The organism is Polyangium jinanense, assembly GCF_028435365.1.
This window is the reverse complement of the sequence record NZ_JAGTJJ010000025.1, coordinates 57,672-166,722: the sequence shown is the minus strand read 5'-3', so window position 1 is coordinate 166,722 and position 109,051 is coordinate 57,672. Positions and strand designations below refer to the sequence as shown.

The following is a 109,051-nucleotide window of genomic DNA, read 5'->3' as shown; positions in this document are numbered from 1 at the left end:
AACCTCACTCACCTTCCCCGAGGGAAACAGCGCCGCCTGCGCGGCCATGCGCGTCAGTCGCCGGGTCCGGCGCTTGTCTCCAAGGTCCGCATGCCCGAACTCCTCCTCCGCCCACGCTTCCGCCGACAAGGCTGCCCCTGCATCCAACATCTCACTCGGTAAATGTCGTCAGAGGGGGGGAATGTACCGATCGGAGATGGGACCAATGCTCAGGGCCGTGCCTGGTCCGGGGTGAAGGGGGCGGACAGCCCCCTTCTGGGGTGCGGGGCAAAGCCCCGCGCATCCCTGTGGAACACCCTCTGAGGGCTATTTCCGCCGCCCGAGCGCCCACGCGACGCCTGCCTGCATCGTCGACAGCGTGACGATCCCATCCAGGCGTGCATCCATTTCAATCATGGCCTGCGCCATGGCGGCCTTGACGCCGGTGAGCACGACCTGCGCGCCGAGCAGCCGCACGGCCCTGGCGGCGTCGACGAGCAGGCGCACCACCTCGTCGTCGATCATGGTGACACCTGTCACGTCGAGCAGCACCACGGCGGCCTGGCGCTCCGAGACGCCGTGGAGGAGGGAATCGAGCGCCTGGGCGGCGCGCGCGCCGTCGATGCGGCCAATGAGGGGCATCGCGAGGACTCGGTCGGCGAGCGGCAGGAGAGGCGCCCCGAGCTCGCGTAATGTGACGGCTTGCGCGCGTCGTTCCTCCTCCAGGCGCTCGGCACGGCGCACGCCGGTGACGTCCCAGTAGATGCCCATCGAGCCGGTGATCGCGCCGTCCGCGTCCCGCACGGGCACCTTCTTGACCTCCACGTAACGCGCGCCCTCGGAGGAGGTGGGCGCCTGATGCTCCTCGACGCCTTGCCATGTCTCGCCCGTCTCGACCACGTGCCGGTCGTCGGCGTCGTATTTCTCCGCGAGCTCACGCGGATAATAATCGAACACCGTCTTGCCGAGGGCACCCTCGAGCCCGGAGCCGACGCTTTCGAGCAGCGCCGCGTTGGCCCAGACGCAGCGCCCTTCGCGGTCCTTGTGATAAAGGCTCAGCGGCAGCTCGTCGGCGAGCGCGCGGAAGAACCGCAGCTCGTCCTCGAGCGCCCGCACCTTCTCTTCGAGCGTGCGCACCAGCGCATGGTCCTCCGTGGACCCGTCGAGCAGTTCTTCGGAACGGATCATGATCCTTCTACCCGACGTCCGTGTCGCACGCGTGTGTCCAGATTGAAAGACAAAACGATGAAGCGGGTGGTGCCGACGTGTTCCGGGAGCATCCCGAGCTCGCGGGAAAGGATGGAGCTCGGTCGGCATCGAAGCATCGACGAAGGAGAGGACCTACCGATGGTGCCCATTCGCCCCCGACATCTGCGCCCCGGTGATACCGTCGCCGTCGTTTCGCCCTCCTGGGGCGGGCCGGCTCTGTTTCCCCACGTCTTCGAGCAAGGCCTCGCTGTCTTGCGCGAGGACTTCGGCCTCCGCGTGCGGGAGATGAAGGCGGCCCGCATGACCCCGGCGGCCCTCCAGGCCGACCCTCGGGCCCGCGCGGCCGACCTCCATCATGCCTTCGCCGACCCGGAAATCGCCGCGATCATCGCTTCCATTGGCGGCGAGGATTCGGTCCGCGTCCTGCCCTACCTCGACAGGGAGATCATCCGGACGAACCCCAAGATCCTGATGGGTTTTTCCGATACCACCACACTGCTCACATTCGCCAATCAGCTCGGCCTCGTCACCTTCCACGGCCCGTCGGTCATGGCCGGCTTTGCCCAGCTCCGCGCCCTGCCGCCCGCTTGCGCCGCGCACCTGCGTGAAATGCTCTTCTCGGCTGCCCCGACCTACACCTACCGGCCTTATGGCGCTTACGTCGAAGGTTATCTCGCTTGGAACGACCCCGCGAATACCGGCCTCGTCGAGCCCCTCCGTGACGATCCGGGCGGCTTTCGCCGGCTGCAGGGCACGAGCCCGGCCCTGGGGCGGCTCTTCGGCGGCTGCATCGAGGTCCTCGAACTCATGAAAGGCACGTCCTTCTGGCCCGAGCCTGCCTTCTGGACGGGGCGTATCCTCCTGTTCGAGACCTCCGAGGAGGTGCCGCCTCCGGCGCGCGTGGGGTATTTCCTGCGAAACTACGGAATGCAGGGCATCTTCGATCGGGTGGCGGGGATCGTCTTCGGGCGGGCACGGGGCTACACGCCCGAGCAGAAGCGCGAGCTCGAGGAGCGAATCGTTTCGATCGTCGCGGGCGAGTTTGGTCGGACCGACATCCCGATCGTCACGAACGTCGATTTCGGCCACACGGACCCGCAACTCGTCATGCCTCTCGGCGTGCTTGCGGAGCTCGACCCGGCGGGGCCGTCGTTACGGCTCGTCGAGCCCGCGTGCGCCCTGGGGTGATGCGTCGATGTGCTTCAGCCCGCCGCGGCTTTTTGCAGGGCCGCGATGTCGAGCTTCTTCATCCCGAGCATGGCCATCGTGGCCCTTCGCGCTCGGTTCGGGTCGGGATCGGAGAGCAGCTCGACGAGCTGCTTGGGCACCACCTGCCAGGACACCCCGAAGCGGTCGCGGAGCCAGCCACACTGCTGGGCTTTCTCGTCGCCGCCCTCGGTGAGGCGGTTCCAGTAGTGGTCCACCTCGTCCTGGCTCTCGCAATGCACGACGAACGAGATCGCTCCGCTGAACGTGAACTGGGGGCCGCCGTTGATGGCGGTGAAGTCCTGCCCGTCGAGCTGGAAGCCCATGGTCATGACCGACCCCTCCGCCCGGCCGGACATCTGCGCGGATTCCTTGCTGTAGCGCGTGGTCGTCACGATCCGGGAGTTCGGGAAGACCGACGTGTAGAACTTCACGGCCTCCTCGGCCTGCGTGTCGAACCAGAGGAACGGCGTGATGCGCTGAAACCTGTTTTGCATGGTCTTTTTCTCGCTGTTCTCGCCAGAGAGCGTACGGCAACTCCCCGCGGAGGTGCTTCACGTACTTGGACCCCGGGCCGAGGGAAAACTCATCGGTCCCCCACGACAAAATCGTGCGTCCCGGAACTGTCGTCCCACGCACCGGTCGGGGAGCCTCGGAGGCAAGAATCGATGCGCCGCGGACGGAGCGGACAAACGTACGTGAGCGGGCACCTCACCTGTACGCGATGAGCACCGTCGAGAGCTGATAATTCGGCTCCGTATGAGCCCCGCCATCGTAATCGCAGCCCGTCCCGAGCGAGCACCCCTCGCAAACGGCCGCATCGGGGCGACACGTATTCTCGTATTCTTCCACGCCATAGGCGATCTTCACGGTGGACGCGCCCGCGACGTCGGCCGTGATGTCCACCGTCCACGGGCGGACGTCGGCGCCCGGGCACCAGCCTGCGCGGGGATACTTCCACGTGCCCTGCTGGCCGGGCACGGCGGTGGTCGCGCAATCGCTCCGCCAGATGTCCTGCTCGTGCGGCGTCGCGCCGACGGTGAAGGTATGCTTGCGCGTGCAGAACTCGGCGCAGTTGTCCGCATTCCCCTGACCGTGGCCGGTGATGAACGTGCGCAGCGCATAGGACGTCGAGCCCTCGGGCAGCATGATCTCCTGCGCCGGAGCGCTCCCTGAGACCGGCTTCGAGGGATCGCCATAAGCGACATAGCGCCGATCCCAGACGGGGAGGACCGCGACGGGCAATTTCGCCGGAATCCCGCCTTTCATCTCGAAGCTCGCGGTGACGAGCCATCCTGCGCCGTACGGGCTCCCGGGGCCCACCCACGTATCGATGAAGGCGCGCACGGTCACCTCGCCGGCGAGCAGCGGGCGCAGATCGGTCACGTCGATGTCCCACGCGCCCTCCACCGCGTACGGGGTGATGTAGCGGGCGATTTCAAGGACCGTATCCTCCTCGGGCGTATTGCCTTTCGCCGTCACGAGGCCGAGGGAGGCGAATCGATCCCAGGCGTCGCAGCCGCCGTCCGGGCACGCGAGCGACAGGTGGAGGACGATCTGCGAATACTCTCCCTCGGCTGGGAACGTGGCCGGCGCATCGACGATGCGCTTGTTGTCCTCGCCGGTGAAATAAACGTGCGTCTTGTCGTGAGGGGTGACGACCGTATCGGCGCCGGGCACGGGCTCGCTCGGCCCGGGGCCACCGCCGGCCGTGCCCGAGGAATCGGGCGGCGCGGCAGGCTCGCTACAGGCCGCATGGGAGAGCAGAACGAGGGCGCTGAGGGCAGGAAGGCAACGCATCTCGCCCTGGTACACGAGATCCTTTCTGACTCCAAGGGGGGCCGCGCCTCGACCCCGTTGAACCGACGCGCGGTCGCTGCCAGAGTCCTCCCGATGTCCCCGGAAGCCTCCGCCCAAGGCGCCGCCCTCGCCGCCGAGGGCCTCGTCAAGCATTACGGCCCCACGATCGCCGTCGCCGGCCTCGATCTCGTCGTTCGTCCGGGCGAGGTCGTTGGCCTCCTCGGCCCGAACGGGGCGGGCAAAACGACCGCGCTGCGCATGCTCGCCGGCATCCTCCGGCCCACCGAGGGGCGCGTCCGGATCGGCGGCATCGACATGGCCGAGCGCCCGCTCGAAGCCAAAGCCCTGATAGGCTTCCTCTCCGGCGACACGCAGCTCTACCAGCGACTCTCTCCGCGCGAGACCTTGCAGTATTTCGGCCGCCTCCACGGCCTCTCCGAGACGCGCCTCGCCGCGCGGATCGACGACCTCGTGCGGGACCTCGAAATGGCCTCGTTCGCCGACCGTCCCTCGGCCACCCTCTCCGCCGGGCAAAAGCAGCGCGCCAACATCGCGCGCGCCTTCCTCCACGAGCCCTCCGTCCTCATCCTCGACGAGCCCACGAATGCCCTCGACGTCCTCTCCGGCCGCTTCATCGTCGAATCCATCCGCAAGGAGCGCGCGAAGGGCCGTGCCATTCTCTTCTCCACGCACATCATGAGCGAAGCCGAATATCTCTGCGATCGGATCTCCCTCATCCACGAGGGCCGCATCGTCGACGAGGGCGAGGTCCCGGCCCTCTGCGCGCGCGCCGGCGGCGCGAAAAACCTCACGGATGCATTCCTTTACCATGTCGAGCGTGGCGCCCCCCGCGCGGACGGCGCGGCTTCCGGAGGTGCGGCGTGAGGCTCTCCATCGTCCTCGTCATTCTGCGCAAGGAGCTCGTCGAGACGTTGCGGGATCGCCGCACGTTCGTGAGCCTCGTCCTCCTGCCGATGATGCTCTATCCGCTCTTCGCGCTCCTCATGAGCCGGATGGCGGGCGCGGAGATGGATGCGCTCGAAGCGCGCCCGTCGAAGATTGCCGTCTGGGGCGAGCTCTCGCCCGACGTCTCCGCGGCGCTCGCGGCAGGCGAAAACAAACTCGAAATCGTGCCCTGGCACGGCGCCCCCGAGGCGCTCCGCCGGGACCTCGAAGCCGGATCCATTCCGCCGCCCACGCCCGCGCCCCCGCGCCCGCCCGGGCCACCCCGCAAAGACCCGGGCGCCGAGCCGAGCACGGGCACGAAACAACGCGACGCGGAAAGGCCCGACGCCGCGGTTGCGCTCGCCGCCCGCACGCTCGTCGGCGCCCGCGAGGCGCACGCCGTGCTCGTCCCCTGGCGGGGTTTCTCCGAGGACGTCCGCGCCGGCAAGGCCGCCCGCGTCACCATTTATTACGACTCGGTCTGGGGCGACTCCGATTTCGCGGCCGATCGCCTCGATTACGCGCTCGCCCGGGCCCGCGACGGCCTCCTCGTCTCGCGCGAGGGCGAAAAAGGTTTGCCCAAGGGGTTCACGTCGGGGCTCGAGGTCGTCTCGCGCAACATCGCGCCCGACGAACGGCGGGTCGGCAAGGTCCTCGGCACGCTCATGCCGATGATGCTGATCCTCATGTCCCTCCTCGGCGGCTTTCTCCGCGCGGCCGACATGACCGCCGGCGAAAAGGAACGCGGCACCATGCAGACCTTGCTCTGCGCACCGCTCTTGCCCCTCGAGATCATCACCGGCAAATTCCTCGCCGTCTTCGTCGTCTCCCTCGTCACGGCCCTCGTCAACGTCGCGAGCCTCGGCCTCACGCTCCGCCGCATCCTCCCCGGCGAAATGGACGTGCCCTTTTCGGCCCACGCGTTCACCTTCGCGCTCCTCATCCCGGTCACGCTCCTCTTTTCGGCGCTCTTTCTGGCCGTCGCGGCCTTCGCCCGCGATTTCAAGGACGCGCAGAACCTGCTCACGCCCGTGTATCTGCCCGTCATGCTCCTCTCGATGCTCACGTCCTTGCCCGGGATGGAGCTCTCCGTCACCACGTCTTTCGTGCCGCTCCTCAATGTCGCCCTCCTCATCAAGGCGATTTACCTCGGCGACGTCGCGCCCGATCTCGTCCTCTTCACGCTCGGCTCGTCCACGCTGTTCGCCGCGCTCGCGCTCGTCTTCGCCGCGCGTGTCTTCGAGCGCGAGGACGTCCTGCTCGGCGGCCGCGGCTCGTTCCGCGCCGTCTTCACGTTCGAGCGGCAAAAAGGCGGGATCCCGAGCCTCGGCTTTTCCCTCGGCGCCTTCTCCGTGATCCTCGTCGTGACGTTTTACGCGAGCTTCCTCCTCGAGAAGACCACGAACAAGACCGTGCAGATCGCCGGCACCCAGCTCGGCCTGATGTTCCTGCCCGCCCTCGCCGCCATTGCCGCGTCGGGCGCCTCGATGCGCGAGACGCTCGGCCTGCGCTGGCCGCGCCCGCGCGCCCTCGTCGGCGCTGTCCTCGCCGGCCTCTCCGGGGGCGTCGTCGTCAGCGCGATCGCGCTCCGCCTCGTGCCCGTCCCACGCGAATTCTCGGACAAGCTCGGCGACGCGCTCCTGCTCGACGGCCAGCCCCTCGGGGTGCTGATCCTCGTCATCGCCGTCCTGCCCGCGCTCTGCGAGGAGACGCTCTTCCGCGGGTTCCTTTTCACGGGCCTGTCGCGCGCCGGGGTCGCCGTCGCGCTCATCACCTCGTCCTTGCTCTTCGGCCTCGCGCACGGCTCGATTTACCGATTGATCCCCACCTTCTCGCTCGGCCTCTTGCTCGGGTATGCCCGCCACACCACGCGGTCGCTCCTGCCCGGCATCCTCGTGCACGGGATCAACAATGCCCTCGCCATGACGATCCTCGTCGTGCGGCCTGCATGGCTGGAAAGGTTCTTCGGGGATGAGCAGCCCGTCGGGCTCGGGGCCGCCGCGGCGCTCGTGCTCGCGCTCGGCGTCTATCTGATGCGCGAGCCGCGCGTGGCCAAAGCGCGCGGCTGAAAGATGCTCCTCACGCCGCCTTCGGCTGCTCGGCGGGGGCGCTCTCCTCGTTCCCGCGCGCGACAATACTCCCGAAGGCGGCGGCCGTGAAGAACATGATCAAGCTGTAAATGGCCGGCGGAATGGCCATCGTCGAATTGTTGAGCAGCGTGGGCGCCGAGGCGATGGCGATCGCCAGAGTCCCGTTGTGAATGCCGATCTCCATCCCGATCGCGGTCGCTTGCCGCTTCGGCAGCCGCACGAGCAGGGGCACCAGATACCCGATCCCCATGCTGACGAGGTTGAACACGAGCGCGGCCAGGCCCACCTGCCGGAACGACGTCAAGAGGCTCGCCCGCTCCTTGAGCACGGCCGCGACGATGATGAGCACGAGGAACACGGCCGAGATGATCTTCACCGGCTTCTGCAGCCGATCCGAGGCGGCCGGCCGCTTGGCCCGGATGAGCATCCCGATCCCCACGGGCACGAGCACCACGGCGAAGACCTGGATCACCTTGTCGAACTGGAGCGGAATGCTCTTTTCGGTCCCGAGGAACGCCGTGAGCGACATGTTCACGATGAACGGCAGCGTGAACAGGCTGAGGATGGAGTTCGTCGCGGTCAGCGTGATGTTCAGCGCGACGTCGCCTTTCGCGAGGTGGCTGAAGAGGTTCGCCGTCGCGCCGCCCGGCGAGGCGGCGAGCAACATGAGCCCCACGGCGAGCTCGGGCGGGAGCCCGAAGCCCTTCGCGATGCCGTAACACGCGAGCGGGAGGAGCACCGTCTGGCAGACGAGCCCCACGAAGACGGCCCGCGGATACACCACGACGCGGCGGAAATCCTCGAGCCCGAGCCCGAGTCCGAGGCCGAGCATGATGACGCCGAGCGCGAGCGGCATGAACACGGCCGTGAAGACATTCGATTGCATGGTGAATGGAGAGGGTGTCACGAACACCACCACCGACTCAACAAGGGAGTGCGGCGCGAACGCGCTTGCTTGCGTTTCGGCTCCGGTTGTAGAAATACTCGGAAGGGGAACCATGGGATCTGAACGAACGGCGGAGGGCGCGGGGGTCGACGTCGCCGCGCTCGAGGCGGAGATCGCGGCGCTGCGGCGCGAAAACGGCTCGCTGCGCGCGCAGATCGTCGCGCTCGAGGGCGCGCTCATGGACCAGCGCGTCGAGGCGACGCCGTCTCGGATGACGACGATGCGCGCCGCCGTGGCCGAGCGCGCCGACAACGAGCGGAGGCGCCTCCTCCACGCGATCATCGACCATTCGCCGAGCGTCGTCTTCGTCAAGGACCCCGAGGGCCGGTACCTCCTCCTGAACCGTCACGCCGAGCGGCTTTACCGCAAGCCACGCAAGGAGTTGCTCGGCCGGACCGACGCCGATTTTTTCCCGCCGGAGGCCGTCCGCGCCATGCGGGAGAGGGACGAGGAGGCGGTGCGCCGGGACGAGCCCATTCAATTCGAGGAGGCCGTCGAATTCGCGGATGGGACCCACCATTACGTCACGATCAAATTCCCCATCCTGAACAGCTACGGCGCGCTCATGGGCGTCTGCGGCATCGCCACGGACATCACCGAGCAGAAGCGGCAGGAGGAGGAGCGCTTGCTCCTGCGCGAGCAGGTGATCGCCGCGCAGGAAGAGACGCTCCGCGAGCTCTCCACGCCCTTGGTCCCGATCGCCGACGGTGTCGTGGCCATGCCGATCGTCGGCCGCGTCGATCAGGCGCGCGCCGAGCGCATCATGAGCACGCTCCTCGACGGCATCGGCCACCACGGCGCGCACTCGGTGATCCTCGACGTCACGGGCGTGCGCACCGTGGACACGAACGTCGCGAGCGCGATCGTCTCGGCGGCCCGCGCCGCGCGGCTCCTCGGCGCGCGTGTGGTCGTGACGGGCGTGCGGCCCGAGGTCGCGCGGACGCTCCTCGAGATCGGCACCGATCTCGAGGGAATCGTCATGCGGAGCAATCTGCAGAGCGGCATTGCATTCGCCCTCCGCCGTTAAAGCGTAGAGCCGCTCGCAGCCGCCCGCCCGACGCGACCGGCCGGCGGCTCGGCTCCTGTCGTGCTCCCTCGGCGGGCAGGAACCACACAGGACGGCAATGGCACCCTTCTTGGTTGCTTCCCGCCCGCGCCGCGGCAATCAAGTGAAAATCAGGACCCAACGTGCGGACTGGCTGCTCTTCCTGGTCATGCTCGTGCCGATCGGTCTGAGCACGTGGTTTGGCTTGTCCCTGATCGACGCGATTCACCGCCGCCAGGCCGCGGCGACCGTACAGACCGTGCTCGCGACGACCCGCGAGGGTCTGGTGACCTGGGAGCGGCACATGGAGGCCACCGCGAAGAGCTGGGCGGGCGAGGCCGGCGTGCGGCGCGTGGTCCTCGCGCAGTTGAAGCTCCGGAGCAGCGGCGGGGCGCTCCACGAGGGCCCGTACCTCGGCGAGCTGCGGCGCCTGCTGCGGGACGTCGTCCAGCAGAAGCAATACATGGGCTTCGACATCATCGCCCCGGACGGCATCGACATCGCCTCCGACCACGGCGATGTCGTCGCGACGAACACGCTGAGCCGCCTGGATCCGGACACCATCACCGCGGCGCTTCGTGGCTCGACCGTCACCGGAGCGCCCTTCCTCATGCGCGACCAAAACCTCGAGGTCGACGTTCCGACGATGCTCGTCGCGACACCCGTGCGCGACGAGGACGGGGCGATCGTGGCAGCGCTCGTCTTCCGCATCGATCCCACCGGAGAATTCTCGCGCATCACACAGTCGGGCCGGGTCGGCGAGACGGGCGAGACGTACGCATTCGACCGTTACGCGCGTCTCGCGACGGAGAGCCGGTTCGAGCCGCTGCTCCGCGACATCGGCTTGCTCGCCGCCGGCCAACATTCGAGCCAAGTGATCGAGCTGCGTGATCCAGGCGGTAACATGCTCCGCGGCTTCCGCTCCCGGCTGCCCCGGTCGGAGCAGCCCTTGACGAGAATGGCCATGAGCGCCGTCTCCGGGAAATCCGGGCTCGACACCGACGGCTACCGCGATTACCGAGGCGTTACGGTGATCGGGGCCTGGGTATGGGATCCAGAGCTCCAGCTCGGGATCGCAACCGAGGTCGACAAAGCCGAGGCGTACAGCGCCCTCACCGCAACGCGCAAGGTCGTCCTGCGGACGTTCATCGTCGGTCTCGGCATCACGCTCGTGCTGACCCTCATTTTGCAGCAGCGCGCGAAGGCCCTCGCCCACAGCCTGGGTCGAGAGCGGGAGCTCCGGACCGAGCTCGAGGAGCGGGTCGACCGTCTCCAGCGCGTGGAAGGCGAGCTCGAGAGCGCGGTTCATGCGCGCGAAGAGTTCTTGCGATTCGCATCGCACGAGCTGCGCACGCCGCTGACGAGTCTGCGGCTGCTTTACGAATACATGCTTCGAGCCCGCCCCGAGGACGCAACGCCCGTGATGAGCCCGGCGGACGTGAGCCGATTCTTGAAGGTCTCCACGCGCGAGCTTCGCCGGATGACGCAGGTCATCAACAACATGTTCGTGCTGTCGAACGTCGCCGCGGGCAACGCGGTGCTGAACCTCGAGCGCGTGGAGATCGAGGAGCTCGTACGGAACGTCGCACGGAAGATGCAAACGGAGGTCGCAGCCGAGGGGTGCACCGTGGAGATCCAGAGCGAGGGCCCCGTATACGGCCACTGGGATCGGACGCACCTCGAGCAGGTTTTCGTGAACCTTCTGTCGAACGCAGCGCGATTCGGCGCCAAACAGCCGATCACGATATCGGTCAGCAAGGAGCCAGGCTTCGCGGTCGTCTCGGTGCGAGATCGCGGCGTGGGCATCACGCCAGAGGAGCTGGAGAGGATCTTCGAGCCATTCCGGCGGAGGCAGGACGCACACGCCGGGCTCGGCGCAGGGCTCTTCGTTTGCCGCGCAATCGTCGAAGCACACAAGGGCACGATCTCCGTCTCGAGCGAGAAGGGAGAAGGCGCAACCTTCTGCGTGAAGCTCCCGCTGCCACCCGGGAGCGATCAGGTCTAGACCCGAGCACAGGGGTCTCAGCTGGAGCCGCCGCGCCGGGGCGCCGCCCCGGGCCCCGCGGGGGCTGTCCGCCCCTCGACCCGGACCAGGGCAAGCCCTGGACTCGGGGTGGAAGAACTGCGCGATGCGCAGTTCTTCCAGCGGGCCGGTGGGATCGCCCCGCCCGTCGAGATGTCAGCGCAGCTGTCTTGGTTGGCGAGGTCGTCGCCGGTCTCGACCGGGCCTGTGCGATGAACTGCGCATCGCGCAGTTCATCGTCCTGGGTCCAGCCCCTGGCTGGTCCGGGTGCAGGGGCGGACAGCCCCTGCTGGGGCCTGGGGCAACGCCCCAGCGCAGCGGCGTCGACCCGAGGGACCTTCGCGAACGGAGCGCTACATCGACCGGGAGGTCCCGGGACCTTCGCGCAAGGAGCGCAACATCGATCCGGGAGGTTCCGGGATCTGCGGGAACGGAGCGCGACGTCGATCCGGGAGGTCCCGGGACCTGCGGGAACGGAGCGCGACGTCGATCCGGGAGGTCCCGGGACCTGCGGGAACGGGGTCGAAGACCGATGACGGAGGCCGAGGGACCTGCACGCGCGGCGGAGAGGGGGTGAAAGACGCTGCGATGAACTGCGCATCGCGCAGTTCATCGTCCCGGGTCCAGCCCCTGGCTGGTCCGGGTGCAGGGGCGGACAGCCCCTGCTGGGGCCTGGGGCAACGCCCCAGCGCGGCGGCCTCCAACCTAACCTAGAACTGAACAGGCAATCGCTTCTTTGCGTGCAGCAGCAGGAGCATCGAGCTTGGCTCGAGGTCCTCGCGCGGGACGGCCAGCTTCATCCTTGGCAGGCGCCGGAGCAGCGTCTCCACGGCGATGACGGCTTCGAGCCGCGCGAGCGGCGCGCCGAGACAGAAATGGATCCCGTAGCCGAATGCGATGTGCTTGTTTGGTTTTCGCCCCACGTCGAAGCGGGCTGCGTTTGGGAATCGTGATTCGTCGTGATCGGCGGAGAGCAGCGATGCCAGCACGAGCTCGTTTTTTCGGATCGTCACCCCGCCGATCTCCACGTCCTCCAGTGCGAAGCGGTATGTCGTCGTCTCCACCGGCCCGCAATAGCGCAGCATCTCCTCCACGGCTGATTCGAGGAGCGACGGATCGGCGACGAGACGCTCGCGCTCTTCGGGGTGGTCCATCAGCGCGAGCATGCCGTTCGTGATCAGATTGACTGTGGTCTCGTGGCCTGCGACGAGCAGGAGGAAGAGCATTCCTACGAGCTCTTGGGTGCTCAGACGATCGCCGCCTTCCTCGGCGGCCACGAGCCCGCTCACGAGGTCGTCTCTTGGCTCGGCCCTGCGGCGCTCGATGAGCGCCATGAAGTACTGGAAGAACTCGAATCCGGTGGCGCGCAGGTGCGCGAGTTGCTCCTCGGTGTCCGCGGGCGTGAAGAGCGTCGTGGTCCAGCGACGGAAATCGTCCTGGTCTGCGGAGGGCACGCCGAGCAGCTCGGCGATGACCGTGACGGGCAGGGGATACGAGAATTGCGAGACGAGGTCCATCCCGCTTGCATCACGCGCGAGGGCGGCCGAGACGAGGTTCTCCGCAATCGTGGAGATGCGGCCGCGCAGGCCCTCGACGATTTGCGGCGTGAAGGCTTTGGCCACGAGGGAGCGAAGCCGCGTGTGGTCTGGCGGATCGGCGCTCAGCATGTGCTTGCCGAGCACGTCGAATTCGCCCGATACGCGCAGGCGCGCACGCTCCTCGGGGGGCCATTTGGTGAAATCCTTGCCGAAGCGGGGATCTCGCAGCATCTCGGAGCAATCGGTGTACCGCGTGAGTAGCCAGAAAGGCACTTTCCGGTAGGGCTCGATGACCTGCGAGATGGGCTCTTCGGCGCGGAGGCGTTTGTAGATCGGATGAGGGTCCTTGCGGCCCGCCAGCGTGAACAAGGGGTGCATGGGGGAAGCATGGTAGGGGCCCGTGGAAGGGCCCGGCAAGGGCGTGTTGTGTGCTCACGAGCGTACCGGATGGCTTGAAAAAGGTGCTCCCATGGTCATGAGCCCCGCCCTTTACGCCCCGGGCGCGATTCCGTAGTCTTGGCGCATGAGCCGCCTCGAGACGAATGGGTACTACGCGCTCGGGGTTCCGTTCTACCTTGCCATCATCGCCCTGGAGATCGCGCTTTCGCGCCGCAAAGGGCAGCGCGTCTACGGGTTTGCCGACACGCTCGGGAGCTTCTCGGCGGGGCTCGGCGAGATCGTCCTTGGCCTCTTCCTCGGCCCGTTGCTCCTCGGCCTCTACGATTTCGCCTACGACAGGCTCGCGCTCGTGCGCTGGCCCGAGGGCTCGATCGTCCCCTGGATCCTCGCGTTCGCGCTCGGCGACCTCGGGTATTACTGGTATCACCGCGCCGGCCATTCCGTGGCCGCGCTCTGGGCGATCCACGGCGTCCATCACCAGTCCGAGCATTTCAACGTCTCGGTTGCCACGCGTCACCCCTGGTTTTCGGACACGTACGCCTTCCTCTTCTACGCGCCCATCCCCATGCTCGGCGTCCCGCCGCTGCATTTCTTCGTGGCGATCTCGATCATCTCCTTTTACGCGCTCAGCGTCCATTCGCGCGTCTTCCACCGCCCGGGGCTCTGGTTCCTGGTCACGCCGGCGACGCACATCGTGCATCATTCGAGAAACCGGCGGTATTTGAACAAGAACTTCGGCGCGATGTTCACGGTGTGGGACCGCATGTTCGGTACGCACGTGGAGGTCGATCCCGCCGATCCGCCGGTCCTCGGCACGCCGTTCGGCTACCAGACGCACGACGGCGCGCGGGCACAATGGGTGTTCTTCCGCGACCTCATCGCCGTCGCGCGCCAGGCGAAGACGTTCGGCGACAAGGTCCGGACCTTCGTCCGTCACCCCGGCTGGACCCCCGAGGGCATTGTCTTCCCGCGCCACGCGCCCGCGCGGCCCGACACGGACATTCCTACACGCACAAAGGTTTATGCCGCGCTCGCGTTCGCCGCGACGCTCGCGTTCGCGCTGCACCTCCTCTGGCTGCGCGATCGGCATCCGTTCTGGCAACTCGCGGCCGGGGCGCTCGTCGTCTTGTGGGGGTTGTCGACGATGGGCGGGCTCCTCGACGGGCGCGACGGCGCGGCCAAGCGGGAGGGCGTGCGGGTCGCCGCGACGGCCGCGCTCGGCCTCGCGATCGCGTTCAGCTCGTCCGCATCCTAGTGCCCAGATCGAGGAGGCTCTGCGCCGACCCGCCATTGCCGAGGGCCTGGTTGATTCCGCGGCAAGCGGTCCAGCATTGCTGGCACCTCGCAATCTCGGCCTGCTTCTCCTGCAACCGCCGATGGAGCTCCCCGAGGCTCGCCTCCCGCACGTTGCCCACGCTCTCGTCGATCCGCTCGATGCAGGGCGAGACGTTGCCCACGTGATCGATGTTGAACCCCGTCTTGCCCGCGCTGCACGTGGGCATCTTCTCCTGCGCGAGGAAGGCGTCGATGCGCGCGAAATAATCGCGGAAGTACCGGAGGTGTGGATACTTCTCCCAGAGCGCGAGCACATGCTTGGACACGCCCACGGGCGGCATCTTGTCGGGCCCCTCCTTGCCGCGGCGATAGCCCGCAATGCTGAGGAGCGTGAGCTGATGGCCGACCCCGCGCGCCTCGCTCTGCCGGAGCAGCGCCTCCAGATCACGCCAGTTGTCCTCCATCAGCACCGTCATCACGTGCACCTGTTTGCCCCCGCGCGGCGCCGTGTCGCGGAGGAGTTCGACCGCCTTCCAGGCGCGATCCGTGGTCCCCGCGAGCCGGCGTTTCCCGTCGTGCCGGCTCGCCTCGGGGTAATCGATGCTCACGTTGCCGTGCACGAGCCCCGCGTCCCAGAGCGCTTTGGCCTTGTCCTCCGTCACGAACCAGCCGTTCGTGAACAGCGCGGTGATGTGTTTCTCCGAGAGAATCCGCACGATCTCCACGATGTCGGGCCGCGCGAGCGGCTCGCCGCCCTCGACCGAGATCACGAACGTGCCGAGCTCGGCGAGCTCGTCCGCGACGCGGCGGTATTCGGCGAGCGAAAGCTCCTGCTTGGGCGGCGCGGGGTTCGGCCAGAAATCGCAGAAGCTGCATTCCATGTTGCAGCGGTTCGTGACCTGGATCAGGCACGAAAACGGGCGCCTGCGGAGGAGCGTCGCGGCGAACGTGGCCTCTTTTTTCCACGTGGCGAAGCTCATCCGAACCTCCATCCGCCGGCGAACTGCTGCCCGAGCCGCGCCGTCGCATCGCGCACGATCGGGGCCACCTCGCGGTATTCGTCGAGCAGCGCGCCAATCCGATCCACGACGCGGTCGATCTCGGCGTCCGTCACCGTGAGCGGCGGTTCGAGCTTGAGCACGTTCCATTGCTGGCTCGCGGGTTGCGCCACGATCCCGTGCTCGAGCAGGCGCACGCTCAGCCATTGCCCGAAGATACGCCGCGAGACCGCCTCCACGAGGCCCGGCAAGGCCCGATGCAAGAGCCCGCCCTTTTCGGTCGGTCCGAGCTCGATCCCCACGAAGAGCCCGCGGCCCCGCACCTCGCGCACGAGCGGGTGCTTGCCGATGCGGTCGCGGAGCGCGCCGAGCATCCGCTCGCCTTTCTCCCGGCTAGCTTGCACGAGCCCCTCCTCGTCGAGGATGTCGAGGATCGCCCCGGCCGTGCGGCAAGCGAAGGCATTGCCCGCGTATGTCGAGCCGTGCAGATCGAAGCGCTCGGCCGTGCCGAACGCGCGTTTGCACAGATCGGGCGTCGTCAGCGTCGCGGAGATCGGCACCATTCCGCCGCCGAGGGCCTTGCCGAGCACGAGGACGTCCGGGAAAAACCCTTCGGCCTCGCAAGCGAAGAGCGAGCCCGTGCGGCCGATGCCGGTCTGCACCTCGTCGAGGACGAGCAGCGCGCCGCGCTTTTTGCAGAGCTCCTGCGCGGCGCGCAGGTACCCTTTCGGCGGGACGAGCATGCCGCCCTCGGCCTGGATCGGCTCGACGAGGAACGCGGCGGCACGGGTCTTTCCGAGGGCCTCGTCGAGCGCGTCGAGATCCCCGAACGGGACCTCCTGGCAGGCCGGCAAGAGCGGCTCGAAGAGCTCACGCATGCGCGGGATGCCGGACGTCGACAGCGTGCCGAGGTTCAGTCCGTGATAACCATTCTTGCAATAGAGGAGCGTTTTCTTCCCGGTCGCGGCGCGCGCGAGCTTCAGCGCGGCCTCCACGGCCTCGGCGCCGGTGCACGAGAAGAGGCACATCGTGAGCGGCCCGGCGCGGCGCGCGAGCGCGGAAGCGAGCTCGGCCGCGTGCACCGGCGGGCCCACGTGCACCAGGTTCGGCACGTCGTCCGCGAGGAACGCGGCCATGTTCGCCCGGAGCTTCGGGTGGTTGTGCCCGAGGCTCTGCGCGCCGAAGCCCGAAAGGAAATCGAGATATTCGCGCCCCTCGTGGTCCCAGAGCGTCGTGCCGCTCGCGCGGACGAAGACGCGGCCGTACCCGAAGGCGCCGAGGAGTTTTACGAAGGCGGGATTGATGTGCTCCGCGTACTTCGCGACGGCAGGGTGGGAGGAGGGCGAGGGGGGCATCCGCGGGCGATTGTCGCCCCCGGACGCGCGGAGATGCAAGCGCCGATCAGGTCAAAAGGCCGCCCTTCGGCTTGAGCAGGGGCGGCAGATCCGTCTCGCCGAGACGCTGCCGGAGGTTCACCTCGATCATGCGCGAGAGGCCCGAGAGCGGCAGATCGTTCGCATCCGTGCCGAAGGGATTTTCGATCTCGTCGCCGATCGCGTCGAGGCCGTAGAACGCATACGCCACGATCCCCACCACCACCGGCGTGAACACCCCGACCGTCTTCGCGATCCCGAACGGAAGCGCGAAGCAATAAATGGCCACGAGCTGGTGAATGAGCGAGGTGTACGAGAGCGGGATCGGCGTGCTCTTGATGCGCTCGCAGCCGCCCTGGAGGTCCGTGAGGGTGGTGAGACTCTGCTCCAGCACGGACAGGTGGTAGGGGTGAATCCAGCCGCGCTTCCAGGCGTCGCGCAGGCGGAAGGCGGCCGATTGGAGGATCGCCGTGGGCCGATTGAGTTCGGGCCGCAATCCGTCGATCTCGGTCGCCGCGAGGAACGGCGCGAGCTCCTCCAGCCGATCCTGATCACGAAGGTGCAGCCGGAGCGCGTGCGTGTAGCCGATGATCCGATAGACCATCTCCTGTCGAAACGCCGCGACGGCCTCGCTGTCGGTGGGGCGATCGGCCGGCTCGTTCACGAGCGTGAGGATCTGGCGCGTGATCGTGCGGGTCGTGTTGACGAGGCCGCCCCAGAGCTTCCGGCCCTCCCAGAAGCGGTCGTAGCTCGTGTTGTTCCGGAAGCCGAGGAAGATGCTGAGCGCGAGGCCGATGAGCGTGAACGGGATCGTCGTGAGGTCCGGGTGGAAAAACCCGTACTTCAGATCGGTCACGGTCACCCCGACGGCGAGCAGGATGGTGATGGCCATGCGGCCACGGATCCGCGCCAGCGCCGTCCCGCGGTACTTGAGGAGCAGGCGCAGCCAGGAGTAACGCTTTTCCGCAACCATCATGGGGCACGATCCCGCGAGAGGCGGCGGGCCTTAGCACGATGCCGTTGGTGCACCAACGGCAATCAGGCGTGCCCGAGCGGACGGGCGGCCGCGAGGAGCGCGGCGTCGATGAGCCGCTTCTCGGAAGCCTGGAGGGCGCGGCGCAAGGCCGAGACGCGGCTCGGGAGCTCGTCGAGGACAGGCGGGAGCTTGTCCGCGGGGCCGAGCTCGCGCAGGGAGGCCTCCGCCGCGTCGAGCCGCGCCCGCGTCGCGGCGTGCGCCTCTTCCGCGGCCCCGAAGAGCGGCATCTGCCACGTCGATCCGGCCGCCTTCTCCGCGCGGCCGAGCCAGACCTTGGCGGCGTCGAGGTGCTGCCCGGCGTCCCGGATCGCCGAGATGATCGCGTCGAGGTAATGGGTCATGGCAGCAGCACCTCGGGCGCAGTCTACACGGGAAGTGAGGGCCGCGCTTGCCCGCTGCGGGATCAGCCTGACTTGGCGGGGCCCGCGTGCGGCTGGTATCCCCTGGTCCATGACGGACGAACGGCGCTCCTTGCCGCTCGCGCGCCCGAGCCAGTATTCGCCCGAGATCTACGTCGGCATCGCGCAGGGCGAGAGCCTGGCGCTCGCGCCGCTCGTCGCGGAGAGCCCGGAGCGCGCGATGGAAGCCGCCCGGATCGCGAGCGAGCGCGCCTCGGCGCTCACGGCGACCGCGCACGCGCACGAGCCGCCCGACGCGCCGATGGCGTGTCGTCGCGGCTGCTCGACGTGTTGCCAGGCCAAGGTGCTCGCCGTGGCGCCCGAGGTTCTCCGCATCGCCGCGCACCTCCGGGCCACACGTTCGCCCGAGGAGCTCGCGGATCTGCTCGCCCGCGTGCAGGCGGCCGACGCCCGGACGCGTGGGCTCTCCCGCGCTGCGCGGGCCGAGGTGCACGTGTCTTGCCCGCTGCTCGACGCGGACGGCGGCTGCGGCGTGCATGCGGTGCGGCCGCTCGTGTGCCGGAGCTGGACGTCCTACGATGCAGGCGCTTGCGAGCGCTACTGGGAAGCGCCGGCTGGAAAGCAAACGCCGCCGCAATGGGCGATCGGCTACGAGCTCGCGCAGGCCGTGCTCGCGGGGCTCGGCAAGGCGTGCTTCGACGCGGGCCGGGACGGGACGCCGCTGGAGCTCATCGCGGCGCTCAGGATCACGCTCGAAAGGCCCACGGCGGGCGAGCGCTGGCACAAGCGGCTGCCCGTGTTCTCGGCGGCGAAGGACGCCGAATGGGTCGAGGCGAACGTGCGCCCGGGTTCCTCAGGAAAAACCGTTCCGTAGGGCCGCGGAAGCTTCGCGGATGATGCGCGAGGTCTCCTCGCGGCAAGCGGGCGCGACGCCTCCCATGAGCACGAAGCCGTGGATCATCGATTCGTGGCAGACGAGCCGCACGGGGACGCCTGCGGCCGTGAGGCGCTCGACGTACGCGGCGCCCTCGTCCCGCAGGGGATCGAAACCCGCCGTGAACACGAGCGCCGGCGGCGCGCCCTCGACGCTCGGCGCGAGGAGCGGCGAGCCGTCGGGGTGGCGGCGCACGGCCGGATCGGGGCCGAAATAATGCTCGTAATACCAGTCGATCATCCCCTTCGTGAGCATCCAGCCGTTTGCATACACCGCGTGCGAGCGGTGCGCGCAGGTCGCGTCGAGCCCGGGATAGAGGAGCACCTGCAGCGCGGGCCGATGGGCCTCGCCGCGCGTCTTCAGCGAGACGACCGCGGAGAGGTTGCCGCCCGCGCTGTCGCCCATGACCGCGATCCGCGCCGGATCGACGCCGAAATCGGCCGCGCGCGCGGCGACGTCGCGGAAGGCGGCGACCGCGTCGGTCGCGGCCGCGGGGAAGCGGTGCTCGGGCGCGAGGCGGTAGTCGACGGCGATGACGCGCACGCGGCCCTCGATCGCGAGCTGCCGGCAAAACGAGTCGTGCGTGTCGAGGTCGCCCGTGACGAACCCGCCGCCATGGTAGAAGACCACGCACGGCGAAGGCGCGGCGAGGCCCTCGGGCACGTACCTCCGGGCCGGGATCGGACCGGCATCGCCGCGCAGGCGCTCGTCCACCACGGAGACGCTGTCGAGGCGCGGGATCTCCACCATGCACACGGACTCGGCCATGCGCGCGCGGGCCACGGGCGGCGCGAAGCCGCGCAGATCGCTCGATTTCAGGACGTCGTCGAGCGCGAGCATCAGCGCGAGGTCCAAATCGACGGTGCAGCCCTCGACCGGCCGCGCGCGGAAGCCGAGGAGGCGCGCGGAGATCCCTTTCGAGCTGCGAATGGCGTCCGCGAGGGAACGGGCGACCTTGATGCGGGCGCGGGCCAGCGGAGAGAGGAGCATCGCGGCCGATGGTAGCGGCGGTCGCGGCGGCTGTCATCCGGGCAACGCGTGGACGCGCTCTCGGGCCCGCGATAGGCTCCGCTCGGGATCGAACGAACGTCATGGGAGACGGCCGCGCTGCGCTTCGAGGTGCTCTGTTCGTCGGGTTCGCGCTCGCCGCCGCGTGCAGCAAGCGCGAACCTGCGCGGGAGGAGCGTCCCGCGGCCACGACGACGGCGTCCGCGCATTCTCTTCAGGGTCCCTGGGCCGACCTCACCCCCGACCGCGCATTCGTCCGGGCGCGCGCCGAGGGCAAGCTCGTCTTTCTGTACTGGGGCGCGGCTTGGTGCCCGCCGTGCAACGATCTGAAATCGGAGGTCTTTTCGAAGCCTCGTTTCGCCGAGATGATGCGTGATTTCGTGCCCGTCCACCTCGACGGCGACACGGAGGACGCGCAACGCGTCGGCGAGGCGCTCTCCGTGTCGAGTTATCCGACGATCCTGGTGCTGAGCCCCGAGCGCGAGGAGCTCTTGCGCTTGAACGGGAGCATCGACATCGACGAGCTCGATCGCGCGCTCGGCGCCGTGCGCGGCAAGGCGCAGAGCTTCCGGGCGGCGGCCGCACGCCTCGACGAGGGCAAGCCGAGCGCGGAGGATTGCAGCACGCTCGCCCACGCGGCGTGGGAGCTCTTGCCCGAGGAGACGTGGAGCCCGACGCGGATCCTCGCGGCTTTGCGCAAGGCGATCGAAGTTTGTCCCTCCACCATGAACCGCGAGCGTGCCCTGCTCGCGGGTACGCTCCTCGGGCTCGCCTCGTCGTATCGACGGGATCCGACGCTCGCCGAGGCGATACGCGTCGCCTCTGCGAGCGCCCCTTCGTACCTCGATCTCATTTTCTCGAACGCCGAGACCACGTGGGCCGCGCGCGCGCTCGTCAATCACCGCGCCGAAGCCCTCGCGGCCTGGCTCGCCGCGGATCCCAAGGACGCGGCCTATCTCGCGTGGAAAACGAAATGGCTCGCGGCCGCGGCTTCGCTGCGATCACGCGAGGGCGCCTCCGTCGACGTCCGGCTCGCGGCCGTCGCTCCCTCGATCGATTTCTTCCGGCACGAAAACCCCGCGGGCCCCGTGCCCGATCCACTCCGGGCCGACGTCCTCGCCGCCGTGACGCGCGCCGATCACGAGGCGAAGACCCCCGACGAGCGGTATTCGGTCGTCTCGACGGCATCGTACCTCCTGCGGCGCGTGGGCGCGCATGACGAAGCGAGGAAGATGCTGAAGGCGGAGGCCGAGCGCTCGGGCACGCCGCATTACTGGTACTCGATGCTCTCGGCGGTCGAGAAGGAGCTCGGGCGCATCGAGGAGGCGCGGGCCTATTCGCAAAAAGCCCGCGAGGGCGCGGGCGGGCGCGCGACGCGGCTGCAGTGGATCACGAACGACATCCTCTTCCACGCAGCGCTCGAAGGCCCGCCGCCGCGCGCCTACCTCCTCGCCCAGGCCGAGGCGTTCTACGAGCTCGCGTTCTCGCTCCCGGACGGGTTCCAGGGGAGAAACCGGACGCGCGCCGAGCAAGTGAAAGCCGCGCTCGCCGCGCTGAAGGACGATCCCGAATTCGCGAAGCTCGTGATGCGTCTCCGCGATCGTTGCTCGTCGCTCCCCGCGAACGGCGCCGAGCGCTGCCGGGATTGCCTGCCGCGCTGACGCGTTCGCGAGGAAAACCTACTGGATGACGATCTGAAGGCCGTACGGGCTCGGGTTTTTGGCGAGGGAGCCGCCGCGCATGCGCACGAAATACGTGCCCGCCGCGAGGTTCATCGCAAGCGCGGATCCGCAGTTGCCCACGATGTCGTCGCCCGTGGCGAGCACGGTCGTGCCGTTGGGCGCGAGGATGTCGACGATCGTGTCGAGCGTCTTCGCGGCGCAGGCATTCGTGCCTTGATCGGTCGTGGTCGCCGTCAGGCTCGCCGCGGGCGCGCTCAGGACCACGGACACCACGTCGACATCGCCGAGCGGCGTGAGCACCCCGTTCCACGGCTCCAAAAAGGCGTCGGCCGTCGCGGCGGTGCCGTTGGGCTCGGTCTCCGTGATCTCGATCGAGCAGGTCGGGCTGCACCCGTCGCCCGGCGCCGTATTGCCGTCGTCGCAGGCCTCGGCGGGCGTCTTCTGCCCGTCGCCGCAGACGTCGACGACCTGGTCGATGCGCAATCGATACACGAACGTGGGGCTCGACGCGGACGCCGAGGCCACGATGCGCGCGAGATAAGCCCCGGGCGTGAGGCTCGGCAGGACCGCGCGCGAGCAGGCTCCTTCCCCGGCGTCGTCGTCGCTCGCGAGGATGGTGGTCCCGTCTGCCGCGCGGATTTCGAGGACCGTGTCGATCGCGCCCGTGGCACAGCCGCCATCGCCGACGTCGAGGATACGCGCGATCACGCTCGTATTCGCGGCCGCGACCGTGAAGGAGACGAAATCGACGTCGCCTTCAGGATTTATTTTCGCCGGGAAGGGGTCCTTGTAGGGGCTCGCCTGGCCGGGCGTGTCGTTCGGCTCGATTTCACCGAGCTCCACGGTGCATTCCGGCGAGCAACCGTCACCGGCGTCGCCGTTCCCGTCGTCGCATTCCTCGTCGGGATCGAGCGCGTCATCGCCGCAGACGGGCGCGGGTTTGCCACCCGCGCCGCCTTGTCCACCCGCGCCACCGACACCGCCGGCGCCGCCGATGCCGCCCGCTCCGCCTTGCCCGCCCGCGCCCCCCGGGCCCGCGCCGGACGTGCCGCTCGAAGCTGCATTGCTGCGCGGCGGGAGGCCCGCGCCCTCGCCGCACGCGGCGAGGGCCGTCACGAAAAGACCAAGCACGAGAATCGTTCGTTTCATTCGGAGTCCAGGCAGGAGTAGCTGAGGTCCCAGCTCTTCACGATGGCCGCCGCGCTCTTGTTCGACGCGGGATTCAAGGTGATCGAGAGCTCGAGGTGGCTCTGCCGCGCGTCGGCCTGGCCCAGTTTGTCGTAGAGGGAGATCGGGCACGGCGCCGGACCGCCCATCGGACAAACCTGCGTGTCGGGCGAGGCCTTCGCGGTCGCGAGGGCCTTGTACATCGCGGCAGCGAGGGCCGGCTCCGCGTTCGCCGTGCGCGCCTTCCAGACGACGTTCGTATCGGCGGCCGTGAGCGTGTCGTACGCGAGGAAGCCCCATTGCACCTTGGTTCCCTGCGGGCACTCTGCCTCGTATTTGTACGTGTACGTCGCGGGATCGTATCCGCCGGGGCAGCCGAGATCGACGGAGAGCTTGGTGCCCGCGTCGTTCAAGACCGTCTGGCAGGTCGAGGGGCAGAGCTTGAGCTGTGCCGGGTTTGCCGGGTCGTCGTAATACCAGCCCGCCCCGCAGGCCGCCCCGGAGGCGACATTGCCGAGGACCACCGGCGCGCCCGAGGTCGGCTGGAAGGTGACCTTCGCGGCGCTCGGATCGTAAACGCCGCCGCTCGGGACCACGAAATCGCAGGAGAGCGTATCACCCTTGATCTGGATCAGCGCCGAGAGCAGCTCGTTCTCGACGTTCCCGCCCGGCGCGACGAAAAAGCCTTTTTTCGTGCCGCCCTTCGACGCGATCAGGTTCATGAACGTCTGGTTCGCGCCCTGGATGCCGATCGCGTACGTCTTGACCCCCTTCGTCGAGAACGCATTGGCCGCGAGGTCGGAGATCGCCGTCTCGTCCTCGTTGCAGCCGACCGGATCGCCGTCGGTCGCGAAGACCACGATGGCGTCCTCGTTCGGGTTCGCGTTCTTGTAATTGACGGCCCATTGCGTCGCGCCCGAGAGCGCGGGGTACATGGGCGTGTTGCCGTTCGGCGATTTCGCGTTCAGGGCGTCGACGAGCTTCTTCTCCTGGGCGTCGGCCGGCGCCGATTGCAGCGTCAGAATGCCGACGTCGACGAGCGGCGACCGGCAGGCCGTGGCGCTGCAGGTCGTATCGTTGCAGCCCGAGACCGGCGCGTTGTCGGGCCAGAACCGGAGCGCGACGCCGAGGCCGGCGGAGCCGGGGTCCTGGAAGAATTTCTTCAGCGCCTTCACGGTCGCCGACCAGCGCGTCTCGCCGCCGCCGATGTCCGTGGTCATCGAGCCCGAGCGGTCGAGGGCGACAAACATGTTCACGCGCTTGACCGTCGCGGTCGTCGTATTCGAGCAGCTCGGCGCGCCGCAGGCGACGTTCGGCGCGAACGACGCCCAGTTGTCGAGGCACTGGCATTCGTCGAGCTGCGTGTAGCCGCCGTAGCTCGGCGGGTTCACCATGATCTCGCGCTTCGAGGCGCCCAGGCCGCAGCTCGCGGCCGGGACGTTGATGCATTTCCCGGGCGGGATGGCGCTCGGCGTCGTGCAGCTCTGGATGCCGGCGAGCGCCTGGTTCGGGTTGCATTGGCCAAACTGGCCGGAGCCCGCGGCGTAATGGATGAGCTTCACGCCCGCCGGGACCGCGGTGTTTCCGTGGTTGCACACCGGCACCGACCCGCTGCAGGGGACGCCGATCGACAGGTCGTAGCCGGCGCACTCCGGATCGGTTTGGCCGGGCAACCACGGCACGCAGTCACCCTTGACCGGACAACCCTGGCCGCACAGCGTCTTCACACGGTCGACGCAGAGGTTCGTCCAGGCGACGTTGCAGCAATCGGGCAGCTCCTGGCAGATCGTGGCGACGCACGAATCGCACGCTGGATCGAGCTTCCCGCCCGAGTCGCACTTGTTGTGGGAGCAAGGCGGATCTTGATGACACTTCGCGCCGCAGACGGTGTCGACCATGCCCACGCAGGCCGAGTCCCACGCGAACGGCCCGCACGATTTGCCGCACACGCTGCCGACCTTGTCCACGCAGTCCGCGGTCCAGCTCGCCGGATCGCAGGATTTGCCGCACAAGGCAGGGACCTTGTCGACGCACCGCTGCGCCCAGCCCGCGGTGCACGAGTTGCCGCAGACGGTCGTGACCTTGTCGACGCAGGACGAGGTCCATTTCGGCGAAGGGCACTTGTCGTTCTGCTGGCAAACCGACGCGACGAGGTTCACGCAGGCCGACGTCCAGCTTCCGCTGCAGCAGCTCGGCTGCGCGGCGCACACCGCGGCGACGCACGGATCACAGGCCGTATTGAGCTTCGAGCCCGTGATGCAGTAGTCGTGCGCGCAGGCGACCGTGCCGGGCGTGAAGTCGCAACACTTCGGCTCGGCGGCGCAGATGTCGGCCACGCACGAATGGCAGCCCGGGACGAGCGCGGTGCCCGCCGAGCAATACCCGTGCGAGCACGTGCCGGTCGTGCCCAGGTTGCAGCATTTCGGATCGTCGGCGCAGACGGTCGCCGCGCACGGATCACACGCCGTCGTGAGCGAGCCGCCCGTCTTGCAATAGTCGTGGCTGCACGTGCCCCACGTCGGCAGGCCGCAACACTTGGGATCGACGTCGCAGATCGCGCTGACGCACGGATCGCAGCCGTCCGTGAGCTTCGCGCCGGCCTCGCAGTAATCGTGGGCGCACGTCCCGCCGTACGACGTCTCGCAGCACGTCGGGTCGATGGCGCAGATCTCGTCCACGCAGGGATCGCAGCCATACCCAAGCGGATCGCCGACGGCGCACTTGTTGTGGTTGCACGTGCCGAACACCGGCGCCGAGCAGTATTGATTGAACTGGCAATCGACGCCCTCGTCACAAGGCTGGCCCACGCCCTGCGCGACGAGGTCCGGCGGATAATTGCCGAGATCACCCGTCTGCCAGGAGAAAATGGGCGTCTGCGCGAACGGCTTCAGCCCGCCGGGCGGATCCTCGTCGAAGACCTGGCACGAGGGATCACAGGGGTTGTTCGCGCAATCGGCGAGGACGCTGCTGCCCGGAGGGGCGGGTTTTTCACTGGGAGCGCTGCCCGGGGCGAGGGAAGATTTGTCCTCCTGACACGGCCCCCATTTGCCATTCGTGCAGACGTTGACGCCCTTGAAGCACGATTTCACGCCATTGTGCTCGCCGAGCACCACGGTGCACGCCTTCTTCTGGCCCTCCTGGCAAAGCGCCGGCGCGCCGCCCGATCCGCCTTCGCCCCCGGAACCGCCTTCCCCCGTGCCCCCCACGCCATTGTCGCCGCCCATCGACGGGTCCGAGTCGCGCGGAGGAAGATCTTCAGAACCCTGGCTGCAGGCCAGAAGCAGAAAGAAAAAAGGCACCACGTAAAGGGGGAGCAACCCCCAGGATAACGGGGTTCTCGCCGGTCCGGAACCATAAGCCATGAGTGAGCGCCTCCAGTGCCAACCTTCCATGATGCATGAAGGCTGTCTGGAATCAAGGCGGTTTGGTCACTCGATTTACCGGGGCTGGTTCTTGGCGTTACCAGGGAGACCCGACGCGCGGGACCTCACGCGCCGAGCGTCGCCGCGAGGTGCGGCAAGAGCTCGCCGAGGCGTGCGTCCACGCGAATGGCAGCGTGTTCGTCGCCGCGCGTCGGGCCGAGGTTCACGATGGCCACGGGCACACCCCGTTCGCTCGCGCGGCGCACGAACCGATACCCCGAGAACACCGTGAGCGACGAACCCACGACGAGCAGCGCCTCGGCCTCGTCGAAGAGCGCCCACGCGGCCTCCGTGACGCGCGCCGGCACGTTCTCGCCAAAAAAGACGACGTCGGGCTTGAGCGTGCCGCCACAGCCGAGACAAACGGGGACGTGGAAATCGGTGAAGGCGTCGTGATCGAGGTCGGCGTCGCCGTCGGGCGCGAGGGCCGTGCCCCACCTGTAGAACGAAGGGTTTTCCGCGATGAGGCGCTCCTGCAAAGCGGCGCGCGGCTCGATCGTCCCGCAGCCGAGACAACGAACGCGGGCGAGCGCGCCGTGCAGCTCGACCACGCGCTCGCTGCCCGCGGCCTGATGCAGCCCGTCGACGTTTTGCGTGATCGTGCCCGCGAGTCGGCCCGCCCGTTCGAGCGCGGCGAGCGCGGCGTGCGCCGGGTTCGGCCGGGCCGCGGCGATCCTCGGCCAGCCGTTCATGCTGCGCGCCCAGTAGCGCGCCCGCGAGGCGGGCTCGTGCAGGAACTGTTGCGCTTGCATGGGATTGCGGGCGCGGCGCGCGGTCTCGGGGCCTCGATAATCGGGAATGCCCGACTCCGTGCTCATGCCCGCGCCGGCAAGCGCGACGACGCGGCGGCCGTCGAGCAGACGAGCGAGGCGCGAGGCGGGGGCGAGGTCGTTCGCTTCGGGGCTGGAAGACGCGGAGAGCGACGAGGCCACGCCCGAGCCTAGCGCATGCGGCGCGGCGAGGCTTGTGGAGGGCGGGCGCGCGGATAAGATCCCCGCTCGGCATGGCGAACGACCCGAAGCGACGGAGCGACGACACGGATTCCGACCTCGCCACCGAGCAAAAGCGCAAGGTCGAGAAGGCGAAGCGCTGGCAGGTCGTCTTCCACAACGACAACTACACGACGAAATGGTTCGTGGTCGACGTGCTCGTCCGCTTCTTCCACATGGATGAGACGTCGGCGCTGAGCTTCATGCTCGTCGTGCACAGCACGGGCCGCGGCGTGGCCGGCGTCTACACGAAAGACGTCGCCGAGACGAAGGCGAAGCTCGTCCAGGAGCACGCGCGTGAGTACGGGATGCCGCTCCGACTCACGGTCGAACCGGACGACGATTGAAAGGCGCGCTCAGGGCGCGTCGTCGTGTTTTCCGAGCACGAACGGAACGGCCTCCGCTTCGACCTCGTCGAAGAGCCAGAGATCGTTGTGGTGCGCGCCCGCGACGCTCAGGAACCGGCCGCGCGGGAGGCGCGCGGCGAGCTTTTGGCCGTGATCCACGGGGATGAGCTCGTCGTCGGTGCCATGCACGACGAGGACGGGCACGTTCACGTTCGAGGCCCGCGCGGCGGAGTCGAATCGATCCTGCAAGAGGAGTCGCACCGGCAAGAACGGGAAGATTCGCGCGCCCACGTCGGCGAGCGACGTGAAGGGGCAAAGGAGCAGGACGCGCACACCGTGGCCTCGCGCGGCCATCTCCATCGCCACGCCCGTGCCGAGCGATTGTCCCGCGAGCACGACCTCGTTCCGCAGGATCCCCCGGTGCTCGACGAGGTGCCCGATCCCGCGCTCGGCCGCGTCGAAGAGCGCTTTCTCGCTCGGCTCGCCGAGGCCGCGCGCGAGCCCGTAGCCCGGATACTCGATCGCCGCGAACCCCGCGCCCGCGCGGGTGAAGAGATCCGCGAGCCACGCGCTGTCGGCGATCTGCTCGCCGTTTCCGTGAAAATACACGACCACGGGGCCACGCGCCGGAGGCGGCCGGAACAGCATGAGCGTCCCGCCCTCGATCCGTAGGAGCTCAACGTTTCCGGCGGGTGTGCGACCCACCGTGGGCGCGGGGAAGACGATGCGGCGCTGGGCCGTGTACACGAACCAGCAGATCACGAGGTACACGACGACGATCGCCCCGAGGACGATGGCCATCACGCGGCGCGCTCTGCTTTTTTTGCTGGGACGAGCGACATCGGTCCTTTCGGCCACGGAAGACGCGCCTATTTTCCGCCGCCGAAGAGGAGCGCGCCGCCGAGGATCGATTCGAGCGCGCCGCCCACGGAGCCCACGAGATCGCCGACCTTGCCGAGCGCCGCGCCCGCCGCGCCCGCGACCTTGTCCACCGCCGCGCCCGCCTTGTCGGCCGCCTTCTCCGCGGCGCCGAGGGCCTTTCCGAGCGTCTTGTCGACCGCGCCCGTGGCCTTGTCGATCGTGCCCGTCACGGTAGCCGTGGCCTTGTCGATCGTGCCCGTGACCGCGCCGGCCGTCTTATCGAGCGCCTTTTCGTACTTTGCCTCGGCCTTGTCGAGGGTCTTGTCGATCGCGCCCGTCACCTTGTCGATGGCCGCGTTGACCTTCGTATCGACCTTGTCGAGCGCCGCGTTCGCCTTGCCCTGCGCTTTGTCGAGCGCCTTGTCGACCTTCGACTGCGCCTTATCGAGCGTCTTCGACACCGCGCCCGTGACCTTGTCGGCCGCCGCCGAGACCTTTTCCGCGCCCTCGACGAGCGCCGCGCCGAGCTCGTTCATCCGCTCGATCGCGCCCGTCTTCGTGAGCACCGCGCCGAGCACGACAGCGCCGAGCGAGCCCGCGAGATCGGAAAGCGAGACCGGCTTCGCCGCCGCGGCCGCGCCGCCCACGACGACGGTCTTCACCCCGTCGCAGACCGTGGCCCCGCAGCTCGTCTTGTCGCCGACCCGCACGAGCTGCTTGCCGTGCACGAGCACGCTCGGGCTCCCCGCCACGATCGGCTGCGCCACGTGCGGCCCGCACGGCTGGGGCAGGGAAGGGGCGAGCACGGCCATCTGCCCCGGCCCGAGCATCACGTCCTCTGCGCCCGTGGCCACGACGCCCGTCGTGAGGATCGGGACCATGTCCACGATCGAGATCATCGTCCCGGCGGGCGCAGCTCCGATGCCCGCCCCGAGGCTCGCCGCGCCCGCGCCGCCGAGCCCCGCCGGGCCCACGACCTCGCTGCCGAGCATCGCCGCGACCATCGCCTGGCTCGGCGTGACGAGCGGCATCGCCGCGTGCGCGAGCCTCGAACCGACCTTCGCCGCGAGATGACCCGTCGTCATTTACGCCCTCACGTCTCCTCCCCCGGGCGGGGGAAACGCACCGTGGACAGGATCCGATCGAAGAGCGGGTTCATCTGATCCGCGTCGACCCTGGCCGCGGTCGCATTGAAGCAAAAGACCGTGCGCCGCCGGCCGAGCGCCATCGCGAGCCTCTGCTCGAGCTCGCCCGACTGCGCGCGCCACGTGAAATGCAGCTCGATCCCCGGCTGCCCGCCGAGCGTGCGCTCCTTCCGATCCTTGAGCTCGAACCCTTCGAGGCGCTTGCCGAGCTCGGCGAGCTGCTTGTCCGCGTAGGACACGAGTGTCTCCTCGGGGGAGAGCACGTCGCGCGTCATGACCACGTTCGGCGCCGTGGATTGTCCGGGCCGCGGGGTAGCGGCGAACGCCACCATCGTCCGGTCCTCCCAGTGGCGGGGTACGTCGAAGGAGACGTCTCGGCTCTCGTATCGCGACATTCGCTTTTTGTTCTCCTCAAATGACCGCGGCGCGCTTCACGAAGGCCTCGGCGAGCTCGCCCCAGGGCCGCTCGTAGACCACGTATCCCTTCTTCGTGAGGGTGTGAATGAACGCGTCGCTCGATGAAAACCCGTTCATCTGCGCCTCGACGAGGTTCGCCTCGAGCTCGGCGCCCGAGACCGGCACCGCGCCCTGCGTCTTCATCACGAAGAGCTGTCCCTCGCCGGGGCTCTGCAGGATCGTCGCGCCGTTCGAACCACCGTTCAGCGCCGAGGCGACGTCGTCGCCCGTGAAACCACCGCCGCGCGAGACGATCTGCCCGAGGGATCCGCCGTCCGGCGTCGGGCCCTGGCCGAGGTTGATTTGCGGGCCGGAAAGCGCATTCGAGCCGTTCCCGCCGAACGCATTTTGCAGCGCGCTCTTCGCGTCGCCGAGCGCGCCCTGGCCCTCTCCCTGGGCCGCGCCGAGCGCGTCCTTCGTGCCGTCGGCGGCGTCCTTGCCCTGGCCCTTGAGGTCGCCCCAGAAGTCCTCGCCGTCGTTCTTGATGTCGCCCCACGCGTCCTTCGCGTCGCCCTTGATGTCCTTCCAGGCGTCCTTCGCCTCCTGGCCCGCCTGCTTGAACTCGTCCTTCGTCTGGTTCCAGGTCTCCTTCGCCTCGACCTTGGTCTGCTTCCAGGCCTCCTTGGCCTCTTCCCAGGTCTGCTTGGCGTCGGCCTTGGTCTGGTTCCAGGTCTCCTTCGCGTCGGTCTTGATGTCGTTCCACGCGGCCTTCGTCTCGGCGACGAACTCCTTCGGGATGGCCTTGATGTCGGCGACCATCTCCTTCGCGTCCGCGATGGTCTGCTTGACCGTCTCCTTCGCGCTCTCGATCTGGCCCTTCACTTCATCGACGACGGCCTTCGCCTGGCCCTTGATCTCCTCGACCTTGGCCTTGGCTTGGGCCTTCCACTCCTCGACCTTGCCCTTCCACTCCTGGACCTTCTGCTTGACCTCTTCCTTGGCGCCCTCGATCCGCGCCTTGAGCTCCTGCACGCGAGCCTTCGCGGCCTCGACCTGCGTCTTGGCCATCTCGATGATCTCGCCCGCCTGCTTCTTCATCTCCTGGAAGCGCTCGACGGCCTGATCCTTGAGCGCGATCACGCGCTCCTTGATCTCCTGCACCTTGGCCTTGGCCTGCTCCTTGAGGTCGTTGATGCGGCCCTTGATCTCGTCGATCTTGGCCTTCGCCTGCTCTTTGACGGCCTCGATGCGGCCCTTGATCTCGTCGATCTTGGCCTGCACCCGCGCCTTCGCCTCGGTGAACTTTTCCTTCACCTCGGCGACCTTGCCGAGCACGGCCGCCTTTGCCGCTTCGAGCTTGCCCTTGAACTCCTCGACGATCGCCACGGCGCGCGCCTTGGCCTCTTCGAGCTTGCCGCGGAGCTCCTGGATCTTGGCCTGCACCTGCGCCTTTGCGGCTTCGAGCTTGGCACGGACCTCCTCGAACTTCGCGATGGCCATCTGCTTCGCGGCTTCGGCCCGCGCGCGCAGATCCTCGACCGCGCCGCGGATCTTCTCCTGCACGTCGCCCGCGATCTCGCCGGCCCGCGCGCGGATCTGATCGATGCGCTCCTGGAGTTTTTTCTGTTCGAGCGCCACGCGATCGAGGATGTCGTCCACGATCACGCCCGGCACATTGAGGACCTTGTCGATCGCCGCCTGGAGCTGCTCGTTGACGGCCTCGGGCATCATCAAATACCCCGGCGCGTCCGCGAGCGAAGCGGGTGGCTCTTCGAGCAAGCGCCGGAGCGCTCCTTCGACGGCCTGTTCGTCGAAGCCGCCCGGGATCTCGCTAAAGACCTTCGCCTGGAGCGCCTTCGCCGCGTTGTTCACGGCCTCGGGGAACGAGAGATCGGCGAGGTTGATCTCGGCCGCGCCGAGGGACATCGGCACGGGCGAGCTCGCGCCCGCGGTGTTGAGCAGGACGTTCGGCGCGCCGTCGATGTGCACCTCGCGCCCCGCGATCCCCGCGAGCCCGCCGGCGCTCACCTTGATGCTGCCGCTCGCGTCGAGGAAGATGTCGCCGCCCGCGAGCGTGAGCGAGGCCTTGCCCGTCGAGAGCACGACCCGATCGTTCGAGAGCGATGCGCCCGTCTCGCCGACCTGGATGTGGCACTCGCCGCCGACGACGAGCACGTCACTCTGCTCGATACGCGTCGTGCGGCTCCCGACGACGTGCAGCGTCTGATCCGCGCCGATTTTCCGGCTCTCGCGTTCGCCGACCTGCACGTCGAGATCCGTGCCGACCTGGAGCGTGTGTTTCTCCCGGACGACCTCCTCGCGGTCCTTCTGCGCGTGCATGAACACCTTCTCGCGCCCCTTGGCGTCCTCGAAGGTGATCTCGTTGAAGCCGCCGGATCCGGGCGAGCTGTCGCTCTTCCACGAGGTCTTCGTCTTGTGATCGGGCAGCTTGTACGGGTGCGGCGAGGTGCCGTTGAAGACGCGGCCGACGATGATCGGCTGGTCGGGATCGCCCTCGAGGAAATCGACGAGGACCTCCTGCCCGACGCGCGGGATCGCGACGTTTCCATATCCGCGCCCGGCCCACACCTGGCTCACGCGCATCCAGCACGAGCTCTCGTCGGTATACTTGCCCTCGCGATCCCAGTGGAACTGCACGCGCACGCGGCCGTACTCGTCGACGTGGATCTCCTCGCCGGGCGGACCGACGACGACCGCGCTCTGCAAGCCGCCCATGCGCGGCTTCGGCGTGACCGGAACGGGCCGGTACGGATCGTCGGCGAACACCGCCGTGCCCGTGCTCGACCAGTCGCCCTCGCTCGTCCCTTCGAGCGTGCGTTGCACGAGGAGCAGGCGTTTCTCCTGGGCGAGGTCGCCCCGCGGATGCCCTTCCATACAGAACACGTCGCCGGGCGAGAGACCGAGCGCGGTCGTCTGGAAAAGGACCTTGCGGCGGCCTTGCCGTGTGCCGTCGAGCCTGCGCGCCGCGAGCGACTTGGCCTCGCGCTCGTCGACACGCCCCGGATCCACGACGAACGCGCCGGGGACGTAGCTGTAGCTCTCGTATCGATCTTCTTGGTCGAACGTCGACTTCGCCTCGGCGATGAGCTGGAAGTCGGGCCGCCGGCGGAAATCGTGATCGCGCAGCGTCATGCGGCCCTGCCGCACCTGATGCGAAACCTTTACGTGCGTGATCGCGTCGCGTGACTTCGCGTGCTCGAGGTTGTTCACGTAGAGCAGCGGCGCGCCGGCTTCGCGCACCGTGGGATCGGTGACGAGGACGAGCTTGCTGGGCGTCTCGCTGCCCGGATCCGGCGGACGGAAATGGTAGCTGATGCCCGCTTCTTCGAGCAGACGCGAGAGGAACGCGAAGTCGGTCTCGCCGTACTGCACGCGGTACTCGAGCTTCGGGAACGTGCCCGCGTCGAGCTCGAGCACGGGCTCGATCTCCCAGTCCGCAAGAAGCTTCTTCGTGATGTCGGGGATCGAGATGTGCTGGAAAATGCGCTGGTTGCGGCGCTGCGAGGTGCGCCAGAGCGCCGGCACGATTCGCAGGAAGTACGTCGAGAGCCCGTCGGGCTCGACCTCGATCTGCTCGGCATACTGCACGACGCCGGTCCATGCGAGGCCGCCCGCGACCTTGAATCCCGCGCCGTTACCGACGAGGGCGTCGAGGTCGATGTCCTCGTCCGCAGATCGCGCGACGAGCGAGACGTCGAAGAGCGTCGACATCTCCTCGACGACCGAAAAGCTCCGCACGGAGAGGTTGATGTCCTTCGCTGCGAAACGAAGCTCTAGGTTTTCCATGGGACAGCGTGCGAAACGATACGCGAGCGCAAGGCGGGCGGGAAGACGGAAGCAACGCGAGCGATGGCCCCGTGCGAAGGCCAGGACTCCCGTGGCTCCTCCCGCTCTTTCTCGCCGCGTGCAGCACGCGGTGCGGCGAAACGCGCGTGGAGGGCCTCGCGCCGGCGGGCTGGATCACGCTCGTCAGGGCGCCTGCCGAAGGCCCGGAGACCCCATTGCAGGCGCCGGCGGGCCGCGAGGGGGACGTCGGCACCGCGCATCCTTTCTTGCTCGAGGCGCATGATCCCGCGGGCCGGTGGGTGATCCTTTGCCAGCCGCGCGAGGACACGAATGGTGATGGCCGGGTCGAGGCGCACCGGGGTATGCACGGCGCGACGTTCGGCGACGACGTCGACCCCTATCTGATTTTCGGATCGGGCCCGGGGCAGCGGATCGACCGGTACGTGGCGCATGCGGGGTCCCACGTCGCCGTGATTCGCGACGGCAAGCTCGTGATCGTCGACGTCGAGGCGCGGACCGAGACCGTCTTGCCGCGCGCCGACGTGACCGACGATAACGACCCCTTCGAACCGCACCGGACCGCCGTCTTCGACGTCGCCCGGGCGACGGTAGCTCGATCGTGATGCATGCCGTCGTCGCCGATACGAATGGCGACGGGATCCTCGGCTGGCCGATTCCCAAGACCTCGCTCGGCCATCGCCGCTGCCGCACGAGCGGGTCGTACAGTGTTCATCCAGGGAAAACCGATACCCTGGTGACGCGGATCGTCTCGCTCGCGACGGGGCGGATGACGCGCGTGCCGCGTATCGAGGCTGCGCTCGGGGATCGATGGATCGTCCGGGAGGAGGCGCCGGAAAAGAGCCCGGCCGCGCTGTTTCTGGTGTCGGCGGAGGGAATCGCGCGGCCGTTCGTCTCTGCGGCGTGTGACGGAGAGCTGTTTTACCTGGATCACGGACGCAAGCTCGCGCTCGTGGCGTGCCGGAACGGCGCCGTGAGCTTCCGCAATGAGCCGGAGCGGACGCGGGTCGAGCTCCACGGCGAGGATTCCCATTTGCCGCTCGGCGTGTACGTCCAGGATCCGCGCTTTTATACGAAAAAGGTGGGGACGGGGAGCGTGGTGTTGCTCCGGTCCGTGACCCCCGAGGAGGGCGGAGCGGACCCGCCGGACGTGCTCGTCGACATGGAACACCACGGCGTGCTCCACCCCTTCCCCGAGGGAGCACGCGCGCTCTCGGCCTACGACAGGTATGCGCTGTACGCGTCTGCAGAGAAGAAACTCGTGCTGCGTGATAGGAGCCTCGGCGTTCATTCCGTCCTTCGTCCTTACGAGCACAACGTGCACTTCGACCAGGTCGAGCGGTTTGCCTATTCGGGCCCCGAGCTCTTCGACCTCGAGCGTGGTGTCGTCGGCAGAATGTCCCTCTTTTACGCGATGATCCTGACGACGGACGGATGGGGGCTCGGCGTGCCGCACACGTCGGAGGACAAACTCCCGGAGAAAAACGAGCTGTGGAGGGGGCCTTTGCGCTGGGAGAAGCCGAAGCCGGAACCGTATTACGGCAGCCGCGGTTTGTGGTAACTTCCGCCTCGATGCTCCGCCTCCACACCTTTCCTCCGTCTTCCAACGCCCTCAAAGTGCGGTTCGCGCTCGCCGAGCTCGGCCTTCCGTACGAGGCCGTCGAGGTGAACATCCTCCGCGGCGATCAGCGAGACGCCGCGTTCCTCGGCAAGAACCCGCACGGCAAGATCCCGGTCCTCGAAGACGGGGCGCTCGTGCTCCGTGAATCCGACGCGATCGTGGCCTACCTCGGCGATACGTACGGAGCCGCGCTCTGGCCGAAGAGCCCGGCCGCGCGGGCCGAGGCGCTGCAATGGCTCTTCTTCGACGCCGCGAATTTCGGATACGCGGGGCGCATCTGGTGGGCCGACGTCATCACCCCGAAGACCGGGCGCACCGGGCCCGCCGCCGGGCCGGAGCTCGTGGGGCAGGTCGCCACCGACGTCGGCCGGGCCCTCGGCGTGCTGGAGACGCACCTCACGTCCCGCGACTATCTGCTCGGCGATTTCACGCTCGCCGATTGCAGCGTCGGCGTGATGGTGAACCTCCTCCGCGGCACGCGTCTCGATACGCCGGAGGCATTTCCTGCCGTGACCGCCTACCGCGATCGAATCCGCGCCCGTGACGCCTGGACGGCGGCCGGTGGGAAGGCCATCGAGCTGTGACGAGGAGCGCACCGTGACCACGAAAGCCACCAGCAAAAAGACGACGAAACGGTCTGCGCCCGCGCCCGAGGACGTGGAGGCGTTCCTCGCGTCGCTCGGTCATCCCTTCGAGAAGGAGATCCGCGAGATTCGCAAGGCGATCCTCGGCGCCGACGCCCGTATCGGCGAAGGGATCAAGTGGAACGCGCCGAGCTTCCGCACGTCGGAGTTTTTCGCGACGTTCCATTTGCGCGCGAAGGACGGCGTGCAGGTCATCCTGCACCTCGGCGCGAAGAAGCGAGAGGCCCCCGGCTTTGCCATCGACGACCCGGCGTCGCTGCTCGAATGGCTCGGCAAGGATCGGGCGTCCGTGAAGTTCCGCGATGCGAAGGACATCAAGGCGAAACGGGCGGCCTTCGTGAACGTCGTTCGCCAGTGGATCGAGCACGTGTAGCGGTGCGCGGAGGGGCGAGATGATGACGTCGGCTTAGTCCTCTTCCACCCGGATCGGGAGCCAATCGAACCCGGTCACGCCTGCGTCGCGGAAGATGCGCCAGACCTTGGGGGTGACGAGGAAAAAGGGATACGGGAAGAGGGCGTCGCTCACGTCGCCGTTGAAGTTCACCTCGCCGAACCATTCCCAGGTCATGTTCACGTCGCGGATATTGGCGACGTCCGACGCGCGGTAGGCGAAGCGCGGAGGGACCTCTTCGAATGTGTGGAAGCTACTCCGCCCGCACGGGCAGGGCTTGTAGGGCGCGACCCCCGTCGATCGGGGCGACATCGGCGGCAACGTGTGCGTCCCGCAGAGCTGCCGCCACGGGAGCTGGAAATGGCCCCGCTTCTCGAACGCCGCGAAGACGCCCCGGAACGAGATCCCGGTCGCGCCGCTCTGCGCGAGCGCGCCGGCCAACGTCTCGTCGACGAGCAGGTCTTCGTAGCAGGTCGCGACCGCGCGCTGTCCCTCGAGGACGTTGAGGTTCTCGGCCTCGATGATCATGGCGGACGTTTGCCGGGCCCCGGCGCCGCAGCGCTGGCACGCGTCGGACATGTCGTAGGTCGTGCCCATCCGTGGCCCTGCGAAGATCCTGCCGTTCGGGAAAAAATACCAAGCGACCAGGAGGCGCGCCTCTTCGAGCTCTGCGTCCGTGAAGCGATCGCGGCGTCGCTCGAGCCAGGTGATTCCGCGCTCCTTGAGCAGGTTCAGGAGCAGCGGCAGGCGCTCGTCCCTCTCGTTCAGGGTGATGACCGTGGAGAACGCATCTTCATCGGGGACTGCCACATCGGGGCCACATCCAGCAGGGGCGAGGACCGTTTGCGGTCCCCCCGGGATGCGATGGTTGATGATGACAATCCGTGCCTCTGTCCACATATCGTGCCTCGAATCCATTACTTTCCGAAATATGGCTTGATGGCATTTAGCCACTGCGGAAAGTCCTTGTATGCGTCTTCGTAGAGTTGCCAGAGGGCGTCTGGGCTCAAGCTTTTCGGTCTGTTCGCATTGAGGAATCTAGTGATCTTCTTGTGGTGCGCCTCTGTCAAGATCACCGCAGGCAACTTGTCGAAGTTCTTCAGCCCCAACTCACCCGCCATGGCCTTCTCCAGAATGTGATGCGCCTGGTACGATCCACCGAGGTTGTCGGTGAACTTCTTCATCACCTCGTACGCGCCAATCGCACCGTTCTGCTCCAGCGCATGCGCGATGTCCGCCCCGTACCGCTTGGCCAGGAACTCGGCCGTCTCCTTCGACATCTCCTCGGTCCCCTGGAGGATGAGCGGTACCTTCTTCGCACACGCCTCCTCCAGCTTCTTGGCGAACTTGTCGGCCTGCCCGAGGAGCACGCCCGAGGCGATCGCCGCGGTGGCCACCGCCGCCTGGACGATGGGGTTGTCGACGCCGTCCTCGTTCGACCCCCCGATGACGCCGAATTGCTTGCCGTCCTTCCGCGAAAGGTCGGCGTTCATCTCGCCGTTCGCGATGGCAGACGCGATCGCGAGCTCCAGCGCGATCTCTTCGAGCCGCGTCTTCGGCTTGCCCTTGCCGTTCCCTTTGCCTTGGCACCCGTCCTTCGTCTGCTCGCAAGACGCCACACTGGAGACCGGCGCCCCCGGTCGAAACACGCGCTCCGGCAGCGCGCCGCCCCGATCCACGAGCGTGCAATGCTCGTCCACGCACTTCGGCGGGTGCACCTCGTCCTTCTTCGGCAAGGTCGACGTCGACGGCAAGAGCGGCTCGTTCGACAGCACGCCCTCAGGCGGAGGCGGCGACGGTCTCGGCTTCTCCGGCGGACGCTCCGGCATCTTCTTCACGCCCGGCGGTACGACCTCCACCTGTTCGTCCTTCGCCGACGGCGGCTTCTGCGGCTCCGAGGCCTCGGCGGACGTGGCAGCTCCCGCCTTGCTCTCCTTGGCCGTGTCCTTGGGCGCGTCTTTCGCCGGTGCAGGCTTCGGGCGCGGCGGCGGCGCGGGGCAGGTCAGCTTGTTGTACGGAGGCGGTAAAAATCGAACGTTTCCAGGCGGCGCATAAGGGTCGTAGACGAAGACCGTGAGGCCATTCGTCTTGGCCGTGAAGACCGCCCAGTCTTTCGTGATGACGGTCGCGCTTCCCGACAGGGCAAACCGGTCCATCTTCGGGTGCTCCGGAAGCCTGACACAAACGGGGATCTCCGCGCGGGCGAGCGTCGGCACGCACAAGACGACAAAGATCAGCGGCAAGCACCAGGCGAAGACGCGACGAAGCATCGGCGGACCCCTCGGTGAGCACACGCGCGCGCAAGCCACCCCCGCGGCGGCAAGCGCGCCTGCGTTCTTCCCGCCGATCCTCTGCCGCAGGCCCCGGAAGGAACGCAACAATTCCGCCGCCTGCACCCGCCCGCGCCCGATTTCACCCTGGATGCCGGCAAATCACGGCCTGAAAGCAGGTTCTCGCTTTTGGGCGTGCGCAAACCGCGCGGCGGTCGTCCTGTGCATCGTTCGAGCATGCACGAACGATGCACAGGAATGGCCTGGCCCACTTTTGGAAACGTCCGAACGATGCACAGGAAGCCCGGCCGAGTGTTCGGACGCGCCCGAGGACGCCCGCGGGGGCTCGGCCTGAGGTTCGGAACATCCAGAACGTCGTGGCGGCGCGTGCGGCGCGTGGTTTGGGGATGTCCGAATGCGTGGTTTGGGCTCCTGTGCATCGTTCGAGCATGCTCGAAGACGGGAACCCGATCTCGGGGCGGAATTTGCCAGCGACAAAAGCGACGTTTCGGCGTTCAGCCCTCGTCGCCCTCGCCGCCGCTCTCGCCGGCGCCCTTCTTGGCGCTCCGCTCGCGCCGCAAGAAGAACGACTCGACGAGCTTGCGTTGCCCCGGGAACGCGGCGCGGAGCATACCGTACGCCTTTTCTAGCGCCGCGCGGACCGCGAGCCGGCCCTGGATCTCGGAATCGCCGGCTTTGTTCTGCGCCATTTCGGCGGCGTCGAGCGCGTCGCGAATCGTAAAGCTCTTTTCGAGCGCTTCCTTGAGGCCGGCCTGGGCGGCGGCCTTCGCCGGGAAGTCCTCGACCCCGGCGAACCGCTCCAGGATCCGCTCGGCGAGCTCGGGCTCCTCGCGGAGCTTGGCCTCGGTGATTTCCCCGGCGCTGCCCTCCTGAAAGACGTGCTTGTAGATCGGATTGCTGCGGCTCCGCATGGCAGGGCCGTTCATGAGCGCGTCGCTCACGGCCATGATGCGCAGGTCGAGAATGACATCACGGATGCCATAACGCGCGCGGAGCTTGGTCGCGGCCCTTCGGGCGGCACGCTCCACGACGACGGCGCCGGCCAGCACATCCGCGGCGGAGCTGACCACAGCGCCGGCCTCGACGATGGCCGCGCGTTGCGCATCCGTCAGCGTCTCGGCATCCGCCCACCCCTCGGCCGCGCCTTGGAAATGGTCGGTGTGTTTTTCGTATACGTCGCTCGCCGCGTTCACGTCGGGTAATTGCATTTCGTAGGTCCTCTCTCCCCAGAGCGCGAGGTAGCGGGTGGGGAGTTGCGGAGGACAGTACGGCTGGGCACGCTCTAGCGTCAAGGGAGGTGTGCGGCGGGCCGTTGGGCCGCGGAGGACCGGGCTCGCGCAGGCGCCTGTGCCTGTGCGAGCCCGACGGTGGCGACCCTCAGAGAGGAGTGGCGGTAATGTAGGTGCTGATCCCCCTCACCTGTTTGAACTTCCCGCTCGTCGTGGTGCCGATGCTGCCCCGGTTGAAGCGCATCACATCGCGCATCGCGGCGCCGTAGGTGGTCGTGGCCCAGTTCCAGTCCCACGAGGAGTAGCCCTCAATCTGGCGGTGGTCGTACTGGTCGAGGATGTCCTCGAACCCGGACTTACCGGCGGCCTTGTTACCGAACGTCGCCGTGATGGTCGGCCGATCGGTCGGGTGGTCGCTGCGCGCGTTGTCGCTGGTGCGCAGGAAGCCCGTGAACGAGACGGTGAACGTGACGCCTGCGGATGCGGTGTAGGAGATCTGCGACTTGGTCCTGTTCACCATCAAGGTGATCAACACCGAGCTATGCGGCGGGACCGGTGCCGCGAACACATCTGTGAGCGTCACCGTCTCCTCCTCGGATGTCCCCTCGTTGTACGCCTGGGACGACTCGAAGCCGAACTCGGTCTTCACGCTGCTCTCGCCGAGGAACGGGATCTTGGCCTCGTTCTCGATCGCGAGAGAGAAGCTTTCGGTGAAGCTGACGTCTGCGGAGTGCGAGGTCGTCGTCGTCAGCTTGTATTCGAGTTCCTTGCCGATGCTCGTCACCTCATCGGTCTCATTGACAAGGGTCACGTTGCCGCTGGTGATTTGATCTGTACCCGTGATTTCGACCGGCCCGTAGACGAAGGTCGCAGGGTTGAGGGTGGTCCCGAAGTCCGACAGCGTGATCTTGAGTCGCTCGTTCGACCTGTAGCCGCCGGCGTAGGGGTCGGACGGGTTATAGCGAGCCTGAAGCACGTAGCCGTCGCCGGAGGGGCTCACGTCGAAGCCCTGCCCGACAGCGGTGCCCTGCGTCCCGCCGGCCCAGGCGAAGCCGAGCATGTGCGCCAGCATGGCGAGGTTGTAGGTGATGGTCGGATCGTGGGCGACGGCATGCTTGAGCGTTGCGAGATCCTCATACGCGTACTCCTCGCCCGAGTAGCTGTCGATGACCGGATGGGTGGAGGGGGTTCCCTCCGGTACCTCGAGCTCGTCCAGCGTGAACTGCTGGTTTTCGCCGCCGTTGCAAGCCGACTGCTTGATGGGCGCCGCGTTGGCGGTGCTCGCCAGCCAGACGTCGAGGCATTTGCCGCTGTGCTTGGCCACGAGGTTGTATTTCTTGCTGCCGAGGTCGACGGCCTGGAAAAGCTGGTTGTCGCCGCCGTTGCACTCCGACTGTTTCACGTCGGCGCCGTCCGCCGTGCTCGCGTAGTAGACGTCGACGCACTTGCCGCTGTTCTTGTTGACGATCGTGTAATACCCGTTCGATTTGGCGTAGAGCTCGAAGCGCTGGTTGTCCCCGCCGTGGCAGTTGCCCTGCATGATCGTCGCGCCGCTCGCCAGGCTCGCGCCGTTGACGTCGAAGCACAGACCGCTGTTGACGGGCTTGATGTTGTAGAACCTGCGGCCTTGCAGCTTGAACTTCTGGTTGTCGCCGTTATGGCAGGAGTATTGGTAGATCCCAGCGCCGTTATCCATGCTCCCGCCGCCGACGTCGACGCACTTGCCGCTGTGCTTGGCCACGAGCCAGTGGTACCCGTCGTAGTTGTCCACGACCTTGAACTTCTGGTTTTCGCCGCCGTTGCAGGCATGTTGCTGGATCCCGGTGCCGTCCGAGGTGTACCCATGGGGGACGTCCAGGCACTTGCCGCTGTGCTCGAAGACCACGTTGTAATAGGAGTCGCCCACCGGGACGAGGCGGAGCTTCTGGTTGGTGCCGCCGTTGCAGTTTCCCTGCCTGACCTCTCCGCCGTCATTCGTGTTCGCGTTCCAGGCGTCCAGGCACATGTTGCTGTGCTTGGCGAGGATCGGCGCGCTGGCGCTCGTGCTCGCGGAAAGCCCCTGCTCCGTGGACTCGATATCTTCGTTTTCGCCGAGGTCGTGGTCGGACTCGACCACGCATCCCGTCAGCACGAAGGCGCTGGCGAGGGCCACCAGGCTGCCCAGCATTCTTTGCCGCGTCCTGCGCGGGAGAGCCATTTCGATCGCGAGAGGCGCGCTGGCCTTGGGAGCCGAGGAGGCGAGGACCGTCGAGGGAGAGAGCTTCATGGGGGTTGTCTCGTGTGCGGGTAAGCCGAGGGGTTGAACCAAGCGCGACACCGTCGCTCCGCGACGGTGGGCGGCGAAAAGCGCTGTTCGAGCCGCGTCGGGGGCGAAGCTTCAGGCTTCGCGACGTGGCGTCGTGTGCTGCGAAGGGCCATTGCACGGCGCGGGCCAACGATGGATCCCCGCGCTTGCCGCGGGGAACCGACCGTATCCAGGCGCAGGTGGGCCGGCGGCGGGAGGCGCGGCGGCTTGACAAGTCGTCGTCCTTTACAGTTTGTAAAGGGACCTCCCCGGCAGATTGTAAACCCGAGCGTCTGGTCTTGGGGTGGCGTGTGTCATCTCACGCCGGCGCGTCGTTCTCTTGCTTTTTGAATCGACCAGGGCGGCCGCGAGGTGGGACGCGGCGCGGTCGGTGTAGCATCGCGCCGTGCAACCAGACCCGAGCGCAGGAAAGGCGCCGCGCGGAGAGGCGCTCGAGCTCGTCATCTTCGCCGGCGACGCCGTTCTGGCCCACCCATTGCCCCCGAGCGGCCGGGTCACCATCGGTCGGGCCGAAGGCAACGACGTTCGCATCGATCACCCCTCCGTCTCGCGCCGGCACGCGGTCCTCCACCTCGGCCCCGGGCTTTCGGTCGAGGATCTCGGCAGCGCCAACGGCACCAGCCTGCGCGACTCACGAAGGACGCCGGAGGACGGCTCGACCCAGGGGCTGATCCAGATCGCCGCGTGGAAGAGGGAAGTCACCCCCGGCGACACCCTCACGTTCGGCTCCGTGATGACGGTGATTCGCCGCGCGGCCCCGCCGGACGAGCCGCTCCCGGAGGGCGACGGGCTCGCGCCCGGGGTCGTGGTTCACCACCCCGCGATGCGCGCGCTCTACGCGCAGGCCACACTCGCCGCCCGGAGCTACCTCAGCGTGCTCGTCCTCGGGGAGACGGGCGTGGGGAAGGAGGTGCTCACCCGGGCCGTCCACCAGCGCTCCCCGCGCGCGAAAAAACCTTTCGTGGGGCTCAACTGCGCGGCGCTCTCGGAGTCGCTCCTCGAGAGCGAGCTCTTCGGTCACGAGAAGGGCGCGTTCACCGGCGCGCTCCAGGCACAGCCAGGGCTGTTCGAGGCGGCCGACGGCGGTACCGTGTTCCTGGACGAAGTGGGCGAGCTGCCCATGACCATGCAGGTGAAGCTCCTGCGGGTCCTGGAGGAGCGGCAGGTGCTCCGCGTGGGCGGTCGCAACCCGCGCCCGGTCGACGTGCGCTTCATCGCGGCCACCAACCGCGATCTGGAGGCCGAGGCGGCGCGCGGGGCGTTCCGGCAGGATCTCTTCTTCCGGCTCAACGGGATCACGCTCACGATCCCGCCGCTCCGCGAGCGCGCCGAGGAGATCGCGGCGCTGGCGCGGACGTTCGTCGAGCGGGCATGCGCGCAGCTCGATCGACCCCGGGTGCCGGCGCTGTCGGGCGAGGCGCTGGCGCAGCTCGAGCGCTACGCGTGGCCGGGGAACATCCGGGAACTGCGCAACACGATCGAGCGCGCGGTGGTCCTCTGTCCGGGGGAGACGCTGCGGCCGGAGCACCTGCCCTCCCGGTTGCAAGCCAGTGGTGTCAAGGCGCCGATGGCGATCACGAGCGAGGTCGCGCCGCCATCGAGCCTGCCCGCTCCTCCGTCGCGTCCCGCGGCGGCGCGAGCGGACGAGCGAGAGCGGATCATCGCGGCGCTGGAGGCCTGCGCGGGGAACCAGACGCAGGCGGCGGCGCGGCTCGGCATCTCGCGGCAGACGCTGATCGCGAAGATCGAGGCCTACGGGCTGCCGCGTCCACGGAAGCGGACATGAGGCGCTGCCTGCGATCGCTCGCGCTCTTTCTCGCCGCCTCGCTCACGACGTTTGCTGCCCGCGCGCACGCCGCCGGGGAGGAGGTGGAGGACGAGGCCCGCGCCCGGTTCGAGCAGGGCGTCGAGCTGCTCCAGAAGGGCGCGTGGTCGGATGCGCTCGCGGCCTTCTCGACCTCGGCGCGGCTCTATCCGACCCCGCAGGCGATCAACAACGCCGCCATCTGTCTGCGAAAGCTCGGGCGCTACGACGAGGCGCTGGAGCAGGTCGAGGCGCTGCTCCGCGATTTTCCAGATCTGCCCGCCGAAAAAAGGCAGGCGGCGGAGCGCGAGGCGGCGGAGCTCTCAAAGTTGGTCGGGGCGATCTCCGTCGAGGGGGCCGAGCCAGGGGCGCAGATCGCGATCGATGGGCGCGACCGGGGCTTCTTCCCCGCTCCACGTCCGTTCCGCGTGCTGACGGGCAGCCACCTGGTGCGCGTGCTCCAGGAGGGCTTTCTGCCGTTCGAGACGCGCGTCGAAGTCGTCGCGGGGGAGACGACGCGGATCACGGTTTCCAGGCAGCGTCGCGTGCCGGAGGCTCCCCCGGCGCCCGGACCGGCCCTGCCCGCCGCTCCTCCGGCGCGACGCTTCGGGATCGAGCTCGCGGGGGCGATGCTGATCGCGCCCTCGTTTGGCGGCCAGATCATGGAGAGCTGCACAGAGCGCTGCGACGCCACCCCCGCGCTCGGCGGGTACGGTGTGTTGCGCGGCAGCTACGCGATCGGGGCGTCGCTGGACATCGGCGTGTCCGCCGGGTTCCTCGCTGGGCATCAAACGCTCACCGAGCGACGCACCCCCCTCCGTCCGCCCCCGAGCGCTCCCGTGGGGCCCGTGGACGACACCCTCACGCTCAGCGGCGGGCTCCTGGGGATCTGGGTGGGGACACGGCTCGGAAAGCAGCCTTTCCTCGATCTGCGCTTGGGCGCAGGGGCCATGGTCGGACGGATGAGCGATGTCCGGTCGTGGACTGCGAACGACGCGGAGAGCAACGCCGCTGCTCCGTTCGGCGCGACGAGCTTTGGCGGGTTCCTCTACCTCGATCCCGAGGTGCGCGTGGGCGTGCGCGTGGGGCAGCACCTCTCGCTGGCGGTGGGCGTCGAGGCGATGATGCTGCTCGCCGTCGCTCCCCCGGCGTGGCCCGAAGATCGAACGTTCTCCGATCCGAGGTACGGCCTTTTCGCCTTCAGACCCGAGACCCTGGCCGGCCCGGTGCTGTTCGTGGTGCTGCCGAGCCTTTCGGCTCGCTATACCTTCTGAGCGGAGAGCCTCGGCCCTCGATGCGATCAGCGGCTCTTGCCCGCGCCCCACTCCGTCTCCACCGTGAGCCCCTCTCCCGCCCCGGTGTCCGCCGGCGCCGCGCTGGGCGCCGCGCTGCTCGCCGGCGCCGCGAAGGACGTCTCCGCGCTCCCGGCCGGCCTCGCTCTCCCGGCCGCGATCGGCTTCTCGCGCGGCTCCCCCAGCGCCTTGGCCTCCACCATCCGTTGCTCCAGCTCGCGCAGCTTGGCCAGGCTCGGCGCCTCCCGGAGCTCGCCCATCAGCTTGTCGATCCGGTCCTGGGCCGCCCTCAGATCCCGCGTTTGCTGCTCGGCCAGCTCCCGGCTTCTCGTCTGCTCCGAAAGGGCCAGCTCCGTCGCCGCTTCCTTGGCGCGGATGGCGCGCACGTACGCCGCGCCCGCGCCCGCGCTCATCACCAGCGCCGCGAGGGCCGCGCCCGTGATCACGAGCCGCGCTCGTCGTTCGGCCCGCCGCGCGGCAGCGAGGAAAGCCCGCGCGTCCGCCGAGGGACGCGCCGCCTCGCGCCGCACCACATCCTCCGCGAAAGCCAGGCGATGCCGGCTCCACAGCGGAACGAGCGCCGGGGTCTCCCGCCAGCGTGTCGCGTCCTGCTCGAGCTCCTCGGCGAGGAGCCGATCGTCGCGCGCCTCCTCCACCCAGCGCCGGAGTCGCCCCCACTGCGCGAGAAGCGCCTCGTGCGCGAGCGTCAGCCCTTCGGCGCTGGCGACCACGAGCCGCGCCTGCTCGAAGGCGGCGATCACCTCCGTCGCCCCGGGGCCCACCGCCTGCTCGAGCTCGGGGCGGCTCCGGTTCTCCCGTGTCCCCCGCGGCGTCGTCAGCGCGAGCAGAAGCGCCCGCGCGCCCGCCTCCGCCCCTCGAACCTCCGCGCCGAGGTCCGCGAGCGTCGCCTCGGCATGCCGCTCGAGCGCGCCCGCGATCCCGCCGATCGCCGCGACCCCTACCCGCGTGATTCGCATCGCCTCCCGATCCCGCCGATCCCAGAGCTCCGTGAGCGCGAACTGCACGAGCGGCATCGCGCTGCTCATCCGGCGGACGTCGGCGAGGATCTCCTCCCGGAGCGCCTCGTCCTCGAGCGCGTAGCCGTACGCTCCAAGCCCCTGATCGATCACCGCTGCCCAGGCACTCTCCGTCATCGGTTCGAGCAGGACCGAGCCGCGGATCAGCGCCTTGCCCAGCCCCGCGAGCGCGAGGAGCGGATCGAGCAAATCGCGCCGCAGGGTGACGATCACCCGCACCCCGGGCAGCGCCGGCTCGGCGAGCTGGCCGAGGAGCTCGATCGCCCACGCTCGGCTCGGGCCTCCGGCGAGCGTCACGAGCTCGTCGAGCTGATCGACGAGGAGCACGATGCCCCGCTCCGCCTCGCGAGCGCGTGTGACGAGCGCCCGAGAGAGCGCCTCGGGCGTGAGCGCGCCCGCGCATGGCACGAAACTGCTGAGCGCGGCGGCGATCGCCGCGCGTGGATCGTGGCCAGGCTCGGTGATCACGGTGTCCCATGCGCGCGGCCAGCCTCCGAGCGCGCCTTCGGCCACCCGGGGCAGCACCCCGGCTCGCGCGAGGCTGCTCTTCCCGCTGCCCGAGGGGCCCACGAGCGCGACGAGTCCGCGCGTGCGCACGGATTCGATCGTCGCGGCGATCTCACTCGATCGGCCGAAATAGACGTCGCGGTCCTTCTCTCCGAAGCGCCCGAGGCCGCGGAACGGGCCGATGTCCTCCGGGGGCAGCGCGCGCGAAGGGCCGGCGAGCTCGGCCTGGATCCGCAAAAGCTCGATCGCGGTCTGCTCGGCCGAGCGAGGCCGCGCCGCCCGCTCCGGGGCGAGCAGGGTGTCGACGAGGCGGGCGAGCGGCTCCGGTACCTCGGGCGCGAGCTCGCCGACGGGCGGCGCGGGGTGGCGGCCGTCGAGCACCGCGTCCGAGAAGCCGTGGCCACCCGGTGAACGTGCCGGAAGGCGCCCGGTGAGGCACTCGAAGAGCGTCGCCCCGAGCGCGTACAGATCACTCGCCGCCGTCGCTCCCGCGCCGGTCGCGAAGACCACCGGATCGATGTACCCGATCGTTCCGTATCGCTCGAGCGCGCCGAGGGGCGCGCCATCGCCGAGCTCGAGCGGGCGGGTGATGTCCTCAGCCGAGCCTCGAAGGCGCGTGGTCTCCGGCGGCAGGCTGGGGAGCTCTGCGGGACCCGACTCGAATCGAGTCCGCGGCGCGCTCCGCTCATCGGTTGCGGCAATCCCGAAATCGATGAGCTTGTGGACGCCGGCCGCTTCGATCACGTTCGCGGGCTTCACGTCGCGGTGGACCAGCCCGGCGCGGTGGACCGCGGCGAGGGCCGAGGCGAGGGCGATCCCGATGGCGATGACCTCCGGCACCGGCAAGCGCCCTTCGGCTGCGATCCGCTGCGCGAGAGGCGACCCTGCGACGTACTCCATCGCGAGGCCCATGACGCCGCGCGTTTCGTCGATGGGCAGCGAATAGAAGCGCACGACGCTCGGGTGCTCGACCTGGCAGAGGGAGCGCGCCTCCTCGAGGATCTGCCGGCGAAGCGCGGCCGCGGAGGCGCTCGCGTCCGAGCGGGTGCCGATTGCGAACAGCTTCACCGCGGCCGTGCGTAGCTCGGTCGCGCCGTAGATCTCCCGCGCCAGCCACACCGGCGCGAAGCCGCCCCGCCCGAGCTGCTCGACGAGCAAGAAGGGCCCGAGGCGGCGCTCGGCATCGGGAAGGGCGAGGAGGTGCTGAATCGCGGGAGAGAGGTGCGCCATGACCAGGGGTCTCGACGGGAGCGCGTTCGATGCATGGCATCATCGATGCTATCCCGTCAATATCGAACGATTTCGCGCAAATTACTCCTCGAACCAGACGAAAAAGGACGCGCGTCTCCTCACCGGATGAAACGTTCGCCATACCTCCTCGGGCAGGAAGACATCGGTGTCGCAATAGCCGCACGTCAAGATGCGTCGATCGCCGGGGCCGACCTTGAGCTTGGCGCCGCATTCGGGGCAACCCAGCGTGATGGGTCGGAGGGACCGGGGCGTCTCGGCGACCAGGGGGATGAAGACCTGCTCCGCGTGTGGTCCGAGCGAGCGAAGCCACGCCGGCGCTGGATAGGTGGCCATCATGGCCCCACATCCCCTGCAGGGCGCCTGTCCGGTGCTACCGAGAGGCAGCTGCGAGAGATCGGTGGGCGTCGCACACGCATTGCAGGTGGGCGAGCGGAGGCTCAGCATGCCGAAGAACTGGGTGCCGGCGCCGAACATGAGAAGGGGCCGCTCCTCGCCGGGAGCCAGCGGCAGCACCTGCTTCAGCGTGAGTCCGAAGACGTGCTCGCGGAGATAGTCGACGGGGAGCCGCTGATCGCTCCCGCAGGCGACGCAGCGCACGCCGAGCGCGGGCTGGTCGACGGAGCAGCTCGAGCCGCATTCTTCGCAGATCACACGCATCCGGTAGCAACGGAAGTGCATGCCGAGAGCTTAGAACGCTCCCGGCCGATCCGCCCGCGACCGAGGAGTTCTCCCTTGCGCCTCCGCCCCGGGCGGCTGACGTCAGCCACGGCGCGCTGACGTCAGCCGCGGCGCGCTGACGTCAGCCGACGACGACAGACCTGCGTCGGTGTGGCAATCCACGTGTTCGTGGGCCACGAAGCGCGTGGATCGCTGGCACCCATCTTGATTGTCGCGGCGCACCCGCACGCAGGGCGCGTGCGTGGGAGCGAGGTCGGACTTGCGGATGTCGTGAGTGCCGGCCTACCATTCCTTGAGCATGCAGCTTGGACCGAGCCGTTCTGTCGAGAAGACCACACTCGTGGGTCAAGGCACCGCGGCCGAGTCCGGTGCCGACGGGTCGAGGCTCGCGCTCACGATCCTCTACCACCCGAATCTCGAGCGCGTCGGTGAGCGCGCGATCCTCGAGGAAACCGGGGAGGGCGGCTCCTTCGCGGTGTCGCGCGTCGAGCCTGTGTTCGCCCCTCCCGGGCAGGCGAGCGGCGCGCCGCTCTTCGACGAACACTTGAGCCGAAAACCCGTACGTATCGTCCCCGTGGGGAAAGGGGGCGTGCGGATCGAGCTCGGCGAAAGCACGACCTCGGTCACCCTGCGAGGCAAGCGGGTCTCGGGCAACGTGTATCTCTCCCTGCGACGGGGCGTCGTGATCGATCTCGGTCATCGCGTCGTGCTCCTCTTGCATCGACTGGCCTCGCTCGACGGCATCCCGGGCACGAGCGCATATCCGGAGCGGCACGCGCTCGTCGGGGAGAGCGAGGGGCTCCGTCGGGTGTTCTGGGACATCCGCAGCGTGGCCGATCTCGAGCTGCCGATCTTGCTCCGGGGCGAGACGGGCACCGGCAAGGAGCTCGTCGCGCACGCCATTCACCAGGCAAGCCGCAGGCGCGACAAACCCTTCGTCGCGGTCAACCTGGGCGCCATTGCGCCGTCCCTCGCGATTGCCGAGCTGTTCGGCGCCGAGCGGGGCGCTTATACGGGATCGGTCGGGCGCCGCGTCGGGTATTTCGAGCAAGCGCGCGGCGGTACGCTTTTTCTCGACGAGATTGGCGAAGCGCCCGTCGAGCTTCAGGTGGCACTCCTGCGCGTGCTCGAGACCGGCGAGCTGCAGACCGTGGGGGCCGCGCAGAGTCGCAAGTCGGACGCCCGCATCATCGCCGCGACGGATGCAGATCTGGAGGGCAAGGTGGCCTCGGGCTCGTTCCGCGCGGCGCTGCTCAATCGGCTCGCGGCCTACGAGATCTGCATCCCGCCGCTGCGCGAGCGCCGCGACGACGTGGGCCGCCTCTTCGTCCATTTTCTCCGCGAAGAGCTTGAAGAGATCGGGGAATCGGAGCGCCTCGCGCCGCCCGCGCCGGGGGAGAAGTTGTGGCTTCCCCCGAATATCGTGGTGCGGCTCGCCGAGTACGATTGGCCGGGCAACGTGCGGCAGCTCCGCAACGTGGTCCGGCAGCTCGTCATCGGCAATCGGGGCCGGCCGTGCGTCGAGATCACGCCGGCGATCGAGCGCGCGCTCGGAAAACTCTCGTCGCCGAGTGACCTCTGCGCGCCGGCGAGCATGCGGGACGCGACGCTTCCAAGAGAGCGGATCGAGGTTAACGAGGCGGCGCCAGCGGGGCGCATGGGCGGAAGGCGCAAACCGGCGGACGTGACGGAGACGGAGCTCCGGGAGGCGCTCCGCGCGAGCCGATGGGATCTGGCCTCGGCGGCGGAGCAGCTCGGGATCCCGCGTGCATCGATGTACTTGCTCATCGAGCGGTTTCCCGGCTTCCGCACCGCTGGGGATCTGGACATGGACGAGATCGTCCGATGTCAGGAGGAGCTCGGCGGGGATCTCCGCCGCATGGCCGAGCGGCTCGAGGTCTCCGCGCGTGGACTCGCGCGGCGCCTGCGCGAGCTAGGGCTCGCGCGACCCTGAAGGCGTCGCGGTCCACGCTCGACCTCGTACGAGGCGATATCAGCGCCCTGTCTTATCCCGCTGCCGCCTCTGCCTCCGCTTCCGCTCCCGCGATAAGTCGTTGTGCGTTTCTTTACACATCGTAGCGCTGCGCTTCCGCCGCGCCTCGATGACCGCAAGGGGGCTCCGTACGCCTCATGGGGACCAATCTCTCATGGCGCCCCCTCCCGTCACGAAGCTAGGCTCCGATAACGTGGCGGTGCGCCGGGCGACGCCGCCCCGCCACCGCAAACACGAATCAACGTGAAGACATTTGCGTTGTCATGACGTCCGGGGCAGCAAGAGCGCCCAGGCAGGGGAGGGGTCATGTCCTTGGTTCGAGGAGCGCGGGCACTTGCCCTGGGCGCTTTCCTTTTCTCGATCGGCTGCGGCGAAGCGGCTCCCGACGTCGATGCGCTCACGGAAAGCTCCACGCTCGAACTGCAGGGCGGCCCCGCGGGCTCGGGCGGCATCAACGGTGCGAGCCCGGCGGCCTATCACGCCAATGTCATGGAGCTCCTTTCCGCCCTCGCATTCCCCGCAGCCGATCCATCCGATCCATTCGCCGTGAATCCCGCGATCGAAGCCACGGGCCTCCTGGATACCTGGGGCGGACGGCACGTGTTTCGTTATGCGACGCGCTGCGCCCTGCCCGCGGGGACGAAAATCACGCGTGAAAATGAGGTTTATCAGGGCGAGGGCATTCTGAGCACCACCTCCACGTGGCTCACGGCCGGCCTCGACACATCGGCGCAGGAGGACGTGCTCACGTGCATCGTCGCGCACCTGAATCCCCTGGGCTTCTCCGTGCCCATTTTTCTCTCGGGCCCCAGCGTGGCCGGGACGGAGAACGCGGGCGACCTCGGATTCGCCGTTGCGGAGGCGCTCTGGCAAGTCCGGATTCCCGGCCCTGACCAGGCCCCCGTCTATCACGCGTGGCCTCGCGTCAACCTGCTCTCGACCTGCGGGCTCTTCACCCAGCTCTCCTGGATGACGCGGCTCTGCGGCTCCTTGCTGAACACGTGCGGCATGACGGTCCGATACGACATGGCGAGCGCCTGCGCGGGGGCGGACGGACGTTTCACCTGCAATGGCAAACCGGCGATCCAGACGACGCTCGAAGCGGCGGCGCTCTGCGATCTCCACCTGCCCCTGTAACGCCGCGAGAAACGCCATGGTGGAGACCGAGGACGTCCTCACGTCGTGCACTTTGCCCGCGGAGCCGCCGAGCGTCCCGGTCGTGCTGCGCTCGCGATTCGAAGGCCTCGTGCTCCTCGGCCGTGGTGGGATGGGCTCGGTGTATCGCGCGCGGGACAAACAGCTCGGGCGCGACGTGGCGCTCAAGTTCCTGCACGCGTCGGACGCGGAGACGAACCGAAAGCTCCTCCGCGAGGCGCGGTCGCAGGCGAGGCTCGAGCACGAGAATGCGTGCAAGGTGTACGAGGCGGCCGCCCTCGGCGACAGGCCGTACATCGTGATGCAATACATCGACGGCGACCCGCTCGATGTCGCGAGCGCCCGGATGACGCTCGAAGAAAAGGTCCGCGTCATGCTCCAGGTGTCGGCGGCCCTCCACGTGGCGCACCGGCTCGGGATCATCCATCGCGACGTGAAGCCCCACAACATCATGGTCGAGCGGGGCGAAGACGGGGCCTGCAAGCCTTACATCACCGATTTCGGCATCGCGCGGGACATACGCGAGGCGAGCCCATCCACGACCTGCTCGTTCGCCGGGACGCCCGGATACATGGCGCCGGAGCAGGCGGAGGGCGACCCGCACGCGCTGGATCGGCGGACGGACGTGTATGCGCTCGGCGCCACGCTCTACGATTTGCTCGCGGGGCGGCCGCCCTTCGAGGGCAACTTGATGGAGGTCTTGCAAAGCCTGCTCCTCGACGAACCCACGCCGCTCCGGAAGGTCCGCCCCGAGCTGCCGGAGGACCTCGAGGCCGTCGTGATGAAATGCCTCGAACGGGAGCCGGGACGCAGGTACGAATCCGCGCGGGCGTTCGGCGACGATCTCGCGCGTTTCCTCGACGGCGTCCCCGTGAAGGCGCGCCGGGCGTCACTTGGGTACGTCCTCTGGAAGACCGCGCGGAGGCACAAGGCGCGCGTCGCGCTCGGGGCGGCGCTCGTCGTGACGGCCGCGGTCCTTCTCGTCCTCTGGTTCGGGGAGCGGCGCGCCGCGGCCGAAAGGACCGCGATCGCGCGGGAGCTCGGCGAGGACGTAAAGGAGATGGAGCTCTTCCTGCGGCACGCGCAGGTGATGCCGCTGCACGACATCGAGCGCGAGCGGGACATCGTGCGGCAGCGGCTGCGAGGCATCGAGCGGCGAATGACCTTGCTCGGTCCCGCCGCGGAGGGGCCGGGGCATGATGCGCTCGGGCGAGGGTTTCTCGCGCTCCACGAGCCCGAAGAGGCGCTTTCTCATTTGCGCCACGCGTACGACGCGGGATACACCCAGCCGGCGCTCTGGTATGCGATGGGGCTCGCGCTCGTGGAGCTGCATCAAAAGGCGCTCGAGGAGACGAAGAGGATCCAGGACCACGAGCGCAGGGATGCGAGGATTGCGTCCCTCGCCGCCGAATACAAGGAACCTGCGCTCGCGCACCTGCGCGCGTCGCTCGGGGCGCGGTTCGAGTCGCCGGCATTCGTGGAGGGGCTCATCGCGCTCCACGAGGGCAAAAACGACGTCGCGCTCGAAAAGGCGCGCGAGGCGTTCCGGCAATCACCTTGGCTGCACGAGGCAAAGAAGCTCGAAGGGGACGCGCTCTTCGCGGAGGGCAGTCGATTCCGGCGCGACGCGGCGTTTGATCTCGACAGGATGATGCTGGCCTTCGAGCCGGCGGCGGCGGCGTACGCGGCGGCGGCCGAGATCGCGCGGAGTGATCCGGCCATCCACGAGGCCGAATGCGAGCTCTGGATCCAGGTCGTCCTCGCGTCGGACGCGCGGCCCGCATTGCTCCGCCCGAGCTTCGAGAAAGCGAGGCGTGCCTGCGATCGGGCCATCGCGGCCGACGCGCAGCGTTCGTCGGCGCGGCTCGAGATGGCGCTCCTGCACAGCATCTTTGCATTCCGCACCGTACACGGACCGGAGACGACGGAGCCGGAGCCGATCATCCGGGAGGCGATCACGCGCGCCGAGGACGCCGCGCGGGTCCGGGCGGACGACGCCATGGCGCATTACCTCGTGGGCGCTGCCCACAGGACGAAGTTTCTTTATCTGATGAGTCGAGGGCTCGACGCGCGGGAAGCCATGGGCCGCGCCGTCGCCGCGTACGAGGAGGCCATCCGGCTCGATCCGGGCTTCCTCTGGCCCTACAACGAGGTTTGTTCTTCCTATGCGGAGCGGGCCCGGATCGAGGCCTCACGCGGCGTCGATCCGGGCGCCTCGGTCGAGCGCGCCGTCGCGCGTTGTGACGAGGCCATCGCGCGGGATCCGAGCTTCACGTACCCGGCCATCAACAAGGCCCTCGCGTTTTTCCGGCGCGCACAATATCTCGCGTGGCAAGGCCGTTCGCCGGAGAGCGCCGTGGCAAGCGCGCTCGCGTCGGCGGCCGCCGTCCACGAGACGAACGCCCTCGACTCGGCGAACCTCTCGGCGTGGGCGCTCTGGATCGAGGCGACGCACGCCGAAGGCGCGGGCCGGGATCCGCGCCCTTCGCTCGAGCGCGCGGCGGGGTTCGTCCGGGAAATGGAGCGGCTCGGGCCTCCGTCCGCGAGTCGCGAGATCCAGGGATTGCTCGCCATGACGGAGGCGTCGTGGCTCGTCGGGCAAGGGAAAGATCCGACGGCGGCGCTCGGAACGGCACGCGCGTCGTTTCGCGCGCTGGTCGCGGCGGCGCCTTGGGACGCGGACGCTCGCCTGAACGAGGCGCGCGTAAAACGCCTCGACCTGCGCTGGGCCGTCTCGAAGGGCCGGGCAGACGCGGCTGCATTCGAGGATGCAATCGAGCCACTCCGGCGCCTCCTCGCAGAAGAGCGCGCCGATCCGCACCTCTACCAGACGCTCGCCGAGCTTCACGAGCTACGCGCGGGCTGGCTCGCCGCGCGAAATCAGCCCGCCGATCGAGATCTCGCGAGCGGAATCGCCCTTTGCGACGCCGCGCTCGCCCGAAACCCTCGCATGGCGACGGCGCTCGCGACAAAAGGCGCGCTCCGGCTCGCGCAGGCGCGTGCGTCGGGCGACGAGGAGGCTGCGACCCATGGAAGGGGCGAGGCCAGGGCCCTCTTCGAATCCGCGCTCCGTGAGAACCCGCTGCTCGCGCGGGAGCGGGGCGCGGCGCTCGCGGAGGCCGAGGCGAAGCCGAACGCGGCGCGTTGACCGGCCACGCCCTTCGTCCTCACCCCTTCCGTCCGTTGTGGTACTGTCGGCCGGATGGAGGTTGTCGCGCTCGGCCCGTTCTACGTGGCCTCTCTTCCTTGGCAAAGGCAGAGCCGCGAGTGGGTGCTCACCGTCGTCTGCAAGGCCACGTTCGAGCTGGTCCCGGGCGAGCTCCGGCTCTCGTCGGGCCAGGAGCCGATCAACGACGCCGACAACCACTGGGACGATGATCCCCGGCGCAGCGTTTACTCGCCGAGCGACCTCGTTCCTTTCCGCAAAGGCGCGGACGTCACGCTCGTCGGGCACGCGTTCGCCGCGCATCACAAGCCTTGCCGCTCGCTCCTCGCCCGCATGGTCGTGGGCTCGCTCGACAAGGCCATCGAGGTCCACGCCGACCGCACCTGGTCCGGCGAGGCGCAGATCACCGACGGCCCCGCGTTCACCCACATGCCGCTGCGCTACGAGCGCGCGCAGGGCGGGCCCGGGACCATGAACCCGGTCGGCATCCCCGTCGCGCCCGGACCCCTGCCGAACCTGCACCCGGCGCGCCGGCAACACACGCTGAAAGACGACGGCTCGCCCGTGGGCTTCGGGCCCATCGCGGCCGGGTGGCCGCAACGCGAAACCCGCCTCCGCCGCCACCGCGGGAGTTTTTCCCACGCCGAATGGCACACGCGGCCGCTGCCCGACGACATCGAGATCGAGTACTTCAACGCCGCGCCCGCCGATCAGCGCCTCCCCGAGATCACGCCCGATCTCGAGATCGTCCTCGAGCACCTCCACCCCGATCATCCGCGCCTCACGACACGCCTGCCGGGCCTGCGCCCGCAGGCATTCGTCGAACGCCCGCGCGGCGGGGCGCAGGAGCTCAATCTCGTCGGCGACGCGCTCTGGATCGATACGGATCGCGCCCTCTGCACCGTGACCTGGCGCGGCCAGATGCCGATGCTCTCGCGTGACGAGCGCGGGCGCGTCCTCGTCGCGATGGGCAACACCCGGCAGAAGCTCGGCTGGGACGACGTGCAGATGTTGATCCGCGCGCTCGCCCCGCAAAAGACGTCCGCGCCCACCCCGGCCGCGCAGCCCGCCCCGCCTGTGCCCGCCGCGCCGCCTCCCGCCGCGAAGGCCGCGCAGCCCGCGCCGCCGAAGCCGGTTCGTCCCGCCGAACAGCACATCTTCGAGGAAGAGTCCGTCGAGACGGAGGTCCTCTCCACCGAGGAGCTCGCGCGCGCCGAGGGCGTGCTCCCGGCGTGGCTCGCGCGTGGCCGAGCCCGCGGCGGTGCGTCCGCGCCGCCCCCGGTCGCGCCCCCGGTCGCGCCCGCGCCCGCCTCCGCGGCGCCCCGCGTCCCGACACAACCTCCCCGCGCGCCGCTGCCTTTCCCGGGCTCGCAGCCGCCCGCGGCCGCGCCGGTCGTCCCCCCGATGCCGCCCGTGCCGGCGATCCCCGCGGCGCCCGCGCCGCCCGTCGCGCCGCCTGTCGCGCCTCCCGTCGCGCCGCCTGTCGCGCCTCCCGTCGCGCCTCCGATGGTCCCACCGGCCGCCGTCGTGGCCGCGCAGGCCTTCACGGCCCCGCAGACGACGCCCGTGCCTCCGGCCGAGGTTCCTCGCCGCGAACCCCTCGACGTCGCGACGCCTCCCGCGTCGCCGCCGCGCGAAACCAGCCCCTGGGCGGCTTCCGCCTCGACGAACGTCATTGGCGCGCCCACGCATACGCCCGTCGCGGCGCCCGTCACCACCACCACCGCCGCCCCGGACGACACGCGCCCCCGCGTCCCGCCGGCGCGCCCCTCGCGTCGGCTCGGCCCCGAGGTCGTGGATCTCCTCTGGTTCGATCCACAAGGCGTCGCCCGCATTCGCGCCGCGTTCCCGTCCATCGTGGACGAGCTCGAATTCGAGCCGCTCGATCCCAAGCACGACCTCCCCACCGACGATCCGAATGCCTCGCGCGATCGGCACGACACCTTCGGCGTCCTCACGCGCGCCACGCCCACGGACGGACGGGGCATTCAGCGGGCGATGCTCGAATCGATCAGCGAGACCGGCCGCTTCACGCCGCCCGTCGTCATGCTCACGGGCGAGCTCCGCTTTCCGTTCGACGAGGTCGAGCACCTCAAGGCCGCGGTCGCCGCGATCACCCCGCTCGTGACCGAGGACAACAAGAAACTCAAGGACGCGCTCGAAGCGGCGAACGAGGTGCTCAAAACGCCCCTGCTCCAGGCGCCTTCCAATGTCGAGGCCGTCACGAGCGAGCTCCGCGACGCGCTCCGCCAATCGAAGCGCAGCGTCACGGTGAGCCAGCTCGACGCCCACATCGAGCGTGTGCTCCTCGAACAACGCAAATACCAGAAGCGCACCGTCTTCGGCGACGAGCAGATCCGGGCGCTCTGCGTCCCCGCAGGCGAAAATACGACCGTCCCCGTGTACCTGCCGCAAACCCTGGCGATGAAGCTGCCGCTCATGCTCAGGATGAAGGCGCGCCTGCTCGCCGAGGCCCACGCCCAGCAGGATCAATACGAATCCCACCCGAACGCGCTGCGTGTCCTCGCGCTCGGTCGCGTGGTGTCCATCGACGGCTGGCGATAACGGGGGTTTTTCCTTCGCTCGTACAAACAAGCGAACCCGACCGGCTCCCGGGGGCCGATCGGGCTCACGTTCACGTTTTGCTTCGAATCGAGGGGGCGCGGTCGTGCATCCCTAGAACCGGCCTTGGCCGTACGCCCAGCCTGCGTGCCCGTAGCCGCAGTATCCGCGCCCGTAGCCGCCGCAAGGCCCGTAGTACGGGCCGCGGATGAAGTGACGGCCGCCGACGAGACAGTCGAATCCGCGCCCGTATCCGCAGGCGCCGGGGCCGCCGACGATGGCGCCGCCGCCCGGGCCGACGATGGCGCCGCCGCCGTAGGGACCGACGATGGCGGCACCGCCGCCCGGGCCGACGATGGCGCCGCCGCCGTAGGGGCCGACGATGGCGCCGCCGCCGCCGCAGGCGCCCCCGCCCCAGCCGCAGCCGGGACCCCCCGCCGAAAGCGCGTCTTCGCTCTCGGCCGTGGTCTCGTCCGCGCTCACGGCGAGCTCCGCGCTGTCGTTCGCCTCGTCCGCGAGGGCCAGCTCGGACGCGGGATCCTCGACCTCGGCCGCGCAGCCGGCGCCCACGAGCGCCACGGACGCGGACAGACCGAGCAGCGCGAAAAACTTCGAGAACTGATTCATTGTTGGCCTCCCCAAATGGTTCCGTTCGTCGATGGTCGTCCACGCAACGGCAATCACGGCGAGCCGCGCTCACCGGAGCACATCTGACCACCGCGCTTTCTCTTTGGCCCGGGCGACCCCTCGTCGAGCGGGGCGGCCACGCGCTCGCTGATAAACATTGGAAGTTCTGCCAAGGACGGGGCAAATCGACCACGTCGCAGGCCCTCCCCCGTGCCGGGCGGATACTGCGGCCGTCCTCCGAGGCTTCTTTATGGGAATGTGATCAGGGCTCGGTGAGCGCTCTGCCTGCCCGTGCGTACGGGCGCGATCGGGCTCCCAGGAGTCGATCGGCCCCGCATCGTCTCACCCGTCTCGGGCCGATGGCGCGAAGACGTGCGTCGTTACGGGCGACCATCGCGCGCGCCGCCGACGTCGAAGCGTCCGCTGACGCCGGCGAAGCTTGCGGAACTGCCCCCGCGGCGAGAAGGGCCGGAACCCCGCCCGCTGCTTGCGCCGAGGATGGACATGAAGAAGCCGCCGGTCGATTGCGACGAAAGCGCCGCTTGGTTCTCCGCCGTCGCCTCGTTCACGTCGTCGGCACCAAGCGTCTCGAGATCCGCGCTCTCGTCGGCGATCGCCAGCTCGGCCTCGGGATCCTCGATGCCGGCGACACAACCCGTCCCGACAAACGCGATCGACGCCGCGAGCCCGAGCAGCGCGAAAAACTTCGAGATCCGATTCATGTTGGCCTCCGTGGGTTTTCGCTCCGTGGTGGTCTTCTCCGCCCCTTCCGTACAGGCGCCTCGATTACGTTGGAGCACATACAACCACCACGGTTATCCTTCGGCAAAGCCAATGGCTTGTCGAGCGGAGCACGCTCGCGCTCGCTCATGAACACGGGAACTGTCGTGGGGACGGGAGAAAAAGTCCTCCACGTAACAGCTCCGTGCCGGGCGAGCGCTTCCGCTCCCGCGCGGGCGGTCTCATGGGAAGGGGGCGACGAAGCGGGCGCGTGCCTGCTTTCGTCCGTCGAGACCCGCCGCGCGGGAGTCGCGCGTGCAAGGAGGAATGCGCCATGGGACGAACGATTCGAATCGTCATGCTCGCCGCGCTCGCGGCCGCGCCGCTCCTCGCGGCATCACCCGCGGAGGCCCAGCGACGCGAACGGAATCCCGTGTTCCGGAACCTCACGGTCGACATCAATCGCAAGGGCGAACTCGACGTCGATTTTCGCGAGTTTGGCCTGGCGCGAAGGGAGGCCGTCGAGATTCACCTCCGGGCCGAGGTCCGGGCCGTGTATCGCTGCGCGACCCGGGCCGGCGTCGTCACGGGGGGCCAGGGCGACCGACGCATCCTGCGCGAGAACGTCGCCGAGCGGATCTCGCTCCGCGCGGATCGCGAGGGCCGCATCACTGGCTCGATCGCCCTCGAGGCCCCGGATCCGGCCGTCTTCTGCGGCCGTGATCGTTTCCCGGTGCTCGTCCGCGTCACGTACGACGACGTCACGCTGAGGGACGCGACGAACGGCGTGATGGTGCGGCTCGAGGGCCGCTACAGCGAGCGCATCGGCAATCGGTTCAACCCGTTCACCGTGTTCGACCGGCGCGACGACAACGGCCGCCACGGCGATCGGTTCCGCATCCAGTGATCCGCCTTCGCGCGGATCCCTGGTAAGCTCGCGCCAGTGACGTCCCTGTCTCTTGAAGTAGACGGCGCGAGCGCGGCCGAAAACCCCACAAAACCCGTTGAAAAGGCGCGGAACGACGCGGTCGACGTCCTCCGGGGCCTCGTCATGATCCTGATGGCGATCGACCACGTGCGGGACTTCGTGGGCCCGCAGGTCGACTTTCGCATCGACCTCACGAAGACCAGCGCTGCGCTCTTCTTCACGCGGTGGATCACGCACTTTTGTGCCCCCGTCTTCGTCCTGCTCGCGGGCACGAGCGCGTACTTGCAGGCCGCGCGTGGCAAGAGCCGGAGCGAGCTCTCCTGGTTTCTCCTCACGCGGGGCGCTTGGCTCGTTCTCCTGGAAATCACGGTGATCCGGATCGGCTGGACCTTCGACCTCGGCTACCACGTCACGCCGCTCCAGGTGATCTGGGCGATCGGCTGGAGCATGATCGCGCTCGCCGGCCTCGTGCACCTGCCCGTGCGTGTGGTCGCGGCGATCGGCGTCGCCATGATCGCCGGGCACAACCTCCTCGACGGCGTCTCCTTCGCCAAAGGCAGCGCGCTCGACGTCGTCTGGTCGATCCTCCACACGTCCAGACCTTTCGAGCCCGTGCCGGGTCACTACGTGTTCATCGCGTACCCGCTCGTGCCGTGGATCGGCGTCATGGCCGCGGGATATGGCCTCGGTGCGCTCTTCGAGGCGGCGCCGGGCGAGCGCCGCGCGTGGCTCTACAAGCTCGGCGCGGCGCTCACGCTTTCGTTCGTGGTTGTCCGGGGGCTCAACGTCTACGGCGATCCTTTGCCCTGGACCTCGCAGGGCAGCGCCCTCGCAACGACGCTCTCGTTCCTCAATTGCCGCAAGTACCCGCCGTCGCTCTCGTACCTGCTCATGACACTCGGGCCCGCGCTCGTCGCGCTCGGCGCGCTCGAGGGCCGCGAGCTCCCGGGCAAGAGGATCCTGCTCGTGTTCGGCCGGGCGCCGCTGTTTTATTACATCCTCCACCTCTTCCTGGCCCATGCCTCCGCCGCGATCCTGCACTACGCGATCCACGGCGACGAGGTCTTCACCTGGCAACACATGGGTTTGCCCGCGAAGGCCCAGCATGGTTTGCCCTTCGTCTACGGAACCACGCTCGTCGTGGTGGCGGCGCTCTACCCGCTCTGCCGCTGGTTCGCGGAGCTCAAGCGAAGGCGGCGAGATCTCGCATTTCTCAGTTATCTTTGACGTCGGAAGGTGGCACGCACGATGACCGCACTGGATGGCCTGTTCGAGGAGCTGGATCGACGGATTCCCCGGGAGCTTTCGGAGATCGTGGACGCGGTCTCGCCTGCCGTGAACGCGCTCGGGTACGACAAATGGGGCTTCTCCACGGCGGCGGCGAAGCGCACGCTCTACGTCGCGGCCTGGTTTTACCGGCATTATTTCCGGGTCGAGGTCCACGGAATCGATCACGTGCCCGAGGGACGGGGCCTGCTCATCGGCAACCACTCGTCGCAGCTCGCTTACGACGGCATGATGGTGGCGACCGCGATGATGCTCGACGCGCGCCCGCCGCGGGCGGTGAAGGCGATGATCGAGAAGGTCTTCCAGCGCTTGCCGCTCGTGAACGTGTGGCTGACGCGGGCCGGCCAGGTCACAGGCCTGCCCGAGAATTGCGAGCGCCTGCTCGAAGACGACGAGCTCATCATGGTCTTCCCGGAGGGCGTGCGTGGCAGCGGCAAGCTCTGGAAGGATCGGTACAAGCTCGTCGACTTCGGCACGGGCTTCGTGCGCCTGGCGATGAAGACGCGCTCTCCCATCACGCCGTTCGCGTTCGTCGGCGGCGAGGAAGCGTGCCCGGCGTTCTTCGACATCAAGCCGCTCGCTCGTGCCCTCAACATACCGTACTTCCCGATCACGCCGACGGTCCTGCCCCTGCCTTTGCCGGCGCGCTGCTCGATCTGGTTCGGCGAGCCGATGTGGTTCGAGGGCACGGGCAACGAGGAGGACGCCGAGGTGATCCCGAAGGTGGAAGCCGTGAAGGCGCGGATCGCGGAGCTACTCGACGAGGGGCGAGCCGCGCGCACGAGCCTGTACCTCTGAACCTCTGACGCGGACGGACGAACTCGCACGTTCGCGGGTCGGGGCTTGGCATTTGCCGCCGCGATGGTGCACATTGCGCCCGCCATGAAGCCCTTGCTGATCACCAGCGCGCTCCCTTACGCCAACGGCCACATTCACCTCGGCCACCTGCTCGAGTACACGCAGACGGACATCTTCGCGCGGTACCAGCGCATGACCGGGCGCCGCGCCATCTACATCTGCGCGGACGACACGCACGGCACGTCGATCATGATCCGCGCGCGCAAGGAGGGGCGCTCGGAGGAGGCGGTGATCGCGGACATGAGCGCCGCGCATCAGCGCGACTTCGCCGACTTCATGATCCAGTTCGATCACTTCGGCAGCACGAACTCGGCCGCGACGCGCGAGGTCTGCAACGAGATCTGGGCCTCGCTGCAGAAGAACGGGCGGGTCGCGAAGCGTGACGTGACGCAGCTCTTCGACCCGCAGGCGGGCACGTTCCTCGCGGACCGGTTCGTCAAGGGCACGTGCCCGCGCTGCGGCGCGCCCGATCAGTACGGCGACAACTGCGACAAGTGCGGCTCGACGTACAGCGCGACCGAGCTCGTGGACCCGAAGAGCACGCTCTCCGGCGCGCGGCCGGAGCTCAAGAGCGCCGAGCACCTGTTCATCTCGCTCGAGCCCGACCACGCCTTCCTCGCCGAATGGACGGCGGTCGAGGGCCGCATGCCGAAGGAGATCTCGAACTACCTCGCGGGCCATTTCCTCGCGGAGCCCTTGCGCGACTGGGACATCTCGCGCCCCGCGCCTTACTTCGGCTTCGAGATCCCCGACGCGCCGGGGCATTACTGGTACGTCTGGTTCGACGCGCCGATCGGATACATCGGCTCGACACGCGAGTGGTGCGACAAGCACGGCGAGCGCATGGAGGACTGGTGGCGCTCGGACAAGACGGAGATCGTGCACGTCATCGGCAAGGACATCGTTTATTTCCACACGCTGTTCTGGCCCTCGATGCTGAAGAGCGCGGGCTATTCGCTGCCTTCCCGGGTGCAGGTGCACGGGTTCTTGACGGTGAATGGCGAGAAGATGGCGAAGACGAAGGGCACGTTCGTCATGGCGCGGACGTACCTCGACCATCTCGACCCCGCGTACCTCCGTTATTACTACGCGAGCAAGCTCGGCGCGCGCGTCGAGGATTTTGATCTCAACGTCGACGAGTTCGTGCAGAAGGTGAACGCGGAGCTCGTGAACAAGATCGTGAACCTCGCGAGCCGTTCGTCGCGTTTCGTGGCGAAGACGGGCCTTTCCGCGAGCTATCCGGATGACGGCGGGCTCTTCGAGGCGGCGGCGAAGGCGGGCGCGGAGATCGGCGAGGCGTACGCGGCATTCGATTTCGCGCGGGCGACCCGGATCATCGTGGGTCTCGCGGACCGGGCGAACGAATACGTGGATCGCGTGGCCCCGTGGGCGCTCGCCAAGCAGCCGGGTAAGGAGCAGGAGGTGCAGAATGCGTGCACGGTCGCGCTGAACCTGTACCGGCAGATCGTGCTTTACCTGGCGCCCGTCCTGCCGAAGCTCGCGGCGGAGTCGGGCGTGCTCCTGAATTGCGCAATGGATCGGTTCGATCTCGCGCAGAAGCCGCTCGTGGGCACGCCCGTCGCGCCGTACCAGCATTTGATGAAGCGAATGGAGATGGATGCCGTGCAGAAGATGCTCGAAGCGAGCCGCGCGGGCGAGCCGGGCGAGGCGCCGAAGGCCGCGGCGGCCCCGGAGGCGAGCGCGGGGGAAGCGGCCCCGACGACGTGGGACGATGCGGGCGACGCGCTCGCCAAGGAGCCCCTCGCGCCGCAGTGTTCGATCGACGATTTCACGAAGGTCGACATGCGCGTCGCGCGGATCATCGCGGCCGAGGGCGTGCCGGGGGCGAAGAAGCTCCTCAAGCTCACGGTCTCGCTCGGCGGCGACACGACGCGGACGGTGTTCGCGGGGATCAAGGCGTATTACGATCCGAAGGCTCTCCTCGGCCGACTCGTGATCGTGTGCGCGAACCTGGCGCCGCGGCAGATGAAGTTCGGGATGAGCGAAGGCATGGTGCTCGCGGCGGGCGACGGGGAGAACGTGTTCGTCCTGTCGGCCGATAGCGGGGCGAAACCCGGGATGCGGGTGCATTGATGGGGCCCTTGGGGGCGGTCTTGCACGACCGCCCCCTCATTCCCTCGCCGGCCAGCTCGCCCTGAGCGCCTCCCCGAGCGCCTTCGCCTCCCCCTCCTCGTACACGTAGACACCAAACTCCCAGGTGAGCACCTGCGCGGGCCTGTCCTGCGTGTCCTCCGCGTCGATCGGAATCACGTGCACGTGATGATGCGGGAACGAATTCACCCGCGCCGTCGCCGCGCCGAGCGCTGCCACGAAGGTCCGGCGCGGTGAAAGCACGCGCTCCAGCGCGCGCGTCGTTTCCCACGCGAGCTTTTGCACCTCGGCGTATTCGTCCCACGACAAGGCCGCGATCGACTCCACGTGACGCCGCAGCACCACGAGCACGTGGCCACGCCGCGCCGCGAATCGATCCAGCACGGCCACCGCGCGCGGGCTTTCAGCGAGCTGCACGGTATCCGCGGGAAACCCCCTTGCGAGCGCGCACATCGCGCACCCCTCGTACGACGCGGGCAAACGCGCCCGCTCCGCTTCGACGCGCGCGAGCGCCTCGGCTTTTCCGATCCGGGGCATGGGCCCTCGTCAATGCCTCTCGTACCACGGTACGATCCGCGGCGGCCGCGACGGCTTTCTTTCAGACGGAGGCGGGAATTTCGCCGTTGGCGTGTGCGTGAGCGGCGGGCCTTTTTGCTTCTCCTCGTATTCGTCGACCCGGGCGGCCACCGCGTTCAGAGCATTGGAGTCCGGTTCGTACGATCCGAAGGGAAAGGCGAGCGACGCTTCGTACATACCAAGGAGCGTCGGCACCGGCTCGGCCCGGGGAAACGTCTCTTTCACCACCTGCACATTCCACCGGATGCCCGTGAATCTCCGCTCCGGCGGGTGCAGGAAAACGAACCGGGCGAGCGCGCGCAGCGCCGCCGCGCCATCGAGCAGCTCCTTCCGGATCTCGGGCGTCCGGATCGACCACGACTCGATCATCGACTCGTTGCAGAGCACGTACTCGCGATAGCCGACGCGCTCCTCCGGTCCGGCCATCGACGCGGCATAGCCCGTCACCGGCGTGTCGTGCGCGAAATACACCGCCGCGATGCGCTCGGGGTGGGCGACCGCGTCGGCGATCGGCACCGGTTTGCCCGCGAGATCCCTGACTTCGAGGTTCTTCTTCGAGGTCATGAGCACGGCAATCCACGCGTCTTGCTTCAGCGTGACCCGAAGGAGCCGATCGCCGTAGGATTCGCCGCCGAGGCCAAACGTCGTCGCCCAGGGCGCGGTCCAAGCATATCGCGCGCGGGCGAACGGCGTCGTGCGGAGTACCTCCGCGAGCGGATCCTTGGCGACGGCGCGGGCGTGGAGCATTTGATCGAAATACGACGCGCCATGCTCGGGCGATTCGGTGCGCGTGAGGAGCACGCGGTCTTTTTCGAGAGCCGCGATCTGCTCGCGCGTCGTCCACGTGTAGAGCACCCGGCGCGCGAGCGAGCCGTCCGTGACCGCGTAGGGCGCGAATTTTTGCAGGATCTCCTCTTCACCCTGATTTGGGCTGGTCCACACGGGCGCGGACGCGGTCGCCGCGGGCGCGGCGGCGTGGGTAGGGACGGAGGATACGGGCGCGGGGGCGGGCGCGGGGCTGCAGGCGAGCTCGGAGAGCGCAATCGAGAGCCACGCGCCCTTTTCCAGCGTGGCCTTGGTCCGTCGTCGATACCCCGCGCGACCGTCGTCTCGTCCCATGGAGGGCGAGGATATCAGCTTCCTCGCGGGCGCGCAGGGATTCCTCTCACTTGAGCGGAGGCGGCTCGTACACGCGCTTCACGTCCGCGCCGCCCGCGAACGCGTACGAGCCCGCGCTCCCGTAGCCGTACCCGATGATCCCGAAAGGTTTGTCCCCGGTGAGCTTGTGCACGCCGGGCTCCAGCGGGCATTTGCGAGAATGGTACGCCTTGCCCTCGACCATGCCCGCGGGCTCGATCTGGCAGAGGTTCGTCGTGAAGCCGTCGAGCATGATCTCCGAGCCGACCTCGGCCGCGATCACGACCCAGTTCTGCGTCCACGAGGACGGCGTCGGAATGACGTATTCGGTGCGGAACTGCTCGATCGGCGGGAAAACGGTGAGCGAAGGATCGCCGATCGCGGGGCCGTCGACGTACCCGTTCGAGACCTGGAGCTGCCCCACCATGACCGGCTTCGTCGCGCCGACCACGAAATTGTCCTGCGCCCACGTCGTCTTCACCTCGCCCGCTTGGAGCACGAACGAATCGAAGGGCGCGGGCAGGTTCGTCGTGACGGTCGCGTCCTCGGCGACGCCGAGGAATCGAATGATGTCGGGCTCGCGGTAGCCCGACGTGGAGCGCACGGGGCTGCGCGTGATCACATAACGCGAGCCGATCGATTCGACGGGGAACATCTGCTCTTCGAGGTGATCGAGGCAGCAGGTGCTATCGCTCGTCCAGCCCCCGTACGTCGGGATCTCGACGACGCCGCCGGGCGCACTCGTGGTCTCGACGCCCGAGAAGACGGCGACCGGGAGTGTCGACGTGACGATCGTGGACGAGAGATCGGCCACCGTTTTCGGGTCGTCCTGGAACGTGGCGTCGTCGGTCTCCAGGTTCAAGACGTCGAAGGGATTGAGCGTGACCTTGATCTCGCCGCCGGGCATCGTCGCCGCGATCGGCGGGTTGCCCTTGATGCGCCAGCTCGGCTTGACCGTGACGACGGTGTTCGGCTTCGTGCCGATGACGGTCACGTACGAGCGATCGATGATCTTGCCGATGCCCGGGAAATCGAGCGGGACCGGGTGCCCGGCCGGCCAGTTGATGATGCGGTAGATCTTGCCGAGGCCGGTCGTGGGCAAGAGGAGCGACGCGTCGTTCGAGTACGCATTCTCGAAGACGTTGAACTGATACACGACGATCGGCGTGGACGAGGTGATGCGGAACGCGTTCGAGGACAAACACGTGCCGGGGGAGAGGTAATCGTTCGGCTTGACGCCGCAATCGAGCTCGCGCGTCGGCAGCTTCGCCGTGAAGAGCTCGCCGGGCTGCACGTCGACCGCGAGCACGAGCTTCGGCGTCGCGGGCATTCCGAGCGGCGCGTCATTCTGCTCGATCACGACCTTCGCCACGGCCTCGCCGGTATTCGAGAGGACGACGCCCCAGGGCGCGCTCGCCGGATCGTTCAAGCCGTCCTGTTGATCGAGATCGACGGCCCAGAACTCGCAACCCACGTTGGAGGGCTGATCGGCGGCGACGTCACAAGCGCCGGTGCATTTCCCATTGGAACAACCGAACCCCGCGGCGGCGTCGCAGACCTCGACGACCTCGCTCGCGTCCTTGCCGTCCTCGGAGCAGCGGCGCACCTCGTTCCCCACGCAGGTGAGGGAGCCGGGCTGGCATTCGACGCAGCCCACGTTCGGCGCGCACACGCCGCTCGGACACGTGATCGGCGCGCCGGGGGTGCCGTCGGAATTGCAGGGCGTGAAAACGGCCCCGAAGCATTGGCCGCAGCCGGTGCCGTCGCTGCCGCCGGCCCCGGCGGTGCCGCCGGCGCTCGTGGAGGTGTGATCGCCACTGGCCGAGCAAGCGAAGGGGATCACGAAACATGGGAGGAGAAAGAGAGCTAGCAGAGTGCGCATGCGCCGGAGAATGCCACGGTTCTCTGCGTTTGCGATCGCCGGATCTCGGGCCTCTCCAGAATTACGGCGCCGTACGTTCGAGCGCGCGGAGGAGCCCGACCTCCAGCCGATGACCCGAAGCGTCAATTCCGGCGGCGAGGAGCGCACGATCGTAGCCCGCCTCGACGGCGTCCGCGGCGCGCGCGAGGAGCGCCGCGCGGGGAGGCAGCGCGTCCGTGCGGCCCTCGAAGGCGTCGCGACAATCGTCGGCCGAGCAGGAATGAAAGGCCCGACAGCGCAGCGGCCGCGCCTCGTGCACCGAGCAGTAGCCGCGTTCGTCGAGCAGCGCGCAGGGGATCCGCGCGGCCCAGCGCTCTTCGTCGGAGAGCGGCTCGACGTCCGCCACGTGCCGTGCGAGCCGTTCCTTCAGCGCGAAGAGCGCCTCCGGGGCGAGCGAGCGACGGAGCCACGCGGCGACGGCGAGGATCTCGGGGAGGGTCGCGTGCGCGTGCACGTGACAGCAATACGAGCAACCGGCCGAGCAGGCCGGGGCGCGGGCGCCCGTGCCTTGGGCGCGCGTGGTCTCCCGCTCCATCGCCGCGTGGGCCGCGAGGGCGAGCGATTCGAGGTTGCCCTCGCCGAGGCGGTCTTCGACGTCCCGCGCGACGCGCGCGCGGATGGCCTCGTCTCTTTGCTGCAGGACGCGAAGGGCACGCACGGCCCGAAAATTACGCCCCGGGCCGCGCCGGTCAACCGCAGGCTGCCGATAAACTTGCTGCGCGCCCTGGATCGTCGGTCGTCGTCCTCGGAATCCTTCCGTATTCCTGCGTCCTCCTGCCTAGCTCCAGGGAGCCCGTGAACACGGACCCCTCGCGCGGACCCTACCTCCCGAAGGCCGGCGACGACAGCACTTCGTGCAGCCAGTCCCAGACGGCCTTCTGCAAATCGTTCGCGGCGATGCTCGGGAACGAACAGATGTCGCTCCCACCGAGGTGGCGACGCGCGCACATGTAGTACCGGCGCTCCGAGCTACCCGAAATCTTCCCCAGGATCCGACCGCCACACGGAGGGCAGCGAAGAATACCCGTCAACGCAAACGGTTCCGTCGGCTTCGATCGCACGAAGATCGCCGCGTCTCCACGATAGCGGAACGACTCCTGGGCACGGCGAGCTGCGCAAGCGAACAACCGCGGTTCGAGGCCGTGCTCGCTCGTGTGGACCAGAAGATCGTGGCCCTGCGCGCGGTCCGCAGACGCCTGATGCAGACGCTCCGACGCTGCCGGGCTCACGAGTGCACCCTGCTCGACGAACCGTTGAGGGCCATCTCCGCGGTGCGTTCATGAAGGCGTGGCTCGCCGTGCTCGGGCTGTCCTCTTCACGGCAGCGGCCGAGACCGGTGGGTGCTTCGCGGTTTACGCGTGGCTCAAACGCGGAGCGTGACCTTTATGGCTCGCTCGCCCCGATGAAGATGCTGCACACGAGCGCGACCGAGCTCGAGGGGTCGTCGGAGGCCATGAAGAGTCGTAAGAAGCTCGAGCACTTGTCGGCGGGGATTCTTCTGTTGCCGCTCGCGTTGTCTGCAATCGACGTCCGAGCTGAGAACAATGCGGGCCCTGCGGTCCCTTCCAATGCACCCTCCGTGACCAATCTCTCAGCCGTGGCAAGACCGGAGACCGGCAAGGTCTCGGCCACTGACATCCACGAGAGCGACAACATGGTCGCGCGGATGATGCGCCTTGGTCCCGGCGCTTCGAGCAAGGAACATCATCATCCGTTTTTCGACGAGGCCATCGTTTCGATGGTGAAATGGATCATTGACCCACGAACGGAAATATGCCATTCGAGCGCAGGCTCATGAAACCCGTGCCCAAGGCCCAGCCGTCGTTCTACAAGCGCCCCCTGCCCGAGGGCTGCATATCGTTCTCCTCCGCGGATGGGCGCGCGATCTTTCGCGAAGCTCTCTCCGGAGGGACGATGGAGGGCTTCTTTTCGCTCATCGAGCAGTTCCACACCCAGGCCGAGCCTGCGTTTTGCGGACTTGGTACGCTCATCATGGTGTTGAACGCGCTGGCGATCGATCCTGGCCGCGCGTGGAAGGGGCCATGGCGCTGGTACGCGGAAGAGCACCTGGACTGTTGTCGCCCCCTCGATGCGGTCGCTCGGGACGGGATTACGCTGACGCAATTCGCATGCCTCGCCCGGTGTAACGGCACCCGGACCAACACGCACTTCGCGGAGTCCTCATCCGTCGAGGTGTTTCGCAAGGCTATTCGAGATGCCACGTCTCGCCCAGGCGAAACCCATCTCGTCGTCGCCTACGACCGCGCGACGCTGGGCCAGACCGGAAGCGGCCACTTCTCGCCGATCGGCGGTATGCACGCGGACCGGGATATCGTGCTCCTGCTCGACGTGGCACGCTTCAAATACCCGCCGCATTGGGTCCCGATCGAGACGCTCTTTCGCGCCATGCTCCCGATCGACCAAGCCTCGGGGCGGTCCCGCGGGTTCATGACCATCGAGCGAGAGCACCCGGTGGCGCCCGTGACGGCCCTCCGCGACGACGCCGACTGGACCGAAATCGAGCATTTCCTTCGTGATCTCGACGGCACGGACGTCCTGGTCCTGGCCGGTTGTCTCCAGGCAGGCGTCTCGCCCGCGCCGCGCTTGCTTGAGATCCTGCGCGGTTCGGGCGACGTGCCCGCGAGCCTCCAGGGGCAGGTGGAGCGACTCCGCGCGCAGGTCTCCGCCCTCCAGGATGCCTCTCGCCCCCCATCGGGCGTCGCTACCAGAGACGATTGATCGCCGCCGGCTCGGCTCGTCCGGCGGAAGCCACGAGCAGGTGTAATGAAGCCTGGCGGCTGCGTCTTCGAGGCATGGGCGGCGAGAGGGCCGCTCCCGAAAGGAAGACGCCATGAAGGAAACCCTGCTCCAGGTCGACGGGATGAGCTGCCCGTCCTGCATCCGCCACATCGACAGCGCGCTCGGCCAGCTCGCGGGGGTCGAGAAGGTCGAGGTCAAGTTGCGCGAGGGCACCGTCCTCGTGCGTCACGATGCGTCCTCCGCACCGCTCCCGGCCCTCGTCGATGCGTTGCGCGACGCCGGCTACGAGTCGCGCCCCCACGCCGCCTGAAGCGGTCCCTCGCACCGGGCGCTCTCGGACCTCGCGCCGCGAGCTCCGGCGCCCTGCTTTTTGGAGGTCGTCATGATCGTGCTCGTTCATCGAGGCGGCGGCGCCGCTCGACCGGGACGCGTTGTTGCGTGGTCCGTACGTGGCCGCGGCCTGAAACGACGAGGGAGTGTAATGGCGGGCCGCGGTCTGCGTCGGCTCGGCCGTACGATCTTGTGCACCCATTTCCCCGGTGAAAGGCCATGAACCAACATGGTCACTGTCCCTTCCTGCCGCCGCAGTTCGTCACACGCCTGCCAGGCCGAGAGCTGCAAGAGCCGGTCGTAGAGCGGCAGGTTGGGGCAACAGATCGACCGGAAAGAGCAGCATTCACCCGCCTGGATCGAGCGCAATCAATGCTTCGTGTGTCCCGGTGTCGCTCCGTGGGCGGACCCCACCTCGAGCATTGTCATCATGCCCGCTTCGGCGTGCTCCAGGATGTGGCAGTGGAGCATCCAGCTCCCTTCGTCCACAGGAACGACGCCGACATCCACCGTCTCGCGTGGGTGAACCAGGACGGTATCGCGGAAGAACGGTTCATCCACCGCACGACCGTTCCGGGTGAGCACACGGAAGAACATCCCGTGCAGGTGGATCGGGTGCAGTCGAGCCGAGTGGTTGGCGAACCGGAGATGATTGAATTGGCCCTGCACGAGCGGAATGCCGGTGTGGCCCGTGGCGCTCTCGTGGCCCTGGAACGCCACGCCGTTGATGGTCCATTCGATCCCGAAGGGCCCGCCCCGCCGCGCATCGAGCGCGAGCTCGGCATGCACGGGCACCTCGCTCCCCGCCGTCCACGCGGGGACGGTCCTGCGCGTCGGCGGCTCGAAACGGGGGGTCTCTACGGGATCGCCAGCGACACGAATCTCGGCGAGGCGTCGCGGGCGGGACCGCAGGAACCGATCCTCGATGGATATCGCGGCGCCCGCAGAACCGGCCATCAAATCCACGTCAATCCGGTTGCCGGGCGCGAGCTCGAAGCCACTCGCGTCGAACGGTGTCCGCACGTACAGGCCGTCCACGGCGACGATTTTCGCCGCGAGCCCGCCGAAATCGGGGGCGAACACGCGCCCGTTCGCCACGTTCACGATCCGCAGACGGATCCGTTCTCCAGGCCGGAGGGCGAGCACCTCGTTCGTCCGGCCATTGACCGTGACGTGATTCCCCCAGCGCCCGTCGTGCGCGAGGTCGTGGCGCGTATTGAAGGCCGGCACGATTTGCCCATCCTGCCCGAGGAGCCAGTCGTCGACGACCCAGACGACATCGCGGCTGTAGGCGGGGGGCGCCGGGTCCTCCACGATGAGCACACCAAAAAGCCCTCGCTCGACCTGCTCGCTGCTGCGGATGTGCGGGTGGAACCAGAACGTCCCCGCGTCCTTGGGGGTGAATTCGTAGACGAACGATTCCCCGGGTTTGATGGCGGGGCGGCTCTGCGTCGGGACGCCATCCATGTCGTTGGGCACGCGCACGCCGTGCCAGTGGATCGTCGTGGGCTGTGGCAGGCGATTCGTGAATCGGACACGCACCGTCTCGCCGAGACGGACGCGCAGCTCCGGGCCGGGCACCTGACCATTGTAGGCCCACACGCGCAGGGGTTTGCCGTCGAGGAGGGGCAATTCGACCTCCGCGGCGGTGATGTCGAAGCTGCGGACGATACCGTTCGGGTTCGATGCCGTCGGATACGCCTCGACAAACTCCGCGAGGAGCCGCTGCTCGAGCAGCGGCTCTTGCTTCGTCGCGCACGAAGGCAGGAGCGAGAGGAGCACAGCAAGGGCTGCCCGCGTGATTGCCTCGTGCTTCATCCGCAGGACCCTTCGCCGCAGCTCATCTGCGCGCCGTGCTTGTGCGCGGCCGTCGCGGTTGCCGCGGGGGTGGGCGCGGGCTTCTCGGCAGGCGGAGGCGGGGTCGCGGTCACCGGCGAGGGGGCGGGGGGCGCGGGGGCTTCCTTCGCGGCGGGCGGCGCCGTGGTCGCGCGAGGTGTGGCGACAGGCGGGGCTGCCGCGGCGGCCTTCGGCGGAGCCTCGGGGGGCGGGGCTGCCGCGCTCGTGGCGACCGGGAGGGGGCCGCCCGTGGGCGCGATCGGCGCAGCCTTGGCCGGGCCCGGGCTCGCGGCGGGAACCTCGGCGACAGGCTTCACCTCCGCGTCGATCGTCGGCGCGGGAGACGTCGTGCAGCCTGCGATCATCACCCCCGCCCCGAGGGCGGCCAGCGTCTCGTAGATACTCTTCGCGTTCATGCAACGCTCCTTCCTGCGATTTGCGTTGAATCGGCCGAACTTCGCGTCCGGTGCAGGGGCTTACGCCGCCGCTCCCCCGAGGGCGGCCGCGCGGTCACGTCCGAGTCAGCCTCAAGGCGTGACGACGTAGTCAGCGATCATCCCGCCTTCCATGTGCTCGCCAACGTGGCAATGCACGAGCCAGGTGCCGGGGTTGTCTTCCATGAATTCGAACGTCGTGTACATCCCCGGGCCGAGCTGCACGTTGTCCGTGAGCTGGCCGCTCCCGTCGAGCCAGCGGTGGCCGTGGATGTGCCAGGTGTGGAACTCGTTGCCGATGCTCACGACCCGAAAGCGTTGGAGCTCGCCGACCTTGCCTTTGAAAGCCGGGATCGCGTCCTCATAGCCCTTGCCGTTGATCGTGTGCATGTACTGGTGACCGCCGTGATAGACGCCCGCGTCTGGGAATTCGCCCGTCTCGGGATCGGCGACGCCGGGGAGCGAGTCGTATTCGCCTTGATCGAAGTCGGCGAGCACGACGACGTGCTCGTTCGCTTTGGCCTCCCCCGGCGGGTGCACGATGAGGGCGCCGAAGATACCGCGCTTCGTCCCTTCGGCCTCGTCGCCGTGATCGTGATACGGGAAGGTCCCTGCATACACGGCGTCCCATTCGATGGTCTTCGTCTCGCCAGGCGCGACGACCGAATTGTGAGTCCCGTCGTTGGTGTAGGTGAACTTCACGACATGGGTATGGACCGAGTGCGGTTTCGCGGCGTTGTTGGTTACGCGGAGGACGACGTGATCCCCCGCGTCGACCTCGATCGGCGGGCCCGGGATGACGCCATTGTAGGCGATCGCGTTGTAAATTGCCCCCGGCCCGACCTCCCACTGGGTCTCGTCGATCGTGAGCTCGAATTCGCGGGTGACGCCCGTCGGCGGATAAGGCGCGAGGGGGTCACGCGCGGCCGTTTTCTGGCCTTCCTCGCTGGAGCAACCGGCCATGACGAGGAAGGCCCCGAAGAGCACGAATCGATGGTTTTTCATGGCGTACCGCACTTCTCGTTGGAGTCGGACGACGTCTCGGCGCCCTTGATGCAGCGCGCTTTGTAGCAGTACGTTCCCGGCGGGATCGCCGACGTGTCGTGTTGCGACGTCGCCGCGCCGACGAGCGTGTATGCCTTGGCATACGCGCCGCCGTCCTTGTTCCGGTCGAGCTCGATCTTCTCGCAATCCGGCGTCACGTTTTCCCACTCCACGTGCAAGGCGCCCTGCATCGGGGCCACGGACTTCATGATCGGGGCCTGCGGCGGGCCCGAAGAGCCGCCGCCTGCGCCGCCCACACCGCCTGCGCCACCTGCGCCTCCAGTCCCGCCCGCGCCGCCCGTGCCGCCTCCCGCGCCGCCGTGGCCCCCGTCGTGACCGGCGGCGCCCGAGCCGTCTCCCTCGTGGCCCCCGCAGCCGACCCAGACCAACGAAAGACCAAGCAAAAGGACAAGCGAACGCACTGTCATGATGGACCGACCTCCTCGAAAACGTTTCCTCAGGGACGCAGCACCGCAGCACGGTTCGTGCCAGGCGTATGCTTCTCGTTTTCCCCGGCGATCGTGCGCTCTCGGGGGAGGCGAGTGACCGAACCGGTCACCGGTTCGTGACCCGTACGGACACGAGCCATCCCTCCGTCGATAGGGGTTCACCCCAGCCGGATCGGCCGCACGTGAATGGGGGCATCCACATCCCCGCGCCCGTACGGCTCGACGTAGATCAAACGTCGCAACGAATGCGATCCACCTCGTCGTCTGCCGGGAAGGTGACAACGCACAGTGATGGCACACCGAGCGCGCGTGCGGTGATTTCTGCCCCGAAGACGTTCGGCTGATGTTCAGGTACGTACCGCGGGATCCCGCTCTTCCGGTGCAGCGGCATGACTCGAACCCGCTGCCCGCAGCCGCACGCACAGAGATGACCCTTCGCGTTCTCCTCTTCCACCCACGCTGCTACGGTGAACCGTCGAGCAAGCCGCAAGCGCCCTTCGACCCGAAGATCATCGACCCGCGTCGAGGGGTCCGTGTTCACGGGTGGAGGGCGCTCGCGGCGTTTCTCGACAGCCTGCTGTCACTTCGCTTCGGCCGTGTCGACCCGGAACGTGGTGATGGCCGAGCTATCGTTCGTCGTGCGGAACTGGATCCGGACGGTCTGGCCGCCGTATCCCGCGAGCGAGAGGCTCTTCTGCACGTAGGCCCCGGCCGTCCCCTTGTTCAGGTTGCTGTAGGTCGCGAGGGTCTTCAGCAGGGTGCCGGAAGTGTTCCGGAGCTCGACGAAGAGCTGGTCGTATTGCGTCGTCGTCGTGCTCTCGGCCGAGGTCACGTTCAGAGAAAACGTGAGCGTCGGCGAGGCGCCCGCGGGGATCGTGATCTGCTGGTACATCGAGCCCGAAACGCTGACGGCATTGCCAAAATACGGATACCCGGTGCCCGAATGGGGGTAACTGCCGTTGTTGACGTAGAGCGCGCCCGTGCCGCTCAGCACCCAGGGGCTCACGCTTCCCTCGAACGTGCCGTTCGTGAGCAGGTTCGTCCCGCTCCCACCCCCGCCGCCGCTCGCGGGGCATTCGCCGACGCCGACGGCGCACCAGGCCGTCTGTGTCGAGGTGGTTTGCGCGCTCGACGCGCCGAAGAGCGCGCTCGCCGCGCTCAGGGTGGCCTGGCGGGCGCCCGCGAAGTTCGTGCTCGCGGTCATGTAATCGGCGAGGGCCTTGTACCAGATCTTGCCCGCGTCATCCGCGCCGATGCCCGTGACCCTGACGCCGCTCAGGTGGTGCGTCCCGCCCTTCGCGAGCAGGTAGAACGCGTGGTTCGGGATGCCCGAGTTGATGTGGACGCCGCCGTTGTCCTCGGTCCCCGTGTACCGCTCGCTGTAATGGTCGGGATCGTCGTTCGACGTGTAGCCATTGTTGTTCGCGTTGTGGGGGTTGTCCAGGTAGCGGAGCGCGTCGCCCGTGGTGCCCGGGGTGTAGCAATCCTCGCCGATCTTCCAGGTATCGGCGCTCTCGCCGTAGACGTATCGCTCGACGAGCGCGCCGAACACGTCCGACCACGATTCGTTCAGCGCGCCGGATTCGTTCTCGTACGTGAGGTTCGCCTCGAACTCGGTCACGCCGTGGGCCATTTCGTGCCCGGCGATGTCGAGCGAGACGAGCGGCGCGAACGTCGTGCCGTCGCCGTCGCCGTACGTCATCTGGCTGCCGTCCCAGAATGCGTTGTTGTAGGACGTGCTGTACCGGACGATGGAGCTGATGAGCCCGGCGCCGCCGTTTACCGCCGCGTACGCCACGGGGCCGCCCGCGCCGTCGATGCCATCGCGGCCGTGGACGGTCTTGTAATAGTCGTAGACCATCGACGCGCCGAAATGGGCGTCGACCACGACCCGCTGATCGGTGCCGTTCCAGAGGTCGTCCGTGTCCGAGACGCGATACACCGTGCTCGTGCCATTGGCGTAGTTGAACGTGCCGACCTTGCGGGTGAGATCCTCGGGGTAATACTTGCCGCTCGAACTGCTCGTGCCGATGGTCACCGTGCCGCTGTAGAGGGACGTGCCCTGCGCGGTCTGGAGGTTATCGTAGCGGTGGATCTCCTTGCCGCTGTGCGCGTCGATGAAAAGGACGGGCATCGCGGTGTCGTGCGTGCTGTCGATGCGGCGGAGTTTCACGCGATAGGCGAGGTGATCCTCCCCGTCGTGGCGCATCACGAGCAGAGAGACCTCGGGCGCCGCGGTCAGGCACGATTCGCAGACGTATCGAGCGAGCGCCGCGCGGATCGCCTGCTTTTCGGTGAGCGTGGGCGAAACCGAGAGATCACGGCGAATGCGCTTCACGAATCCATCCGTGACGTCGCTCAGGTTGCCGTTGCGATCGAGGTGCACGATCGCCTCGCCCTCGAAGACGGGCAAACCCTTGAACTTCTGCTGAATTCGCGTGTGGGCGAGCGAGAGCTCGTCGATGCGCACGCGCTTCACCTCGATGTCGTCCTCGTTATCCAGGCCGAGCGTCTCGAGATTCACCACGACGTGCGCGCGGCTGATCGCCTCGGCCAGCGTGTGTTGATCGGCGTCGCCGGCCGGCGTGAAGATCGGCCTCGATCCCTGCGCTGCGGCCTCCATGCTCCCTTCGGGAAGGTTTTCCTCCGGCATCTCGGAGACCGCGCAACCGGCGCTCAGCACGAGCGAAAGGCCTCCCAGGGTTTTTCCGAAACGACGAGCGCCAAGCATGGAATTCAGGTGCTTCTTCGACATGACCTTCTTCCGCGAACAGATGAGGTTTTCCGTAAGCCGAAAGTATGGAGAAGCGATGCAATGGGAATTCCAACCCTCTCCCTGCCAGGCGCCAAGCGGCTGGCGACTCCGCGCCAGGGGAGTTTCGCTTCCAGTGAACGAAGAAAACTTTCAGCTATCTGCGAACGTAGGATGCACGAGAGCGATGACGCGTGGCGACATCAACAAGGAGTGCTTTCCACGTTGTCGCGGGTCGTTGTAAGATTTTCGATCGCACATCCGGAGCGTACCGTGAACAAGCGATCCATCACCTGTCTGCTATTCCTTCTTGCATCTCTCGCGGCATGCGGGGGCGAACCGAATCCTTCTCCCGGTGCGGGCGGCACCGGGGGGACCGGCGGCGCCGGCGGAATGGGCGCCGGCGGAATGGGCGGCACCGGAGGGATGGGCGGCGCGGGCGGAACGGGCGGTGTTGGCGGCGGCGGAATGGGCGGGGCCGGAGGCGCCGGCGGCACGGGCGGCGGCGGGGGAATGGGCGGCGGCGGAAACGAGGCGCGCGTGGTCGTCGGCGTGATCAATGCGCCGAACGAGCTTTTCCTGCAGGCGGCCTCGATTCACGTGGTGGCGAAGGTGGACGGCGCGGTGGTCCACGACGCGTTGTGGGGCACGGGCGTGCCGGCGCCGATCCAGCTTCCCCAGGAGATCCCGATCGAGGGGCTCGCGGACGACGCGCTCGTGGAGGTCTCGCTGGAGACCGATGTCGACGGCAAAGGAGACGTGAGACAGCGCCTCGCCAGCACCCGCGCCCGCGCGGGCAAGACGCCCCTGCTTCGCGTCACGATGAGCGGCGATGCTTGCGGCGAGGGTTGTGGCCCGGGGCTCACGTGCAACTGGGGTCGCTGCCTGGATCCTTATCTCGCGCCCGAGGTGCTCGAAGCATACACGTCCGACTGGGCGAAATATAGCTGGTGCAAGCCAAAGGAGCCGGGCGCGCCGACCGTGACGCTCGGGCAGGGCAACGTGATCTGGAGCCCGCTCGCGGATCAGGACACGCTCCAGGTCTGGGCCGGCGATCAAGGGGGGCACCACATTTTCGCGTCGCTCCGCACGCTTGGATTGAAGCAGACCGCGGTCGTGAAGCTCACGGCGACGCTGGTCGACTCGGGCGAGGTCATCGGGCCGTCGCAATCGGTGCGCGTGTTTCCGGACAGGCCGGCGCAGGGGTTTTGTGAAGCGAAGGGGATCCTCTTCCGGATCGATTCGCAGCTCGACATCGGGGTGCTGGTGAATCAGCAGGTGAACCTGAAAGCCGAGATCTCCGACGCCGATGGAACGGCCGTCACGGAGCAGAGAACGGTGGTGATTGGTTCGCCCTGACGAATGGACGGGGATGGCCTTTCCAGCGGAGAATCGGAGGACTTGGGGATGAAGCGTAGCAAGCTTGCGATTTGGGCAGCCGTCGGGCTCGTGCTCTCGGCGTGCGGCGACGGGGGCACAGGGACCCCGTCGGGAACGGGCGGATCCGCCGGGACAGGCGGAATGGGCGGCGTCGGGGGCACGGGCGGCGCCGGCGGGACGGGGGGCGTCGGCGGTCAAGGCGGCACCGGCGGTCAGGGCGGCGCGGGAGGCGTGGGCGGCGTCGGAGGAATGGGCGGCGCCGGAGGAATCGGCGGCGAAGGCGGTGAAGGCGGCGCCGGTGGAATGGGCGGCGCGGGCGGCGGGGGCTCGATGGGCCTGCATTTCGTCGTCGACGGCTCGTATCCCGCGGCTGTGGGCGCGGGCAACACCGCCCTTCGTACGGCCGACATGGACGGCGACGGCAAGCTCGATCTCGTCGTGACGAACACGAGCGGCGGCTTCATCGGCGTTTTGCGAGGCAATGGGGACGGGACGTTCCAGGAGATCCATCGAGCCCAGTTCGAATCGATCACCGTGAACGTCGCGGTCGCCGACATGAACGGCGACGGTAAGCCCGACGTCGTCGCGACGAACAGTTTCTTCGGGACCCCGATCGGCGTCTTCGTCGCCCTGAACCAGGGAGACGGCTCGCTCATGGCGCCGCAGCAATACGCGACGGGCAGCACCACGCCCGGCGCGTTCGCTCCCACCGACATCGACGCGGACGGCGACATCGATATCGTGGTCTCCCGCGGGTCGGGCGGCATCGACGTGCTCACGAACGCCGGAGACGGCAAGCTCACGCTCGCGGCGACGTATAGCACCTCGGGCGGCACCCACAACATCTTCGCTGTCGCCGCGGGCGACGTGGACGGTGATGGATTCGTCGACGTCGTGGCGACGAGCTCGTCGACGTCGAACGTGTCCTGGCTCTGGAAAGGGACGGGCGGCGGCGCGCTCGCGACGGGCGTGACGCTGCCGTCGCAGCGATCCGAGTCGATCGTGCTCGTGGACCTCACCGGTGACGGAAAGCTCGACGTCGTCGTGGGCCCGCGGCAAGCGTTCACCACCGGTTATGGCGTCCTCGTGAACAACGGTAATGGCACGTTCGCGCCGATGGTGAAATACGCGAACGAGGCGGACGCCGAGATCGAGGAGATCAAGGACGTCGACGGCGACGGCCAGCCCGACGTGCTGCTCGCGCACCGCTTTGGCGGGGCCTATGTCCTGAAAAACACCGGCGGCGGGGCGCTCTCCGATCCGATCGCGCTCGACGCGGGGCGAAACCCGAAGGCGCTCGCCGCGGGCGACGTCGACGGCGACGGGGACACGGACATCGTCTCCGGCAACGACGGCCCCGGGATCTCGGTCGTTCGGGGCGACGGAATGGGCAGCTTCCTCGCGCCGCTCGGCGTGCCGTACGGCGTCGGCGCCCGTCAATCGGTGGCCGCCGATTTCGACGGCGACGGGCACAAGGACATCGTGTTCAGCCATGTCGCGGCCGTGAATACGATACTACGGGGAAAGGCCGGCGGCGGGTTCGAACCGGCGGGCTCGAACGACGTCCTCGAGGCGCCGATCGGGCTCTTCGCGTTCCCGGCAGACGAGAATCCGAGCCTGGACCTCGTCGCCGCGTTGCCGGGCGGGAATGACGAGGGCTACGTGGTACAGACATTCCCGAACACGGGCGGCCTTTCTTTCGGCCCGTCGATTCCTTCTTATCCTGGGTTCTTCGGCGCCGGGAGCACGGACGTCGGCGACACGGACGGCGACGGCGATCTCGATATCCTCGTGGTGGCCGATACGAACAACGGCGGCATCTCGCTCCGGAACAACGGCGATGGCACGTTCTCGGACGCGGAATACCTTTTTACCGACGCCGTGGCGATCGCCGATTTCAACGAAGATGGGAAGCTCGACTTTGCTGGCGCGGGCGAATTCGTGGTCTTCTTCCAGCCCGGCAACGGAGACGGGACGTTCGCGAATGCGCCGGAATACCTGCTCGTCGACGACATCATCGGCCACATGGCGGCGGGCGACGTGAACGGCGACGGGCACGCGGACTTCGTGGCGACGCACGCGCAAGGGGACGGAGTCGTGCTGATGCTCGGCGTCGGCGACGGCACGTTCATCGGGACGACCTTCATGCTGGGCCTCGGGATCGCGCACAACCCGGTGCTCGAGGATCTCGACGAGGACGGAGACGAGGATCTCGTCGTCCTCGCGGGCGGACGGGTGAACGTGCTCCTCTGGGAGGGCGATTTCTTCACGGCCGGGCCGACGATCGGCGAGATCTCGCGCCCGACGTCCGTCTCGGCGTCGGACGTGACGGGGGACGGCCGGCCCGACCTGCTCGTCACGTCGAATACGACGAACTCGCTCGTGGTCCTTCGGAACACGAACTGAATTTCCTTCCCACCAGGCCGGGGAGCTTTGCTAGGATCGTCCCGGCCGATGTCCGAGAAGTCCGAAAAGCTCCCCTTCCTCGCCTACCACACCAGCACCGGACAGCCGCCCGAGCTCGTCCCCGGGCCCATCCAGCGCGAATGGATGAACGACACGCGGGACGCGTTCGCGAACCGGTGCCTGCCGCTGCTCATCGCGAACCAGGCTGGCTGGCTCGTCCTCTCGCCGCACACGGTGCGGGCCATCTGGGACGGGACGGGCTCCTTGAAGAGCGTGTGCATCGAGAACCTCGAGGGCCCGGAGCCGTACCTGGCCATGAGTCATTTCGGGCACGGCATCCTCACGTTCACCATTCCGTTCCTGTTCCGCACGCCGCCCGGATACAACCTGCTCGTCCGGGGCCCGGCGAACATGCCGAAGGACGGCGCCTATCCGCTCGACGGGATCGTCGAGACGGACTGGACCACGGCGACGTTCACGATGAACTGGCAGCTCACACGGGCGCAGTACCCGGTGACGTGGAAGCGTGGCGAGCCGATCGCGATGATCGTGCCGATGCGCCGCGGCGAGCTGGAATCATTCGAGCCGGAGCTGCGCGGGCTCTACGACGATCCGGAGGTCGCGAAGGCATACCTCGAATGGCGGAACAGCCGGTCGCAATTCATCAAGGAGCTGCCGATCGAGGGCTCGAGCGCGAACCAGGCGGCGTGGCAAAAAGACTACGTGCACGGCCGCGCGCCGGACGGGACGGTGGCGAAGGAGCATCAGCGCAAGCTCGCGCTGAAGCAGTGGAAGAAGGGGAAGAAGCCGTGATCAAGCGGCTCGCCGACGCGATCGTGCACGGCTTCGGGTTCAGCGCGGGCAAGGCGCTGTTCGACGAGGCGGTGGAGAAGGTCGAGGAAGCGACGCGGGAGCCGACGGCAAAGGAGCGCGAGGCGGCGGCGAAGGAGGCGCAAAAGCGCGCCGCCGCCGAGGAGAAGGCGCGTTTGGCCGCGGCAAAGCAGGCCGAGAAGGACCGGAAGAAGGCCGCGGCGGAGATCGACGCGGAGCTCGCGGCGCTGAAGAAGAAGATCGGGAAGAAGTAGGGGGCGGGGTAGGGGGGGAAGGTCGAGGGGGAATCGACCGTCACCCGCCGGTGGTCTCGCTCTCGTTGCCCTCGTCGTCTCCCTCTTCGCCCGTGCTCGTGTCGGCGGTGGCGAGGGCCGATTTGGTGCGGACCTCGTCGAAGAAGAGGTCCTGCGTGGCGCGGTCCTTGGGGAACTCGGCCTCGACGCGGCTCATGATCTCGACGTACTTGTGGATGAACTTGTCCTTGGCTGCGTTCCGCGCGGCGCGCATGTTCCGCGCATGCTGGCCAGCGTTCTTGCGAGCGATGAGGGCGTTGTCGTAGTGCTCGCGGTGCTGGGCGATGGCCTCCTTCTCGGCGCTGGCGTCGGGCCAGAGGGCCTGTGCGGCGGCGAGTCGGCCTTCGAGATCGACCATGGCCTGGACCTGGGAGGCGCCGACGAGGCGGGTGATCGGCGCGGAGCCCTCGGGGAAGGCGATTGCTGCGATGCGGCCGCCGCGTTTTCCGTCGGCCATTTCGGCTTTTTGCTGGGTGACGCGGATGCGACGGTCGGAGACATAGTTTTCGTATTTCACGTCGACGCGCGCCGGTAGGATGTCCCGTACCGCTTGCTCATAGACGGCCTGGGCTGCGTGAAGCTCGGCGGCGGCGGCGGTCATTTCCAGCCCGAGCGCGAGGAGCGTGGCCTGGTTCGTGAACTTGCCGAGCATCCTCGCGGCGTACGCCGCCAGGTCTCCGCACTTGGAGACCGGGGTGTTCATGGTGGGGGCTTGCATTGAAATGGTCCTTCGAAGGTGATGCACGCTACCGAGACCTTCGCGCGCGTGTCAAGCAGATCGTGAGCACGGAGTGCGACCGGGGGCGCGCGCGTGCAAATCGATCGGGAGCCGTTTCATGGGGGGTGTCGCGGCGATGCAAGAGCGTAGGGCGGATCCACATCGAGCGCCTCGCGCGGGTGCAACAGGGGATGGAACGGATGAATGGGCGCCCTCGCGTGCGTGCAACGGGGCGCAGGGCGAGCACTTCACAGTGCTTGCGTGCACGCAAGAGGCTTCGTGTCGCGTGATGGCGAGGCCTTGCACCGGTGCAAGGCACGCCTCGTGATGTGTGGGGGGGCTCTTGCGTCGGTGCAAGACGGTCCTCGGGAAGTGGGAGCCTCGATTTGCACCGGTACAAGGCACGCCGCGCAACGTCGATCGGCCTCTTCGCGCCCCCGCAAGCGAGCTTGACAACGTTTCCCGGCCCGGCTCTTTTGATTGCATGGGAAGGGGTGCGATATCGGTGCGGGGCGTTGCGTGGGTGGGCCGCCTCTTGTTGGTGGTCATGATCGCGCTTTGGGGCGGCTGCTTTGCCGGGCCGCCTCTCGGATATGACGAGGGGCTAGCTGCCCCGCGCCCGAGGACATGCAGCATCCGTCCCCGCTTGTGCTCTCCGCGGGTATGACGTCCCCCGAGGGTCGCATCGGAGATGATGCTTCGGAGTTGTCGGTTCGAGGCTTCCGACCGGGATCGAAGGGGCGGTACCATCCGCGCGGGAGGTCGCATGCGCGATCGTATCCTCGCCTCGTGCTCGTCGTTGCTCCTTGTCGTCTCGTGCGTGCCGGCGATCGCTCGCGCGGAGATCCGCGTCTGCGTCAAGCCGCCGGACGTCGCATCGAACGTGAACGAATGGGCCTATTCGCCGGGGGCGAAGGCCATGTGGACCACGAGCCGCGCGAAGTTCACGCTGAAGAGCCAGGGGCTCACGACCTACGTATTCGACCCCTACGCGCCGCCAGCGAGCGCGAGACGCCTACCGATCCCGCACAACAAGCTGACCTGCCCCGCGCCGCCGCCGCGCCCGAAGCCGGCACCGGCGAAGGATGCGTCCAAGGACACGGCCAAGGAGAGCAAGGCGGGAGCTGCCACGTCCACCGAGGCCTCGGAGCCGCAGAAGCCGCCGTCGGCGAAGGACGAGCAAGGGGAAGTCGTGCCGCCGGGCGTGAAGAAGATGCCGGAGCATCCGCCGGACAAGCCTCGGCCCTCGCCGCCTCCGCCCGAGGGCGTGCTGTCGAACGAGCCGCTGTTGCCGTCGACGTCGACCTTGCCGAAGAAGGACGAGGTGCATCCGCCGAAGTGCGTGGACGAGCATTGCACGCTCGTGGATCGGGGCGGCGCGCTGCCGGAGCGCGTGTTTCGACCCGGGGCGCCGCTCTCCAGTGTGGCGTCTTGCGAGCAGACGAAGGAGGGCTGCCAGGCGCGGAAGGAGAAGACGCGGGCCGGGGCGATCCTGGAGCAGGTCGTGATTGCGGGGGCGATCTTCAACCTGCAAATGAACGAGGATCTCTATCGGCCCGACGGAAAGGAATACGGGATCGTTGGCGGGATGAACGCCGACGGGCCAAACGACCCGAGGCTCCAGGCGGCGGCCGCGGCCGTGATGTTCTCGCCGGTGGCGATGGCGCTCGGCAACAAGTTCATGAAGGCGACGTCGGAGGCCTTGAAACGCGGGGAGAAGGTCGTCATCAAGAACGTGAGTGAGCTATCGGAGGATGCGGCCAAGTACCTGGCGGAGGAGTTTGGAGAGGAGCTGACGCAGGCGCTCGCGAAGGAGGAGGTGATCGGGCCGTATCGCGTGATGCAACACTTCACGGCGAAGCATGGACGGAAGTGGCAAGCGCACCACATCTACGAGACGGCGAGGATGGAGAAAATCGGCCTCGACCCCCTGGATGGGCCGTCGGTGATCCTCTCGAGCGAGGAGCACAGTATGTTTACGGCCAGTCTGCGCGATGCTACGAAAGGCATTGCCTACCAAGATCTCCCGAAGCTCTGGACGGCATACCAGGGGGTCTACAGATTGAAACCGCATTGGCTGAAGGCAATTGAGCATTATCTCCTGGATTGATCCAAACAGAAGCTTGCAGGACATAGCCAATGAAAACCAAGATTCTGTTGCACTTCGATAGCAACGATGTCCCGGGTGGGGAGCAGACCGTCCTTTCGCCCTCGGGCTGCGGGTCCGACGTGGCGGAGGTACAAGAATGGCCGATCCGGAGACAAGTCGTCGAGGTCCGACTGGACGCGAACGACCCCCGCCTGCCCCTCCTGCAAAAGCTCCTACTCGCCTACAAGGTCGAATGGTTCGAGGACCGGTGGGACGAGTACACGGACGAGGAGTTCGAGGCCGCACCCCTCATCATTGCGATCGGCACCTGGGAGATCTTCGTCCTCGGAGGCCCTCGGTTCGGCACGGACTACGACATCTCGACGGCGTGCCCGGTGTGTGGCGCAGGGATCCGTCAAACCTCGGCGTACGTGCTCGATGGCACAAGCCAGGATAGCATGCCGAAGCTCGGGCAGTTTCGCGCCGTGGGCAGCGAAGGCGAAATCCTGGTCGACGAGCGGCTCGCCGAGACGCTGGAGAGCGCCGGTCTCTCGGGGCTCTCCTTTCGTAGTGTGTACGCAAGGCAGAAGGACATGCGGCAGACCAAGCTGCCATGGAGGCAGATGTGGGCGTCGCACACGTTGCCCCCGATGTCCTCACGCTCGACGGGCGTCGAACGCGGCAAGGTGTGCAAGGCCTGCGGACGCAGCAAGTTCAACTTCTCCCTCAAGGAACCCTTGCGCCTCGTGTACCACGCCCGGGACCTCGTCGGAGCGCAAGACGTCAACCGGATGTGGGAGCGTTTCGGTATCGCGCGGTGGAACGGCGACCTGAAGACAGCCGTGCTCTCGCAACCCGATTTCCTCGTCACCCCCAAGGTTTGGCGCATCTTCCGCGACGCAGGCGTGACCGGATTCAAGTGGCTGCCCATCCGCGTCGTCGAAGACGAGTGACGGGGCGGCAGCGCAGGGACGGTCTTGGAGCGCGATGGTCTCCCGTGTGACGAGCGCCCTGTGCATCGAGGTGCACGCGCAAGGCGCGTTCTGGGCCTAAGAGACGCCTTTGAGACGCCGGAGACGTTCGCAAGGGACGCGATGCGCGCGGCGCCGCGCCGACGACGCGGATTCGCGACACGATTCACGTCGTCGGCGACGTGGACGCGTTCGGGAACGTGCTCGCGGAGGTGACGTATATCGGCAGGGATCACGGGCTCGGCGTTGCGCCATCGAGCACGGCGGAGCACGTGGAGGACGTCGAGCGGATCTTCACGAATGACGCATCGAAATGGATTCTCGGTCGGCTCGCGGAGGAGACCGCGTGCAGCACGGCAGGCGAGGAGACGGCTTGCCGGACGACGCGGCAGGAGCACGACATCTTTGGACGATTCAAGCGAATCGAGGTCGAGAGCGAGGGGGACGCGGAGACCAAGCTCGGCGTGCTCGTCACGCGGGATGCCTTCGGCAACGTGGTGCGAACGGTCGCCACGGATGCATTCGAGGGGAAACGCGCGGCGTGTGTCTCTTATGATGAACAGGGGATCTTTCCGTTCGCGCGGAGGAACTCGCTCGGGCATCTCTCGTTCGAGCGGTACGATCCGGGGACCGGCGCACAGCTCGCCGAGGTGGATCCGAATGCGCTCGTGACGGCGCGGGCGATCGACGGATTTGGGCGCGTAACGCGGGAGGTGCGGCCGGATGAGACGGAGACGGTCGTCACGCGGCAACTCGTGCAGAACCGTATCGTGATCACGCGGGAAGCGGTCGGTTGGGGCGCAGAGACTGCGGAGTTCGATCGGCTGGGTCGGGTGCTGCGGTCGTGGTCGAGCGGCGTGTCGGCGCCGGGGCAGCTCGCGCCGCGGATCTTGCGCGAGGTGGTTTACGATGACCTCGGCGAGCGCGTGGCCAAGGAATATGTCGCCGACGCGGAGACGATGCCGGCGCGGCGCGGAAGTATGCCGAACGCACGTATGATGCCGTCGGGCGGGTGAAGCGTGAGGTCGCGCCGTGGGGTGGCGTCACGGAGACGACGTATGCGGGCGCGACGGTCACGACGAAGAATGCGCGCGGGTACATCAGGGAGACGACGCTCGATGGCCTCGGGCGGCCGGTGCGCGTCGTGGACGCGGAGAAGGGGCTCACGCAATACGAGTACGGACCGGCGGGGCTACGCAAGGTGACGGACCCCGGCGGGGCGGAGACGACGTTCGCGCGGGATGGGCTCGGGCGAGTGCGGTTCTCGCAGGATCCGGATCGCGGCGCGTCGGAGATCCATTACAACGGATTCGGAGAGGTCCGATGGTCGAAGGACGCGCTCGGCAGGGTGGTGCATCTGCACCATGATCGGCTTGGGCGCCTGTACAAGCGCGAGGATCAGGACGGGGTGACGGAATGGGTCTGGGATGTCGCGCTGAAAGGCGCGCTCTCCGAGGTGCATTCGCCGGGCGGGGCGATCGAGCGGACGCTTTACGATGTGCAGAAGGGGCGCGTCTCGGGGGCGGAGCTTTTGCTTGGCGGCGAGACGTTCGGTGTGGGGTACGCCTACGATGCATTCGGCAGGCCGGAGCGGGTACGGTATCCGGAGGCGGACGGGGTGCCCTTCGAGGTCGAGCTTGGGCTGGACGCTGCGGGGCATCTGAATGCGGTTCGTGACGCCGCTACGCACGAGGCGTACTGGTCACTTTCGGCAACGGACGGCGCGGGGCGCATCACGGGGGAGGTGCTGGGGCAAGGGATCTCGACGACGCGGAAATGGTTCGGGGAGCGGGATCGGGTGGCATCGATCCTGACGACGGCGGCCGGGGGGACGACGCTCCAGGATCTCGGGTATGATTATGATCCAGAGCAGAATGTTCGGCTGCGGCGGGACGAGCGACAGGGGAAGACCGAGTATTTCTCACATGATGGGCTCGACCGGCTCACGTGTGCTTCGTTCGACGCGGCGAAGCCTTGCGCGCGGGAGTGGAGGTATTCGCCCGATGGGAATTTGTGGAAGACGCCGGAGATCGGGTCGATCGAGTATGCGGATCCCGCGCATGCGCACGCGGCGACGGGGGCGGATGGGGAGAGCTTCGTTTACGATGCCGTGGGCAATCAGGTAGCGCGGCCGGGGCACACGATCGCCTACACCGCATTCGATCAGCCGAAGGAGTTCACCGCGAAGGACGGCGCGTCGGCGGTGCTGCTCGACTACGGCGGCGACGGGATGCGGCTCCGAAAGAGCACGCCGGAGGCGGTGACGATCTACGTGGGTGGGCTGTACGAGCGGGTGACGCGTGCCAACGGGGAGGTCGAGCATCGGTATTATGTGCACGGTCCCGAGCGGCCGATCGCGGTGGTGACGAAGAAGGCCGGCGGGATGGAGACGCGGTATCTCCATGTGGATGCGCTCGGGTCGATCGACGTGGTGACGGATTCGCTCGGGGGGAATGCCGAGCGGACGAGCTTCGACCCGTTCGGCGGGCGGCGAAATCCGGTATGGGGGGATGCGCCTTCGGGCGCGGGGCCGCCGGGGATCACGCTCGGATTCACGGGGCACGAAGAGGACGAGGAGATCGGGCTCGTCCACATGAAAGGGAGGCTGTTCGATCCGCGGCTCGGGCGGTTCTTGACGCCGGATCCGTTCGTCACGTGGCCGTGGTCGGGGCAGGGCTGGAATCCGTATAGCTACGTGCTCAACAACCCGCTGCGGTATATCGATTCGAGCGGCTATCAGCAGGTGGAGACGGGCGTGGAGGATCTGCCGCCGGTTCCCGGCGAAGTGCAGATGCCCACGGACCACGTGCACGTGCCGCTGGATGCGATCCGGGCGCTGTCCGGCCGAAATCCAGGTGAGGACGTCGGCGGGAGCGCAGGCAAGGGAGACGTGACGACAGTCGGCCAGCCGGTGCCGCAGCGGCACGCGATGCCGGCCGAGGAGGTGGAGAAGAGCGGGATCGACATTGCCACGGAGGTGCTGGCCGGCGCCGGAGAGCGAGCGCTGGAGCTGCCGGGCGAGCTCGCGGTCGGGTTCGTGATGAACCTGGTCATGCCGACGGCGCGCGGTGCTTCGTATCGGCCCATGGATGGGCCGGCGAATACGGACGACCTCGGCGGGCGGATCGCGGATGGCGTGAACCAGGCGAATCCGCTCCTACGCGGTGTCGGTCGACGTGATCAAGGGGGTGGACGCAGGGGAGAAAGGGGATTACGCGGGGGTTGGTCGGGCTGGGATGGGCGTCGTCGCCACGGTGGCGATGACGGTGCTCACGCTGAAGGCGGGGGCACGCGCAGGAGGAACGGCACCGAAACAGGTCGATCTGCCGTTCGTCCCTCGACAACCCTTGACGCGAGGAGTCCTCGTGACGGAGAACGGCTCGGCTGCCCTCAGCAGTGGCATTGAAGGACCAGCTCGTGGCTTGCCGAAGGGAAGCCCTGGATTCGATATTGTAACGAGAACGCACGTTGAAGGGCATGCTGCCGCAGCCATGAGATCGAATGGGATCAATAGCGGAACACTCTACATCAACAACCCGAGGATTTGCACGAGTTGCATGCAAAATCTGCCACGCATGCTTCCTACCGGTAGTCGGTTGAAAGTGGTGCTGCCGGATGGATCGGTTGTTCGATTCGAAGGGAAGGCCCCATGAGTATCACGTTTCGCGATGAGCAAGACGAAAACAATCCCCGCAACGGTTCGACGGTACAGAACCCCTCGGATCTCGATGAAGTCTTCATGAGTGCGGCCCGTCGACCGCCGTTTTTCTTTTCTCTGACCTCCCACGACTCACACCTTCTGGTTGGCGTCGGAAGGGGCATAGGGTGCGTGCAACATTCCGACGCCGACGGCAATGTCCCCTACCTGGCGGCCGTCCGACAACAAGGTGATTCAGCAGGCGCTGATGCGTATGAAGAATTCTTAATTGCCGACACACCCACACCCATAGCAAGCAGGTATTGTCTTCCCCTCCCCGATGTGATGAAGATCGTCGAGGTATTCGTCCGCTGCGGCGGCCGGGCGACGGACATACTCTGGGAAGAAATTTGACGCCCGCGGCGAGCGGCGGCGCCGGCCGAGGAGGTTGAGGTTCGTGATGAACATTTCAATGACGTGCCGGGCAGGATCGGCGCGGGAGCTTTACATGACACACCCGCGAAGCTAACGTCCGCCGCCGTGTCGCCTCCCCGGACCTCGATGCTCCCTGCGCTCTTCATGCTGGCAGCATCCTGCGCGCCGACCGCGCGGCCCAAGCCCACGGCATCGTCCATGCCGCCCGAGGACACGCCGAACGTCACGCGCGCGAAGACCCCCGAGGGGCCGGAAGCGCGCTGGGTACGCACGGGTCGTACGACACGCGTGATCCTCCCTTTGCCGGAAGGAACGCTGGTGCTGATGGGGGGCCGCCGCGCCCTCGTCCGCGCCGATGGCTCGATCCTCGACGAAAAGGTCCTCACGCCCGAGCCGCTCGACGACATGCTCGCCGTACCCACGCCGCGAGGGCTCCGCCTCGTCGGGTATAACAGCCAGGCCCTTTATCGCTTCGACGATCCTTTGGGCGAGCCCCGTGTGCTCGTCGAGGCGTTCCTTGTCGGGGCGGCCAACACGATCTCGAAGGTCGGCGCGGGGCCCGGCTTCGTGGCCGTGTGGGATTCGGATGGCGGCGGCGCGCCCGCCCTGCTGCTCGACGTGGAGACCGGCGCGACGAGGACCCTCGCGGGGTGGCCCGACGTCCCGCCGACCGAGATCCTGTTTCGATCGATGGACGAAGGGGCCGTCGTGTTCGAATCGATTGGCCTCGCCCTCACGCGCGACGGCGGCAAGACATTTCAAGTGCCCGACGCCGACAAGCCCGAGGAGCGGGTGTACGACTTCGGCCTCGGACGGCGCAGGGATCGGATCGAGGCCGTCCGCGGTGACTTCCGCGCCCCCATCGATTTCGCCAACAACCGCGTCGGCGCATTCGCGCGTCGGTTCGTCGGCATGGCCCAGACGAACCCCACGCTCGCGTGGATCGAAGCGACCGAGACCGATCCGATCGAGCTCGCCATTCGCGATGGCAGCCCCGACCCGCGCGGGGGCGTCTTCATCGCCGTGAATCGCATGGCCGCCCGCGTGGATCCGAGGACGGGCGCTGCCCTGGAGGTCGCGTGGAATCCGTTGAATCTCCAGATGGACACGCTGCATGATCCCCATTGGCACGACATCATGGCTTGCCGCGCCGCGCATTTGCCGGATCGAGGGCTCGTCTTCTGCCCCATGGATTCCGACCGCGTCGAGACGGCCGCGTTCAGCGTGAAGGGCCCGCTCACCCTGCGGCGCGTCGAGATGCCGAAGCTCTCCCAGACGTATGTTCACGAGGTCGTCCAGAGGCCCCGCGGCGCCCTCGTCTTTTTCGGACATTGCGCGCCCCCGCGGGCGAAGGACGCATCCGCCGAGGCAGAGGAGGAACGCGTCGTATTGTGCGCGTCCGGGGCTGGGGGGGACGTCGAGCCGGTCCGTCCTGCGCCGGACCTTTATGATCAAAGTTCCGGCGGCCTGGAGGGCGTCGGCGCGCTGGACGATGGAACCATCGTCCACCTGAAGGGCATCACCGGCAACCACGTGGACCCGCAGGGGGAGTCCGGGGTGCCGATTCCCGAGACGCGATTCGAGCTTTTTTCACGATCGATCAAGCCCGAGCTGCTGCCGCCGATCACGTTTGACGAGGGAGCCCGGGGACCAACGAAGGTGCTCGGATCCATCGAGCAGGACGAAAGCGGAGCCTTGCATGCGATGGTGTCCCTGAATGACGAGATCGTTCATGTCCGTCAGCCGCTCTCCGGGCCGGCGACGGTGACGCCGCTGTCCGCGCACCATGCCCAATTTCGCCGGGGGCGCGGGGTGATCCTCGGCGACGATTTGCTTCTCTCCCCCGATGCCGGCGCGTCGTGGTTCAACGCCGGCCCGCTGCCCAAAGACCCCGTGCACAAGGATGCAACGCTCGGCGCCCTGCCGAGCGAATCCGGGATTGCCATGCTGCGCTGGCTGCGCGTCGGATGGGGACCGGCAGCCCCCTATCCCTCGGCTCCACCGCCGCCCGTGGGCCCACCGCTCGCCATTCTTCCCAAACCGAGCGAGATGGAGCCGACGGTCCGAACGCTCTCGTGCGCGCGTCGCGGCCGCATCGGCGCAGCGCCGCCGCTCTGGGATGCGAGGGCGCGCCAGGCCATGTACGACGCCGCGAGCGGAGCGGTCTCGACCGTCGATCACCGGCTCATCGAGGAGGTCGTGGTCGCGCAAAGCGCCGAGGTCGTTGCCGGACGGCTGGAGGCGTTCGCGTCCTCCGACGGGGAAACGGCAGAGCGATGGACGCTCCAGGCCATCGATCCGCACGAGACCACGGGGAAAGTTGATACGTGGACCGTGCCGGCGCCCCCCGACGTCCCATTGCTCCCCGACCTGGATGGCGTCGTTCGCCGAGGGAACCGTACGCTCTTCGTCGTGTTTCACCATGAAGGCGGTCGCCTCGTGTATGATCTGGTCCTCGCGACCCCGGGGAAACCACCTCGCACGACGCGCCTCCGCAAGCACCCCGACGGGAGCTTCTTGACGGCGACCTTGGGGCCGAACGACGACGATCCGGTCGTGGGAAACATCGGGCAATACCTCTTCGCATGGATGGCAGACGGATCGCTGCGGAACGTCGCCCCCTTGCATGGCCCGCGCAACGTGGCCGAGGCGGGGATTCTTGGGAGCAAGGATCTGCCAGTCCTCCTCAACGGATACGGGTGGGCCGCTGTGCAGACGCTGCCGCTCGGCGCAGGCGCGAATGCGACGTCGCCTCTTCCCTTGCACGGATGGACCCTGCATCGACCTCCGATGCGAGGTGGGTTCTGGGCCATGCCGACCTGTCGTCCGGGCGCATCAGGGATGCTGTTTCGTCTCCGGGAGCAAAACGAGCGCATCCTCCTCGAAGTGGACGGCGTGAAGTCGACGGACCCGAGCATCCACGCGCTGTATTACGAGATCCGCGTCGACAAGGGCTCGGCGTGCATCGAGAGCGTCGACGTCAGCCTGGGAGAGGAGGAGCTCCCGGACCGCCCGCATCCGTTCGGCTTCGTGACCGCCCATTTTCCGAAGAAAACCGCGCACGCCATGGAATGGGGCGACGGCGGGTCGTTCGTCCGGATGGCCTGCACGCTGCATTGATGCCGCATGGAGGGGGCTCCCCGGTCGCCCCGCGTGACGGAACCCGCCCGCCTCGCTAAGATGTCCCCGCCGTGGACGTCATCACCCTGTCCATCCCGGGATTCTTCGTTCTCATGGGCCTCGAATGGCTCGGGGGCCGCGTGAAGAAGCGGCGCGTCTACCGCGGCCCGGACGTGCTCGCCGATCTGCTCCTCGGCTCGGCGCAGACGCTCTTCGGCGTCGTCGCGGCGGGCGTGCTCCTCGGCGGCTACCTCTTGCTCTACGAGCGACGCTTCTTCGACGTCTCGCCGAGCTCGGGGCTCGCCTGGGTCGTCTTGCTCGTCGGCCTCGATTTTCTTTATTACTGGTTTCACCGCGCCTCGCACCGCATGAACCTCGCCTGGGCCGCGCACGCGCCGCATCACCAGAGCGAGGATTACAACTTCGCCGTCGCGCTCCGGCAGGGGCCCGTTCAGCCGCTCGTGTCGCGCGTGTTTTACCTGCCGCTCGCGCTGCTTGGATTCCCGCCCGCGATGTTCGTGACGGCGCTCGGTATCAACACCGTCTACCAGTTCTGGATTCACACCGAGCTCGTCGGGAAGCTCGGCCCGCTCGAATGGGTGCTGAACACGCCCTCGCACCACCGCGTGCATCACGGTTGCAATGGGCGGTACCTCGATCGCAACCACGGCGGCATCCTGATCATCTGGGATCGGCTCTTCGGGACCTTCGAGCCCGAGGCCGACCAACCCGTGTACGGCACCGTGAAGCCCGTCGCCTCGTGGAACCCGCTCGTCTGCGCATGGGCCCCGTTCCGCGACATCCTGGACACCGCCGCCCGCGCGCCGCGCTTCCTCGACAAGATCCTCGTCTGGATCATGCCGCCCGAGTGGCGGCCCCGCGGGATGGCGCCCGCCGATCTCGCCGTCGCGCCGGATCGACCGAAGTACGACGTACGGCCGACGCGCGGCGCGGGCATCTACGCGGCCGTGATGCTCGTCTTCACGCTCGTGGCCACGGTGTATTTTCTCTTGAAAGGCGCCACGGCGCCGATCGGGACGCAGCTCGTGTTCTCGGCCTGGTTCGTCGCGGCGCTCGGCGGGCTCGGGGGCGTGCTCGAAGGGCGCGCATGGGCGAAGCCGCTCGAAGCCGCGCGGATCGTCGCCACGCCGTTCGTGCTGGGCATGCTTCTCTGACGATCACGCCGACCTCGGCGTCGTGTTCGTGCTCGGTTCGTTCGGGGCGCAGGTCAGCCGACGCGGATCTTGGCGTCCCCACGCTGCCGGCCGGTGAGGGTGCGGATCTCGATGCGGTACACGCCGGGGGCGGACACCACGAACTCGATCGGAGGAGGGCTCTGCGGGGCGCCCGTGGGCGGATCCCGCACGAGTGTGTCGAGGATGTTCGCGCCCGACGGCGAGAAGACCTTGAGGGAGTAGGGCGGGACCGACGTCTCGCTGGGGACGAAGACGAGCGAGAGCCGATCCCCGGGCCGGATCTCGTCGAAAAACGGCACGGTGCCGCGGCCCGAAGATCGGGCCGGGTGGCAGTAGATCTCGATTTCGCCTGAGCTCTCGATCGGTCCTGACATTGTTGGCGGTGTCGCCCCCAGCGGCGTTTGTGAGGGCATGGGGCGACGAGAGGACGCTAGCAGCCTTGGGGCTGCGCCATCAAGCCCCGTCGACGCGGCGCGCGCTCCCCTGGTAGTATCCGCGATGATGCCGCAAGGCCTCGCCTCCGCGAGCGCACGACCGAAGGTCGGACGCACCCGCGGGAGATCGAGCGGGCGGCGCGTGGATCGTCACGCGAGCCAGCCCCGTACCCGAGGAGAACACGAAGGAACATGGATCAGCGCGCTCTCCAGCGATCATCGTTAGGCCCGAAGACCGCGAGCGCGGACCCGATGATCGGTAAGGTCGTCGCAGGTCGTTACCGCCTCGAGACCCGGATCGGCGAGGGCGGTATGGGCGTGGTCTACCGCGCCCGCCACGTGCTCATCGATCGGGTGGTCGCGCTCAAGCTCATCCGGCCGGATCTGCGCGGCGAGACCCACCTCCGCGCATGGATGCTCCGCGAGGCTCGCGCCGCGAACCGCGTGGATCACGCGCACATCATCGACATCCACGACATCGGCGAGACCGAGGAAGGCGAGCTCTATCTGGTGATGGAGTACCTCGTCGGCACGCCGCTCTCCGCGGAGCTCGCGCGCGGCCCCATGCCGATCGCGCGCGGCGTCGACATCCTCGAGCAGATGTGCGCCGCCCTCGCGCGCGCCCACGACCTCGGTGTCGTGCACCGCGATCTCAAGAGCGACAACATCCTGCTCACGCAACGCGGCGGCCGGAAGGACTTCGTCAAGATCCTCGACTTCGGCCTCGCCGCGATCGCGCGCGACCCGCGCCTCGCCCCGAAGGGCGCAGTCTTCGGGACCCCGGAGTACATGTCGCCCGAGCAGGCGCGCGGCGAGGAGGCCACGCCCCACGCGGACCTCTACGCGCTCGGCGTGCTCTTCTACGAGATGCTCACGGGGCAACTTCCTTTCCGTGCAAACGATCGCGAGACGCTGCTCGAGATGCAGCGGACGGCGATCCCGCGGCGCCCGCGCACGGTGCGCCCCGACGCGCATCCGCAAGGCGAGATGATCGCGATGCGGCTGCTCGAGAAGGACATCCGCAAGCGCTACCGCGACGCCCACCATCTCCAGGAAGAGCTCAAGGCGCTGCAGCGCAGCCTGCCGAGCACGCCCTGGGAGATGGAGACGGGCGAGGCCGTGCCCGCGCCGCCGCCGCCGCCGCCGCCGCAGTCGGCCGGCGTGACGGAGTGGGCGAACCGGACGGCGCTCTTCGCACGCATGGTGGCCCGCGCGCATCCGGCCGGGAACGCGCCGCCCGACATCCAGGCAGCGCTCGCGCAGCTCTGGGACCTCGCAGCGAAGGCGAACCGGCTCGAAGGCGAGGTCGCAAGCCACACGCGCAAGGTCGAGGCCCTCGAGCGGCGCGGTCGCGCACTCCGCGCAGAGATCGGTCGTAAGGTCGAGGAGCTCGCGCACGAAGAGTCGCGCGTGATGCGCGAGGCCGCGGCCGACGGCGAGGACGTGGACAAGGTGCGCAGCGAGCTGGCGCAAGCAGAGAAGCTCGCGATGGAGGCGAAGCAGCTCGCCGACGGCGCCGCGCGGCAAGGCGCGTTCGATCGAACGGTGTTCGAACGCGCGGGCGCGACGGCCGCGACGGTGCAGGCAAAGCGCGAGCAGCTCGCGCGGTACGAGGCAAAGAAGAACACGCGCGAGACGACGGCGCGTGATCTGCGGCGGCAGATCGACGAGCTCCGCGGGCAACTGACGCGGTACGCGGAGGCGCTCGAGGAGGATCTCGGCCAAGGCCGCGAGAAGGTCACGCAGCGGACGCGCGAGGGCCTCGCCTTCGAGAAGGCCTTCAGCGACGCGTCGAACCTCCTGCTCGCGCACCTGCGCAACAAGCCCGAGTGCCGGGATCTCGTGGCGGAGCTGCTCACGGCGAACAAGGACGCGAACACCGCGTCGACCGAGAGCGGTGAGCCCAAGCCCTCGCTCGAAAAACGTCCGGGCAACTGATCGGACGAGGGGGGCTCCGCTCGGACGAGCCGAGCCGCGCCCCCAAACCCCAGCTGCCGAGGGGCCGGACGGGGCCGGCCCAACCTCCAACAAAAGAAGGATGACGGGGAAGTCGCGTTGTGGTAGTCAGCGCGCGCCTCGGCGGGGAAAACCGTCGAGGGCGAGGCTGTGCTGAAGCGTCGGCGTCAGGGCTAGCGGGTCGATTTCGACGGAGCCTGCGCCACGGGGACGAACCCCGTCGGTGCCCGCTCATCCGCGACTCACGCAGGCGGCCAACCCCTCGGAACCTGGGAGATCGCCACGACGGCGGGAGCCATCGTCGGCGGACTCCTCGTTTGAAGGAGGCACACCGTCATGAACGTAGAGGGTTCTTCGCGCCCAAGCGGGGCGCGAGCGTGGCCCGCGCGCGCCTTGGCCGTCGTAGGCGCGCTGTTCGCTATCGCCCTGGCTCGTCCCGCACAGGCGGACGAGGCTTCGCTGAAGCTTCCCGATCTGGGCTCTGTTTCCTTCATGGGGAACATGGACGGACGCACCCTGCTCCTCGCGGGCATGGGCGTCTGCGCGCTCGGCCTGATCTTCGGGATGACGATCTACATGCAGCTCAAGAAGATGGCCGTGCATCGCTCGATGCTGGAGATCTCGGAGCTCATCTACGCGACCTGCAAGACGTACCTGATCACGCAGATCAAGTTCATCGTGCTGCTCGAGGTCCTCATCGGCCTCGTGATCGCGGTGTATTACGGTTATTTCAAGCACTTCGACGTCGGTCGTGTCGCGCTCATCCTGTTCTGCAGCCTCGTCGGCATCGCAGGCAGCACGGGCGTCGCCTGGTTCGGCATCCGCATCAACACGTTCGCGAACTCCCGCACGGCGTTCGCGTCGCTCCGCGGCAAGCCCTTCCCGACCTACGCGATCCCGCTGAAGGCGGGCATGAGCATCGGCACCGTGCTGATCAGCGTCGAGCTGCTCGTCATGCTGATCATCCTGCTCTTCGTGCCCGGCGAGTACGCGGGGCCGTGCTTCATCGGCTTCGCGATCGGCGAGTCGCTCGGCGCCTCGGCACTCCGCATCGCGGGCGGCATCTTCACGAAGATCGCCGACATCGGCTCCGATCTCATGAAGATCGTCTTCAACATCAAGGAAGACGACGCGCGTAACCCGGGCGTCATCGCCGACTGCACGGGCGACAACGCGGGTGACTCGGTCGGCCCGAGCGCCGACGGCTTCGAGACGTACGGCGTCACCGGCGTCGCGCTCATCTCGTTCATCCTGCTCGCGGTCGCGGACGTCAAGACGCAGGTCCAGCTCCTCGTCTGGATCTTCGTGATGCGCATCATGATGGTCGTGGCGAGCGTCGTCAGCTACCTCGTCAACGAGGCGATCGCGAAGGCCCGCTACGGCACCGTCGACAAGATGAACTTCGAGGCGCCGCTCACGTGGCTCGTGTGGCTCACGTCGTTCGTGTCGCTCGGCCTCACGTTCGTCGTGTCGTACCTGCTCATCCCGAACCTCGGCGATGGGACGCTCTGGTGGAAGCTCTCGCTCATCATCAGCTGCGGCACGCTCGCGGGCGCGATCATCCCCGAGGCGGTCAAGATCTTCACCTCGACCGAGAGCAGCCACGTGCGCGAGGTCGTGACCTCGTCGCGCGAGGGTGGCCCGTCGCTGAACGTCCTCTCCGGCATGGTGGCCGGTAACTTCAGCGCCTACTGGCTCGGCATGGTCATCGCGGGCCTCATGGGCGCCGCGTACCTGGTCGCGCTCCAGGGCCTCGCGACGGTCTTCACGTCGACGATGGCCGCGCCGGTCTTCGCCTTCGGCCTCGTGGCCTTCGGCTTCCTCGGCATGGGCCCGGTGACCATCGCGGTCGACTCCTACGGCCCGGTGACCGACAACGCGCAGAGCGTCTTCGAGCTCAGCGTGATCGAGTCGATCCCCGGCATCAAGGACGAGATCAAGAAGGAACACGGCTTCGACGTCGACTTCGAGAAGGCCAAGCACTACCTCGAGGAGAACGACGGCGCGGGCAACACGTTCAAGGCGACGGCGAAGCCGGTGCTCATCGGCACCGCAGTCGTCGGCGCGACGACCCTGATCTTCTCGATCATCCTCGAGCTGCAGGCGGAGTTCGGCGTGGTGGAGGCCATCCAGCGCCTCTCGCTCATCAACGCGCCCTTCCTCCTCGGCCTCATCGTGGGCGGTGCGGTGATCTACTGGTTCAGCGGCGCCTCCTGCCAGGCCGTCGTGACCGGCGCCTACCGCGCAGTCGAGTTCATCAAGGCGAACATCAAGCTCGAGGGCGCCGAGAAGGCGAGCATCGAGGACAGCAAGAAGGTCGTCGAGATCTGCACGCAGTACGCGCAGCGCGGGATGATCAACATCTTCCTCGCAGTCTTCCTCGGCACGCTCGCCTTCGCGTTCCTCGATCCGTTCTTCTTCATCGGCTACCTGATCTCGATCGCGCTCTTCGGTCTGTATCAGGCGCTCTTCATGGCGAACGCCGGCGGCGCCTGGGACAACGCGAAGAAGCTCGTCGAGGTCGAGCTGAAGGAGAAGGGCACCCCGCTCCACGCAGCGACGGTCGTCGGCGACACCGTCGGTGATCCCTTCAAGGACACCTCGTCGGTCGCCATGAACCCCATCATCAAGTTCACCACGCTCTTCGGCCTCCTCGCCGTCGAGCTCGCGATCAAGATCCCGCACCAGACGAGCATCGTGCTCGCGGGCATCTTCTTCGTCGCGTCGGCGATCTTCGTGTGGCGTTCCTTCTACGGCATGCGCATCAAGACGGACGTGAAGGCAGCGGCGCCCGCGGCGCACTGATCACGTTCTGACAGGCGGACCGAAGCGGTCCCCATCGAGCGCCCTCGCTCCTCGCGGAGCGGGGGCGTTCGCTTTTTCGAAGCGAGCGTTACGCCTTCGAACTATAAATCAGGCCATGCGAGCTCTCTGCCCGTCGTGCGGTTTCCACCACGAGGTCGTCCGCGTGCTCGAAGACGGGCACGGCGAAAGCCGCAAGGATGTCTACCAGGTCGCGCCGCTCGCCGAGTGCGAGCGCACGTGGATCAGCGACCAGGAGCTACTCGAAGCGCGTGCGCGTTTCGGCGCCGAGGCCATCGTTCAGGACGACGAGTACGACGTTTGAGGGCGTAGCGCCGGGGTTTCACCCCGGGCCCGACCAGGGGCTGTCCGCCCCTGGACCCGGACCAGGGCAAGCCCTGGACCTTTGGTGCATCGACCGCGATGCGGTCGATGCAATCAGAAGACGACGGGGACGAGGACCTTTACCTGCGCGGGCGGGGCAGGGAAGCGGAAGGTGCCCACGACCTGCGCGACGCAGCTCGTGAGCTCGCGCGACCAGAAGCTCGACTCAGGGACCCACACCTCGTCCACGCGGCCCGCGCCGTCGATCGTGAAGGAGAGCGTCATGCGGCCACGGACGTGGGCGCCGCGCTTGGATTCGAGCAGGTAGCAGTCCTGCACGTCGTCGCGATGATCCACGAGGATGCGCTGCACGACCTCGTCGGTGAGCGGGCCCGTGATCGTGGCAGCCTCGATGCGGGCCTTTACGCGCTCATGGGGGCGGCTCGAGCCGTAGCCGAAGCCGCTGCCATGGCCGTAGCCGGAGCCGTGTCCGACAGTGCCGAGCGTGCCGAGGCCGATGCCCTCGCCCGTCCCGCCGCCGCCGATGCCAACCCCGCTCAGGCCGAGGCCGCCGTACACGCCGACCGGACCTCCGACAACGCCTCCGACGACGCCGCCCTCCGAGCCGAAGATGCTGCCGAGGCCTTTGTTCGAGTCTGCGCCCTGGAGCACGCCGATGATCCCGTACTCGGCAGGTTCCGCGGGATCCTTCTCGAGCACGGCGGCTTTGTCGCCCGTGGCGGTCTGGATGGGTTTGTCCGCGGGCTTGGCCTTGACCCCGTCGCCGACCATCACGACGGGCTCAGGGCCCGTGGAGCGCGCGGCGCTGTTCGCGCAGCCGCCCACGAGCCACGCCGCCGCTGCGAGTGCCGCCACGCGAGCCTGGTTGTGCATGAAAGCGAGGGTAGAAGGGGGGATACAGGGCGTCAACGAGTGACGCCCGAGGGAGGCGTCACGCAGCCGTCGCCGCGTCCTGCCCCTTGGACTTGCCCTCGGCATAGAGGGCCTCGATCTGCTGGCCGTAGCGCTGCCACACCACGCGGCGCTTCACCTTGAGCGAGGGCGTGAGCAAGCCGTTCTGCGTGGTGAAGTCCTCGCTCGTGAGCGTGACCTTCTGGATCTTCTCGAAGCCCTTCCACTCGGCCGAGTACTTCTGGATCTCGTCCATGACGAGCTCCTTCACGCGCGCGCTGTCGCACATCGCGGCGTCGCTCTCGAACGAAAGGCCATGCCCTTGCGCCCACGTCTTCACGGCCTCGACGTCGATGGCCACGAGCGCGACGTTGTAGAGGCGGTTGTCGCCGTAGACCATCGCGTTGAGGATGTACGGCGAGAGCTTGAGCTGCTCCTCGAGCGGCGCAGGCGAGACGTACTTGCCGTTCTCGAGCTTGTACTGCTCCTTGATGCGGCCCGTGATGTAGAGGTAGCCCTCGTCGTCGAGGTAGCCGAGGTCGCCCGTGCGGAAGCCGCGATCCTCGGTGAAGACCGCTTGGTTCTCCTCGTCGCGGTTGTGGTAGCCCTGCATGATGTTGGGCCCGTAGATCACGATCTCGCCGTGCTTCGGGTCGCCCGACGCTTCCTTGTCGATGACGATCTTCACGTGCGGGATCGCCTTGCCGACGCTGCCGATGCGGTGCGAGCCGGGGCGGTTCGCGGTGGCGATCGGGCTCGTCTCCGTGAGGCCGTAGCCCTCGTAGACCGTGATGCCGAGCGCGTCGATGAACTCGGCGACCTCACGCGAGAGAGCCGCGCCGCCGCTGAAGGCGTACTTCATGCGGCCGCCGAACTTCGCGCGGATCTTCGAGAAGACGAGCTTGTCGGCGAGCGCGAGCTGGATCTTCTCGCCGATCGAGAGCGAGCCCGCACCCTCCTTGCGCTTCTTCGTGGCCGCGGCGATGCCCGCCTTGAAGAGGGCCTGGATGGGCTTCGGCTTGCCGGCCATCTGCTTGTTCACGCCGTCGTAGATGCGGTTGAAGATGCGCGGGACGCTGCAGAGCATCGTCGGGTGCACCTCCGCGAGGTTGCCGATGATCTTGTCGACGCCCTCGGCGAGGGCCATCGCGCCGCCGAGCGAGAGGAGCGCGTGGAGCTCGCAGGTGTGGCCGAACGAGTGCGCCCAGGGAAGGAACGAGAGGCTCCTGTCGTCGGTGACGAGCGGCAGGATCTCGTGCACGGCGTTGATGTTCGAGGCGATGTTGCCGTGCGACAGGATCACGCCCTTGGGGTTGCCCGTCGTGCCCGAGGTGTAGATGAGACACGCCGTGTCGGCGGGCGTGGGCTTGATGGCCGGGACCGGGCTCTTCGCGCCGGCCTCGAGCAGCGCTTCGTAAGACGTGGGCTCGCTCTTCGGGCGCCCGAGGCCGATGATGTGCTTGAGCGAGGGCGCCTTCTCCGGGATCTCCTGGGCCTTCTGGTAGATCTCCTCGGTCGCGGCGATGAGCGCGACGGCCGAGCAGTCGTTCACGATGAAGGCCCACTCCTTGGGGAGCTGCGCCTCGTACATCGGCACGAGCGCCGCGCCGAGCCCGTAACACGCGTAGGCCGCGACGGCCCACTCGATGCGGTTGTTCGAGATGATGGCGACGTTGTCGCCGCGCTTGACCCCGAGCGACGCGAGGCCCGCGCGGAAGTCGTCGACGAGCTTGCCGACCTCGCCGTAGGTGGTCCACACCCACCGGCCGTCCTTCTTCACGCCGAACAGATCCTTGGTCTTGAACTGTTTGACGGAGCGCTCGAACAGGTCCACGAGTGTCTCGAATTTCGCCGACGACATGTCCTCTCCTTAGCTCGGTCCCTGAAACCCGTCTTGTCGTGCACGCCCGCCGTGCTTGCAAGGGGCCACGCGCGGCTTGGACGACGGAAGAGCGCCTTTTCCCCGCGACGGCCGCCATCATCGCGGCTCCTCTCGCCCGCTGCAACAGCCACGAAAGCAAGAAGCGCGTCCGCGCGCTGGCCGCCCCTCCGCCGTTTTGTTACATGAGCGGCGCCATGCCTCGCTACGCCATCACGACGTTCGGTTGCCAGATGAACGTCCACGACTCCGAGCGGATGCACGAGGTCCTCCGGCACGCCGGTTATACGGAATCGGACGATCCGCGGGCCGCGGACGTGGTCGTGCTGAACACCTGCAGCGTCCGGGAGAAGGCCGAACAGAAGCTGCTCAGCGAGGTCGGCCGCCTCGCCAAGTGGAAACAGACACACCCCGAGATGGTCCTCGTGGTGGCCGGGTGCGTGGCCCAGCAGGAGGGCGAGCGCCTGCTCACGCGCAGTAGCGGCATCGACCTCGTCCTCGGGCCCGACAACATCCCGGAACTCCCGCGCCTGCTCGACGACATCGGCCTCGGCGCGCCGCCGCTCGTGCGGACGGTCTTCGACCTCGAAGCCCCGCGCTTTTTGACGGCACTCTCCGTCGCCGCGAGTGCGCCCACGGCATTCGTGACCATCATGAAGGGCTGCAACGAGCGTTGCTCCTTCTGCATCGTCCCGTACACGCGGGGGCCGGAGCGGTACCGGCCGAGCGCGGAGCTCGTCGCGGAGATCGCGGGGCTCGTGGAAGCGGGCGTCCGCGAGGTGACGCTGCTCGGGCAGACGGTGAACAGCTACCGAGATCCGAGCAGCGAGCTTTTGCGCGCGCCCGGCGCCTCGCCCGACGATCCGGACGAGAGCGAGTTCGCCGCGCTCTTGCGGCGCATCGCGGCCGAGGTCCCCGGCCTCGTGCGGCTCCGGTACACGAGCCCGCACCCGCGGCACCTCACGCCCTCGCTCATCGAGGCGCACGCGGATCTTTCGGTCCTCGCCCGCCACGTGCACCTGCCCGTGCAATCGGGGAGCGATCGCATCCTGAAGCGCATGATCCGGCGCTACACGCGGGCCGAGTACGTCGCGCGGGTGGGCTCGCTCGTCGCGAGGCTGCCCGATCTATCGCTCTCGACCGACATCATCGTCGGCTTTCCGGGCGAGACCGAGGACGACTTCGCCGCCACGCTCTCGCTCGTGCGGGAGGTGGGCTTCCGCGGACTGTTTGGGTTCAAATATTCACAGCGGCCGTACACGCCGGCCCGCAAGCTCGCGGACGACGTGCCCGAGGCCGAGAAGAGCGAGCGGCTCGCGCGGCTGTTCGAGGTGAGCGAGGAGTTGCTCGGCGCGCATCTGCAGGGGCTCGTCGGCAGCCGGCAGCGCGTACTCGTGGAAGGCGCGGGCAAGGAGGGCACGAACGCCTGGTCGGGCCGCACCGAGCGTAACGAGATCGTGCACGTCGCCGGCGCGGAGGGGCTCGATCTGCGCGGCACGATCGTCGAGGTCGTGATCACGCGGGCGAACAAGCATTCGCTCCAGGCCGAGCTTTCGGACGAGGCGCGCGCGGCGGCGAAGCCGCTCCCCGTGGTGCCCGCGGCGCCCGTGGACGCGCCGAAGCCCCGCGCGGCGGGGGAGCGGCGTTCGCTCCCGATCGTGGCTGCAGGGGGAGGGTAGGCGCGTGGCGCTCGTTCTTCCTTACGGAGACCATTCGCCGCGGCTCGGTCGGGGCGTCTTCCTCGCGCCGAACGCAACGCTCGTGGGCGACGTCGAGCTCGGCGACGAGGCGAGCGTGTGGTTCGGCGCCGTCCTGCGCGGCGACATCGGCCCGATCCGCATCGGCCCTCGCACGAACGTGCAGGACCTCGCCTGTTTGCACCTCACGGACGGCATATCGAAGACGACGATCGGCGCGGACGTCACGATCGGCCACGGAGCGATCCTGCACGGGTGCACGGTCGAGGACGGCTGCCTCATCGGCATGGGCAGCATCATCCTCGACAACGCCGTGATCGGCGCGGGCTCGGTCATCGCGGCCGGCGCGCTCGTGCCGCCGCGCATGGTGATCCCGCCGCGATCCATGGTGAAAGGCAGCCCCGCGAAGGTCGTCCGCGAGGTGACCGACGAGGAGGCGAAGCTCGGCCTCGCCGGCGCCGTTCATTACGTGGTGAATGCGCAGAGGTACCGCGGGATCTGCGCGGAGACACAGACCCTCGGGGGCGAAGAGCGCGAATAACGCGCCTCGCGGGCCCGAACTGCCCGGGGAACGTGGCTCCCGGGCGCGGGCGTTCTTGGTCACGCCATGCGTGATCTTCCTCCATCGCTTACCGAGAAACTTCCAAAGACGGAAAGGTCTCCGCTACGATCGCGGCGATCTTCCGTGCGAAAGTCCTCTCTCCTCCTCGTCCTGGGCATCGGCACCTCGGTCGCCGCGGGGCTCGGGCTCGGCGCCTATCGGTACGGGCCACGTTCTCCGGTCGTCGAAGGCCTGTTCCTCGGCGAGCAACGCGTGCCCGATGAAGGCTCGCCCGCCTCGTGGCTCGCGCGCCGTCAGCTCGACGCGCTCGGCTGGGAAGCGCGTTTCCATCACGACGGCGAGATCGTGGAGACCACGCTCGGCGCGGTCGGCGTCGAGATCGACGTGCAGGCCTCGCTCGATCACGCGGGCGAGGTAGGGCATACGGGCTCGCTCGTGAGGCGCATGCGCGAGGCGCGCCTCGCGCGGCGGGGCCAGGTCTTCGTGCCGCTCGCCTTCTGGATCGACGAGGCGAAGGCGCGGCGGTTTCTGGAGTCGATCGCGTCGCGGTTCTCCGTCGCGCCCGTCGACGCGGTGCTCGATCTCGAGAACAAGCGCAAGATCGAGGACGTCCCCGGCCGCGAGCTCGACATCGACGCAACGCTTGCGGAGATGCGCGCGACGAGCTTCGAGGACGGCGTCGTGATCCGCCTCATCACGCGCCGCGTGCCGGCGAAGGTGACCGCGCTCGATCTCGCGCAGGTCGACGTGACGAAGGTCGTCGCCTCGTTCGAGACCTCGTTCTCGCTCTTCGGCTCGGGCGCGGGGCGCGCGGTGAACATCCGCAACGCCGCGCGCAAGATCGACGGCGTCGTCTTGCCACCGGGCGCGGGTTTTTCCTTCAACGATCGCGTCGGAGCGCGCACGCGGGAGAACGGTTTTACCTTGGCGCCCGAGATCCAGGGCGACGAGCTCACGGACGGCATCGGCGGCGGCACCTGCCAGCTCTCCTCGACGCTGCACGGCGCGGCCGTCTACGGCGGGCTCGAGGTCCTGCATCGGCAGGGGCACTCGCGCGCGTCGAGCTACACGAAGCTCGGCCTCGACGCGACGGTGAGTTTTCCCATCGTCGACCTCAAGCTCAAGAACCCCTACACGTTCCCCGTCATGATCCACGCGTATTTCCCGCAGCCGAACAAGGTGCGCGTGGAGGTCCTCGGCGGTGAGCCGGTCGCGAAGGTCGAATACGGCTATGGCGTCGGGCAGTCGTACGATTTCGTCCGTCGGATCACGGTGAAATCGCACCTGCCGCCGGGGAAACGTATTCATCGACAGAAGGGCGTGCGCGGATACGACGTCACCTCGACGCTGCGCATTTCATATGCCGACGGCCGCGTCGAGGAGCGGCGCTGGTTCAGCGGCTATCGTCCTTCGCCCGAGGTCTACTGGGTCGCGCCCGGGTACGACGAGGCGAATCTGCCGCCCTTGCCCGATCACGCGAAGGGCATCGAGGGGCGGCTCTCCGAAAATGCTACGGAGACGGCGTCATTTCCGGTGCAGGCGCCGGCGCAGGCTCCGGCGCCGTGACGGGCTCCTCGGGATCCTTGCAGCAGCGGAAGCCGATCTCGTAATAACGAAACATCGGCCCGTGCGAATCGTTCGTTCCGCGGCAATGGGCCCAGGGTTTGGCCCAGAATCCCCCCTTCAGCGACGACCGATATTGCCACTCTTTGCGTGACGTCCGAACCCATTCCTCCACGTTGCCCACGAGGTCCTTCACGCCGAAGCTCGACGCGCAGCGCGGGCGGGAGCCGCTCGGCTCGCCCTGGTAGAGGCGCCACGTCTCGACCTCGCGCACGCGGCGTTCGTCGGCGTTCAGCTTCCCTTCGTCGTAGGGAATGAAATCCTTCGACGAATTGCAGGCGTTCGGGTCGAAGGTGTGGCCGTAGGGCCAGGGTGTGGTCTCGGGGCCCTCGCAGGCGAGCTCCCATTCGAATTCGGTGCAGAGGCGCTTGCCCACCGAGGCGCATTTCTTTTCGGCCTCGACGAACCGCATCATCACGTCCGGCCGCTTGCCCTCGCGGTTCGGCCACTCGTGCTCGTCCATGCACACGTGCACGGGCGTGGCCACCGGCTCGAGCGCCAGCATGCCCGGGAGGAACGAATAACAATGGCCCTTCTGCCTCGTCGTGCAGAGCCGCTGCACGTTCTCGTAATGGATGCCCGAAACGAGCCGCGTGCCCGTGGGACAAACGGCGGCGGGAGGCGCGGCCTGTGTCATGGCAGGCGCGGCTTGGGGCGCGGCGAAGAGCTGGGCGAGGAGCGTCGGAAGGAGCACCGAGGGGAGGCATCCTAGCGCAGAAACGCGCCCTCGGTGGCAACGCTCGGACGTGACGAACCCCCGGGCGGAGCGCGACATCCGTCCCCTCGCGGGTCTTGTCCGTCCGGGTTAGGATGCGCGCCATGCAACGGACGATGCTTGGCTTCCTGGGGATCGGGGCGCTCGTGTTCGCGGGGCTCGGGGCGTGTGGCGGCAAGGTGGTGATCGACGCGGACGGGAGCGGCGGCGCGGGCGGCACGGGCAGCGCAGGAAACGGGAGTGCCGGGACGAACACCACGACGAGCTCGAGCGGGGCGGGGGGCGGCGATTTGCAGAGCCTCTGCCAGGCGGCGTGCGCGAGCATGAGCGCGACCCCGGGGTGCGCGGAGGATGACTGTGTCGCCGATTGTGTGAAGGAGTTCGAAGACGAGGCCGGCCCGTGCTTGAACGAGGTCACCGCCTTGCTCGAGTGCGTCATCAAGAACTCGGGCCTGAACGGCGAGTGCTTCAGCTCGGTCTGCTTCCCGTTCGTCGAGGCGCTCGAGGCGTGCGAGACCCCGAGCACCGGCTGCTCCAGCGCGCTTTGCTCGGAGGCCGAGGACGGGTCGTGCTCGTGCGAGGGTCAGTGCAACGGGAGCGCCGTGGCCACGGAGTGTTTCCCGCAGCCGGGCACGACGCAGGTCTGCGTTTGCTCCATCAACGGGATGCAGGTCGGCAAGTGCGAGGCCACGCTCGGCTCCTTTCCCTGCTCGGTTACCGAGGGCTGCTGCGCGCAGTTCTTCCTTCAGTAGTCGAGGCCGTCGATCCCGTACGCGAGGATCGAGGGGTCGGCGAGCAGATCACGGCCCATGCGCAGATCGTAGTGGCGCGCGCCGTTCGTGATGCGGGCGAGCAGGGCGAGGTGTTCGGTCTTTCCGGGCACGTCGTCGATCACGAGGCCGCCGCTCGACGCGATCAGGTTGCCGAGGGCCTCGGCCTTCGCGAGGGGCGCGAGCTGGGTCGGTTGATCCGGCTCGATTTGCGGGTGCAGGACGAGGGTCGGCGCAAGGCAGGTGGGCCGGTCTTGGCCCGGGAAGGCGCGCTTCGGGTCGAGGTCGCGTTTGTCGCCGTGGCTCTTCGTGGGGCCAGCCAGGGGCGCGAGGCGTGGGAAGGCCGAGAGCGCGGCCGGGCCGACGTGAAAGGGGCGCGGGACGGCGCAGAGGCGCGGGCCTCGGGGGTCGTCTTCGAGGAGGAGCGCGTCGTCGCCGAGGAAGCCGTAGCCGGCGGACGCGAGCGTGATCGTGGTGGTCGTCTTGCCCGCGCCCGCGCCGCCAACGACGAGGACGGCCTCGCCGTGCGTGCGGTGGACGAGGGCCGCGGCGTGGAGGTGAAAGAGGCCGACCGCGCGGAGGGCGAGCGAGAGCGCGATCTCCAGCG

At 68.0% G+C, this 109,051-nt stretch carries 87 protein-coding genes (1 of these 87 running past the window's edge); 45 read left to right on the top strand and 42 right to left on the bottom strand.

Annotated elements, in window-relative coordinates:
- Both KEG57_RS56180 and KEG57_RS31725 read right to left on the bottom strand, forming a co-directional pair.
- On the bottom strand, positions 1 to 150 hold a 150-nt coding region (locus KEG57_RS56180), incomplete at its 3' end, for an IS4/Tn5 family transposase DNA-binding protein (RefSeq protein ID WP_372518250.1).
- A gap of 156 nt (positions 151 to 306) precedes the next feature.
- Entirely contained in the window at positions 307 to 1,167 is an 861-nt protein-coding gene (locus tag KEG57_RS31725; RefSeq protein ID WP_272459143.1) for a PAS domain-containing protein, read from the bottom strand.
- A 159-nt stretch (positions 1,168 to 1,326) separates the two neighbouring features.
- Here KEG57_RS31725 and KEG57_RS31720 point away from each other — a divergent pair, with 159 nt between their 5' ends.
- Positions 1,327 to 2,376 (top strand): S66 family peptidase, encoded by a 1,050-nt coding sequence (locus KEG57_RS31720; protein ID WP_272459142.1) that lies wholly within the window; start codon positions 1,327 to 1,329, stop codon positions 2,374 to 2,376.
- Positions 2,377 to 2,390: 14 nt separating this feature from the next.
- On the opposite strand, the gene KEG57_RS31715 is transcribed toward KEG57_RS31720, so the two are convergent.
- Together KEG57_RS31715 and KEG57_RS31710 are read right to left on the bottom strand one after the other, a co-directional pair.
- Positions 2,391 to 2,891, bottom strand: coding sequence for a VOC family protein (locus KEG57_RS31715; RefSeq protein WP_272422707.1), 501 nt, complete (start codon positions 2,889 to 2,891; stop codon positions 2,391 to 2,393).
- A gap of 214 nt (positions 2,892 to 3,105) precedes the next feature.
- Positions 3,106 to 4,194, bottom strand: a complete 1,089-nt coding sequence (locus tag KEG57_RS31710) for a peptide-N-glycosidase F-related protein (protein ID WP_272459141.1) — start codon at positions 4,192 to 4,194, stop codon at positions 3,106 to 3,108.
- 93 nt (positions 4,195 to 4,287) lie between these two features.
- Here KEG57_RS31710 and KEG57_RS31705 point away from each other — a divergent pair, with 93 nt between their 5' ends.
- Positions 4,288 to 5,079, top strand: a complete 792-nt coding sequence (locus tag KEG57_RS31705; RefSeq protein WP_272422709.1) for an ABC transporter ATP-binding protein — start codon at positions 4,288 to 4,290, stop codon at positions 5,077 to 5,079.
- A complete protein-coding gene (locus KEG57_RS31700) occupies positions 5,076 to 7,208 on the top strand; it encodes an ABC transporter permease subunit/CPBP intramembrane protease (protein WP_272422710.1) in 2,133 nt (710 codons plus the stop codon). The genes KEG57_RS31705 and KEG57_RS31700 overlap by 4 nt, the downstream gene beginning before the upstream one ends.
- A gap of 10 nt (positions 7,209 to 7,218) precedes the next feature.
- Here the strand turns inward: KEG57_RS31700 and KEG57_RS31695 are convergent, their stop codons facing one another.
- Positions 7,219 to 8,115, bottom strand: a complete 897-nt coding sequence (locus KEG57_RS31695; protein ID WP_272422711.1) for a bile acid:sodium symporter family protein — start codon at positions 8,113 to 8,115, stop codon at positions 7,219 to 7,221.
- 112 nt (positions 8,116 to 8,227) lie between these two features.
- Between KEG57_RS31695 and KEG57_RS31690 the strand changes: the two genes are divergently transcribed.
- Both KEG57_RS31690 and KEG57_RS55775 read left to right on the top strand, forming a co-directional pair.
- Positions 8,228 to 9,202, top strand: coding sequence for a PAS domain-containing protein (locus KEG57_RS31690; protein ID WP_272422712.1), 975 nt, complete (start codon positions 8,228 to 8,230; stop codon positions 9,200 to 9,202).
- Positions 9,203 to 9,344: 142 nt separating this feature from the next.
- Positions 9,345 to 11,225, top strand: coding sequence for a sensor histidine kinase (locus KEG57_RS55775; protein ID WP_272422713.1), 1,881 nt, complete (start codon positions 9,345 to 9,347; stop codon positions 11,223 to 11,225).
- Positions 11,226 to 11,953: 728 nt separating this feature from the next.
- On the opposite strand, the gene KEG57_RS31680 is transcribed toward KEG57_RS55775, so the two are convergent.
- Entirely contained in the window at positions 11,954 to 13,159 is a 1,206-nt protein-coding gene (locus KEG57_RS31680) for a cytochrome P450 family protein (protein ID WP_272422714.1), read from the bottom strand.
- 145 nt (positions 13,160 to 13,304) lie between these two features.
- Between KEG57_RS31680 and KEG57_RS31675 the strand changes: the two genes are divergently transcribed.
- Positions 13,305 to 14,435 (top strand): sterol desaturase family protein, encoded by a 1,131-nt coding sequence (locus KEG57_RS31675; RefSeq protein ID WP_272422715.1) that lies wholly within the window; start codon positions 13,305 to 13,307, stop codon positions 14,433 to 14,435.
- On the opposite strand, the gene KEG57_RS31670 is transcribed toward KEG57_RS31675, so the two are convergent.
- The 4 genes from KEG57_RS31670 to KEG57_RS31655 all read right to left on the bottom strand — a co-directional run bounded on the left by KEG57_RS31670 (position 14,416) and on the right by KEG57_RS31655 (position 18,203).
- Positions 14,416 to 15,435 carry a radical SAM/SPASM domain-containing protein gene (locus tag KEG57_RS31670; protein ID WP_272422716.1) on the bottom strand — a complete coding sequence of 340 codons (1,020 nt, stop codon included), beginning with the start codon at positions 15,433 to 15,435 and terminating at the stop codon, positions 14,416 to 14,418. The genes KEG57_RS31675 and KEG57_RS31670 overlap by 20 nt on opposite strands.
- Positions 15,432 to 16,808 (bottom strand): aspartate aminotransferase family protein, encoded by a 1,377-nt coding sequence (locus KEG57_RS31665; protein ID WP_272422717.1) that lies wholly within the window; start codon positions 16,806 to 16,808, stop codon positions 15,432 to 15,434. Before KEG57_RS31665 ends, KEG57_RS31670 begins: the two co-directional genes overlap by 4 nt.
- Before the next feature lie 46 nt (positions 16,809 to 16,854).
- Positions 16,855 to 17,802 carry a bestrophin family protein gene (locus KEG57_RS31660; RefSeq protein WP_272422718.1) on the bottom strand — a complete coding sequence of 316 codons (948 nt, stop codon included), beginning with the start codon at positions 17,800 to 17,802 and terminating at the stop codon, positions 16,855 to 16,857.
- Between the two features lie 62 nt (positions 17,803 to 17,864).
- Complete coding sequence (locus KEG57_RS31655) at positions 17,865 to 18,203, bottom strand: hypothetical protein (protein WP_272422719.1); 339 nt, start codon at positions 18,201 to 18,203, stop codon at positions 17,865 to 17,867.
- A 109-nt stretch (positions 18,204 to 18,312) separates the two neighbouring features.
- Here KEG57_RS31655 and KEG57_RS31650 point away from each other — a divergent pair, with 109 nt between their 5' ends.
- On the top strand, positions 18,313 to 19,095 hold the full coding sequence (locus KEG57_RS31650; protein WP_272422720.1) for a YkgJ family cysteine cluster protein: 783 nt from the start codon (positions 18,313 to 18,315) through the stop codon (positions 19,093 to 19,095).
- Here KEG57_RS31650 and KEG57_RS31645 read toward each other — a convergent pair.
- Positions 19,075 to 20,145: an alpha/beta hydrolase gene (locus tag KEG57_RS31645; RefSeq protein ID WP_272422721.1), complete on the bottom strand. Its 1,071-nt coding sequence runs from the start codon at positions 20,143 to 20,145 to the stop codon at positions 19,075 to 19,077. The genes KEG57_RS31650 and KEG57_RS31645 overlap by 21 nt on opposite strands.
- 101 nt (positions 20,146 to 20,246) lie before the next feature.
- Between KEG57_RS31645 and KEG57_RS31640 the strand changes: the two genes are divergently transcribed.
- Positions 20,247 to 21,824, top strand: a complete 1,578-nt coding sequence (locus tag KEG57_RS31640) for a thioredoxin family protein (RefSeq protein WP_272422722.1) — start codon at positions 20,247 to 20,249, stop codon at positions 21,822 to 21,824.
- An 18-nt stretch (positions 21,825 to 21,842) separates the two neighbouring features.
- Here KEG57_RS31640 and KEG57_RS31635 read toward each other — a convergent pair whose 3' ends face one another.
- From KEG57_RS31635 to KEG57_RS31625, 3 genes are all read right to left on the bottom strand, one after another.
- A complete protein-coding gene (locus KEG57_RS31635; RefSeq protein ID WP_272422723.1) occupies positions 21,843 to 22,994 on the bottom strand; it encodes a myxococcus cysteine-rich repeat containing protein in 1,152 nt (383 codons plus the stop codon).
- Positions 22,991 to 26,311 (bottom strand): vWA domain-containing protein, encoded by a 3,321-nt coding sequence (locus tag KEG57_RS31630; protein WP_272459140.1) that lies wholly within the window; start codon positions 26,309 to 26,311, stop codon positions 22,991 to 22,993. The genes KEG57_RS31635 and KEG57_RS31630 overlap by 4 nt, the downstream gene beginning before the upstream one ends.
- A gap of 188 nt (positions 26,312 to 26,499) precedes the next feature.
- Positions 26,500 to 27,366, bottom strand: coding sequence for an NAD-dependent protein deacetylase (locus tag KEG57_RS31625; RefSeq protein WP_308215651.1), 867 nt, complete (start codon positions 27,364 to 27,366; stop codon positions 26,500 to 26,502).
- Between the two features lie 71 nt (positions 27,367 to 27,437).
- On the opposite strand from KEG57_RS31625, the gene KEG57_RS31620 reads away from it, so the two are divergent.
- On the top strand, positions 27,438 to 27,770 hold the full coding sequence (locus KEG57_RS31620; RefSeq protein WP_272422725.1) for an ATP-dependent Clp protease adaptor ClpS: 333 nt from the start codon (positions 27,438 to 27,440) through the stop codon (positions 27,768 to 27,770).
- 9 nt (positions 27,771 to 27,779) lie between these two features.
- Here the strand turns inward: KEG57_RS31620 and KEG57_RS31615 are convergent, their stop codons facing one another.
- The 4 genes from KEG57_RS31615 to KEG57_RS31600 all read right to left on the bottom strand — a co-directional run bounded on the left by KEG57_RS31615 (position 27,780) and on the right by KEG57_RS31600 (position 33,979).
- Entirely contained in the window at positions 27,780 to 28,571 is a 792-nt protein-coding gene (locus KEG57_RS31615; RefSeq protein ID WP_372518196.1) for an alpha/beta hydrolase, read from the bottom strand.
- 68 nt (positions 28,572 to 28,639) lie between these two features.
- Entirely contained in the window at positions 28,640 to 29,716 is a 1,077-nt protein-coding gene (locus KEG57_RS31610; RefSeq protein ID WP_272459139.1) for a PAAR domain-containing protein, read from the bottom strand.
- A gap of 8 nt (positions 29,717 to 29,724) precedes the next feature.
- Complete coding sequence (locus KEG57_RS31605) at positions 29,725 to 30,171, bottom strand: DcrB-related protein (protein ID WP_272422728.1); 447 nt, start codon at positions 30,169 to 30,171, stop codon at positions 29,725 to 29,727.
- A gap of 16 nt (positions 30,172 to 30,187) precedes the next feature.
- Positions 30,188 to 33,979 carry a type VI secretion system Vgr family protein gene (locus KEG57_RS31600; protein WP_272459138.1) on the bottom strand — a complete coding sequence of 1,264 codons (3,792 nt, stop codon included), beginning with the start codon at positions 33,977 to 33,979 and terminating at the stop codon, positions 30,188 to 30,190.
- An 8-nt stretch (positions 33,980 to 33,987) separates the two neighbouring features.
- On the opposite strand from KEG57_RS31600, the gene KEG57_RS31595 reads away from it, so the two are divergent.
- From KEG57_RS31595 to KEG57_RS31580, 4 genes are read left to right on the top strand one after another with little or no spacing between them, the layout of a single operon-like run.
- A complete protein-coding gene (locus KEG57_RS31595) occupies positions 33,988 to 34,602 on the top strand; it encodes a hypothetical protein (RefSeq protein WP_272422730.1) in 615 nt (204 codons plus the stop codon).
- A complete protein-coding gene (locus KEG57_RS31590; protein WP_272459137.1) occupies positions 34,602 to 35,558 on the top strand; it encodes a hypothetical protein in 957 nt (318 codons plus the stop codon). The genes KEG57_RS31595 and KEG57_RS31590 overlap by 1 nt, the downstream gene beginning before the upstream one ends.
- A gap of 11 nt (positions 35,559 to 35,569) precedes the next feature.
- Entirely contained in the window at positions 35,570 to 36,202 is a 633-nt protein-coding gene (locus tag KEG57_RS31585; RefSeq protein WP_272459136.1) for a glutathione S-transferase family protein, read from the top strand.
- Between the two features lie 13 nt (positions 36,203 to 36,215).
- Positions 36,216 to 36,635 (top strand): DUF1801 domain-containing protein, encoded by a 420-nt coding sequence (locus KEG57_RS31580; RefSeq protein ID WP_272459135.1) that lies wholly within the window; start codon positions 36,216 to 36,218, stop codon positions 36,633 to 36,635.
- A gap of 33 nt (positions 36,636 to 36,668) precedes the next feature.
- Here KEG57_RS31580 and KEG57_RS31575 read toward each other — a convergent pair whose 3' ends face one another.
- The 4 genes from KEG57_RS31575 to KEG57_RS31560 all read right to left on the bottom strand — a co-directional run bounded on the left by KEG57_RS31575 (position 36,669) and on the right by KEG57_RS31560 (position 42,439).
- On the bottom strand, positions 36,669 to 37,463 hold the full coding sequence (locus KEG57_RS31575) for a hypothetical protein (RefSeq protein ID WP_272459134.1): 795 nt from the start codon (positions 37,461 to 37,463) through the stop codon (positions 36,669 to 36,671).
- 107 nt (positions 37,464 to 37,570) lie between these two features.
- A complete protein-coding gene (locus KEG57_RS31570) occupies positions 37,571 to 38,923 on the bottom strand; it encodes a hypothetical protein (protein WP_272459133.1) in 1,353 nt (450 codons plus the stop codon).
- Positions 38,924 to 39,438: 515 nt separating this feature from the next.
- Positions 39,439 to 40,152, bottom strand: coding sequence for a hypothetical protein (locus KEG57_RS31565; RefSeq protein ID WP_272459132.1), 714 nt, complete (start codon positions 40,150 to 40,152; stop codon positions 39,439 to 39,441).
- 169 nt (positions 40,153 to 40,321) lie between these two features.
- Entirely contained in the window at positions 40,322 to 42,439 is a 2,118-nt protein-coding gene (locus tag KEG57_RS31560) for an RICIN domain-containing protein (RefSeq protein WP_272459131.1), read from the bottom strand.
- A gap of 424 nt (positions 42,440 to 42,863) precedes the next feature.
- Here KEG57_RS31560 and KEG57_RS31555 point away from each other — a divergent pair, with 424 nt between their 5' ends.
- A complete protein-coding gene (locus tag KEG57_RS31555) occupies positions 42,864 to 44,264 on the top strand; it encodes a sigma 54-interacting transcriptional regulator (protein ID WP_272459130.1) in 1,401 nt (466 codons plus the stop codon).
- The gene (locus KEG57_RS31550) at positions 44,261 to 45,556 is read left to right on the top strand and encodes a PEGA domain-containing protein (RefSeq protein ID WP_272459129.1); all 1,296 of its coding nucleotides are present in this window, start codon (positions 44,261 to 44,263) and stop codon (positions 45,554 to 45,556) included. Before KEG57_RS31555 ends, KEG57_RS31550 begins: the two co-directional genes overlap by 4 nt.
- 26 nt (positions 45,557 to 45,582) lie before the next feature.
- Here KEG57_RS31550 and KEG57_RS31545 read toward each other — a convergent pair whose 3' ends face one another.
- Positions 45,583 to 48,348, bottom strand: a complete 2,766-nt coding sequence (locus KEG57_RS31545) for an nSTAND1 domain-containing NTPase (protein ID WP_272459128.1) — start codon at positions 48,346 to 48,348, stop codon at positions 45,583 to 45,585.
- A gap of 81 nt (positions 48,349 to 48,429) precedes the next feature.
- Positions 48,430 to 49,047: a hypothetical protein gene (locus KEG57_RS31540; protein WP_272422741.1), complete on the bottom strand. Its 618-nt coding sequence runs from the start codon at positions 49,045 to 49,047 to the stop codon at positions 48,430 to 48,432.
- A 298-nt stretch (positions 49,048 to 49,345) separates the two neighbouring features.
- Between KEG57_RS31540 and KEG57_RS31535 the strand changes: the two genes are divergently transcribed.
- The 4 genes from KEG57_RS31535 (at position 49,346) to KEG57_RS31520 (ending at position 57,926) form a co-directional block, all read left to right on the top strand.
- Positions 49,346 to 51,001: a sigma 54-interacting transcriptional regulator gene (locus KEG57_RS31535; RefSeq protein ID WP_272422742.1), complete on the top strand. Its 1,656-nt coding sequence runs from the start codon at positions 49,346 to 49,348 to the stop codon at positions 50,999 to 51,001.
- A 345-nt stretch (positions 51,002 to 51,346) separates the two neighbouring features.
- A complete protein-coding gene (locus tag KEG57_RS31530; protein ID WP_272422744.1) occupies positions 51,347 to 52,177 on the top strand; it encodes a hypothetical protein in 831 nt (276 codons plus the stop codon).
- A 16-nt stretch (positions 52,178 to 52,193) separates the two neighbouring features.
- On the top strand, positions 52,194 to 55,343 hold the full coding sequence (locus tag KEG57_RS31525; protein WP_272422746.1) for a serine/threonine-protein kinase: 3,150 nt from the start codon (positions 52,194 to 52,196) through the stop codon (positions 55,341 to 55,343).
- A 54-nt stretch (positions 55,344 to 55,397) separates the two neighbouring features.
- The gene (locus KEG57_RS31520; RefSeq protein ID WP_272422747.1) at positions 55,398 to 57,926 is read left to right on the top strand and encodes a DUF2169 family type VI secretion system accessory protein; all 2,529 of its coding nucleotides are present in this window, start codon (positions 55,398 to 55,400) and stop codon (positions 57,924 to 57,926) included.
- A 111-nt stretch (positions 57,927 to 58,037) separates the two neighbouring features.
- On the opposite strand, the gene KEG57_RS31515 is transcribed toward KEG57_RS31520, so the two are convergent.
- Together KEG57_RS31515 and KEG57_RS31510 are read right to left on the bottom strand one after the other, a co-directional pair.
- Entirely contained in the window at positions 58,038 to 58,550 is a 513-nt protein-coding gene (locus KEG57_RS31515; protein WP_272422748.1) for a hypothetical protein, read from the bottom strand.
- A gap of 380 nt (positions 58,551 to 58,930) precedes the next feature.
- Positions 58,931 to 59,272: a hypothetical protein gene (locus KEG57_RS31510; protein ID WP_272422749.1), complete on the bottom strand. Its 342-nt coding sequence runs from the start codon at positions 59,270 to 59,272 to the stop codon at positions 58,931 to 58,933.
- 332 nt (positions 59,273 to 59,604) lie between these two features.
- Here KEG57_RS31510 and KEG57_RS31505 point away from each other — a divergent pair, with 332 nt between their 5' ends.
- The 4 genes from KEG57_RS31505 to metG all read left to right on the top strand — a co-directional run bounded on the left by KEG57_RS31505 (position 59,605) and on the right by metG (position 64,437).
- On the top strand, positions 59,605 to 60,177 hold the full coding sequence (locus KEG57_RS31505; RefSeq protein WP_272422750.1) for a hypothetical protein: 573 nt from the start codon (positions 59,605 to 59,607) through the stop codon (positions 60,175 to 60,177).
- A 36-nt stretch (positions 60,178 to 60,213) separates the two neighbouring features.
- Positions 60,214 to 61,425 (top strand): acetyltransferase domain-containing protein, encoded by a 1,212-nt coding sequence (locus KEG57_RS31500; RefSeq protein WP_272459127.1) that lies wholly within the window; start codon positions 60,214 to 60,216, stop codon positions 61,423 to 61,425.
- Between the two features lie 21 nt (positions 61,426 to 61,446).
- Positions 61,447 to 62,283, top strand: coding sequence for a lysophospholipid acyltransferase family protein (locus KEG57_RS31495; RefSeq protein WP_272422752.1), 837 nt, complete (start codon positions 61,447 to 61,449; stop codon positions 62,281 to 62,283).
- 84 nt (positions 62,284 to 62,367) lie between these two features.
- On the top strand, positions 62,368 to 64,437 hold the full coding sequence (gene metG / locus KEG57_RS31490) for a methionine--tRNA ligase (RefSeq protein WP_272459126.1): 2,070 nt from the start codon (positions 62,368 to 62,370) through the stop codon (positions 64,435 to 64,437).
- 36 nt (positions 64,438 to 64,473) lie between these two features.
- Here metG and KEG57_RS31485 read toward each other — a convergent pair whose 3' ends face one another.
- The 5 genes from KEG57_RS31485 to KEG57_RS56175 all read right to left on the bottom strand — a co-directional run bounded on the left by KEG57_RS31485 (position 64,474) and on the right by KEG57_RS56175 (position 69,150).
- Entirely contained in the window at positions 64,474 to 64,992 is a 519-nt protein-coding gene (locus KEG57_RS31485; RefSeq protein ID WP_272459125.1) for an HIT family protein, read from the bottom strand.
- Positions 64,993 to 65,001: 9 nt separating this feature from the next.
- Positions 65,002 to 66,150 carry a hypothetical protein gene (locus tag KEG57_RS31480; protein ID WP_272459124.1) on the bottom strand — a complete coding sequence of 383 codons (1,149 nt, stop codon included), beginning with the start codon at positions 66,148 to 66,150 and terminating at the stop codon, positions 65,002 to 65,004.
- A 46-nt stretch (positions 66,151 to 66,196) separates the two neighbouring features.
- A complete protein-coding gene (locus KEG57_RS31475) occupies positions 66,197 to 68,050 on the bottom strand; it encodes an IgGFc-binding protein (RefSeq protein ID WP_272422756.1) in 1,854 nt (617 codons plus the stop codon).
- A 61-nt stretch (positions 68,051 to 68,111) separates the two neighbouring features.
- The gene (locus KEG57_RS31470; protein WP_272422757.1) at positions 68,112 to 68,747 is read right to left on the bottom strand and encodes a YkgJ family cysteine cluster protein; all 636 of its coding nucleotides are present in this window, start codon (positions 68,745 to 68,747) and stop codon (positions 68,112 to 68,114) included.
- Positions 68,748 to 68,910: 163 nt separating this feature from the next.
- Positions 68,911 to 69,150 (bottom strand): recombinase zinc ribbon domain-containing protein, encoded by a 240-nt coding sequence (locus KEG57_RS56175; RefSeq protein ID WP_372518266.1) that lies wholly within the window; start codon positions 69,148 to 69,150, stop codon positions 68,911 to 68,913.
- A gap of 341 nt (positions 69,151 to 69,491) precedes the next feature.
- Here KEG57_RS56175 and KEG57_RS31465 point away from each other — a divergent pair, with 341 nt between their 5' ends.
- The 3 genes from KEG57_RS31465 (at position 69,492) to KEG57_RS31455 (ending at position 71,159) form a co-directional block, all read left to right on the top strand.
- Positions 69,492 to 69,887, top strand: coding sequence for a hypothetical protein (locus KEG57_RS31465; protein WP_272459123.1), 396 nt, complete (start codon positions 69,492 to 69,494; stop codon positions 69,885 to 69,887).
- Entirely contained in the window at positions 69,884 to 70,828 is a 945-nt protein-coding gene (locus KEG57_RS31460; RefSeq protein WP_272422759.1) for a phytochelatin synthase family protein, read from the top strand. Before KEG57_RS31465 ends, KEG57_RS31460 begins: the two co-directional genes overlap by 4 nt.
- A 112-nt stretch (positions 70,829 to 70,940) precedes the next feature.
- Positions 70,941 to 71,159: a heavy-metal-associated domain-containing protein gene (locus KEG57_RS31455; protein ID WP_272422760.1), complete on the top strand. Its 219-nt coding sequence runs from the start codon at positions 70,941 to 70,943 to the stop codon at positions 71,157 to 71,159.
- Between the two features lie 389 nt (positions 71,160 to 71,548).
- Here the strand turns inward: KEG57_RS31455 and KEG57_RS31450 are convergent, their stop codons facing one another.
- The 5 genes from KEG57_RS31450 to KEG57_RS31430 form a co-directional block, all read right to left on the bottom strand.
- Positions 71,549 to 72,997: a multicopper oxidase family protein gene (locus KEG57_RS31450; RefSeq protein WP_272422761.1), complete on the bottom strand. Its 1,449-nt coding sequence runs from the start codon at positions 72,995 to 72,997 to the stop codon at positions 71,549 to 71,551.
- Entirely contained in the window at positions 72,994 to 73,431 is a 438-nt protein-coding gene (locus tag KEG57_RS31445; protein WP_272422762.1) for a hypothetical protein, read from the bottom strand. Before KEG57_RS31445 ends, KEG57_RS31450 begins: the two co-directional genes overlap by 4 nt.
- Before the next feature lie 111 nt (positions 73,432 to 73,542).
- Positions 73,543 to 74,454: a multicopper oxidase domain-containing protein gene (locus KEG57_RS31440; RefSeq protein WP_272422763.1), complete on the bottom strand. Its 912-nt coding sequence runs from the start codon at positions 74,452 to 74,454 to the stop codon at positions 73,543 to 73,545.
- The gene (locus KEG57_RS31435) at positions 74,451 to 74,921 is read right to left on the bottom strand and encodes a hypothetical protein (RefSeq protein WP_272459122.1); all 471 of its coding nucleotides are present in this window, start codon (positions 74,919 to 74,921) and stop codon (positions 74,451 to 74,453) included. Before KEG57_RS31435 ends, KEG57_RS31440 begins: the two co-directional genes overlap by 4 nt.
- Positions 74,922 to 75,522: 601 nt before the next feature.
- Positions 75,523 to 77,697, bottom strand: coding sequence for a M4 family metallopeptidase (locus KEG57_RS31430; protein ID WP_272459121.1), 2,175 nt, complete (start codon positions 77,695 to 77,697; stop codon positions 75,523 to 75,525).
- A 270-nt stretch (positions 77,698 to 77,967) separates the two neighbouring features.
- Here KEG57_RS31430 and KEG57_RS31425 point away from each other — a divergent pair, with 270 nt between their 5' ends.
- From KEG57_RS31425 to KEG57_RS31410, 4 genes are read left to right on the top strand one after another with little or no spacing between them, the layout of a single operon-like run.
- Positions 77,968 to 79,053, top strand: coding sequence for a hypothetical protein (locus KEG57_RS31425; RefSeq protein ID WP_272459120.1), 1,086 nt, complete (start codon positions 77,968 to 77,970; stop codon positions 79,051 to 79,053).
- Between the two features lie 48 nt (positions 79,054 to 79,101).
- Positions 79,102 to 81,480, top strand: a complete 2,379-nt coding sequence (locus tag KEG57_RS31420) for an FG-GAP repeat domain-containing protein (RefSeq protein ID WP_272422767.1) — start codon at positions 79,102 to 79,104, stop codon at positions 81,478 to 81,480.
- A gap of 48 nt (positions 81,481 to 81,528) precedes the next feature.
- Positions 81,529 to 82,293 (top strand): DUF6065 family protein, encoded by a 765-nt coding sequence (locus KEG57_RS31415; RefSeq protein WP_272422768.1) that lies wholly within the window; start codon positions 81,529 to 81,531, stop codon positions 82,291 to 82,293.
- Positions 82,290 to 82,565, top strand: a complete 276-nt coding sequence (locus KEG57_RS31410; protein ID WP_272459119.1) for a hypothetical protein — start codon at positions 82,290 to 82,292, stop codon at positions 82,563 to 82,565. Before KEG57_RS31415 ends, KEG57_RS31410 begins: the two co-directional genes overlap by 4 nt.
- Positions 82,566 to 82,605: 40 nt before the next feature.
- Here KEG57_RS31410 and KEG57_RS31405 read toward each other — a convergent pair whose 3' ends face one another.
- Positions 82,606 to 83,307, bottom strand: coding sequence for a hypothetical protein (locus KEG57_RS31405; protein WP_272459118.1), 702 nt, complete (start codon positions 83,305 to 83,307; stop codon positions 82,606 to 82,608).
- A gap of 781 nt (positions 83,308 to 84,088) precedes the next feature.
- On the opposite strand from KEG57_RS31405, the gene KEG57_RS31400 reads away from it, so the two are divergent.
- From KEG57_RS31400 to KEG57_RS31370, 8 genes are all read left to right on the top strand, one after another.
- Positions 84,089 to 85,432 (top strand): hypothetical protein, encoded by a 1,344-nt coding sequence (locus tag KEG57_RS31400; protein ID WP_272459117.1) that lies wholly within the window; start codon positions 84,089 to 84,091, stop codon positions 85,430 to 85,432.
- A 29-nt stretch (positions 85,433 to 85,461) separates the two neighbouring features.
- Positions 85,462 to 86,364, top strand: coding sequence for a hypothetical protein (locus KEG57_RS31395; RefSeq protein ID WP_272422773.1), 903 nt, complete (start codon positions 85,462 to 85,464; stop codon positions 86,362 to 86,364).
- 200 nt (positions 86,365 to 86,564) lie between these two features.
- Positions 86,565 to 87,398 carry a hypothetical protein gene (locus KEG57_RS31390; protein WP_272459116.1) on the top strand — a complete coding sequence of 278 codons (834 nt, stop codon included), beginning with the start codon at positions 86,565 to 86,567 and terminating at the stop codon, positions 87,396 to 87,398.
- Entirely contained in the window at positions 87,395 to 89,788 is a 2,394-nt protein-coding gene (locus tag KEG57_RS55770) for an RHS repeat domain-containing protein (RefSeq protein WP_272459115.1), read from the top strand. The genes KEG57_RS31390 and KEG57_RS55770 overlap by 4 nt, the downstream gene beginning before the upstream one ends.
- A complete protein-coding gene (locus tag KEG57_RS56170; protein ID WP_372518195.1) occupies positions 89,748 to 90,035 on the top strand; it encodes a DddA-like double-stranded DNA deaminase toxin in 288 nt (95 codons plus the stop codon). Before KEG57_RS55770 ends, KEG57_RS56170 begins: the two co-directional genes overlap by 41 nt.
- A complete protein-coding gene (locus KEG57_RS31380; RefSeq protein WP_272422776.1) occupies positions 90,032 to 90,433 on the top strand; it encodes an Imm1 family immunity protein in 402 nt (133 codons plus the stop codon). The genes KEG57_RS56170 and KEG57_RS31380 overlap by 4 nt, the downstream gene beginning before the upstream one ends.
- 126 nt (positions 90,434 to 90,559) lie before the next feature.
- A complete protein-coding gene (locus KEG57_RS31375; protein WP_272459114.1) occupies positions 90,560 to 93,574 on the top strand; it encodes a hypothetical protein in 3,015 nt (1,004 codons plus the stop codon).
- A 71-nt stretch (positions 93,575 to 93,645) separates the two neighbouring features.
- Positions 93,646 to 94,749: a sterol desaturase family protein gene (locus KEG57_RS31370; RefSeq protein WP_272422778.1), complete on the top strand. Its 1,104-nt coding sequence runs from the start codon at positions 93,646 to 93,648 to the stop codon at positions 94,747 to 94,749.
- Positions 94,750 to 94,802: 53 nt separating this feature from the next.
- Here KEG57_RS31370 and KEG57_RS31365 read toward each other — a convergent pair whose 3' ends face one another.
- Complete coding sequence (locus KEG57_RS31365) at positions 94,803 to 95,144, bottom strand: hypothetical protein (protein ID WP_272422779.1); 342 nt, start codon at positions 95,142 to 95,144, stop codon at positions 94,803 to 94,805.
- 312 nt (positions 95,145 to 95,456) lie between these two features.
- Between KEG57_RS31365 and KEG57_RS31360 the strand changes: the two genes are divergently transcribed.
- The 3 genes from KEG57_RS31360 (at position 95,457) to KEG57_RS31350 (ending at position 100,287) form a co-directional block, all read left to right on the top strand.
- Positions 95,457 to 97,142 carry a serine/threonine protein kinase gene (locus KEG57_RS31360; RefSeq protein ID WP_272422780.1) on the top strand — a complete coding sequence of 562 codons (1,686 nt, stop codon included), beginning with the start codon at positions 95,457 to 95,459 and terminating at the stop codon, positions 97,140 to 97,142.
- Positions 97,143 to 97,496: 354 nt separating this feature from the next.
- Positions 97,497 to 99,965, top strand: a complete 2,469-nt coding sequence (locus KEG57_RS31355; protein WP_272422781.1) for a sodium-translocating pyrophosphatase — start codon at positions 97,497 to 97,499, stop codon at positions 99,963 to 99,965.
- Positions 99,966 to 100,080: 115 nt separating this feature from the next.
- Positions 100,081 to 100,287: a hypothetical protein gene (locus tag KEG57_RS31350; protein ID WP_272422782.1), complete on the top strand. Its 207-nt coding sequence runs from the start codon at positions 100,081 to 100,083 to the stop codon at positions 100,285 to 100,287.
- A gap of 113 nt (positions 100,288 to 100,400) precedes the next feature.
- Here KEG57_RS31350 and KEG57_RS31345 read toward each other — a convergent pair whose 3' ends face one another.
- Complete coding sequence (locus tag KEG57_RS31345; RefSeq protein ID WP_272422783.1) at positions 100,401 to 101,180, bottom strand: AgmX/PglI C-terminal domain-containing protein; 780 nt, start codon at positions 101,178 to 101,180, stop codon at positions 100,401 to 100,403.
- A gap of 58 nt (positions 101,181 to 101,238) precedes the next feature.
- On the bottom strand, positions 101,239 to 103,059 hold the full coding sequence (locus KEG57_RS31340) for an AMP-dependent synthetase/ligase (protein ID WP_272422784.1): 1,821 nt from the start codon (positions 103,057 to 103,059) through the stop codon (positions 101,239 to 101,241).
- Positions 103,060 to 103,097: 38 nt separating this feature from the next.
- Between KEG57_RS31340 and miaB the strand changes: the two genes are divergently transcribed.
- The 3 genes from miaB to KEG57_RS31325 all read left to right on the top strand — a co-directional run bounded on the left by miaB (position 103,098) and on the right by KEG57_RS31325 (position 106,902).
- Positions 103,098 to 104,756 carry a tRNA (N6-isopentenyl adenosine(37)-C2)-methylthiotransferase MiaB gene (gene miaB, locus KEG57_RS31335; protein ID WP_272422785.1) on the top strand — a complete coding sequence of 553 codons (1,659 nt, stop codon included), beginning with the start codon at positions 103,098 to 103,100 and terminating at the stop codon, positions 104,754 to 104,756.
- A gap of 4 nt (positions 104,757 to 104,760) precedes the next feature.
- Positions 104,761 to 105,315 (top strand): gamma carbonic anhydrase family protein, encoded by a 555-nt coding sequence (locus KEG57_RS31330; RefSeq protein WP_272422786.1) that lies wholly within the window; start codon positions 104,761 to 104,763, stop codon positions 105,313 to 105,315.
- A 144-nt stretch (positions 105,316 to 105,459) separates the two neighbouring features.
- The gene (locus KEG57_RS31325; RefSeq protein WP_272422787.1) at positions 105,460 to 106,902 is read left to right on the top strand and encodes a VanW family protein; all 1,443 of its coding nucleotides are present in this window, start codon (positions 105,460 to 105,462) and stop codon (positions 106,900 to 106,902) included.
- Here KEG57_RS31325 and KEG57_RS31320 read toward each other — a convergent pair.
- The gene (locus tag KEG57_RS31320; protein ID WP_272422788.1) at positions 106,847 to 107,653 is read right to left on the bottom strand and encodes a formylglycine-generating enzyme family protein; all 807 of its coding nucleotides are present in this window, start codon (positions 107,651 to 107,653) and stop codon (positions 106,847 to 106,849) included. The two genes, KEG57_RS31325 and KEG57_RS31320, sit on opposite strands and share 56 nt — an antisense overlap.
- A gap of 125 nt (positions 107,654 to 107,778) precedes the next feature.
- Between KEG57_RS31320 and KEG57_RS31315 the strand changes: the two genes are divergently transcribed.
- On the top strand, positions 107,779 to 108,426 hold the full coding sequence (locus KEG57_RS31315) for a hypothetical protein (RefSeq protein WP_272422789.1): 648 nt from the start codon (positions 107,779 to 107,781) through the stop codon (positions 108,424 to 108,426).
- Here KEG57_RS31315 and KEG57_RS31310 read toward each other — a convergent pair.
- On the bottom strand, positions 108,420 to 109,051 hold the 3' portion of the coding sequence (locus KEG57_RS31310; RefSeq protein WP_272422790.1) for a phosphoenolpyruvate carboxykinase (ATP). The gene runs 352 nt beyond the window's last position; the window shows 632 of its 984 coding nt (coding positions 353-984); its start codon lies beyond the right edge, outside the window; it ends in the stop codon at positions 108,420 to 108,422. The genes KEG57_RS31315 and KEG57_RS31310 overlap by 7 nt on opposite strands.

Bases quoted from the DNA above. Each gene is read 5' to 3' on its own strand.
- KEG57_RS31725 (WP_272459143.1), bottom strand. From the start codon at position 1,167: ATGATCCGTTCCGAAGAACTGCTCGACGGGTCCACGGAGGACCATGCG.
- KEG57_RS31720 (WP_272459142.1), top strand. From the start codon at position 1,327: ATGGTGCCCATTCGCCCCCGACATCTGCGCCCCGGTGATACCGTCGCC.
- KEG57_RS31715 (WP_272422707.1), bottom strand. From the start codon at position 2,891: ATGCAAAACAGGTTTCAGCGCATCACGCCGTTCCTCTGGTTCGACACG.
- KEG57_RS31710 (WP_272459141.1), bottom strand. From the start codon at position 4,194: ATGCGTTGCCTTCCTGCCCTCAGCGCCCTCGTTCTGCTCTCCCATGCG.
- KEG57_RS31705 (WP_272422709.1), top strand. From the start codon at position 4,288: ATGTCCCCGGAAGCCTCCGCCCAAGGCGCCGCCCTCGCCGCCGAGGGC.
- KEG57_RS31695 (WP_272422711.1), bottom strand. From the start codon at position 8,115: ATGCAATCGAATGTCTTCACGGCCGTGTTCATGCCGCTCGCGCTCGGC.
- KEG57_RS31690 (WP_272422712.1), top strand. From the start codon at position 8,228: ATGGGATCTGAACGAACGGCGGAGGGCGCGGGGGTCGACGTCGCCGCG.
- KEG57_RS31680 (WP_272422714.1), bottom strand. From the start codon at position 13,159: ATGCACCCCTTGTTCACGCTGGCGGGCCGCAAGGACCCTCATCCGATC.
- KEG57_RS31675 (WP_272422715.1), top strand. From the start codon at position 13,305: ATGAGCCGCCTCGAGACGAATGGGTACTACGCGCTCGGGGTTCCGTTC.
- KEG57_RS31670 (WP_272422716.1), bottom strand. From the start codon at position 15,435: ATGAGCTTCGCCACGTGGAAAAAAGAGGCCACGTTCGCCGCGACGCTC.
- KEG57_RS31665 (WP_272422717.1), bottom strand. From the start codon at position 16,808: ATGCCCCCCTCGCCCTCCTCCCACCCTGCCGTCGCGAAGTACGCGGAG.
- KEG57_RS31660 (WP_272422718.1), bottom strand. From the start codon at position 17,802: ATGATGGTTGCGGAAAAGCGTTACTCCTGGCTGCGCCTGCTCCTCAAG.
- KEG57_RS31655 (WP_272422719.1), bottom strand. From the start codon at position 18,203: ATGACCCATTACCTCGACGCGATCATCTCGGCGATCCGGGACGCCGGG.
- KEG57_RS31650 (WP_272422720.1), top strand. From the start codon at position 18,313: ATGACGGACGAACGGCGCTCCTTGCCGCTCGCGCGCCCGAGCCAGTAT.
- KEG57_RS31645 (WP_272422721.1), bottom strand. From the start codon at position 20,145: ATGCTCCTCTCTCCGCTGGCCCGCGCCCGCATCAAGGTCGCCCGTTCC.
- KEG57_RS31640 (WP_272422722.1), top strand. From the start codon at position 20,247: ATGGGAGACGGCCGCGCTGCGCTTCGAGGTGCTCTGTTCGTCGGGTTC.
- KEG57_RS31635 (WP_272422723.1), bottom strand. From the start codon at position 22,994: ATGAAACGAACGATTCTCGTGCTTGGTCTTTTCGTGACGGCCCTCGCC.
- KEG57_RS31620 (WP_272422725.1), top strand. From the start codon at position 27,438: ATGGCGAACGACCCGAAGCGACGGAGCGACGACACGGATTCCGACCTC.
- KEG57_RS31615 (WP_372518196.1), bottom strand. From the start codon at position 28,571: ATGGCCATCGTCCTCGGGGCGATCGTCGTCGTGTACCTCGTGATCTGC.
- KEG57_RS31610 (WP_272459139.1), bottom strand. From the start codon at position 29,716: ATGACGACGGGTCATCTCGCGGCGAAGGTCGGTTCGAGGCTCGCGCAC.
- KEG57_RS31605 (WP_272422728.1), bottom strand. From the start codon at position 30,171: ATGTCGCGATACGAGAGCCGAGACGTCTCCTTCGACGTACCCCGCCAC.
- KEG57_RS31600 (WP_272459138.1), bottom strand. From the start codon at position 33,979: ATGGAAAACCTAGAGCTTCGTTTCGCAGCGAAGGACATCAACCTCTCC.
- KEG57_RS31590 (WP_272459137.1), top strand. From the start codon at position 34,602: ATGCATGCCGTCGTCGCCGATACGAATGGCGACGGGATCCTCGGCTGG.
- KEG57_RS31585 (WP_272459136.1), top strand. From the start codon at position 35,570: ATGCTCCGCCTCCACACCTTTCCTCCGTCTTCCAACGCCCTCAAAGTG.
- KEG57_RS31570 (WP_272459133.1), bottom strand. From the start codon at position 38,923: ATGCTTCGTCGCGTCTTCGCCTGGTGCTTGCCGCTGATCTTTGTCGTC.
- KEG57_RS31565 (WP_272459132.1), bottom strand. From the start codon at position 40,152: ATGCAATTACCCGACGTGAACGCGGCGAGCGACGTATACGAAAAACAC.
- KEG57_RS31560 (WP_272459131.1), bottom strand. From the start codon at position 42,439: ATGAAGCTCTCTCCCTCGACGGTCCTCGCCTCCTCGGCTCCCAAGGCC.
- KEG57_RS31550 (WP_272459129.1), top strand. From the start codon at position 44,261: ATGAGGCGCTGCCTGCGATCGCTCGCGCTCTTTCTCGCCGCCTCGCTC.
- KEG57_RS31545 (WP_272459128.1), bottom strand. From the start codon at position 48,348: ATGGCGCACCTCTCTCCCGCGATTCAGCACCTCCTCGCCCTTCCCGAT.
- KEG57_RS31540 (WP_272422741.1), bottom strand. From the start codon at position 49,047: ATGCACTTCCGTTGCTACCGGATGCGTGTGATCTGCGAAGAATGCGGC.
- KEG57_RS31535 (WP_272422742.1), top strand. From the start codon at position 49,346: ATGCAGCTTGGACCGAGCCGTTCTGTCGAGAAGACCACACTCGTGGGT.
- KEG57_RS31530 (WP_272422744.1), top strand. From the start codon at position 51,347: ATGTCCTTGGTTCGAGGAGCGCGGGCACTTGCCCTGGGCGCTTTCCTT.
- KEG57_RS31525 (WP_272422746.1), top strand. From the start codon at position 52,194: ATGGTGGAGACCGAGGACGTCCTCACGTCGTGCACTTTGCCCGCGGAG.
- KEG57_RS31520 (WP_272422747.1), top strand. From the start codon at position 55,398: ATGGAGGTTGTCGCGCTCGGCCCGTTCTACGTGGCCTCTCTTCCTTGG.
- KEG57_RS31515 (WP_272422748.1), bottom strand. From the start codon at position 58,550: ATGAATCAGTTCTCGAAGTTTTTCGCGCTGCTCGGTCTGTCCGCGTCC.
- KEG57_RS31510 (WP_272422749.1), bottom strand. From the start codon at position 59,272: ATGAATCGGATCTCGAAGTTTTTCGCGCTGCTCGGGCTCGCGGCGTCG.
- KEG57_RS31505 (WP_272422750.1), top strand. From the start codon at position 59,605: ATGGGACGAACGATTCGAATCGTCATGCTCGCCGCGCTCGCGGCCGCG.
- KEG57_RS31495 (WP_272422752.1), top strand. From the start codon at position 61,447: ATGACCGCACTGGATGGCCTGTTCGAGGAGCTGGATCGACGGATTCCC.
- metG (WP_272459126.1), top strand. From the start codon at position 62,368: ATGAAGCCCTTGCTGATCACCAGCGCGCTCCCTTACGCCAACGGCCAC.
- KEG57_RS31485 (WP_272459125.1), bottom strand. From the start codon at position 64,992: ATGCCCCGGATCGGAAAAGCCGAGGCGCTCGCGCGCGTCGAAGCGGAG.
- KEG57_RS31480 (WP_272459124.1), bottom strand. From the start codon at position 66,150: ATGGGACGAGACGACGGTCGCGCGGGGTATCGACGACGGACCAAGGCC.
- KEG57_RS31475 (WP_272422756.1), bottom strand. From the start codon at position 68,050: ATGCGCACTCTGCTAGCTCTCTTTCTCCTCCCATGTTTCGTGATCCCC.
- KEG57_RS31465 (WP_272459123.1), top strand. From the start codon at position 69,492: ATGAAGATGCTGCACACGAGCGCGACCGAGCTCGAGGGGTCGTCGGAG.
- KEG57_RS31460 (WP_272422759.1), top strand. From the start codon at position 69,884: ATGAAACCCGTGCCCAAGGCCCAGCCGTCGTTCTACAAGCGCCCCCTG.
- KEG57_RS31455 (WP_272422760.1), top strand. From the start codon at position 70,941: ATGAAGGAAACCCTGCTCCAGGTCGACGGGATGAGCTGCCCGTCCTGC.
- KEG57_RS31450 (WP_272422761.1), bottom strand. From the start codon at position 72,997: ATGAAGCACGAGGCAATCACGCGGGCAGCCCTTGCTGTGCTCCTCTCG.
- KEG57_RS31445 (WP_272422762.1), bottom strand. From the start codon at position 73,431: ATGAACGCGAAGAGTATCTACGAGACGCTGGCCGCCCTCGGGGCGGGG.
- KEG57_RS31440 (WP_272422763.1), bottom strand. From the start codon at position 74,454: ATGAAAAACCATCGATTCGTGCTCTTCGGGGCCTTCCTCGTCATGGCC.
- KEG57_RS31435 (WP_272459122.1), bottom strand. From the start codon at position 74,921: ATGACAGTGCGTTCGCTTGTCCTTTTGCTTGGTCTTTCGTTGGTCTGG.
- KEG57_RS31430 (WP_272459121.1), bottom strand. From the start codon at position 77,697: ATGTCGAAGAAGCACCTGAATTCCATGCTTGGCGCTCGTCGTTTCGGA.
- KEG57_RS31420 (WP_272422767.1), top strand. From the start codon at position 79,102: ATGAAGCGTAGCAAGCTTGCGATTTGGGCAGCCGTCGGGCTCGTGCTC.
- KEG57_RS31415 (WP_272422768.1), top strand. From the start codon at position 81,529: ATGTCCGAGAAGTCCGAAAAGCTCCCCTTCCTCGCCTACCACACCAGC.
- KEG57_RS31405 (WP_272459118.1), bottom strand. From the start codon at position 83,307: ATGAACACCCCGGTCTCCAAGTGCGGAGACCTGGCGGCGTACGCCGCG.
- KEG57_RS31400 (WP_272459117.1), top strand. From the start codon at position 84,089: ATGCGCGATCGTATCCTCGCCTCGTGCTCGTCGTTGCTCCTTGTCGTC.
- KEG57_RS31395 (WP_272422773.1), top strand. From the start codon at position 85,462: ATGAAAACCAAGATTCTGTTGCACTTCGATAGCAACGATGTCCCGGGT.
- KEG57_RS31380 (WP_272422776.1), top strand. From the start codon at position 90,032: ATGAGTATCACGTTTCGCGATGAGCAAGACGAAAACAATCCCCGCAAC.
- KEG57_RS31365 (WP_272422779.1), bottom strand. From the start codon at position 95,144: ATGTCAGGACCGATCGAGAGCTCAGGCGAAATCGAGATCTACTGCCAC.
- KEG57_RS31360 (WP_272422780.1), top strand. From the start codon at position 95,457: ATGATCGGTAAGGTCGTCGCAGGTCGTTACCGCCTCGAGACCCGGATC.
- KEG57_RS31355 (WP_272422781.1), top strand. From the start codon at position 97,497: ATGAACGTAGAGGGTTCTTCGCGCCCAAGCGGGGCGCGAGCGTGGCCC.
- KEG57_RS31350 (WP_272422782.1), top strand. From the start codon at position 100,081: ATGCGAGCTCTCTGCCCGTCGTGCGGTTTCCACCACGAGGTCGTCCGC.
- KEG57_RS31345 (WP_272422783.1), bottom strand. From the start codon at position 101,180: ATGCACAACCAGGCTCGCGTGGCGGCACTCGCAGCGGCGGCGTGGCTC.
- KEG57_RS31340 (WP_272422784.1), bottom strand. From the start codon at position 103,059: ATGTCGTCGGCGAAATTCGAGACACTCGTGGACCTGTTCGAGCGCTCC.
- KEG57_RS31315 (WP_272422789.1), top strand. From the start codon at position 107,779: ATGCAACGGACGATGCTTGGCTTCCTGGGGATCGGGGCGCTCGTGTTC.